The sequence below is a fragment of the Oceanirhabdus seepicola genome (assembly GCF_023684385.1).
Taxonomy (GTDB): domain Bacteria; phylum Bacillota; class Clostridia; order Clostridiales; family Clostridiaceae; genus Oceanirhabdus; species Oceanirhabdus seepicola.
In genome coordinates this window covers 1,121,832-1,237,174 of the sequence record NZ_JAGSOJ010000001.1, presented here as the reverse complement: position 1 = coordinate 1,237,174, position 115,343 = coordinate 1,121,832, and the positions used below count along the sequence as shown (strand labels likewise).

At 30.1% G+C, this 115,343-nt stretch carries 119 protein-coding genes and 4 pseudogenes (2 of these 123 cut by a window edge); 96 read left to right on the top strand and 27 right to left on the bottom strand.

Annotated elements, in window-relative coordinates:
* Nucleotides 1-893 carry the 3' portion of an NAD(P)/FAD-dependent oxidoreductase gene (locus tag KDK92_RS05430; RefSeq protein ID WP_250858101.1) on the top strand. 520 nt of this gene lie to the left of the window's left edge, so 893 of the gene's 1,413 nt are visible here — the last part of the coding sequence; the start codon falls outside the window, past its left edge; it ends in the stop codon at nt 891-893.
* Between the two features lie 114 nt (nt 894-1,007).
* Here KDK92_RS05430 and KDK92_RS05425 read toward each other — a convergent pair whose 3' ends face one another.
* Nucleotides 1,008-1,580: a DUF5698 domain-containing protein gene (locus KDK92_RS05425; protein WP_250858100.1), complete on the bottom strand. Its 573-nt coding sequence runs from the start codon at nt 1,578-1,580 to the stop codon at nt 1,008-1,010.
* A gap of 768 nt (nt 1,581-2,348) precedes the next feature.
* Here KDK92_RS05425 and KDK92_RS05420 point away from each other — a divergent pair.
* The 7 genes and pseudogenes from KDK92_RS05420 (at nt 2,349) to KDK92_RS05390 (ending at nt 9,586) form a co-directional block, all read left to right on the top strand.
* Nucleotides 2,349-2,882, top strand: a complete 534-nt coding sequence (locus KDK92_RS05420; protein WP_250858098.1) for a GNAT family N-acetyltransferase — start codon at nt 2,349-2,351, stop codon at nt 2,880-2,882.
* A 451-nt stretch (nt 2,883-3,333) separates the two neighbouring features.
* Nucleotides 3,334-3,750, top strand: a complete 417-nt coding sequence (locus tag KDK92_RS05415) for a hypothetical protein (protein ID WP_250858097.1) — start codon at nt 3,334-3,336, stop codon at nt 3,748-3,750.
* A 197-nt stretch (nt 3,751-3,947) separates the two neighbouring features.
* Nucleotides 3,948-4,514: a TetR/AcrR family transcriptional regulator gene (locus KDK92_RS05410; RefSeq protein WP_250858095.1), complete on the top strand. Its 567-nt coding sequence runs from the start codon at nt 3,948-3,950 to the stop codon at nt 4,512-4,514.
* A gap of 187 nt (nt 4,515-4,701) precedes the next feature.
* Nucleotides 4,702-6,069, top strand: coding sequence for a radical SAM/SPASM domain-containing protein (locus KDK92_RS05405; protein ID WP_250858093.1), 1,368 nt, complete (start codon nt 4,702-4,704; stop codon nt 6,067-6,069).
* Nucleotides 6,070-6,388: 319 nt separating this feature from the next.
* Nucleotides 6,389-7,060, top strand: coding sequence for a TVP38/TMEM64 family protein (locus KDK92_RS05400; RefSeq protein WP_250858092.1), 672 nt, complete (start codon nt 6,389-6,391; stop codon nt 7,058-7,060).
* Nucleotides 7,061-7,615: 555 nt separating this feature from the next.
* Nucleotides 7,616-8,563: pseudogene (locus tag KDK92_RS05395) on the top strand (M15 family metallopeptidase); the annotation flags it as partial.
* Complete coding sequence (locus tag KDK92_RS05390; protein ID WP_250858623.1) at nt 8,546-9,586, top strand: amidase domain-containing protein; 1,041 nt, start codon at nt 8,546-8,548, stop codon at nt 9,584-9,586. The pseudogene KDK92_RS05395 and the gene KDK92_RS05390, both read left to right, overlap by 18 nt.
* A 103-nt stretch (nt 9,587-9,689) precedes the next feature.
* On the opposite strand, the gene KDK92_RS05385 is transcribed toward KDK92_RS05390, so the two are convergent.
* Nucleotides 9,690-10,919 (bottom strand): nuclear transport factor 2 family protein, encoded by a 1,230-nt coding sequence (locus tag KDK92_RS05385; RefSeq protein ID WP_250858091.1) that lies wholly within the window; start codon nt 10,917-10,919, stop codon nt 9,690-9,692.
* Between the two features lie 445 nt (nt 10,920-11,364).
* On the opposite strand from KDK92_RS05385, the gene KDK92_RS05380 reads away from it, so the two are divergent.
* Together KDK92_RS05380 and KDK92_RS05375 are read left to right on the top strand one after the other, a co-directional pair.
* On the top strand, nt 11,365-11,799 hold the full coding sequence (locus KDK92_RS05380) for a MarR family winged helix-turn-helix transcriptional regulator (protein WP_250858089.1): 435 nt from the start codon (nt 11,365-11,367) through the stop codon (nt 11,797-11,799).
* Between the two features lie 719 nt (nt 11,800-12,518).
* The gene (locus KDK92_RS05375; RefSeq protein ID WP_250858087.1) at nt 12,519-13,109 is read left to right on the top strand and encodes a hypothetical protein; all 591 of its coding nucleotides are present in this window, start codon (nt 12,519-12,521) and stop codon (nt 13,107-13,109) included.
* Between the two features lie 120 nt (nt 13,110-13,229).
* On the opposite strand, the gene KDK92_RS05370 is transcribed toward KDK92_RS05375, so the two are convergent.
* Nucleotides 13,230-13,586: a NifB/NifX family molybdenum-iron cluster-binding protein gene (locus tag KDK92_RS05370; protein WP_250858085.1), complete on the bottom strand. Its 357-nt coding sequence runs from the start codon at nt 13,584-13,586 to the stop codon at nt 13,230-13,232.
* A gap of 274 nt (nt 13,587-13,860) precedes the next feature.
* Here KDK92_RS05370 and KDK92_RS05365 point away from each other — a divergent pair, with 274 nt between their 5' ends.
* The 4 genes from KDK92_RS05365 to KDK92_RS05350 all read left to right on the top strand — a co-directional run bounded on the left by KDK92_RS05365 (nt 13,861) and on the right by KDK92_RS05350 (nt 16,749).
* Nucleotides 13,861-14,340, top strand: a complete 480-nt coding sequence (locus tag KDK92_RS05365; RefSeq protein ID WP_250858083.1) for a DUF2975 domain-containing protein — start codon at nt 13,861-13,863, stop codon at nt 14,338-14,340.
* Nucleotides 14,341-14,349: 9 nt separating this feature from the next.
* Nucleotides 14,350-14,565, top strand: a complete 216-nt coding sequence (locus KDK92_RS05360) for a helix-turn-helix domain-containing protein (protein ID WP_250858081.1) — start codon at nt 14,350-14,352, stop codon at nt 14,563-14,565.
* Nucleotides 14,566-14,609: 44 nt separating this feature from the next.
* Nucleotides 14,610-15,959 (top strand): B12-binding domain-containing radical SAM protein, encoded by a 1,350-nt coding sequence (locus KDK92_RS05355; RefSeq protein ID WP_250858080.1) that lies wholly within the window; start codon nt 14,610-14,612, stop codon nt 15,957-15,959.
* Between the two features lie 163 nt (nt 15,960-16,122).
* On the top strand, nt 16,123-16,749 hold the full coding sequence (locus KDK92_RS05350; RefSeq protein WP_250858079.1) for a COG3904 family protein: 627 nt from the start codon (nt 16,123-16,125) through the stop codon (nt 16,747-16,749).
* Between the two features lie 215 nt (nt 16,750-16,964).
* Here the strand turns inward: KDK92_RS05350 and KDK92_RS05345 are convergent, their stop codons facing one another.
* Complete coding sequence (locus KDK92_RS05345; RefSeq protein ID WP_250858077.1) at nt 16,965-18,374, bottom strand: MATE family efflux transporter; 1,410 nt, start codon at nt 18,372-18,374, stop codon at nt 16,965-16,967.
* A gap of 419 nt (nt 18,375-18,793) precedes the next feature.
* Here KDK92_RS05345 and KDK92_RS05340 point away from each other — a divergent pair, with 419 nt between their 5' ends.
* The 14 genes from KDK92_RS05340 to KDK92_RS05275 all read left to right on the top strand — a co-directional run bounded on the left by KDK92_RS05340 (nt 18,794) and on the right by KDK92_RS05275 (nt 33,286).
* Nucleotides 18,794-19,804 carry a LacI family DNA-binding transcriptional regulator gene (locus KDK92_RS05340; RefSeq protein ID WP_250858075.1) on the top strand — a complete coding sequence of 337 codons (1,011 nt, stop codon included), beginning with the start codon at nt 18,794-18,796 and terminating at the stop codon, nt 19,802-19,804.
* Nucleotides 19,805-19,901: 97 nt separating this feature from the next.
* Nucleotides 19,902-20,549 (top strand): bifunctional 4-hydroxy-2-oxoglutarate aldolase/2-dehydro-3-deoxy-phosphogluconate aldolase, encoded by a 648-nt coding sequence (locus KDK92_RS05335; protein ID WP_250858073.1) that lies wholly within the window; start codon nt 19,902-19,904, stop codon nt 20,547-20,549.
* 179 nt (nt 20,550-20,728) lie between these two features.
* Nucleotides 20,729-21,757, top strand: coding sequence for a sugar kinase (locus KDK92_RS05330; protein ID WP_250858071.1), 1,029 nt, complete (start codon nt 20,729-20,731; stop codon nt 21,755-21,757).
* A gap of 10 nt (nt 21,758-21,767) precedes the next feature.
* A complete protein-coding gene (gene uxaC / locus KDK92_RS05325; protein WP_250858069.1) occupies nt 21,768-23,174 on the top strand; it encodes a glucuronate isomerase in 1,407 nt (468 codons plus the stop codon).
* Between the two features lie 26 nt (nt 23,175-23,200).
* On the top strand, nt 23,201-24,241 hold the full coding sequence (gene uxuA, locus KDK92_RS05320) for a mannonate dehydratase (RefSeq protein ID WP_250858068.1): 1,041 nt from the start codon (nt 23,201-23,203) through the stop codon (nt 24,239-24,241).
* 19 nt (nt 24,242-24,260) lie between these two features.
* Nucleotides 24,261-25,115, top strand: coding sequence for an SDR family oxidoreductase (locus tag KDK92_RS05315; protein ID WP_250858067.1), 855 nt, complete (start codon nt 24,261-24,263; stop codon nt 25,113-25,115).
* Nucleotides 25,116-25,242: 127 nt separating this feature from the next.
* Nucleotides 25,243-26,613, top strand: coding sequence for a glycoside-pentoside-hexuronide (GPH):cation symporter (locus tag KDK92_RS05310; RefSeq protein WP_250858066.1), 1,371 nt, complete (start codon nt 25,243-25,245; stop codon nt 26,611-26,613).
* A gap of 40 nt (nt 26,614-26,653) precedes the next feature.
* On the top strand, nt 26,654-28,474 hold the full coding sequence (gene uidA / locus KDK92_RS05305; RefSeq protein ID WP_250858064.1) for a beta-glucuronidase: 1,821 nt from the start codon (nt 26,654-26,656) through the stop codon (nt 28,472-28,474).
* A 272-nt stretch (nt 28,475-28,746) separates the two neighbouring features.
* Nucleotides 28,747-29,352, top strand: coding sequence for a hypothetical protein (locus KDK92_RS05300; protein ID WP_250858062.1), 606 nt, complete (start codon nt 28,747-28,749; stop codon nt 29,350-29,352).
* Between the two features lie 140 nt (nt 29,353-29,492).
* Entirely contained in the window at nt 29,493-30,104 is a 612-nt protein-coding gene (locus tag KDK92_RS05295) for an IS607 family transposase (RefSeq protein ID WP_420852318.1), read from the top strand.
* A gap of 308 nt (nt 30,105-30,412) precedes the next feature.
* Nucleotides 30,413-30,673, top strand: a complete 261-nt coding sequence (locus tag KDK92_RS05290) for a hypothetical protein (RefSeq protein ID WP_250858059.1) — start codon at nt 30,413-30,415, stop codon at nt 30,671-30,673.
* A gap of 334 nt (nt 30,674-31,007) precedes the next feature.
* A complete protein-coding gene (locus tag KDK92_RS05285) occupies nt 31,008-31,730 on the top strand; it encodes a hypothetical protein (RefSeq protein WP_250858057.1) in 723 nt (240 codons plus the stop codon).
* Between the two features lie 34 nt (nt 31,731-31,764).
* Nucleotides 31,765-32,490 carry a hypothetical protein gene (locus KDK92_RS05280; RefSeq protein WP_250858056.1) on the top strand — a complete coding sequence of 242 codons (726 nt, stop codon included), beginning with the start codon at nt 31,765-31,767 and terminating at the stop codon, nt 32,488-32,490.
* Nucleotides 32,491-32,701: 211 nt separating this feature from the next.
* Nucleotides 32,702-33,286 (top strand): hypothetical protein, encoded by a 585-nt coding sequence (locus KDK92_RS05275; protein ID WP_250858055.1) that lies wholly within the window; start codon nt 32,702-32,704, stop codon nt 33,284-33,286.
* A 262-nt stretch (nt 33,287-33,548) separates the two neighbouring features.
* On the opposite strand, the gene KDK92_RS24780 is transcribed toward KDK92_RS05275, so the two are convergent.
* Together KDK92_RS24780 and KDK92_RS05265 are read right to left on the bottom strand one after the other, a co-directional pair.
* On the bottom strand, nt 33,549-34,322 hold the full coding sequence (locus KDK92_RS24780; protein WP_250858052.1) for a CPBP family glutamic-type intramembrane protease: 774 nt from the start codon (nt 34,320-34,322) through the stop codon (nt 33,549-33,551).
* Between the two features lie 21 nt (nt 34,323-34,343).
* A complete protein-coding gene (locus KDK92_RS05265) occupies nt 34,344-34,982 on the bottom strand; it encodes a TetR/AcrR family transcriptional regulator (RefSeq protein WP_250858050.1) in 639 nt (212 codons plus the stop codon).
* Nucleotides 34,983-35,188: 206 nt separating this feature from the next.
* Between KDK92_RS05265 and KDK92_RS05260 the strand changes: the two genes are divergently transcribed.
* Nucleotides 35,189-35,593 carry a hemerythrin domain-containing protein gene (locus tag KDK92_RS05260; RefSeq protein ID WP_250858048.1) on the top strand — a complete coding sequence of 135 codons (405 nt, stop codon included), beginning with the start codon at nt 35,189-35,191 and terminating at the stop codon, nt 35,591-35,593.
* 110 nt (nt 35,594-35,703) lie between these two features.
* Here the strand turns inward: KDK92_RS05260 and KDK92_RS05255 are convergent, their stop codons facing one another.
* Nucleotides 35,704-36,171, bottom strand: a complete 468-nt coding sequence (locus KDK92_RS05255; RefSeq protein ID WP_250858046.1) for a GNAT family N-acetyltransferase — start codon at nt 36,169-36,171, stop codon at nt 35,704-35,706.
* Between the two features lie 194 nt (nt 36,172-36,365).
* Here KDK92_RS05255 and KDK92_RS05250 point away from each other — a divergent pair, with 194 nt between their 5' ends.
* A complete protein-coding gene (locus KDK92_RS05250) occupies nt 36,366-36,803 on the top strand; it encodes a GNAT family N-acetyltransferase (protein WP_250858044.1) in 438 nt (145 codons plus the stop codon).
* Between the two features lie 51 nt (nt 36,804-36,854).
* Here the strand turns inward: KDK92_RS05250 and KDK92_RS05245 are convergent, their stop codons facing one another.
* Complete coding sequence (locus KDK92_RS05245) at nt 36,855-37,328, bottom strand: VanZ family protein (RefSeq protein ID WP_250858043.1); 474 nt, start codon at nt 37,326-37,328, stop codon at nt 36,855-36,857.
* 110 nt (nt 37,329-37,438) lie between these two features.
* Here KDK92_RS05245 and KDK92_RS05240 point away from each other — a divergent pair, with 110 nt between their 5' ends.
* The 7 genes from KDK92_RS05240 to KDK92_RS05210 all read left to right on the top strand — a co-directional run bounded on the left by KDK92_RS05240 (nt 37,439) and on the right by KDK92_RS05210 (nt 42,605).
* On the top strand, nt 37,439-38,449 hold the full coding sequence (locus KDK92_RS05240; RefSeq protein WP_250858041.1) for a phosphotransferase family protein: 1,011 nt from the start codon (nt 37,439-37,441) through the stop codon (nt 38,447-38,449).
* Between the two features lie 89 nt (nt 38,450-38,538).
* A complete protein-coding gene (locus KDK92_RS05235; RefSeq protein ID WP_250858039.1) occupies nt 38,539-39,570 on the top strand; it encodes a competence protein CoiA family protein in 1,032 nt (343 codons plus the stop codon).
* 53 nt (nt 39,571-39,623) lie between these two features.
* Entirely contained in the window at nt 39,624-40,688 is a 1,065-nt protein-coding gene (locus tag KDK92_RS05230) for a Gfo/Idh/MocA family oxidoreductase (RefSeq protein ID WP_250858037.1), read from the top strand.
* Between the two features lie 127 nt (nt 40,689-40,815).
* Entirely contained in the window at nt 40,816-41,082 is a 267-nt protein-coding gene (locus KDK92_RS05225) for a hypothetical protein (RefSeq protein WP_250858036.1), read from the top strand.
* 38 nt (nt 41,083-41,120) lie between these two features.
* Nucleotides 41,121-41,450: a DUF3784 domain-containing protein gene (locus KDK92_RS05220; RefSeq protein ID WP_250858035.1), complete on the top strand. Its 330-nt coding sequence runs from the start codon at nt 41,121-41,123 to the stop codon at nt 41,448-41,450.
* Nucleotides 41,451-41,602: 152 nt separating this feature from the next.
* Entirely contained in the window at nt 41,603-41,950 is a 348-nt protein-coding gene (locus KDK92_RS05215; RefSeq protein ID WP_250858034.1) for an SdpI family protein, read from the top strand.
* 43 nt (nt 41,951-41,993) lie between these two features.
* A complete protein-coding gene (locus tag KDK92_RS05210) occupies nt 41,994-42,605 on the top strand; it encodes a histidine phosphatase family protein (RefSeq protein WP_250858032.1) in 612 nt (203 codons plus the stop codon).
* Between the two features lie 262 nt (nt 42,606-42,867).
* On the opposite strand, the gene dnaN is transcribed toward KDK92_RS05210, so the two are convergent.
* Both dnaN and KDK92_RS05200 read right to left on the bottom strand, forming a co-directional pair.
* Nucleotides 42,868-43,968, bottom strand: a complete 1,101-nt coding sequence (gene dnaN / locus KDK92_RS05205) for a DNA polymerase III subunit beta (protein WP_250858031.1) — start codon at nt 43,966-43,968, stop codon at nt 42,868-42,870.
* A 45-nt stretch (nt 43,969-44,013) separates the two neighbouring features.
* A complete protein-coding gene (locus tag KDK92_RS05200) occupies nt 44,014-44,394 on the bottom strand; it encodes a hypothetical protein (protein WP_250858029.1) in 381 nt (126 codons plus the stop codon).
* Nucleotides 44,395-44,683: 289 nt separating this feature from the next.
* On the opposite strand from KDK92_RS05200, the gene KDK92_RS05195 reads away from it, so the two are divergent.
* The 5 genes from KDK92_RS05195 to KDK92_RS05175 all read left to right on the top strand — a co-directional run bounded on the left by KDK92_RS05195 (nt 44,684) and on the right by KDK92_RS05175 (nt 48,886).
* The gene (locus KDK92_RS05195; RefSeq protein WP_250858027.1) at nt 44,684-45,136 is read left to right on the top strand and encodes a helix-turn-helix domain-containing protein; all 453 of its coding nucleotides are present in this window, start codon (nt 44,684-44,686) and stop codon (nt 45,134-45,136) included.
* Nucleotides 45,137-45,149: 13 nt separating this feature from the next.
* Nucleotides 45,150-46,403: a hypothetical protein gene (locus tag KDK92_RS05190; RefSeq protein WP_250858025.1), complete on the top strand. Its 1,254-nt coding sequence runs from the start codon at nt 45,150-45,152 to the stop codon at nt 46,401-46,403.
* 281 nt (nt 46,404-46,684) lie between these two features.
* Nucleotides 46,685-47,527 carry a hypothetical protein gene (locus KDK92_RS05185; RefSeq protein ID WP_250858023.1) on the top strand — a complete coding sequence of 281 codons (843 nt, stop codon included), beginning with the start codon at nt 46,685-46,687 and terminating at the stop codon, nt 47,525-47,527.
* A gap of 100 nt (nt 47,528-47,627) precedes the next feature.
* Complete coding sequence (locus KDK92_RS05180) at nt 47,628-48,299, top strand: hypothetical protein (protein ID WP_250858022.1); 672 nt, start codon at nt 47,628-47,630, stop codon at nt 48,297-48,299.
* A gap of 41 nt (nt 48,300-48,340) precedes the next feature.
* Nucleotides 48,341-48,886: a hypothetical protein gene (locus KDK92_RS05175; RefSeq protein ID WP_250858020.1), complete on the top strand. Its 546-nt coding sequence runs from the start codon at nt 48,341-48,343 to the stop codon at nt 48,884-48,886.
* Between the two features lie 162 nt (nt 48,887-49,048).
* On the opposite strand, the gene KDK92_RS05170 is transcribed toward KDK92_RS05175, so the two are convergent.
* Nucleotides 49,049-50,242 carry an L-lactate MFS transporter gene (locus tag KDK92_RS05170; protein WP_250858019.1) on the bottom strand — a complete coding sequence of 398 codons (1,194 nt, stop codon included), beginning with the start codon at nt 50,240-50,242 and terminating at the stop codon, nt 49,049-49,051.
* Nucleotides 50,243-50,467: 225 nt separating this feature from the next.
* Here KDK92_RS05170 and KDK92_RS05165 point away from each other — a divergent pair, with 225 nt between their 5' ends.
* From KDK92_RS05165 to KDK92_RS05030, 28 genes are all read left to right on the top strand, one after another.
* Nucleotides 50,468-51,136 carry a hypothetical protein gene (locus KDK92_RS05165; protein WP_250858018.1) on the top strand — a complete coding sequence of 223 codons (669 nt, stop codon included), beginning with the start codon at nt 50,468-50,470 and terminating at the stop codon, nt 51,134-51,136.
* Between the two features lie 102 nt (nt 51,137-51,238).
* Nucleotides 51,239-51,709 (top strand): HAD family hydrolase, encoded by a 471-nt coding sequence (locus tag KDK92_RS05160; protein ID WP_250858017.1) that lies wholly within the window; start codon nt 51,239-51,241, stop codon nt 51,707-51,709.
* 283 nt (nt 51,710-51,992) lie between these two features.
* The gene (locus KDK92_RS05155; protein WP_250858015.1) at nt 51,993-52,958 is read left to right on the top strand and encodes a metallophosphoesterase family protein; all 966 of its coding nucleotides are present in this window, start codon (nt 51,993-51,995) and stop codon (nt 52,956-52,958) included.
* 253 nt (nt 52,959-53,211) lie between these two features.
* Complete coding sequence (locus KDK92_RS05150) at nt 53,212-54,153, top strand: DUF1028 domain-containing protein (protein ID WP_250858013.1); 942 nt, start codon at nt 53,212-53,214, stop codon at nt 54,151-54,153.
* Between the two features lie 163 nt (nt 54,154-54,316).
* Nucleotides 54,317-55,759 carry a serine hydrolase domain-containing protein gene (locus KDK92_RS05145; protein ID WP_250858011.1) on the top strand — a complete coding sequence of 481 codons (1,443 nt, stop codon included), beginning with the start codon at nt 54,317-54,319 and terminating at the stop codon, nt 55,757-55,759.
* A gap of 65 nt (nt 55,760-55,824) precedes the next feature.
* Complete coding sequence (locus tag KDK92_RS05140; RefSeq protein ID WP_250858009.1) at nt 55,825-57,120, top strand: Ig-like domain-containing protein; 1,296 nt, start codon at nt 55,825-55,827, stop codon at nt 57,118-57,120.
* Nucleotides 57,121-57,170: 50 nt separating this feature from the next.
* The gene (locus tag KDK92_RS05135; protein WP_250858007.1) at nt 57,171-58,154 is read left to right on the top strand and encodes an aminoglycoside phosphotransferase family protein; all 984 of its coding nucleotides are present in this window, start codon (nt 57,171-57,173) and stop codon (nt 58,152-58,154) included.
* Nucleotides 58,155-58,686: 532 nt separating this feature from the next.
* On the top strand, nt 58,687-59,061 hold the full coding sequence (locus KDK92_RS05130) for a VOC family protein (protein WP_250858005.1): 375 nt from the start codon (nt 58,687-58,689) through the stop codon (nt 59,059-59,061).
* Nucleotides 59,062-59,272: 211 nt separating this feature from the next.
* On the top strand, nt 59,273-59,623 hold the full coding sequence (locus KDK92_RS05125) for an SH3 domain-containing protein (RefSeq protein WP_250858004.1): 351 nt from the start codon (nt 59,273-59,275) through the stop codon (nt 59,621-59,623).
* A gap of 65 nt (nt 59,624-59,688) precedes the next feature.
* Nucleotides 59,689-60,249: a histidine phosphatase family protein gene (locus KDK92_RS05120; RefSeq protein WP_250858002.1), complete on the top strand. Its 561-nt coding sequence runs from the start codon at nt 59,689-59,691 to the stop codon at nt 60,247-60,249.
* A 187-nt stretch (nt 60,250-60,436) separates the two neighbouring features.
* The gene (locus KDK92_RS05115) at nt 60,437-60,928 is read left to right on the top strand and encodes an NUDIX hydrolase (RefSeq protein WP_250858000.1); all 492 of its coding nucleotides are present in this window, start codon (nt 60,437-60,439) and stop codon (nt 60,926-60,928) included.
* Nucleotides 60,929-61,000: 72 nt separating this feature from the next.
* The gene (locus KDK92_RS05110; protein WP_250857999.1) at nt 61,001-61,474 is read left to right on the top strand and encodes an HIT family protein; all 474 of its coding nucleotides are present in this window, start codon (nt 61,001-61,003) and stop codon (nt 61,472-61,474) included.
* Between the two features lie 46 nt (nt 61,475-61,520).
* Nucleotides 61,521-62,132 carry a YdcF family protein gene (locus tag KDK92_RS05105; protein WP_250858622.1) on the top strand — a complete coding sequence of 204 codons (612 nt, stop codon included), beginning with the start codon at nt 61,521-61,523 and terminating at the stop codon, nt 62,130-62,132.
* Nucleotides 62,133-62,280: 148 nt separating this feature from the next.
* Nucleotides 62,281-63,186, top strand: a complete 906-nt coding sequence (locus tag KDK92_RS05100; RefSeq protein WP_250857997.1) for a phosphotransferase — start codon at nt 62,281-62,283, stop codon at nt 63,184-63,186.
* A gap of 117 nt (nt 63,187-63,303) precedes the next feature.
* A complete protein-coding gene (locus tag KDK92_RS05095) occupies nt 63,304-63,645 on the top strand; it encodes a DUF1801 domain-containing protein (RefSeq protein ID WP_250857995.1) in 342 nt (113 codons plus the stop codon).
* A 68-nt stretch (nt 63,646-63,713) separates the two neighbouring features.
* Complete coding sequence (locus KDK92_RS05090) at nt 63,714-64,244, top strand: 2'-5' RNA ligase family protein (protein ID WP_250857994.1); 531 nt, start codon at nt 63,714-63,716, stop codon at nt 64,242-64,244.
* 154 nt (nt 64,245-64,398) lie between these two features.
* On the top strand, nt 64,399-64,950 hold the full coding sequence (locus KDK92_RS05085) for a hypothetical protein (protein ID WP_250857993.1): 552 nt from the start codon (nt 64,399-64,401) through the stop codon (nt 64,948-64,950).
* 285 nt (nt 64,951-65,235) lie between these two features.
* Nucleotides 65,236-66,588: a sigma-54 interaction domain-containing protein gene (locus tag KDK92_RS05080; protein ID WP_250858621.1), complete on the top strand. Its 1,353-nt coding sequence runs from the start codon at nt 65,236-65,238 to the stop codon at nt 66,586-66,588.
* Nucleotides 66,589-66,861: 273 nt separating this feature from the next.
* Nucleotides 66,862-67,983, top strand: a complete 1,122-nt coding sequence (locus tag KDK92_RS05075) for a mandelate racemase/muconate lactonizing enzyme family protein (protein ID WP_250857992.1) — start codon at nt 66,862-66,864, stop codon at nt 67,981-67,983.
* Nucleotides 67,984-68,199: 216 nt separating this feature from the next.
* Nucleotides 68,200-68,538, top strand: coding sequence for a UxaA family hydrolase (locus tag KDK92_RS05070; RefSeq protein ID WP_250857991.1), 339 nt, complete (start codon nt 68,200-68,202; stop codon nt 68,536-68,538).
* Entirely contained in the window at nt 68,538-69,701 is a 1,164-nt protein-coding gene (locus tag KDK92_RS05065; RefSeq protein WP_250857990.1) for a UxaA family hydrolase, read from the top strand. The genes KDK92_RS05070 and KDK92_RS05065 overlap by 1 nt, the downstream gene beginning before the upstream one ends.
* Before the next feature lie 54 nt (nt 69,702-69,755).
* Nucleotides 69,756-71,531: a choline/carnitine O-acyltransferase gene (locus KDK92_RS05060; RefSeq protein WP_250857989.1), complete on the top strand. Its 1,776-nt coding sequence runs from the start codon at nt 69,756-69,758 to the stop codon at nt 71,529-71,531.
* 125 nt (nt 71,532-71,656) lie between these two features.
* On the top strand, nt 71,657-73,237 hold the full coding sequence (locus KDK92_RS05055; RefSeq protein WP_250857987.1) for a BCCT family transporter: 1,581 nt from the start codon (nt 71,657-71,659) through the stop codon (nt 73,235-73,237).
* 180 nt (nt 73,238-73,417) lie between these two features.
* The gene (locus KDK92_RS05050; protein ID WP_250857986.1) at nt 73,418-74,395 is read left to right on the top strand and encodes an alpha/beta hydrolase; all 978 of its coding nucleotides are present in this window, start codon (nt 73,418-73,420) and stop codon (nt 74,393-74,395) included.
* Between the two features lie 21 nt (nt 74,396-74,416).
* A complete protein-coding gene (locus KDK92_RS05045) occupies nt 74,417-74,878 on the top strand; it encodes a LytTR family DNA-binding domain-containing protein (RefSeq protein ID WP_250857984.1) in 462 nt (153 codons plus the stop codon).
* Complete coding sequence (locus KDK92_RS05040; protein WP_250857982.1) at nt 74,875-75,300, top strand: DUF6608 family protein; 426 nt, start codon at nt 74,875-74,877, stop codon at nt 75,298-75,300. The genes KDK92_RS05045 and KDK92_RS05040 overlap by 4 nt, the downstream gene beginning before the upstream one ends.
* A 108-nt stretch (nt 75,301-75,408) precedes the next feature.
* Nucleotides 75,409-76,200, top strand: coding sequence for a helix-turn-helix domain-containing protein (locus KDK92_RS05035; protein ID WP_250857980.1), 792 nt, complete (start codon nt 75,409-75,411; stop codon nt 76,198-76,200).
* Between the two features lie 365 nt (nt 76,201-76,565).
* On the top strand, nt 76,566-78,296 hold the full coding sequence (locus KDK92_RS05030; protein ID WP_250857978.1) for a diguanylate cyclase: 1,731 nt from the start codon (nt 76,566-76,568) through the stop codon (nt 78,294-78,296).
* Between the two features lie 226 nt (nt 78,297-78,522).
* Here the strand turns inward: KDK92_RS05030 and KDK92_RS05025 are convergent, their stop codons facing one another.
* A complete protein-coding gene (locus KDK92_RS05025) occupies nt 78,523-79,053 on the bottom strand; it encodes a dihydrofolate reductase family protein (RefSeq protein WP_250857977.1) in 531 nt (176 codons plus the stop codon).
* Nucleotides 79,054-79,197: 144 nt separating this feature from the next.
* A pseudogene (locus KDK92_RS05020) lies at nt 79,198-79,644 on the bottom strand (IS1595 family transposase); the annotation flags it as partial.
* Between KDK92_RS05020 and KDK92_RS05015 the strand changes: the two are divergent.
* Nucleotides 79,637-79,942: pseudogene (locus tag KDK92_RS05015) on the top strand (dihydrofolate reductase family protein); the annotation flags it as partial. The pseudogenes KDK92_RS05020 and KDK92_RS05015 overlap by 8 nt on opposite strands.
* A gap of 250 nt (nt 79,943-80,192) precedes the next feature.
* Nucleotides 80,193-80,507: a hypothetical protein gene (locus KDK92_RS05010; protein ID WP_250857975.1), complete on the top strand. Its 315-nt coding sequence runs from the start codon at nt 80,193-80,195 to the stop codon at nt 80,505-80,507.
* Nucleotides 80,508-80,610: 103 nt separating this feature from the next.
* Here KDK92_RS05010 and tnpB read toward each other — a convergent pair whose 3' ends face one another.
* On the bottom strand, nt 80,611-81,708 hold the full coding sequence (gene tnpB / locus KDK92_RS05005; RefSeq protein ID WP_276575868.1) for an IS200/IS605 family element RNA-guided endonuclease TnpB: 1,098 nt from the start codon (nt 81,706-81,708) through the stop codon (nt 80,611-80,613).
* Between the two features lie 86 nt (nt 81,709-81,794).
* On the opposite strand from tnpB, the gene KDK92_RS24905 reads away from it, so the two are divergent.
* Together KDK92_RS24905 and KDK92_RS05000 are read left to right on the top strand one after the other, a co-directional pair.
* Complete coding sequence (locus tag KDK92_RS24905; RefSeq protein WP_420852326.1) at nt 81,795-82,115, top strand: leucine-rich repeat domain-containing protein; 321 nt, start codon at nt 81,795-81,797, stop codon at nt 82,113-82,115.
* A 122-nt stretch (nt 82,116-82,237) separates the two neighbouring features.
* The gene (locus tag KDK92_RS05000; RefSeq protein WP_338115234.1) at nt 82,238-82,480 is read left to right on the top strand and encodes a 4Fe-4S binding protein; all 243 of its coding nucleotides are present in this window, start codon (nt 82,238-82,240) and stop codon (nt 82,478-82,480) included.
* 118 nt (nt 82,481-82,598) lie between these two features.
* On the opposite strand, the gene KDK92_RS04995 is transcribed toward KDK92_RS05000, so the two are convergent.
* A complete protein-coding gene (locus KDK92_RS04995) occupies nt 82,599-83,798 on the bottom strand; it encodes a cation:proton antiporter (protein WP_250857973.1) in 1,200 nt (399 codons plus the stop codon).
* Nucleotides 83,799-84,117: 319 nt separating this feature from the next.
* Here KDK92_RS04995 and KDK92_RS04990 point away from each other — a divergent pair, with 319 nt between their 5' ends.
* The 14 genes from KDK92_RS04990 (at nt 84,118) to KDK92_RS04925 (ending at nt 99,584) form a co-directional block, all read left to right on the top strand.
* The gene (locus KDK92_RS04990) at nt 84,118-84,738 is read left to right on the top strand and encodes a TetR/AcrR family transcriptional regulator (RefSeq protein WP_250857972.1); all 621 of its coding nucleotides are present in this window, start codon (nt 84,118-84,120) and stop codon (nt 84,736-84,738) included.
* 30 nt (nt 84,739-84,768) lie between these two features.
* Nucleotides 84,769-86,190 (top strand): hypothetical protein, encoded by a 1,422-nt coding sequence (locus KDK92_RS04985; RefSeq protein WP_250857970.1) that lies wholly within the window; start codon nt 84,769-84,771, stop codon nt 86,188-86,190.
* Nucleotides 86,191-86,511: 321 nt separating this feature from the next.
* Complete coding sequence (locus tag KDK92_RS04980) at nt 86,512-86,805, top strand: CD3324 family protein (protein WP_250857968.1); 294 nt, start codon at nt 86,512-86,514, stop codon at nt 86,803-86,805.
* Between the two features lie 202 nt (nt 86,806-87,007).
* On the top strand, nt 87,008-88,078 hold the full coding sequence (locus KDK92_RS04975; protein ID WP_250857967.1) for a M23 family metallopeptidase: 1,071 nt from the start codon (nt 87,008-87,010) through the stop codon (nt 88,076-88,078).
* Nucleotides 88,079-88,138: 60 nt separating this feature from the next.
* Nucleotides 88,139-89,212, top strand: coding sequence for a M23 family metallopeptidase (locus KDK92_RS04970; RefSeq protein ID WP_250857966.1), 1,074 nt, complete (start codon nt 88,139-88,141; stop codon nt 89,210-89,212).
* Between the two features lie 135 nt (nt 89,213-89,347).
* On the top strand, nt 89,348-89,875 hold the full coding sequence (locus KDK92_RS04965) for a GNAT family N-acetyltransferase (protein WP_250857965.1): 528 nt from the start codon (nt 89,348-89,350) through the stop codon (nt 89,873-89,875).
* A 384-nt stretch (nt 89,876-90,259) separates the two neighbouring features.
* Nucleotides 90,260-90,799, top strand: a complete 540-nt coding sequence (locus KDK92_RS04960; RefSeq protein WP_250857964.1) for a GNAT family N-acetyltransferase — start codon at nt 90,260-90,262, stop codon at nt 90,797-90,799.
* A 495-nt stretch (nt 90,800-91,294) separates the two neighbouring features.
* On the top strand, nt 91,295-92,053 hold the full coding sequence (locus KDK92_RS04955) for an SAM-dependent methyltransferase (RefSeq protein WP_250857963.1): 759 nt from the start codon (nt 91,295-91,297) through the stop codon (nt 92,051-92,053).
* A 36-nt stretch (nt 92,054-92,089) separates the two neighbouring features.
* Nucleotides 92,090-92,935, top strand: coding sequence for a GNAT family N-acetyltransferase (locus tag KDK92_RS04950; RefSeq protein WP_250857962.1), 846 nt, complete (start codon nt 92,090-92,092; stop codon nt 92,933-92,935).
* A 43-nt stretch (nt 92,936-92,978) separates the two neighbouring features.
* Nucleotides 92,979-94,214, top strand: a complete 1,236-nt coding sequence (locus KDK92_RS04945; RefSeq protein ID WP_250857961.1) for an alpha/beta hydrolase-fold protein — start codon at nt 92,979-92,981, stop codon at nt 94,212-94,214.
* A gap of 17 nt (nt 94,215-94,231) precedes the next feature.
* The gene (locus KDK92_RS04940; protein WP_250857960.1) at nt 94,232-94,765 is read left to right on the top strand and encodes a shikimate kinase; all 534 of its coding nucleotides are present in this window, start codon (nt 94,232-94,234) and stop codon (nt 94,763-94,765) included.
* A 154-nt stretch (nt 94,766-94,919) separates the two neighbouring features.
* The gene (gene hflX / locus KDK92_RS04935; protein WP_250857958.1) at nt 94,920-96,725 is read left to right on the top strand and encodes a GTPase HflX; all 1,806 of its coding nucleotides are present in this window, start codon (nt 94,920-94,922) and stop codon (nt 96,723-96,725) included.
* 23 nt (nt 96,726-96,748) lie between these two features.
* Nucleotides 96,749-97,348, top strand: coding sequence for a hypothetical protein (locus KDK92_RS04930; RefSeq protein ID WP_250857956.1), 600 nt, complete (start codon nt 96,749-96,751; stop codon nt 97,346-97,348).
* Nucleotides 97,349-97,526: 178 nt separating this feature from the next.
* Nucleotides 97,527-99,584, top strand: a complete 2,058-nt coding sequence (locus KDK92_RS04925) for a zinc-binding metallopeptidase (RefSeq protein ID WP_250857954.1) — start codon at nt 97,527-97,529, stop codon at nt 99,582-99,584.
* Nucleotides 99,585-99,695: 111 nt separating this feature from the next.
* On the opposite strand, the gene KDK92_RS24455 is transcribed toward KDK92_RS04925, so the two are convergent.
* Complete coding sequence (locus KDK92_RS24455) at nt 99,696-99,824, bottom strand: hypothetical protein (RefSeq protein WP_276575867.1); 129 nt, start codon at nt 99,822-99,824, stop codon at nt 99,696-99,698.
* A 314-nt stretch (nt 99,825-100,138) separates the two neighbouring features.
* Between KDK92_RS24455 and KDK92_RS04920 the strand changes: the two genes are divergently transcribed.
* Nucleotides 100,139-100,540 carry a pyridoxamine 5'-phosphate oxidase family protein gene (locus KDK92_RS04920; protein WP_250857952.1) on the top strand — a complete coding sequence of 134 codons (402 nt, stop codon included), beginning with the start codon at nt 100,139-100,141 and terminating at the stop codon, nt 100,538-100,540.
* Between the two features lie 97 nt (nt 100,541-100,637).
* On the opposite strand, the gene KDK92_RS04915 is transcribed toward KDK92_RS04920, so the two are convergent.
* Nucleotides 100,638-101,039, bottom strand: a complete 402-nt coding sequence (locus KDK92_RS04915) for a pyridoxamine 5'-phosphate oxidase family protein (RefSeq protein ID WP_250857950.1) — start codon at nt 101,037-101,039, stop codon at nt 100,638-100,640.
* 143 nt (nt 101,040-101,182) lie between these two features.
* Between KDK92_RS04915 and KDK92_RS04910 the strand changes: the two genes are divergently transcribed.
* On the top strand, nt 101,183-101,536 hold the full coding sequence (locus tag KDK92_RS04910; RefSeq protein WP_338115233.1) for a winged helix-turn-helix transcriptional regulator: 354 nt from the start codon (nt 101,183-101,185) through the stop codon (nt 101,534-101,536).
* A gap of 478 nt (nt 101,537-102,014) precedes the next feature.
* On the opposite strand, the gene KDK92_RS24960 is transcribed toward KDK92_RS04910, so the two are convergent.
* The 5 genes and pseudogenes from KDK92_RS24960 to KDK92_RS04890 form a co-directional block, all read right to left on the bottom strand.
* Complete coding sequence (locus KDK92_RS24960; protein ID WP_476739430.1) at nt 102,015-102,569, bottom strand: 4Fe-4S binding protein; 555 nt, start codon at nt 102,567-102,569, stop codon at nt 102,015-102,017.
* 3 nt (nt 102,570-102,572) lie between these two features.
* Nucleotides 102,573-102,674: pseudogene (locus tag KDK92_RS24955) on the bottom strand (4Fe-4S binding protein); the annotation flags it as partial.
* A gap of 84 nt (nt 102,675-102,758) precedes the next feature.
* Nucleotides 102,759-102,911: a hypothetical protein gene (locus tag KDK92_RS24950; RefSeq protein ID WP_250857949.1), complete on the bottom strand. Its 153-nt coding sequence runs from the start codon at nt 102,909-102,911 to the stop codon at nt 102,759-102,761.
* Complete coding sequence (locus tag KDK92_RS04895) at nt 102,904-103,053, bottom strand: CD1871A family CXXC motif-containing protein (protein ID WP_250857947.1); 150 nt, start codon at nt 103,051-103,053, stop codon at nt 102,904-102,906. The genes KDK92_RS24950 and KDK92_RS04895 overlap by 8 nt, the downstream gene beginning before the upstream one ends.
* 7 nt (nt 103,054-103,060) lie before the next feature.
* Complete coding sequence (locus KDK92_RS04890; RefSeq protein ID WP_338115243.1) at nt 103,061-103,510, bottom strand: TlpA family protein disulfide reductase; 450 nt, start codon at nt 103,508-103,510, stop codon at nt 103,061-103,063.
* Nucleotides 103,511-103,585: 75 nt separating this feature from the next.
* Here KDK92_RS04890 and KDK92_RS04885 point away from each other — a divergent pair, with 75 nt between their 5' ends.
* The gene (locus KDK92_RS04885; RefSeq protein WP_250857944.1) at nt 103,586-104,404 is read left to right on the top strand and encodes a HAMP domain-containing sensor histidine kinase; all 819 of its coding nucleotides are present in this window, start codon (nt 103,586-103,588) and stop codon (nt 104,402-104,404) included.
* A 136-nt stretch (nt 104,405-104,540) separates the two neighbouring features.
* Here KDK92_RS04885 and KDK92_RS04880 read toward each other — a convergent pair whose 3' ends face one another.
* A complete protein-coding gene (locus KDK92_RS04880; RefSeq protein ID WP_250857942.1) occupies nt 104,541-104,735 on the bottom strand; it encodes a hypothetical protein in 195 nt (64 codons plus the stop codon).
* A gap of 794 nt (nt 104,736-105,529) precedes the next feature.
* On the opposite strand from KDK92_RS04880, the gene KDK92_RS04875 reads away from it, so the two are divergent.
* Complete coding sequence (locus tag KDK92_RS04875) at nt 105,530-106,258, top strand: SAM-dependent methyltransferase (RefSeq protein ID WP_250857941.1); 729 nt, start codon at nt 105,530-105,532, stop codon at nt 106,256-106,258.
* 263 nt (nt 106,259-106,521) lie between these two features.
* Here KDK92_RS04875 and KDK92_RS04870 read toward each other — a convergent pair whose 3' ends face one another.
* A complete protein-coding gene (locus KDK92_RS04870) occupies nt 106,522-107,739 on the bottom strand; it encodes a LytTR family transcriptional regulator DNA-binding domain-containing protein (RefSeq protein ID WP_250857939.1) in 1,218 nt (405 codons plus the stop codon).
* 254 nt (nt 107,740-107,993) lie between these two features.
* On the opposite strand from KDK92_RS04870, the gene KDK92_RS04865 reads away from it, so the two are divergent.
* The gene (locus KDK92_RS04865) at nt 107,994-108,905 is read left to right on the top strand and encodes a metallophosphoesterase family protein (RefSeq protein WP_250857937.1); all 912 of its coding nucleotides are present in this window, start codon (nt 107,994-107,996) and stop codon (nt 108,903-108,905) included.
* Nucleotides 108,906-109,039: 134 nt separating this feature from the next.
* On the opposite strand, the gene ispG is transcribed toward KDK92_RS04865, so the two are convergent.
* The gene (gene ispG, locus KDK92_RS04860) at nt 109,040-110,089 is read right to left on the bottom strand and encodes a flavodoxin-dependent (E)-4-hydroxy-3-methylbut-2-enyl-diphosphate synthase (protein WP_250857935.1); all 1,050 of its coding nucleotides are present in this window, start codon (nt 110,087-110,089) and stop codon (nt 109,040-109,042) included.
* Between the two features lie 156 nt (nt 110,090-110,245).
* Between ispG and KDK92_RS04855 the strand changes: the two genes are divergently transcribed.
* Nucleotides 110,246-111,121, top strand: coding sequence for a LysR family transcriptional regulator (locus tag KDK92_RS04855; RefSeq protein ID WP_250857933.1), 876 nt, complete (start codon nt 110,246-110,248; stop codon nt 111,119-111,121).
* A 136-nt stretch (nt 111,122-111,257) separates the two neighbouring features.
* Nucleotides 111,258-112,103 carry a 4-hydroxy-3-methylbut-2-enyl diphosphate reductase gene (ispH, locus tag KDK92_RS04850; protein WP_250857931.1) on the top strand — a complete coding sequence of 282 codons (846 nt, stop codon included), beginning with the start codon at nt 111,258-111,260 and terminating at the stop codon, nt 112,101-112,103.
* 137 nt (nt 112,104-112,240) lie between these two features.
* Here the strand turns inward: ispH and KDK92_RS04845 are convergent, their stop codons facing one another.
* Nucleotides 112,241-112,969: an ABC transporter permease gene (locus KDK92_RS04845; protein ID WP_250857929.1), complete on the bottom strand. Its 729-nt coding sequence runs from the start codon at nt 112,967-112,969 to the stop codon at nt 112,241-112,243.
* The gene (locus KDK92_RS04840; protein WP_250857927.1) at nt 112,969-113,820 is read right to left on the bottom strand and encodes an ABC transporter ATP-binding protein; all 852 of its coding nucleotides are present in this window, start codon (nt 113,818-113,820) and stop codon (nt 112,969-112,971) included. The genes KDK92_RS04845 and KDK92_RS04840 overlap by 1 nt, the downstream gene beginning before the upstream one ends.
* Nucleotides 113,821-114,091: 271 nt before the next feature.
* On the opposite strand from KDK92_RS04840, the gene KDK92_RS04835 reads away from it, so the two are divergent.
* On the top strand, nt 114,092-115,343 hold the 5' portion of the coding sequence (locus tag KDK92_RS04835; protein WP_250857926.1) for a P-loop ATPase, Sll1717 family. Its footprint extends 296 nt past the window's final position; only the first 1,252 of its 1,548 coding nucleotides appear in the window; it begins with the start codon at nt 114,092-114,094; its stop codon lies off the right edge, out of view.

Genomic DNA, 115,343 nt, shown 5'->3' with positions numbered 1-115,343 from the left:
GTGTTAAAGATATAATAATTGAAGATGGAGTTATAAAAGGAATAGATGTAGAAGATTTAAGAAGTAGTGAGAAAAAGGTATTTGAAGGAGAAAAAGTAATAGTTTCAACAGGAAGAAAAGGTGCTGATTGGCTTAAAAGTATGTGCATTAAACATGATATTGACCACCAAGCAAGTACTGTTGATATTGGGGTAAGGGTAGAAGTTAGAAATGAAGTTATGGAAAGAGTAAATAATGTTCTTTATGAGTCAAAGCTTATAGGATATCCAGAACCATTCAGAAACAAGGTGAGAACTTTCTGTCAAAATCCAGGAGGATTCGTTAGTCAGGAGAATTATGATAATGATTTAGCAGTGGTGAATGGACATTCTTATAAAGAGAAGAAATCCAACAACACAAATTTAGCTATATTGAGCTCTCACAATTTTTCTGAACCTTTCAATAGGCCAATAGAATATGGTAAGAAGGTTGCAGAATTAGTTAATATGCTTGGAGATGGAAAAATATTAGCCCAAAGATATGGAGATATACTTGATGGGAAACGAACTTGGCAACATGAGTTAACACAGTCAAATTTAAAGCCAACACTTCCAGATGTAGTTGCAGGTGATATCACATCAGCAATTCCATATAGAACAATGTTAAATATACTAAACTTTATAAAAGCTATGAATACTGTTGTTCCAGGATTTGCTAGTAGAGAGACATTACTTTATGGTCCAGAAATAAAATTCTATAGTAATAAGATAAAGATTACAGAGAATTTTGAGACTAATATTAAAGGATTACATTGTCTTGGAGATTCAAGTGGATGGACTAGAGGACTTATGATGGCATCTGTAATGGGTGTTCTTATGGGAAGAAAGATAATTGAGGAAAGTGAAAATAGATAGGTAAGATAAGGAAAAGATGAGGACGGTTCATAAATGTGCAAGGGGCGAAGGATAGTACAAGCGGTACCTTGCAATGCTTGTACTATATATTCGTGGAGAAGACTTTCGTGCGCTTTAAGCTGAAAGTCTTCTTTTTCTTTTAAAGAAAGTTTTCTGTGCTGGTATAACATTTGTTGGTGTTATTTTACCATGTATTTTAGAAACGTTTTTGATCTTCATTGTTGGATCGTATATATCGTATTTCTCAAGTATATTTTCGAAAATCTTAAATTCTTTTTTCTTGATAACAACTTCGATTTTATAACGTCTATCTCCGTGGTTACCCCTTACTGGATAGTTGTTTACAGTATATCCAACAGTTCTTAAAGATTCAGATACAGCTATCATCTTATCTTTATTTGATAAGAAAAGATCAATCTCAATTATTCCTAATGCTAATTTATCGTCAACTTTACCTCCGATAAATACTCCCATACTTTTACCTAGTGCGAATGCTAATGTATAGTGAATACCCACCGAGCTAGTTACTTTAGATACTATAGTAGCAAATATCATCGCATCAACGAATACTACTAAATATACAGGGTTCATGATTTTTTTAGAAATCAATAGTGTTTTTAATGTTCCAAGAACATTAGTAAAGGCAGTTATTAAAAATAAAGTTGCCAGTTCAAAAATTAATGTCATAGTATATTCCTCCTTTGGAATTTATTTTTTTATTGTTCATATGAAGTTATATATTATTTAACACTCTTATTATAGGGTTTTATTACGAAAATTAATTTATCACGTCCCAAAATCTCGGCGCATCATCGAGTTATGGACTTGTATAAATTAAAATTTGAGTTAAAATCCTTTAAAGTTATGTAATTATCAAATCTACTATGAAATTTTATGTTCTATGTGTTGATTTCGGATATGAGTATCAATCTTATAGAAAACTTAAAATTTTGCATGGAAAATAAAACTTAGTTCCTACGTATTTTTTAATAAGGAATAAGCTATTTATTAAAAATTTGCATAACAATAACAACCTAATAAGGTTTATAAAAATTACATTTATAACACTTTAAAAATCCGGAAAATTTAATCAAAATGAAAAATAAAGAAGATATTCTAACTAAATGATTTTATTTCGTAGGTTTTAATGAAAAGTTGTACACCTTAATAATATAATTTTAAAAAACTTAATATGAAGTTAAACAAAGGCTTGTTCAACTTATGTTCTGTGTATTATATCATGTATTTAGAATTAATGCAAGTTTTAAAACTGAAAAAATATGCTTGAAGAGGGTAAGGGGGATATTTAAAAAATAGAGAGCCAATATATGTATAGCGTGTGTAATATTTTGTAAATTATGTTATGATAAGTGTTGTATAAAACTATAATCTAATAAACAATCGTAATTAATAGTAAATTAAGATTATTTATTAGACTGATAGGAGGGAAAGTAAATGATATGTTTGGAGACAGAACATCTTATACTTAGAAATTATAGAATTGAGGACTTCAACGACATATATGACTACTTCAGCAATGAAGAAGTAGCAAGGTATGAAGATTTTTATCCTATGTCAGAAGATGAGGTTAAAGAACTGATTAAAGAATGGCAGGATAAAGACAGTAGACTCGTTGTCGAACTTAAGGATAAACATGTTGTTATAGGAAGTATAGGATATTTTGTGGACGAAGACGATGATTATTCTATGGATTTTGATTTTAATCCTGATTATGGGAAGAAGGGGTATGCGACAGAAGCAGGCAAAAAACTTTTAGAACACCTATTTAATACAGTTGATGTGAAAGAAGTATATGGCGACTGTGACATAAATAATGAGAATTCGTGGAAACTGCTTGAAAGATTAGGATTCAAAAGAATAAGACAGATTGATGATGAGTCTTATAAAGAAGATATGGAAGGCAATGAAATTATAATCAGCATTTATTTGTATAAAATCGAAAAAAATAATTATTCCCTTAAGTTATAAAATGTTTGAGTTTAATCCAAAGTATTTCAATTCATAATCTTCTTATATTGAGCATTATAGGTGGACAATCCCATCTATAATTTTTTTTGCTATATTTCAAATTATATTAAAACATAGCCTTACATTTAAATCATCAACATTCTAAAGTTTCATTTACTTTAGAAAATATGATCTGTTAAAAAAATGCACGATGAAGACACTCAAAATATAAATATCTTTTATTTAGTGCTATTTTTCTTTAAGAAACAACCAAAGAGTTGTTTTGGTTGAGTTCATGTGTTGAGAAATAAGATGTAAAATAATAATATAATCTCTATTAAAGGTTATTTGATATTATATATTGCATTATATTGTATCTGATGTTATAATACATATATAATAAATATTTATTACATAAATGGTAAAATTAATCTAATAGAAAGAGTAATTATATTTAAAATGGGGTGACTATATGTTTACGTGGTTTTCGCTTATTAATATTTCCTTAGCTTTATTATTATTTATTTTTACAGTTGTAATTTTTGTTAGAAATATTTTAATTGGAAAAAATGGTACTGATAGTGGAATTATAAATTTAGGCTTTATTGCTGTAATTTTAATAGGAATGTTTTGTTCTTTATCAGTATTATTAGGTCAAGTATCCATAGATAGTTTGGAAGCATTACTTAGAATTGGGCAATCTACAAATATAGAAGAAGTTGAAGCAATAAACAATATTGTAAAAGTTAAAAATGGTAATATCATTTCACTAATAATTGGTTATGGTTCGTTAGTTGGGGATTATTTTATATTAAAATTTATAAAAAAGATGAATATAAAAGAGTGTAAAAAGGTGAAAAATCGCTGGGATTGGAGTAGAGTTAAGTAGTATACTCTAAATCTTGAATAATTAATAATAAGGGGAACAATTCATAAACTATATGAATTGTTCCCTTATTATTAATCATATGGTTTATTTTAGAAAATTTATATTGACACCTGTGACTATAATAGTTATAATTATTTTAGTCACAGGTGTCGAAAAAAGTGATATTTAATACTTATATACGAGGAAGGAAATGATGAATGCCTAAAATAGTTGATTCGCAAGCACTTAGGATTGAGATAATAAAAAAAGCCTTTAATGTTTTTGTTGAAAAAGGTTACTACAAAGCAAGCATGACTGATATAACTGAAAGTTGTAATATGAAGCGTACAACAATGTATCATTATTTTAAAAACAAGGATGAAATATTTGAAAATACTGTGTATTATCTTATTGAAACTATCGAAAAAGACATTAAGGCTATTGATGATAATTCTGAAATGGCATTAATTAATAAAATAAAATATCTTAATAATAAATGGCATGAAGAATTCGACAATAATAACATAGTATTACTTCTTATTGAGATTTGGATTGCAATAAAACGAGAAGAAGGAGAAATGTTTGAAAGAATTAATAAAAGAATAAAAACATTACATCATTCTATTAATCAAATTGCTTTACAAAGCGCTAAGGATAAAGTTAATTGCAAAAAAGAAAGGCTAGAGCTCATACACTACTCTAGTATTATGTTTATTATTAAGCAAGTTTCTGAGGGAAAGGGCTTTAATAATGAAAATATTATATCTGCTATATCATCACTTTAATTATTAAAAATGAGTAGCTTGAAAGTTATAAAGTCAACAACCGTAGTTGCATCGAAACATAGGTTTCTTTATCCAGACGCATGAAACAAGCCTTTTTATTAATTTTTAAATAGATTATGTTTTCAAACTATTAATTATATTGATCATTAGTTTATTATGATTTGTATTTTAAAGGAGGAGAAGTACTATGAAATCAACAAAAAAATTATTAAGCAAGGTGGTTCTTAAGGAAGGAATTAAATATCTTGAAAAAGATCCAATTAATAATATTTCAAAGTTAGCTGATTGGGCTGGAAAGATACCAATGCTAGATGCAACAAGAAAACAATACGAGGCAATTGTAAAAGTTTGGGAAGATGAAGACAGTAATTGGCATACTTTTATTGAAAATTTAATGACTGAAATTCATCCAAACATAAGAAAAACAATTTTAATGAATTTCGCGATTAATGCTGGAATAGAAGGTTTAAGAAAAATAGACGAGAGTAAGAAAAAATATGATTGTAATGTGCCTTGGGCAATACTAATGGATCCGACTTCAGCATGTAACCTTAATTGCATAGGGTGTTGGGCAGCGGAATATGAGAAAAATGATTCAATGGATTATGATACATTAAGTAGTGTAATCAAGCAAGGTAAAGAACTTGGTACTCATATGTATATTTTCTCAGGTGGAGAGCCTCTTGTTAGAAGACATGATATAATCAAACTTGCAAAAGAACATAACGACTGTGTATTCTTAGCATTTACAAATGGAACACTTTTTGATGAAGAGTATGCTAAACAACTCCAAGAAGTTGGAAATGTTACATTTGCAATTAGTATAGAAGGTTTTGAAGAAGATACTGATATGAGAAGAGGAAAAGGTACATATAAGAAAGTAATTGATGGAATGGATCTTTTAAGAGACCATGGCATACCATTTGGTTTCTCTTCATGTTATCACAGTAAGAATGAAGAAACAATTTCATCAGAAGAATATATAGATTTTATGATAGAAAAAGGTTGCTATTTTGGATGGTTCTTTACATATATGCCACTTGGAAAAGATGCAGTACCAGAACTTTTAGCAACACCAGAGCAAAGAAAGCATATGTACTATAAAATACGTGAATATAGAAAAACAAAACCGTTATTTACAATGGACTTTTGGAATGATGGAGAATATGTTAATGGATGTATTGCTGGAGGTAGAAATTATCTTCATATCAATGCTAATGGTGATGTAGAACCATGCGCATTCATACATTATTCAACTGCTAACATTAAAGAAGTAAGTCTTATAGAAGCACTTCAACAACCTTTATTCCAACAATATAGAAAACATCAACCATTTAATGAAAATATGCTTAGACCTTGTCCTTTACTAGATAATCCAGAAATGCTTAAGAAAATGGTACAGGAATCAGGGGCAAAATCAACACAACCAATGGATAGAGAAGATGTAGTTGATCTTACAAATAAGACTATTGAAGCTTCTAAAGAATGGGCACCAGTTGCAGAAGAACTTTGGGAAGAATCACATTTATGTATGACATGTAGTAATTGCAAATAAGAAAGATACTACTCAATAAAATTTGAAATAGGTGGACATGCTATAATTAGTTAACAGGACGTAAAATTATTGAGATTGCAGCACTTGCTAAAAAATGCGAAGTTCAAATATAAATAAATTTGAACTTCGTATTTTTATATCTTATAATGTAAAATATGACATAAATGTTTTATTGCTCCTTGAAAAGATGGGTGGATCATTTTAATTTAGAAACGCAGTAAAAACAAGGGGTATAAAGCTAAGACAATATTTTAATAATAAAATATTGTCTTAATGTAAATAGTTACATTAAGTGTAGCTTACAGGAGGATTATAAACTTTGATACGTGATAAATATATAAATTCAATTTTATTGGCTTTACGTATTTTGCCAATTATAAGTATTATAATTATTGCTATTCTAATAAGTTGCTATTGGGGGGAAATAACTGTTGAGGAAATGTTAAACTATGTTCCTAAAAGTTATTTTTTAGCGGCAATCACAATTATTGGGATGTATATGGTTAAATCATTAAGTGTTGTATTTCCCTTAATGGCACTTTATATTAGTTCAGGGATGATATTTTCTCCCTTGTGGGGAGTACTTATCAATCTACTTGGACTGTTTGTCTGTGTATCTATACCTTATTGGTTAGGTAGATTTTGTGGTAAAGGTTTATTAGATAGACTGATTATAAAATATAAAAATGTAGGAAAGCTTCAAACTATTAAATCAAAACATGAATGGTTTATCTCATATATATTGAGAATGATTGGGATATTACCTGGAGATGTTGTCAGTATGTCTCTAGGGGCAATGGGAATCAGCTATAAAAAGTATGTTTTAGGTTCAATAGTAGGCTTATTACCTAGGATGATTGCTGCAACTTTTTTAGGAACAACCATTACAGACCCAACATCCCCAATATTCATTGCTTCATGTATAATGACTATTCTACTTTCTATAGGGTCCTTTTTTGTCCATCAAAAATTTATGAAAGAAGATAATTAGAGAAGAAATTTAAAGCTTCAGAGTATGAAAAAAAGTATAAGTATATTTAAAAATAAACTACTTTATATAGAAGTTAGACTAAGATGGAGAAATAAATAATAGGGACAGTTAATAATATTTTATGAACTGTCCCTATTATAATGATGAATATCTCTTAATGCGGTTTTAAAATCAGCAGAGAATAAAACCATCAAATATATCTATTATAAAATTACGCCTAATATTAAAAATTAAATAAAGTGGAAATTTGACAGGTAAGCTTACGAAATTCGTATGCGTAAAACTCTGCTGAGTATTATAAAATTAATATGTATTTTTAAAGTGGTGATCTTTGTATAATAATATTAATTTTATACCAGATATTGTTTCTAAAACTATAAGTGAATATTCATTTAATTAATAATAACATAGTATTAAAACTAAATCAAATCATATTAAACGATAACCAGTATTTATAACATAATATTTATTTAAATATACAGTATGTTTTTTATGAAATATCTAATATTAATATATATACATCTAAATCTATATACAAAAAGAAGGGTATTAGGTATGAAAATGAGTGTAAAGAAATTAACAGTTTGTATAACGGTTCTTTTTTTATTGGTAAATACGAAATTTTCAGTAAAAGCTTCAGATGAAAGTGATTTCGTTAATAAACCAAGTATAAATAGCTATAATGTGACAATAAAACAGGACCTTCTAGCTTTAATGTTAGCTTATCCTGAGTACATTGAAGATATAGAATGTGATGATAATGGAATGGTATATCTATTAATGAAATCAGGTGAAAAAATTCTTTATGATGATAAGAAGGAAAAGAATTATGATGAAAAATTAGCTGACCCAGATTTACAGGATATGATGGAACAAAGGTATACTTTAGAAGCGATCACTGAATTAATGGATGAAAATTTTGACCCAGGTCGGTTTAGGGTATATAGCTTATTGAGTGAAGTTTATGGTGGGTCAAAGGAGCAGATTGAATCTAATCTAAAGAATGCAAATATAGGATATAGATATTATCAATTCAATGGTAATAATAAAGCTGCAGAAAATCTAGAAGCTGTTATGAAAGAAATTAAATCTCTTTCGGAACAAAGAAAGGATATTTATTCTTACGTTTTTCCTGCCAATGGCACATATAACTACCGTTATATTTCAGGAACTAATAGATTAAGTCCACATTCATTTGGAATTGCTATTGATCTAAAGCGTGATAATAGAGATTATTGGAAATGGACTTCTAGGGAAGAGGGAGAAAAAAGATTAGTTTCGTTTCCTAAGGAAGTTGTTGAAATATTTGAAAAACATAATTTCATCTGGGGAGGTAAATGGTCGCATTTTGATATTTTACACTTTGAGTATCGACCTGAAATTATTTTAAAAGCCAGATATTTTGGTGACAAATACAAGAATGGGGAAGCTTGGTACAATGGTGCGCCAATTGAAGAAGATATCGTAAAAGACTATATTGAGAAAATCAATAAAGCTTTTGAATCTAAAAAGGAATTAACCACTAATACTAATTTCAATGAAGATGTTGCTAATTACATAAATCAAATTTTTAAAAACAGAAATAAAGCTATATTAAATAGAGATTTGGAGGGTATAGAATCTTTTTATGATACAAAAACCAAATATGGAGTTTGGGCATACGAATATGAAAAAAAGAAGGTAAATTATATTCATAATTGGGAACAAAAACAAGGGGTAAAGTTTAATGATATATCTTCTATAGTAATGATTAAAAAGATTAAAGGAAATGAAGAAAAATATACAGTCTCATTAGTATGTTCAACAGAGTATAAGTATGTTTATGAAAATCTGAGAGAAGTAAATAAAGCTAGAATAGGAACTACTCATTTTATGAATATAATGAAGAAGGACGATAAATGGGTAATTACAAAGGAATGGTATAAGGACCCCTTTGCAGATTCTCTGAATTTAGAAAATTTAAAAGGTAATTCAATAAAAGAATTTATAACTTCTCAAAGTTCAAGAGATTTTTCAGATATAGGGGAACGAAGGCAAAATGCTGTTGAGTACGCTCGGAGATATTGTGGTGCTGCAAGTGAAGAAAAATACGGTTTTAAGTATAATAAAGAATATAGAAATTATAATCCTAAAGGTGGAGATTGTGCAAACTTTGCTTCTCAAGTTTTATTTGAGGGAGGAAAGTTTTCTAAAAATCGTGCTTGGAATTATAATAAAGGTGGAGCTACTGGAGCATGGCTAAATTCAGGAAAGTTTAAAAACTATATGATTTACAATGGTAGAGCATCATTAATAGCATATGGAGATTATGAGAAAGTATATAAAGCAGCATATAAACTATTGCCTGGAGATTTTGTAGCATATGAAAAGAAAGGTAAAGTTACTCATATATCTGTTGTAACTGGAGCTGATTCCAAAGGTTATTCTTTAGTTACTTGTCACAATACAGATAGAGACAATGTCCCATGGGATCTTGGGTGGAACAATAAGAAAATTAAATTTTGGCTTGTTCGTGTAAATTATTAATATAATATATAGATAAACTCTTGGATATTAGGTCCAAGAGTTTATTTACACCTTTATAAGAAAGTAATTATAAAGATATTATTGGCTTTGAATATAGAAATTATTAAAGTAAAGGTGTCATGTTATAATTTCCGTCAAGTACATATAATGAAGGGTAAGAAAATTGAATGTTATGGAATTTCCATTTATTTTCTTCTTTTACTGCTAAAGCTTCAAATCTAAATTCCCACAAAGACTCTTCACCAAATGATAATTCTTTGAAGGCATAAGCAATTTGTTTTTGTACTTCTAATAGCTTGTCTGTACCTTTCCCTTCTTTTTGTAAAGTTTCTTTAATATTATTCCACTCTTTTGAGAGTAATTCATCTGAGGTTGAAGCTTTCTTTAAAAGACCACATGAAACAATAGATGCTGTATCTCCTTCAATACTTATAATTGATTCGTTAATATTAAGTTTCATTTCATCCCATTTTTCTCTCTGTTGTAATATCATTTTTTCAATGTTTTCACTACCTATAGCAGCTGGATTCTCATTAGGGTCTACTACATATATATCATCATAGGATAAAAACATATTCTTTATAGTATCTTTTACATTGGCGGTTTTACATAAATATTTAATTTGTAAGCCATTAAGAAGTTCAATAATAGTTTCTCTGGATTCGCCACTATACTTTTTGTTAAATTTAATCATTCTCTCTTTTACTTCGTTATAATACTTCAATGAATCAACATTATCTCTATCTATTCTCCATTCAGGGTAACTTGACATAGGTGTTGAGAAGTGTAGTTTGTTAATAAACCACTTATCGTTTTTCTTAATTAGTCCACCTGATAATCTTACAGGCAAAGGGACGTTAAGTCCTTTTTTCCCGTGTGAGGAGTCTATTAAACAGGCTAATTTTAAATTCATCATTGCCAACTTTGACATTAACTTATAGTTTATATAACGTCCTTCTTTTTCAAAATAATCTGCTACTAAGTCTTCACACCATTCATCAAAATCTTCAGGAGTATCCCAAGTTAGAGTGCAATCAGCTAAAAACCAAGCAGTACTGTCTTTAGAATTAATTTTAGAATTCTCAGAATCAACAACAATATCTCCCCAAAATTTCCAATCGCTTTCAAGTAACTCTCTTAGCTCATTAAGACCAAAACACCATTCACTACGAGAAGTTCCTACAGTTATTATTCTATCATCATTGATAAATAAGTCATTCATATAATTATCTAGATTGTCCACATTTCTATTTGTATATCCCTCTTGAAATCTCCTTAAGACATCCTTTATGTCGATTATATCCTCAGGTTTCACTAATATTTTTCGTGTCATATGAAATACCTCCAATAATAATTTTGATACAAATAAAGGTTATATAGCAATAAAAATAGTGAGAACGGTTATAAAAGAATGCGATTTTTATTGTTTGCCTTATTTGTAATATTTTAGTACATAGTCATATATTATCATATCTCAAGAATAAGTGTTGCTCAAGAACAGTTATTAATCAAATTAGCTCTGTACCTTCATATCTCATAAGTATCACTTCACTCTATAAATCAAGGTTAATTATAGTTCTACCTTAGTGGCTTCCTTGTTCTAAATCTATTATTAGTCATTATAAAAACTCCCTCGTAAAATAGTTTGATTCAAAACTATTTATGATGATAAAATAGTTTTATGTCAAACTATTTTCTTGCGAATTGATTAATAGTTTATATAATATTATAATTAAGTAAGGCATGTAAAAATAATAGATAGAAACAGGAGTTACATTATGAATGATAAATATATAGTATATTTTATAAGTAAAACTAAGAAAAAAATGATTAATTTTATTGAAAAAAAATTGAAGGAAAAAGGATTGAATGATCTAGTGCCTTCATATGGAAATATTCTTACAGTATTGTACGATAATGATGGAAAACTAACTATGAAGGAAATAGGGGAATTAATAGGGAAAGACAAGTCTACTGTTACAGTATTGGTAAACAAGTTATCAAAATTAGGATATGTAAAAAAGGAAAAGAGTAAAGAAGATAGACGAGTAACATACGTTAAAACTACTGAAAAAAGTATAGAAATTGAAGAAAAATTTAATGATATTTCTAAAGAAGTTTATTTAACAGCATATAAAGATTTTTCTGTAGAAGAAAAGGAAGTATTACTGAAGTTATTAAAGAAGCTTAATAATAACTTTGATTTAGAGTAATAATTATTAAAGATATTTGTATTTTATAAAATATAATATAAATTTAAGTAGGCACTGTATTATAAAATAATACAGTGCCTACTGGAGTACGTAATAATCTTACTATCGCCGTTATAGATAGATAAATTCATCTATAATAACAATTAGTTCAACTAAGTAAGATACAAAAAGCACCGTACTTAATCTTAGTATAACCTCTCATCATAGAATATCTATAATGAAAAATCTTATCATCGATACCATATAAGCAATATAACCTATATAATATCTTTGATGGATTTACAAAAAACTCTATTGAGCTACTGTAAATCTTAACTAGATTACTACTTATCCAATAATAGTTTAACCAATAATAAAGAAAATATTTATGATATTAAATAATTTTTTTAAATAAATCACGTTTATTTTATCTAAACTTTGAAGTTATTGTTAATAAGCCTCCATAGTTGTTGCTCATTTACTATTTACGATTATAATGGTATAAGGCACATTCAAAAAATAAACTAGTCATCTTACTCGTCCTTTTGAGTATTTTCGTCGTTACTCAATCACTTACATACAGTCAGTATGCTCGTTATTGAGTGCCTAGAAAATACTCAAAATTACTTCGCAATCTGACTTGTTTATTTTTTTCATGTACCTAAGATATAATTTGAATTCTGTATAGGATATTTAGAAAACAAAAGAGTGGTATTTTATTATGCCATATGGAGGTGGTTGTGATTAAAATAATGAAAGATTGTATAAGAATATTTCTAATTACACTTAGAGAGATGTTTATTTTTGTAGCTAGTTTGTTTTTATTGTTTTTTTACATAATTTTTATTAGAACTGGAGAGTATTTTTTAGTGGATGCAGTAATTTGTATTCCCTTAATAGCAATGGTAATTTCAAATATTTTTGTTATGTTGAAGTATAAGAAACATATCAGAAAAGCATCAATAATAGGTGCTGTAATTGGTTTAATAATAATTATTGGTGCTAATGAGATGGTGTGCATGCAATATACTAACTTTTCATCAGAAAAGTGGAAGAAGAGTCAAACTATTAGGCATTTTATGATAGACGACCTAACAAAAAATTATTTGAAAGAGAATATGAGTGCAACGGAAGTAGAGAATCTTCTAGGTGAATATTCTTTTACAAGATATAAAAACGAGGGAGATTTAGAACAAACTATTTCATACTACTATTCCTATTATGGATATCATGAACGCTTATCTAATGATTTATATTTAAATATTTATTTTAATTCAGAAAATAAAATAGTGCGTTGGGAATTTTACGAAGAACCTGCACTATGGAATTAAAAGAGGGGTAGTAACTAGAGTATAATTATAATTGGCAATACATAAACGGAAGTGGGGATACCCACTTCCGTTTATATACATTTTTTTATGGTAGCCACAGGGGCTTTACTTTTGATTGATTTAGTTATGACATTCATGGTGATCACAGGAATCACCAGAATCAGAAATAATGCCTTCTAGCCATTTGAGTGCAACAGTCTTAAGATCGCCTGAACATCCGCGTACTACTTCAATTCCAGCGTTGTTTAACACACGTACTGCACCAGCACCCATATTACCTGCAAGCATAATTGTTACACCAATATCTGATAAAGTTTGTGCGATATTTGATTTACAACCACAGCCTTCTGGTGATGAAATCTTTTCTTCAGAAATTATGTTCTTGTTATCTTTGTCAACTGTAAAAACAGTAAAGTATTCACAATGACCAAAATGATCGTCTATACGATTCTCTCGAGATGGTAATGCAATTTTCATATAATTATTCCCCCTAAAAAATAGTTAAATTAGCATAATACACTTATGTAATTATTGGCATATGCTCTTTTATATAAAATAATATAGAAGTATAAGATATATGTCAAGAGTTAAACAAATGGTTTAATTATTTTGATGCTTCTTTATAAAAGGCATGGCATAGAAAACTATGTGGTTTTATTGTACTACATATAATATTTATCGTTTTACGATAAAAATATATTGAAACGTGATAAATGACGTGTTATTATATAGGTATATAAGGGGGGATAGCATGAATCAACAACAATTAGCATATTGGTTAAAAATCATTATTATTGGTATGGCATTATGTGGAGTAATAATTTATGCCTGGATGGTACCTTATTTTGGAATGAGCATTGTCTCTTATCATCCTGAATTTTTATCCTGGTTTTGGCCTTGGATGATACTTATACTCATTACTGCTATTCCATGTTACTTAGTGCTTTACAACGGTTGGCAGATTGCTGTTTCTATTGCCAATGATCAATCGTTTACACAAAGTAATGCAAAAATCCTAAAACGGATTTCTCATCTAGCAATGATTGATGCAATGTTTTTCTTTGCCATGAATTGTCTATATTTATTCATTGGAATGAACCATCCAGGTGTTTTAATTGCTTCGTTATTCATTGTGTTTACCGGTGTTGCTTTTTCAGTAGTAACAGCTGCAATTTCGCATTTAGTTAGTAAGGCAAGTGATATTCGAGAAGAGAATGAGTGGACAATATGAGGTGATAAAATGGCAATAATCGTAAACGTAGATGTTATGTTAGCAAAGCGAAAAATGAGTGTAACTGAATTGTCAGAGCGTATTGGAATTACGATTGCTAATGTATCAATTCTTAAAAATAATAAGGCAAAAGCTATTAAATTTTCTACACTTGAAAAGATATGTGAAGTATTAGAATGTCAACCAGGTGATTTATTAGTGTATGAACCTGAGGACGTATTATAAATAACTCAAATAAAAAAAGCTAGAACAGGAGGATAATATTTTATATGAAAATTAAGTTTATACTACCTGCTTTAGAAGAAGCAAAAAGTCCCTTTTGGAGACCAATTAAGTATTCTCTTTTTCCACCACTGGGATTGGCAACACTTGCTTCGTTGTGTGATGAGTCCGATGAAATTGAAATTGTTGATGAGCACATACAAGAAGTTATACTAGATGATGAACCAGATTTAGTATGTATTGAAACGTATATAACGAATTCACATAGAGCATATAAAATAGCAGATCACTATAGGTCTAATGGGATAAAGGTTGCAATAGGTGGAGTGCATGCGACATCAATGCCAACAGAGGCAAAGATGCATGCAGATACAGTGTTAATTGGACTTGGGGAAAGTAGCTTTCCTAAGTTTTTGAAAGACCTAAGGGAAGGTAAAGAGTTAGATTATTATAATCAAGGAGCAGTCTCTTTTGACTATTTGCCACTACCAAGAAGAGATTTAATAAAAAGCGAAAAATACCTTGTACCAAATTCAATGGTTTTCTCTAGAGGATGTCCGAATCGGTGTTCTTTTTGTTATATAAGCTCTTTTTATAAAGGTGGAAAATCATTTTATACCTACAAAATAGATAGGATTCTTGAAGAAATTGATAGTATGAAAGGAAGACATTTATATTTTTTAGATGATAATTTATTTGCAGATAAAAAACTATCAAGAGAATTATTTAGAGAGATGAAAGGTATGAATAAGTTTTTCCAAGGTGCAATTACAGTAGATTCTGTCTTGGATGATGATACGATTGAACTAGCTTATGAAGCGGGTTTCAGAAGTGCATTTATTGGATTTGAAAGTATTAATCAAGATAATATAAGGCTAACAAATAAACGATCGAATTTAGTAGATAATTATAGGCGAGCAATTAAGCGACTTGATCAGCTAGGCATAATGATAAATGGTAGTTTTATATTTGGATTAGACAAAGATAATTTAGATGTGTTCGATAGAACTACTCAATGGGCAATAAATAGCGGTATTACAACAGCTACAAATCATATATTGACACCATATCCAGGAACTGCACTATTTGAAAAAATGAAAGAAGAAGGAAGAATACTTACAGAAGAATGGAAATTATATGATACAAGGCATCTTGTTTTTTCTCATCCCAAAATCTCAAAAGAGCAGATGGAAGTGGGTTATAAAAGAGCCTATAATAATTTTTATAAATGGGGTAATATTATTAAGTCATCAAGTGAACATGAGCATTTGAAAATGAAATTGAAACATTTTACTTACGCTGGAGCATGGAAGAAATTTGAGCCAGTATGGAATTTCATTATAAAAAATGAACAGTTATCAAAAACAAGAAGTGCTCTTGTGAAAACGTTGAAATAAAAAATCGCATTTATAATTACTTATATGGATATAAAGGTATTTTTGGAAAATCTACAAAAGAATCCTGCTCAGTATTTGAAATCTTACAAATCTACCACATTACAAAATGAGGTACTATAATAGATAGACAAGTTAAGAAATCTATATACTGGAGAGTGAAAGAATGAAAAAAAAGATTAGTTTAATTATACTTTCAATAATGATTGTGATAGTTGGAGTGTTTGCTTTTATTCCTCAATCAAGAATGATGGCATATTCTGTTTTTATTAATTCAAAAGAAATAACTGAGTTTAGAGTAGATGGAGAAATGCTCTTTATGAATGGTGAAATAAATAGCAAGACTCCTAAACAGCTAAAAAAGGTTGTTTCAGAAAATCCTCAAATAACCACTATTGTTATGCTTGAAGTTCCTGGGTCTAATGATGATGAAGCGAACTTCCCAATGTGTAGTTGGATTCGTGAGCAAGGGTTAAATACACACTTAACAAAAGAAAGCCTAGTTGCTTCTGGTGGAAGTGATTTTTTCCTTGCGGGAAATGAAAGAACCATGGAACAGGGGGCAAAGATAGGAGTTCATTCATGGAGTGATACTAGCGGTACTGAAGCCAAAGATCTTCCAAAGGATCATCCAGATCATGAAATGAACAGAAAATATATAGAAGATATGTTAGGGAAAGATGATTTCTACTGGTACACAATTTATGCAGCACCAGCAAATGATATATATTTTATGACAGAAGAAGAAATATTAAAATACAACATGGTAACTCAACCTATAGAGAATCCATAGTTAAACTTTATTTATACATACTCAAAATCCCAGTGTTTCTATGAGTTTTGAGTGTGCATAAATTTAGTTTTAACTTGGAATCTCTATAATAAAGAATGATTAGAAAGTATATTATGTTATTGAATAACAGAGATTAATGTTTGGTAAGATAGATGGTTTAAAAAAATGGGACTGTAGTAGATTTGTGTAAACACAAATCTACTACAGTCCCTGAATTATATACTTTGTTCTGCTAAGGTAAGATTTTTATCTGGGTTATCATTTACCATATTTCTTATCCATTTAAATGACTTAAATCTTCTTATGATAAAGAACACTTTTGTAATTTCTTCAACGGCTGTAAAGGCAACAACAAAATACACAGGTAGATGAAGTATAAAAGCAGCTACAAAGGCTAGAGGGATACCTATAAACCAAAGTGTGAATCCTTGAAGTATAGAACCATAAGTAGCATCACCACCCCCTCTAAGTATTCCTACTAGCATCACCGCATTATAAACCTTAACAACCATAACAATTGAATATACATATAGTATATAAGTTGAAGCTATTTTAACTTCATCTGATACATTAAAGAAAGAAATTATAGGCTTGGCCAACATGAAAAGTAAAACACCTAAAACTATAGATATTAATATAGATAATGTAGATATTCTTTTAGAGGACTCTATAGCAACATCCGTTCTATTAGCACCAATTTCATTTCCTATTATGACTACTGCACCATAAGCAAGACCAAAAGTAAATATCATAAATAAGTTCATTACAGTTGAACATATTTGAATCGATGCAGCGGCACGAGTACCTATTCTTGCGTAAATTGCAATGTATGTTACATTACCAAGTCCCCAACAAGCTTCATTTAAAACTATTGGTATAGTCACAGTTGATAATGTTTTAGTTAGTTTTTTAGATAATCCCCTTAAATCACTCAGTTTTATGTTTAATACTTTATCTTTAAAATAAACACCAAATAATATTATTATACACTCGCATGTTCTTGCAATAAGAGTTGCTATTGCAGCACCTTCAGTTTTAAGTTCAGGCATTCCGAAATTTCCAAATATAAGAGCATAGTTTAACACTCCATTAACAATAAGGCCTACTAAACTTGCAAACATAGGTAATTTAGTATTTTCAATACTTCTAAGAGCAGAAGCAAAAGTAAAAGTAATCCCTGTAAATATATAACTTATAACTGTTATTTTCATATATTCACTACCAATAGCCACAACAGATGTATCTTTATTAAAGAGTGCCATTATTTTTTCTGGCATTATAAGACCTACAAAGACAAAAAATACTGATATAAGTAAACATACAGTTAAAGATTTACTTAAAACCTTTCTTATATTATCCTTATCTTTTTTGCCCCAAAGCTGTGCAATTAGTACTCCACAACCACTACTTACACCTAGTATAAATAAAGTGAATAAAAAGTAGTATTGATTTGCAATACCCACAGATGCAAGCTCGGTTTCTCCAACTTTACCTATCATCATGGTGTCTAGCATATTAAGTGATGATGCTATTAAGTTTTGTAAAATTATTGGCAAGGTTATTATAAATAAATTCTTATAACATTTTTTATTGTTACTATAGTCTTTGATTAAATTAAATGACATATAAAAACTCCTTTCGTAAAATCAATATATCAATGAATTAGTAAGCTAATTAATTGCAAAAAAATATAGAACATCCACTTTGAGTTTTTTTGAAGTGGATGTTCTACACTTAGATATTTTTTAATATCTATATATTTAAATTTTAATCATTATTTATCCGATAAATTCATTTATAATAATAAGCAAAAAAGTATACTTTGTCAATAATAAAATTAAGCTATATATGTGGTTTTTGAATTGAATAATCTAAAATATTGATTTTATTCGCTGTAATAATTTGTTCTATCTGAAGAAGGATTTTTGAATCTTTTCATCGGAACATTGAATATTTGATTAACCATCAGTATAAATAAAAGTATTGAACACGTGTGCAATATGTGATATCATTTAGATATAATAAAGTTAAAGAAGGAATATTTATGAGTATTACAATAAAAGATATAGCTAAATTAGCGAATGTTTCACATACTACTGTTTCAAGAGCACTTAATAATAGTCCACTTGTAAATGATGAAACAAAGACAAAAATAAAAGAAATTGCTAAACAATATAACTACATACCTAATTATAATGCTAGAAGCTTAAAATTAGATAAATCGTATAACATAGGATTGTTTTTTACATCATTAGGAAAAGGGACTTCTTCAAGTTTCTTTCATAAAGCTGTTATTGGTGTGAACAAGGTTATTAAAGATAATTATAATTTAGTAATAAGAGGTGTGGAAGATTATAATGATTATAGTTTAATTAATGCCAAGCATTTTGATGGAATAATATTAGTTAGTCAAAGTGAAAAAGATAATGATTTTATAGTACATTCCCAAAAAAATAATATACCAATTGTTGTTGTTAATAGATTAGTAGAATTTAAAGATGTAAGTTGTTTTCTATCAGATGATAGAGTAGGAGCATACAAAGTAGTGGATTATCTTATTCAAGAGGGTCATGAAAAAATAGCGTTTATTAAAGGTAAGGAAGGTTATTTAAATACTGAAGAGAGAGAAAAAGGGTACTTACAGGCTTTAATAGATAACAATATTAGTATAATTAAATCTTATATTGCAAATGGAGAATATAGTTTAAATAGCGGTTATAATGGAATGAAAAAAATCTTAGAAAATGAAGATAAACCTACAGTGGTTTTTTGTTCTAATGATGATATGGCTGTTGGAGCGATTAAAGCTATTGAAGAAGAAGGACTATCAGTTCCAGAAGATATTTCAGTTGTAGGATTTGATGAAAGTGAGTTTTCTAAATTCACATCACCAGAATTAACTACAGTAAGACGTTATATAGAAAAAATATCTGAAGAAGGTACTAAGAAATTACTAAAAATAATCGACTCAGATAAAGATCATAAAGAAATTACATATATTAATTCAGAATTAATTATTAGAAAATCTGTTGAAAAAATTAAAAGCTTTATATAAAGCTTTCAATTTTTAAAAGTATTGCACACGTGAACAATAACTGATTTGTTCGTTTGAAGTATATAAATGGTGAAATAAAAATAAGGGGGATAAGATTGTGATTGGGAAAATTAAAACTATAAATAAAATTATAGATACTGGTGTTGTTGCTGTTGTAAGAGCTGAAAATAGTGAACAAGCTGAGAAAGTTTCAAGAGCTTGCATTAATGGAGGTGTTTCTGCCATTGAAATCACATATACAGTACCTGGAGCTACTGAAGTTATTAGTTCGTTAAAAGACACTTTTTCAGATGAAGAGTTAATTGTTGGTGCTGGAACCGTACTAGATTCAGAAACTGCAAGAACAGCGATTCTAGCAGGAGCACAGTATATTGTAAGTCCTTCCTTCGACTTAGATACTTGTAAGCTTTGTAATAGATATCAAATACCTTATATGCCAGGGTGTATGACTATTACAGAAATGGTAACAGCTATGGAAGCTGGAGCTGATATTATTAAAGTTTTTCCTGGAAGCGCTTTTGGACCTAGTTTTATAAAAGCAATAAAAGGACCTTTACCTCATGCTGTTTTAATGCCTACTGGAGGAGTAAGCTTAGAGAATGTTGATGAATGGATAAAAAATGGTTGTGTTGCTGTAGGCGTGGGTGGAAAGTTAACAGCAGGTGCGAAAAATGGAAACTATAAATTAATTACTGAAACTGCAAAAAAGTTTGTTGAAAAAGTTAAAGAAGCTAGAAATGATTAGGAATACATTAGACTTAGGATAAGCTTTTTATTTTAAAGATTATGCACACGTGAACAATGAAAATAAAATAGTAATGTTTCAAACTCGCAGTTTCAATTTTTATTTTTGAAATTTATGCACACGTGAACAATGAAAAATGAAACAGTTCTGATATTCAATAGATAAAGGAGGAAATTAAAATGAGCAAAAAAGTAGTTACTATGGGAGAAATTATGTTAAGACTTTCTACTCCTGGATATGAAAGATTTACACAAGCAAAAATCTTTGATGTAGTATATGGGGGTGGTGAAGCGAATGTTGCGGTATCTTTAGCTAACTATGGCTTTAATTCATATTTTGTTTCAAAACTTCCAGCGAATCCGATTGGACAGAGTGCAGTAAATCATTTGAAAAGATTTGGTGTTACTACAGATTATATATCCAGAGGAGGGGAGAGAGTAGGATTATACTTCTTAGAAACAGGAGCTTCAATGAGACCTTCAAAAGTTGTATATGATAGAGCAAATTCAGCGATAGCAGAAGCTGATATATTAGACTTTGATTTTGATGAAATTTTCAAAGATGCACAATGGTTCCATTTTTCAGGTATAACACCTGCTCTTAGTGAAAAAGCTGCAATATTGACAGAAGAAGCTCTAAAAGCAGCAAAAAGACACGGTGTTACAGTATCAGTTGACTTAAACTACAGAAAGAAATTATGGACGCCAGAAAGAGCGAAAGAAGTTATGACTAATCTAATGCAATATGTAGATGTATGTATTGGTAATGAAGAAGATGCAGAGAAGGTACTTGGATTCAAGCCTGGTAAAACAGATGTTACTAAAGGTGAGTTAGAGCTTGATGGTTATAAGGATATATTTAGACAAATGAAAGAGCAATTTGATTTTAAATACGTAGTAACAACTTTAAGAGAGAGCTATTCAGCTTCGGATAATGGGTGGTCAGCTTTAATATATGACGGTAATGAATTCTACCACTCAAGAAAATATGATGTAAGAATAGTAGATAGAGTTGGTGGAGGAGACTCATTTGCAGGTGGACTTATTTATGGATTATTAAATACTGAGAAGGATTTTAAAGAAGCACTAGAGTTTGCAGTAGCGGCATCAGCACTTAAACACACTATAAAAGGAGACTTTAATTTAGTAACTGTAGATGAAGTTGAAACACTGGTAAATGGTGATGCTTCAGGAAGAGTACAAAGATAAGGTGAGTAAGATGAAAAAATTTATGGATGATAACTTTTTATTAAACAATAATGCAGCAATTGAACTATATCATAATCATGCTAGGAAAATGCCAATTTATGATTATCACTGTCACTTAAGTTCTAAAGAAATAGCAGAAAATAAAAGCTATAAAAACATTACTGAGTTATGGCTTGGTGGAGACCACTATAAATGGAGAGCTATGAGAAGTAATGGAATAGAAGAAAAATTCATTACTGGAAATGCAAATGACTATGATAAATTCAAGGCTTGGGCAAAAACAATGCCCTGCTGTATCGGGAATCCATTATATCAATGGTCTCACCTTGAGCTAAAAAGGTATTTTAATATAGATGAATTATTAAGTGAAAATACAGCGGATGTCATTTGGAATAGATGTAACGAAATGCTTAATAGTGAAGAGTTTACGGCTAGAGAACTTATAAAAAAGTCAAATGTAGAAGTCATTTGTACAACTGATGATCCAATAGATAGTTTAGAATATCACAAAATAATAAGAAATGATGAAAGTTTTGATGTGAAAGTACTTCCAACCTTTAGACCAGATAAAGCTATAAATATATGTAATGATGGGTTTAGTGATTGGATTAATAAATTATCACAAGTAAGTGGTATAAAAATAGAATCATATGAAGATTTTCTTAATGCCTTAGAAAATAGAATAAACTATTTCAACATTGAAGGTTGTAGAATATCTGATCATTCTTTAGAATGTGTATTTTATGAAGAAGCAACTGAGGAAGAGATAGAAGATATCTTCATTAAAGCAATTAGCAATGGAACTTTAACAAAACTTGAAGAAAATAAATTTAAGACAAGAACCTTTATATTCTTAGGAAAAGTGTATTCTACATTAGGATGGGCGATGCAGATTCATATAGGTGCATTGAGAAATAATAATACAAGAATGTTTAATTTACTTGGACCTGATAGCGGATTCGATTCTATTGGAGATTATAGTGTTGCTTATCCTTTATCAAAGCTTTTAAACTCTATGGATATGGAGAATAATCTTCCTAAAACAATTTTATATTGTTTAAACCCTAGAGATAACGAAGTAATAGGAACTATGATTGGTAACTTTCAAGGAGGAGGAATACCAGGAAAGATACAGTTTGGTTCTGGATGGTGGTTTAATGACCAAAAGGATGGAATGATAAGACAGATGACTGCACTTTCAAATTTGGGACTTTTAAGTAGATTTGTTGGTATGGTTACTGATTCAAGAAGCTTTATATCCTACACAAGACATGAGTATTTCAGAAGAGTGCTGTGTAATTTTGTTGGAGAATGGGTTGAAAAGGGAGAGGTTCCTTATGATATGGAATTGCTTGGAGGTATGATCGAGGATATCTGCTATAACAATTCTAAGAAGTATTTTGGAATTGGGCTTTAAGAATTTATGAATTGAGGTGAATAAAAATGGATATGACATTCAGATGGTATGGTGATTCAGATCCAGTTACACTGGATAAAATAAGACAAATACCAGGAATGGTAGGCATAGTTTCTGCAATTTATGATGTGCCTGTTGGAGAAGTATGGACAATAGAAAAGATAATGGAATTGAAGAAAAAAGTAGAAGATAAAGGGTTAGCTTTAGAGGTAATAGAAAGCGTACCTGTTCATGAGGATATAAAACTAGGACTTCCTACAAGAGCGAGATACATTGAAAACTATAAACAGACACTTAGGAATTTAGGACAAGCAGGAATTAAGGTTGTATGTTACAATTTCATGCCTGTTTTTGATTGGACAAGATCCTCATTGGATTATGAATTGAAGGATGGTTCCAATTCATTAATATATGAAGAAGAGACAGTACAGAAAATGAATCCATTGAATGGAGATTTAGAGTTACCGGGATGGGATACTAGTTATGGTAAAGGTGGACTGAAAGGTCTATTAGAACAGTATCAGAATGTAACAGAAGAAAACCTTTGGGATAATCTAAAATACTTTTTAAAACAGATAATACCTGTAGCAGAGATTGCAGATATCAAAATGGCTATACATCCGGATGATCCACCATGGTCAATATTTGGATTACCAAGAATAATTACAAATAAAGAAAATCTAGAAAGGTTTATAAATCTAGTAGATAGTCCTTATAATGGTATTACTTTATGTAGTGGTTCTTTAGGTGTAAGTAGTAAAAATGACATACCAGAACTAGTTAGATATTTTGGAGCTAAAGGAAGAATACATTTTGCCCATGTAAGAAATATAAAAATAACTGGGGAGAAGTCTTTTGAAGAAGCATCACATAATTCTAAAGATGGTTCATTAGATATGTATGAAATAATGAAAGCTTACAGTGATATAAATTTTGAAGGTCCATTAAGACCGGATCATGGAAGAATGATATGGGGCGAAACTGGAAGACCAGGATATGGCTTATATGATAGAGCTTTAGGAGCAACATATATAAATGGAATATGGGAAGCTTTACAAAAGAAATAAGAAAAACAGGAGGGCGATTATGAAGATACCTTTTAACATAGATTTACGAGATAAGGTAGCAGTTGTAACAGGTGGTGGTGGTGTGCTTTGCGGAAGCTTTGCAGAGGCACTTGCAGAATGTGGAGCTAAAGTAGCTGTGTTAGATTTATCAAAAGAGAAGGCTGACTTAACAGCTGATAAGATTAATAAAAATGGTGGGTTAGCTATTGGTGTATCTGCAAATGTTTTGAAAAAAGAAAGTTTAGAAGAGGCACGTAAAATAATTACTGAAAAATTAGGAAGCTGCGATATTTTAATAAATGGTGCAGGGGGAAACCATCATAAAGGAACAACTACAAAAGAATACTTATACAAAGAAGATTCAGAATCAAATGAAGATTTGATTACATTCTTTGATCTAGATCCTCAAGGAGTAGAATTTGTTTTTAACTTGAATTTCTTAGGAACATTACTTCCATCTCAAGTTTTTACAAAAGATATGCTTGAAAAAGAGGGAGCAGTAATAATTAATGTTTCTTCAATGAATGCATTTACACCACTTACAAAAATACCAGCTTACAGCGGAGCAAAAGCTGCAGTAAGCAATTTTACAAAGTGGCTTGCAGTTCATATGTCAAAGGTAGGGATTCGAGTTAATGCTATTGCACCAGGATTCTTTGTAACTCAACAAAATCATGCTCTATTAATTAATGATGATGGAACTTACACTGAACGAGCTCAAAAGATAATTAATAACACTCCAATGGAACGTTTTGGTAAACCTGAGGAACTATTAGGTACATTGTTGTGGTTAGTAGATGAAAATGCATCAAGTTTTGTAAATGGTACAGTAATTCCTGTTGATGGTGGATTTTCAGCATATTCAGGGGTATAATCCTTCGATATCTTAAGAATTATAATAAATTTTTTTTCTTAATAACTACGTTTTTTGAAAGGAGATGATATGTGAATATCAATGAAAATAAAACTATAATGTAATTAATACAGGGGGAGAGGTGTGTATGAAAAGGATTACATTTAAGAATAAATTTGGTTATATGATGGGGGACGTTGCAAACGGACTTACTTTTGGTATGTCAGCTGGATTCTTATTGGCATTCTACACAGATGCTTTAGGAATAACAGCAGCTGCAGCTGGTACATTGTTTTTAATAGCACGTATATGGGATGCTGTTAACGACCCTATGATGGGGGCTTTTACAGATAGAATGTTTAAGAAAAGAATGTTAAAGAACAAGGGGAAAAAGGTTGATAAATTTAGGCCTTATCTATTAAAAGGTTGTTGGCTTGTAGTTGCGGCATCTATATTAATGTTTATTGCACCGAATTCTTTAAGTGGAGCTCAAAAGCTGATTTGGGCATATGCAACTTATATTGCATGGGGAATGGCGTATACTTTTGTTAATATTCCTTATGGTTCACTAGCAGCAGTTATGACTCAAGATCCAGTAGAACGCTCCGCACTAGCTGTAGCAAGAGGAATAGGTGGTATGATTGGAAATATTGCACCAAGAATACTAGTTCCTTTAGTTTTAGCCGGATTTGCAGATAATTTGTCTAAAGGTTATTTAATAGCAATGGCTATATTTGGTGTTATGGCTGTTATTTCTTATATAGTTGCTTATTTAACAGTAGAAGAAAATATTGAACATAAAATAAATGAAAGTGATCAAAATGAAAAAGTAAGCTTCAAGGAGTCCTTTAGTGTATTAGTTAAAAATAGACCTTTTGTAGCTGTGTCAATTGCTTCTATTGCAATGCTTTTTGGATTTATGATTAATAGTGCAATGACATTATATTACTTTAAGGAAAATCTAAATGCATTAAAACTTATGGCTATTACAGGGGTTACAGGTATTTTACCAACTTTAATATTAGCACCTTTCATGTCAAAAATCGTAAAAAAATTTGGTGTCAAAAAAACAGTATCAATAAGCAGTTTAATTTCAGCTGTCATTTATGGAACGTTATTAATACTTCCAGATAACCCTTATACGTATATTACAGTAACGTTCTTTGCAGGAATATTTATGACAATTCCAAATATGCTTGTATGGGGTATGGTTTCTGACTGTATCGATTATAATCAATATTTGTGTGGGAAACGTCAAGAAGGTGTTATTTATGGATCTTATAGTTTTGTTCGTAAAATGGGACAAGCATTTGCTGGATTCATGGGAGGAGTGGGTTTGTCAATAATTGGATATGTTCCAAATGCAGCTTCTCAGACTGCTTCAGTTTTATTTGGAATTAAATTTTTAATAGTTGGGTTACCTGCAATAGGTATGTTTATAGCATTCCTTTCATATCAATTTATTTGGAACCTAACTCCAGAAAAACAAGTAGAAGTAGTGCAAACTATTAATAGTTAAAATTATCTTATATAATGTATATAAATGGGAGGAAGAAAATATGAAGAATTCGTTTTTATATCCAGTAGACACATGTACAAGACGTGTAGTTGACATTTCTGGTATTTGGAAATTTAAAGTAGACAAAAATAATGAAGGTAGAGCAAAAGGGTGGAAAGATGGATTAGTAGATACTACTTTGATGGCAGTACCATCAAGCTATAATGACATTTTCACAGATAAAGATATTCGTGAGCATGTTGGAGATGTATGGTATGAAACAGAAGTATTTATTCCAGTAGAATGGAAAAACTTCAATGTAGATATACGTTTTGGTAGTGCTACTCATAGAGCAGTAGTTTGGGTTAATGGTATAGAAGTAGTAAGTCATGAAGGTGGGTATATGCCTTTTAGCGGAAGATTAAATGATGTTGTTAAATTCGGAGAAAAAAATAAAGTAGTTGTTGTAGTTAATAATGAATTAGACTATACTACAATTCCTTGTGGTACAATTAAAACTTATGAAGATGGTAAGAAAATTTTATTCCCATTCTTTGATTTCTTTAATTATTCTGGCTTGCATCGTCAAGTTAAGCTAGTAGCATTACCTAAAGAGAGTGTATATGATATTACTGTTAAAACTGACATTAAGGGAAAAGATGGGGTAATTGATTATGAAATAATCACTACAGGAAATAGTGATGTTATCATTGATATTTTAGATGAAGATGAAAAAGTAGTAGAAACTGGAAACGGGAAAAAGGGAAGTATTACAATTAATGATGTTAACTTATGGAAACCTGGTAATGCTTATCTGTATACTTTTAATGTGAAAATTGTGAATGGAGATACAGTGATAGATGATTATCCTCTTCCAGTAGGAATACGTACAGTTGAAGTTAAAGAAAATAGAATATTAATAAATGGAGAGCCTTTTTACTTTAAAGGTTTTGGAAAGCACGAAGATTGTGAATATCATGGAAGAGGATATAATCCTGTTGTTAATCTACGTGATTTTGAGTTGCTAAATTGGATAGGTGCAAACTCTGTTCGTACTGCACATTACCCATACGCTGAAGAGTTTATGCAAATGGCTGATCGTAAAGGGCTAGTTGTTATAGATGAAACACCTGCAGTTGGAATGTTTGATATGTTGAATAATTTTATTGCAGCAGGAACAGGAGCAGGTAAAAAAACAGGCTTCTTTGACAGGAAAGAAGTACATACAAAAACAATTGTAAATCATAAAGATGCTATACGTGAACTACTTTTACGTGATAAAAACCATCCATGTGTTGTAATGTGGTGTTTAGCAAATGAACCTGATACATCTCAAGATGCATCTGCTCCATACTTTAAACAAATTTTTGAATATGCAAAAACATTAGATATTCAAAATAGACCAATGACATTTACTAACTTTTTGATGGCTCCATTTGGAAAATGTAAAGTCCATGAGTATGCAGACGTAATACTATTGAATCGTTATTATGGTTGGTATATGCAAGGTGGACCAGAACTTCCATATGCAAAAGAAATCTTTAAGAAAGAATTACAAGGATGGGCTTCCACTGGAAAACCTATCATTATTTCGGAATATGGAGCAGATACAATGAGTGGTGTTCATAAATTACCAAGTGTTATGTGGTCTGAAGAATATCAACAGGAATATTTAAATGCCCAACATGAAGCTTTTGATTCATGTGACAATGTTGTTGGTGAACAAATGTGGAACTTTGCTGATTTCCAAACTACAGAGGGTATAATGCGTGTTAATGGTAATAAAAAAGGTGCATTTACAAGAACAAGACAACCTAAAGGAGCAGCTTACTTATTAAAAGAAAGATGGAATAACATTCCTGATTATAATTATAAAAAATAGTAATTTGTATAAAATAAGTTGGTGATTATCACCAGCTTATTTTTCTGTTCATACTGAGTATACCGGGCATTTATCTGGTGCATTATCGCCTCGTGTACATATCCACATACTAAATAGAAGTTGCTAGTTATTCGACAGGAATTTAGAACATAAAACCTAGTAAATGAGTATAATGCATTAAGAACTTATTTTTTTCCCTAGGGAAATGCATTTAATATGCCGTTTTGTAACAAATAATAATCAATAATCAATTAAAAGGTCGTGAAAAAATCATGAAATCTACTTTAAGAGTAGGATATGATCAAAAAACAAAAGAATATTATTACATCTCTGGGTGTTCAGGTAATGATGATTGCAATAATCCTGGTGAGCAAAACCCTAGTAATACTAATAACCGTCAGAATAACTACAATCAAAATTCTCAGATTGGGAATGCTAGATGTGGTATACAAGCGTGGATAAAGAATGCTCAAGCAGCAACTAAAAGTGGAGAGAGAATTGCATTTAATATCATTAGAGAACATCAAGATAATGAATGCAGTATTTATTATGATGAGAATTCAAATGAATTTATCTTTAATCAAGAGGGGGTATATTTAGCTCAATGGAGTGTAAATGTTACACCATCATCAGGCTTAGGGATAGTATATTTGACGTACACCTTGAATAATGAGAATGACTATGAGGTTCTAAGCAGAGTGTACACTGCATATCAAGGGATTAATGGGACCCCGAATATCATAAATCGTTCATCTGTCATATTTAATGCTAAGAAAAATGCTAGGTATTCTTTAAATAATGCTTCTGATGGGTTAATTAATATAGTTTGCTTAAACTCATCAATTGGGGGAAACTTGAGTATTGTTAGAATTAGTTAATTAAGAGGAATAGTGAAGAAAGAAAAAAGAACAAATTAGGTATAATTATTTGTTCTTTCTTTTTATATGATATGTAAATTTAGCTAGGAATGAATACATTAGATAATTGCTGTCCATACTCAAAATATGGAGGTGATTTTGTGTTAAGTGTAAGTGAAGCTAGTGAGTATTTAGGTGTTTCCATTTCAACAATGAGAAGATGGGAAAAAGAGGGGAAGCTCATTCCCCATAGAACAAGCGGTAAACATAGAAGGTATGATAAAAATGACTTGATAAAGCTAAGAAACAAAAAGGACAATGTTAAAATTACCGTTGGATATTGTCGGGTTTCATCTAAGGAAAAAATTGAAGAGCTAAAAAATCAGGTTAAGAATGTATCACAGTTTTGTATTGCTAAGGGGTATCAGTTCAAGATAATTCAGGATTTAGGAAGTGGATTGAATTATAGTAAGAAAGGTCTTGATGAACTTATTGAACTTATCTGTGCTGAAGAAATTGATAGGATAGTAATTAACTATAAAGATAGAATCATCAGATTTGGTTATGAAATCATTTCTAAATTATGTGATATCTATAATGTGGAAATTGAAGTTATTAATCATACAGAAGACAAAGAATATAAAGAGGAATTGCTTGAAGATGTACTATCAATAATTACTGATTTTTCATGTAAACTATATGGTAATAGAAGTCAAAGAGCTCTTAAGATAAGGAAAGAAAACTCAGACTTATTTAAAAAGACTGGAGCTTAAACATAATGGAAAATGTATAATTGAGAATGGATAATGTAGAATGGTTCTGACTAAAGGTCAGAACCTATATTTTATTGGTAAAACCCAATTGGCCTAAAGAATTATAAGATGTAATTTGTAATTAAAGTCAGAACATCAATTATTATCCATTTTAAATTTTTTGATGAAGTGAAAGTATTTTAATCAACAATAATTTTTAAGATTAATATAAAATGTGACAAAAGTCATAAAAATACATATTATACAACATAAGGTGCAAAAGCACTGGAAATATACAAAAAAATACAAAAGATAAGGAGGATATATTATTGTTAGAAAACAAACAGAAGATTGAAGAAATGGAGTTAGAACTAGAAGAAACGAAAAAATTTAAACAAAAGTTACAAGATGGTATGAATGATATGTGTATATGGCCATCGATTAGATTAGTTGTTGCATTTGAAGGGCATGTTGAAGTTGTATATGGAAGATTTATATGGTATTTTTCGAATGATGGCATATTAGCTATTTGGTGCAACGGAGGAGTTTGCCTTATTAATAAAGACTTCCTAGTTAGTGTGAAATTTTGAGCTATATTTAGTTTTTGAAAAATAAATTAAAACCTTTTATAAACTAATGATTTAATTTTAAGTAATAATATTTTATTGGACAAGGTGTTTTTATAAAAAGCATCTTGTTTTTACTATTTATTAAGGAATTATAAATTTTTTTGGTGAAAATAGCTACTCAACAATATGTTACGGTCTTATTTATTAGTACACAAAGCATAATTTACAATGTATAATTATGGTATATATATAAATTAAAGGTGTCAAGTTGAAGAGGATAGTTATATATTGGGGTAAAACAGAGAGTGGACATGCTGTTATATACAGATTTCATAATAACGAAGAGGTGTATAAGATGAAAAAAGTATTAGATAAATGGTGGATATTTGTTTGTTGGGGGATTAGTATATTTTTGGTTTGGTTATTTATTGTAAATGATCCAGGTGTGGCACTTGATTCAACAGTAAATCCAAAAGCATACATGAAAAAATTAGGTAATAATGTTCACCCACTTATTGATAATATAAAGATATATGCTGATGGGAATGAATATGAGGTTGTTATAATTGATGGAGATTTTAGAAATAGACGTTACGATAATTATCCATTCAACTTGAAAACTGCTTTGTATCAGGGAAGAGCAGATCTTAATTATTACATATTAAAGGAGGGAGGCATACCTCTAGATGAAGATTATAATCTATGGTGTTTTAGTACAATAATTCCTGTAAAGAGAGATTCCGTATTAAGTGATTACCATATAGATGGAAAAGCTATTAATGAAACTATTGATCATTTTATATATTGTAATTTTATATGGCACTTCATGGATGAGTATTTAGAGGATGGCAATAAGGATAGGTATACTGGGTGGAGTTGTAATAATTTTGAAATGGAAGATTATAAGAAAGAAGATACTATAGTATTTACAGAGAGTGAAGAAGTAGAAGCAGAGGGAGAACTTTTAATTACTTATACTGTAATTGTTAATGAAGAAAAGGTAAAAGTTATTGCTAGACTTGTGATTGAGAGTCTAAAGGAAGATATAGATTTATATATTACTACTGAGATAATGTAGGAATGAAATATTGACTAATGTAGAGGTGAATAAGATGAGAAAGCTATTAGATAGATGGTGGATATTTGTTTGTGGTGGGATTACTATATTTTTGTTAGGGTTGTTTATTATGAATGATCTAGGTATGAGAATGGACGAAAGAGGAAATGCAAAAAAATATATGAAAAAAATAGGTGACAATGTGCATCCAATGCTAGAAAATATTAAGATACATGCTGATGGTAATGAATATGAGGTAATTATAATTAATAGCTATTTCGTAAATAAACATTTCGATACTGATCCTTTTAGGCTCAAAACATATCTGTTTCAAGGACGTGTAGATCTCAACTATTATATATTAAAGAAAGGTTCAGAACCCTTAGATGAAGATTATGGACATTGGTGTTTAACTACAACTATTCCAGTAAAAAGAGATTCAATATTTGGGGAATATCATATTGACGGAAAATTAGTTAGTGAAGTAGTCTGGTATAACCATGTATTTCATTCAGTAATATATGAGTTTTTAGACGATTATATTAGTAATAAAAATATTGAAATTATTAAAGAATATAGAAGTAAAGCAATGGAAAAAGAAGATTTTGAACATGAGAACACTTTAGTTTTTAATAATGATGGAGAATTAAAAGAAGAGGGGAAAATCCTCATAAGCTTTATTACTTCAGATAAAGTTGGAAAAATAAAAGTTACTGCTAAATTCGAGATAAAAAGTACTCTGGGAGAGAAGAATTTATATATAACAACTGAAAGAATGTAGTTGAAAGAATAAAGAAAAGATAAGAAAGAAGAATATCTTAATTTTAATTTGGATAGGACAAGGGATAAGAATGGGAATTGTAAGTTTAGGTTATAGTTTGGACAAGCCAACCTAAAAGCAAATGTTAAAACTTATGTAATTTTTGATTATTTAAGAATAATTCCAATAAAATTTAAATATAATTGTATGAATCAATATTTAGGAGCTTTTCTTGAGAATAGATGGCTATAGATTCATACTTGCTTTTGATAAATTAATCAAACCAAAAGGGAATATCTATTTCGGAAGAGGAATAGGAGACTTCAAAAAAATATTGGTAAACAGTAGTAAGGTAAATAATAATCAATTCATGAATGAGTATTTCAAAAGAAGAGTGAAAAATAAAATTTGTGAAAGATTTCTCGTGAATTTTATTAAATTATCTAAAGAACAATATGGAGATATATTTAGAGAAGTATTTTTTAATTTTGATATACCTTTTAATATTGAGATATTAGAAAAGAAAAAGCGGATGAGGGTATTTGCAGTGGAATTACCTTATGGCATTGATAAGGAAAATAAAAGACTAATAATACTGAAATATTATGATAAGTACAAAGATATAAGAAATGATAATATTTTAATATCTTTGATACAAGAATTTTCTGTATTTAATAAAGAGATAAAAGAGTTGGAAAAGGTATTGTTTTGGGATATATACACAGGATCATGTGAAGAAAGAGAAATTAATAAAGTAAAGCCAATCACAAGAAAGCGTCTAATAAACGCTGCAAACTTTTGTATAAAGTATTATTAAATTTGAGGGTTAAGAGGAAGGGTTCATAAGATTAATTTCTTATGAACCCTTCCTCATGCTGTTGAAAAAGCCCAATCACGGCGTCACTATGATTCACTGTGCTGCTCGAGTACCTTAGCCGTTGTCTAACCCTGCTCGTTCATCATGTTCCTTGATATTGAACTTTTTCAACAGCCTGACACTCTAAAGATGAAAAAAAGAGGAGAGACAATATAAATTGATTATTTGAAAAAGTTCAATCTCGGCGTCGCTAAGGCTCTTATCACATGAAGAGTTTCTTTTTCATATCTTTTTTTATATGATGTTGATATACCATAAAAATCACCACATTAATAAGTAAGACGGTTAAATTTGCAATGATAGTATTATTCCAACCAAAGATTTCTAAAGAAGAGTTGAAAAACGCATGTATAAGAATACACATAAATATACTCTTAGTGCCTGAGTAAACCACGGCAAATAGAAATGAAAGTGCAATGGCAGTAATGAAGAAACTTACATAATTCATATTAGTCTGATTAGTACCAATGATAAACCATAAAGGAAGATGCCATAATGCCCATATAACACCAACAGATAAAGTACTCAAAAAAGGTGAATAGTACTTTTCTAAATGTGGCTGTAAAAATCCACGCCAGCCAATTTCCTCTAGACCTCCACCTATAATCATAATTGGTATAGATATAATAGCAATATAGAAAGGCTTTATGAGAATACCAGTCATTATCCCCTGAGTCACTAGAATCTTAATAAAATAATTTATTAGTACCGATATAACAATAAATACATACCATAACAGATGATGTTTTGGGTTAATAATATTTTTCAAAAAAGCTTTATATTCTTCTTTGGTTCCGTTAATTTTTTTTATCCATAAGCAACTTAACGCAGGAGCCATAGCTCCTAGAATAAATATTATCATAAAGATTGGTGTACCATAATTCATAATATCTAATTGTGTAAAAAGTGCTAATACACCCCATGATATCCAAGATATTAAAAATGTTAATGCAATAAATTTCTTTATTTGTTTCACAATATTCCCCTCCAATAATAATCACCATTTTTCTGGAATTATAGATTGATTCATAAAATTAAATGTACCTGGAGTCACACCTAGCATTGTTTCCACAATGGATTGGAACGCCAAGACCATTTTTTTATATTCTTCTAATGACATATGCATTATTGTATCTGTAAATAACGTAGTACTTAATATTATTGAAATTTTAGAGAATTCCTCAGGGTATTTACATACAAATATTCCTTCTTGTATCCCTTGCTGAATAATATCTACAAAAAGTGGCGTAATAATTTCAAGTTTTTTCTTCAATAAATGTGTGAGTAACGTTGGGTTATCCATTGTGCTGACAAGTGTTATAACATCATCAGCCATAGGTTGAGATGCGGAATCAAATCCCACTACAATTTTTAATTTATCTGCAGCAGATAGTTTATCATCATCAAGAATTGTTAGTACTCTAGTTTTTTCTGATAAAAGAAGGGTGGTGATAGCTGTATCTAAAATTTCTTCTTTTGAACTAAAGTGATGATATAGACCTCCTCTAGAAAGATTTAATGACTTTATAATGTCATTAGTGCTGGTATTCTCATATCCTTTATTTACAAATAGTTTTAAAGCTGTTTGCAATATTTCTTGTTTTCTTATAGATGCATCTTTTCTATTTCTATTCATAGTATTAATTCCTTTCTGAACCGACAGGTTGTCTGTTGAAATTATAACACGTATTGGAAAATATTACAATGAAGTATTTGGATGTAAAATAAAATAGTATAGTGTAACGTGAGTTACAGGAATTATAGGGTATTTAGTGTATTATAGAAGTAGATAAGTTAATAAAGTACATATGGAAATAGTTACTTACCATAGGAGGAGAAAAAATGAATACAGCAAACTTAAAAAGACAACATGATGATATTAAAATAATAATAGATAAAATATTGAAAGATATGAATAAGGATATTGATGAAAACTCAATGAACATAGCTAAGAATATAAATAAGTTAGCAGGAGTTTTAAAAATACATTTGAATAGTGAGGATAAATACTTATATCCTAATTTATTAAATCATTCTGATGAGATTATTAGAAACAAAGCTAAATATTATCTAGAAGAGATGGGTAGTGTGAGTGATAGTTTTTCAGAGTTTCACAAGAAATATAATATTGGTTCAAAAATAAGAGAATCAAAGAATTCATTTAAAACAGAATGTAAAGATACTTTAAGAGTTGTTTTAAATAGAATTAATAAAGAAGATAGTGATTTATATTTGTTGATTAAATAATGTACTTTTTTAAAAGGGACGGTTTATAAATATTTTACTAAGGTTTGTCCAACGTTTAAACGTGGACAAACTTAATAGTAAAATTTATGAACAGTCCCCTAAATAACTTATTATAATTCTTTTTCAGCAATCTCTTTAGTAGATATCTTAAAAGATCTATTTTTACTATGATAAAATTTTTTTGCTTGATCATTACTAGCAGTAAACAGATAATAATATTTGTAATCTTCATCTATAAGATAGGTCTCAATTTTGGAAACTAAATCATGTGCAATTCCTAATCCACGTTTGTCTTTTTGAATATAAATCCAATCTATATAAGCAGATTTATAAAAATCCATTAGACTTGTCATTAACATTACGTCACATCTACCAACTATCTTATTATTCTCTAGTGCTATAAATATTTTATAATTCCTCATATTATCAATATCTAAGGACAATAACTTTGCCCTATAATCTTCTTTATTAAAATCATCCATCCAAATTTCAGGCTCAGTAATTCTAGCATTCTCCTCAAAATCACACAACATATCAATATCATCAGCTCTCATAATTCTTATGTTAATATCATTCATATTAATAACCTCCCCATTAGTGTTACTTCTTTAAAATATAATTCTATAATTATACATGTAATCCTTTTTATACGAGAAGATTCTCTGGTAGAATAAATGAACCGCCCTAATATTAATACATATTTATACATTAATTGATAATATATTCAGTTGATGATAATATATGTATATAGTTGATTTTAAGGGGGAGAAAGATGAATATTATATTTAAAGAAGTTACTAAAGAAAATTGGGAAAAATGTATTGAATTAAAGGTTTCAAAGGAACAGGAGGAATTTGTAGCACCAAATTCATACTCACTGCTACAAGCTAACTTTGGTGAGGGACTGTATCCGATTTCTATATATGATGGGGAAACAATGGTTGGATTTCTAATGTATGAAAAAGATGAAGAGGATAATACAATGGGAATGTGCAGACTTATGATTGATGAAAAATATCAGAAAAAAGGATATGGAAGAGCAGCAGTACTAAAACTATTAGATCTAATTAGAGAAAAGTACGGCAATATTGAATTTTTTACAAGTTTTGAACCAGAAAATATTGTGGCAGACAAACTTTATGAAAGTGTAGGATTTAAAAAGACTGGAGAGATAATGTGGGAAGAGTTAGTTGCCAAAATTGAACTTTAGATGATATAAAGGTTTAGATGAATAGGTCGTAGAGAGTTTCTCTATGACCTATTATTCATTGCATGTGGTATAATATGTAATAAAGTTGTATAATTTATAACCGATTATTCCACCTACAAAATTAAGAATAACATCATCCACATCGCAAGTTCCTACACCAAAAATAAATTGTGATATTTCAATAAATAATGTGGCAGTTATAATTGCTGCAAATACTTTATGGTATTTATTCATTTTGGAAAATGCTAAAGGTAATAAAAATCCCATCGGTACAAAAGCAGCAATATTTCCGTCTATATTTCTTAGAATAGCTCTCATATTATTACTAAAAAATAAAAATTCACTAATGGTTTTAAAAGGAGTTAAATTATAATTTCTATGAACAACTCCTCGTCCATAATAGGAACTTAAAAAAACTAAATAGAATAAATAAAATAGATATATAAAGAAGATTATCTTTGTAGATATTTTGAATACTGGATTATTTGAAAAACGGTTATAAATATCTTTTATATTAGATTTCATATCATCTCCTTAAGTTAAGGTTAATTAATAAGCTATTTACAGAAATAATACTATAATTAACTTTTATTTACAACATAAAAATAATAGGGATGAGCAAGTTCGTAAAGTAGATGATCTTAGAGCTAATATTAATTGATGTAAAAAAAGAAGAAACATTTGAAGAGGGGGAAGAAAATATGTTGAACTACACTGAAAAAGAGATGAAAGAGATAATAGAAAATATTTTAGGAAAAGAAATTTTGAATATAAAGCCTGTAGGTAATCATCATCTTAAAAGGCATTTAGTTTATGGGATTAAAACTCATGAAGGGGATGAGCTTGTATTCAAGATGTATTATGTGAATGGAAGAAGAAGTCGTGAAGTTGCTAGTTTAACTTTACTTGAAGAGGGAAGTGTACTTTCTCCAAAACTAATAGATTATGGAACCTTAGAAAATGATATCGAGTGGATTCTCATGGAAAGGATTGAAGGTGTCACCTTAGACAGTGTAATGCACATGTTGGATGAAAAAACAAAGAGAAAAATATTCAATGACATGGGAAAACAGCTAGGAGAGCTACATAGAACAAAAGAATATGAGAAGTTTGGTGATTTTGATATAGAAGGAAATGTAGTAAATGGGTATAAAACCTATAAAGAAAAATTTTCTATCAGTTGCAATAATATTGAAAAAGATATACTGGAACAAGAATTGCCAGAAAAAGATATTCTTATAGATGGATTAAAAGCTCTTAAAGAAGATATCCATAATATTGAATTTGATGAGAAAGGTTCTATGACTCATGGAGATTATGATGGAAGAAATATTCTGGTTCATGAAATAGATGGAGAATGGAAGATAAGTGGAATTATCGATTTTGAAATATGTTATGCATCAGTGAGAGATAGGGATATGCTAGCATTATATGAAAAGTACTTTTTAGAGAATAAAGAACTGGAAGAGAGTTTCTATGAAGGCTATGAGAGATATTTTAAAATCTCCAATAAGTTTAAAGATTCATTAGATTATTTATTGTTATCGTCAGGTTTAGGAATATGTAGTTGGGCATATAAACAAGCACCAGACTATTATCCTGAGGGTGTTAAATTAGTTAAAAGGTATTTGGAGATAATGAAATAGTGGATAAGATGCAATAGGTGTTGGACAAGCTTGGATAGAAATAGTAGAAAATTAACGTGGAATTTTATGGTGAGTAGGAGGAGATTTAAATGCAGAAGTGTATTTGGCTAGAGGAAGAAGTTTGTGCTTTTGATATATATGATCCAATACAGAGAATTGTATTAGATAAGGAATTGGAGATAAAGCTTAGAGCAGCTGCAAAGAGAAATGAACTTCTTTGTCCACTTTGTAATGAACCTGTTACTTTTAGAATGAGAGATGTAAAAAAAAGAAAACCGCACTTTGCTCATAAGAATAACAATGGCTTCAGAAAATGCACCTATAATGAAGAGACGGAAGAACATATTGAAGGGATATTTATTCTTAAAAGACACCTTGAGAAAATGTATCCAGATTATAAAATTAGGTATAAATTTAATTCATGTGGAAAGCTATATTCTGATCTTTATATTGAGGATGAGAATGGAAATAAGATGGCTTTAGAATATGAGAGACAGGATCTTGATTTTGAGTATTGGAAGAGAAAGCATGAAGTATTGAGAAAAAATAATATAAAAGATTTTTGGTTGATAAAATGTCCAGACGAAGTGGATAATCAATACTTAGACGATTTAAGTTTCTTTAAGAGATATATTGATTACACAGAAGATATGAATCTCATGATGCTTAATATAGAAACAGAAAGGATTCTTTTGTCAAAAGGTATGGAGATAAAAGATGAGAGTGGTAAAGTTATTGAACAGAAAGTGTTTCAGAAATGGTATAAGCTATCTGAGGTTAGGTTTTTATTTGATGGTTCTGTGTCAACAGAGCCAGATTTCACTGAATTATATAATGAGAAATTACGATTATATGAAGGTAATATATTCAAGAATGATGTTAAGATGAAAAATGAAAGAAGTTCTCAATTTAAAGACTTATATGATAGCATTTTACGAAGTAAACTAACTTCAGAAATGCCTGTAAATGACCGTATGAGAGAATATTATACTGATATATTCACAAGAGCTAAAAGAGGGGATAGAAAAGCTATGGAAACACTAATGAAAGATAGCGAGAAAATAAGTAGGTATGGTATTATAAGGGAATTGCTCTTTGAGTTCTTAGGATTAGAGAAATAAAATATATGAAGAATAATGATATTTAGAATAAAAATATAATTAGGAGATATTTTATGAATAAGTTGAAGGTTGGAATAATAGGGTTTGGTATGAGTGGAAGGGTATTTCATGCACCTTTACTGGAGTCAATGAAGGAATATGAGATTAACAAAATATATACAAAGAACCCAGAGGCGATTAAGTTAGCAGAAAAAGAGTATCCCAATGCAAGGGTTGTTCAAGATAAGAATGAAATAATAAAGGATGAAGAAATTGAACTTGTTATTCTTGCGGTACCAAATAAAGTTCATTTTATCTTGGCAAAGGATGCAATGGAGAATGGCAAACATGTTGTTATTGAAAAGCCTTTTGTTGTCAATTCAGAGGAAGGGGGAAGATTAATTGAGATATCCCATAGAGAAAAAAGAATATTGAGTGTTTATCATAATAGAAGGTATGATAGTGATTTCAGAACCATTAAGAAGGTTATAGAAAAGGGCATGGTGGGGGAAGTTGTAGAGTATGAGGCATATTATAATAGATTCCGGAATTTTCTTAAAGGAAATTGGAGAGAAGAACAGGAAGAAGGATCAGGTATACTGTTTGACTTAGGATCACATCTTATTGATCAGGCACTTACCCTTTTTGGATATCCAGAAAAAGTTTTTGGTGATATAAGAACACAGAGAAAATGTGCAAAAACAACAGATTATTTTCAGGTTACTTTATATTATGGAGAGAACTTAAATAACCTTAAGGTTACTTTGAAAGCTGGAATGTTAGTAAGAGAGAGTACCCCAAGATATTTCTTAACAGGAGAAAATGGAAATTTTGTTAAGTACGGATTGGATGTTCAAGAAAATGACTTGAAGAATGGTAGGAAACTAGAAGGTAATATGGAGTGGGGAAAAGAACCAAAGGATATCTGGGGAATTTTAAACAGTGAAGTAAATGGTATGAGTTTCAGAGGGAAAATTGAGAGTGAGGTTGGAGACTATAGAGATTATTATAGGAATATTCACAATGCCATAGTCTTAGAAGAAAAGCTTGAAGTAACAGCTGAACAGGCATTGGATGTAATTAAAATCATAGAATTAGCAGAGTTAAGCTCAAGGGAAGGTAGAATAATAAATACTTAGTTGAAATAAATGTACATTAAAAACAGGGTGGTGTTATAGAAAGTGATTTATGGAATAAATTGGATGAATATGGTATAATATTTAGTAAAATAACAGTGAAAATTAAGTATGAAGTGAGGGGAAAAATATGAATGATAATAAAGATAGAGAGTTAATAAATATGTTTAAGTTTAGAAAGATTGCTCTTATTTGTTTGTATACAAGTTTATTATTTTTGGCCCTCAGTAATTTTAGTTTAGTTTTTACGGTAGTTGGGATAGGTTTGATTATTTCTTTTTTTATCTTAAGCTCAAGGTATTGGAAATGCCCTTACTGTGGTAAGGCATTTGAACTTCGGCATAGTACAATGGATGGAAGTGATTATTGTCCAAGTTGTGGAAAAAAACTTAAATAATTAATAGAAAGTTATAAAGTTAATATTGGGGGGATATTATGAGCCAGGGACAAGGTGGATTATTGATTATTACCATGTTATTCGGAGGTATTTTTACTTTCTTTGGATGGGTTAGTAAAACACAAAATGCAGGTGATATGATAAATGGGTTTGATTCAAAAAAGCATGATAAGGAAAAAGTTTCAAAGATATTTGGAAATCACTTTTTATTTATAGGATTATCTGTTATTGTGGTAGGAATAATAGGGATAGTATTAAATAGAGATAACTTTAATATTTTTATGCATACTCAAACTGTAATTGTAATAGTAGGGATAATTAAGACTATTTATGCTATAGAAAAGCATGGAAAGATTGAAAAGGAGTAACTATAGAATGGGAGATGAAATATGTTTGAATCAATGAATTTCATAGGTGCACTTGTTGCTGTTACTGGTGAATAGAGGTACTAAATTAAGAACTTTATTATTTAATTATAAGTAGTAGAGTTGCTATATTATTAATATAGGAGGAACAGAACATGAGAGTATTCTTTTGGATTATGGATTTAATTATTCCTATTACACTTTTTATCATTGGATTATCGTGGAAAAATCACTCTCCAAAACAAATAAATAAAGTATATGGTTACCGAACATCTCAATCTATGAAATCTCAAGAAGCTTGGGATTATGCACATAAATTAATATCAAAAATCTGGCTGGTCTTAGGAACAACTTTAATTATTGGAATAATTCTTAGTAAATTAATAGTTCCAATTGAACAAGGACGGTTAAGTGCTGTTCATGCGGTGATTAGCCTTGTTTTATTGCTTATACCAATTCCTATTGTTGAAATTAAATTAAGAAAAAAATTTAAAGGACAATGATGAAATCAATAAAATAAAATTACTATAGAAGGGGAGAGGAATTATGTTAGAGATAATTGTTGTAAGGCATGGACAATCTGTAGCTGATATAGAAAATAGACTTGAGGGAAAGGCTGATTTCCCTTTAACTGAGTTGGGAATTGAACAGGCAGAGAAGCTTGCTTGTTGGTTAAAATATAAATATGAGTTCGATGAGATATATAGTAGCCCATTGAAAAGAGCATCAAAAGTGGCAGAAATCATAGGGAAGAAGTATGAAAAAGAGATTATTTATGATGAAAGACTTAATGAGATGGACAATGGTGTTTTAGCAGGACTTTTGAGGGAAGAAGCTGATAGGCTATATCCATTGCCAGAGGGTGGTAGAAAATATTATCAGTGTATACAAGATGGGGAATCCCTTATCGAACTAAGAGCAAGAGCGGAGCACTTTTTTGCAGAATTAATATACTCAAGAGATTTTGAAAAAGAGAATAAAAGAATTCTTATTGTTTCTCATGGTGGTCTTATAAATATGTTGTATAGAACATTTCTTAATCTTCCTTTAGATACAGGAGTTTGTTTAAACACAGGAGACACAGGGGTTCATGTTTGGAGAGTAAGTGGTAAGACTAGGGTGGTAGCTGCCAGTAATATGCAATATCATCTGAAATAAGGTAAGGACAAGCGAGGGACAGTTCATTAAAACTTATAAAAAGGGTTGTACAATCCAAGTAATTTGGATTGTACAACCCTTTTTATAGTAAATGAATAAAAAATTATTTTACTTGAAATACAATATTTTATCATAGAAAAAATGAGTAAACTCTTCTTGTACTAAAAAACTATAAAGATGTAGTTTCTGATGTTGGTCAGAAACATCCATCATTATCTATTCTACATTATCAATTCTACATTAAGGCACACTAAGTGTGATGCTAAGATCTATGTCTAACAGGCATCAGCATAGCAAGTGATTCATCGGAATCTACTTTTTTAATTACGGTAGGAGTTATTTCTGAATTAAAGCTCATGTTTATTTCATCAGAATCAATGTTTTTTAAGGCATCTAATAGATAACGTGAATTAAAGCCAATTTTTAAGTCACCTTCGATTATAGGAGCCATTTTAATATGTTCATCCACAAGGCCGTACTGTGAGTTAGCTGAAATTGTTAGATTATTTTCAGATATTTCAAGTAGGACTAAGCTACCGCTGGATTCTTTCCCAAAGAGTGCTGCTCTATCAATGCATGGTAATAGCTTGTCTTTAGGTATATTAAAACTTATATTGAAACTATCAGGAATTACAGCTTCATAATTTATGAATTCTCCTTGAATAATTCTAGAATAAATCATAGTTTTAGGAGTTATAAAGATAATGTTATTATCATTAAAGGAAACGTTTACGGTAGATCCTTCATTAGTAATAATTCTTGAAACATCTGCCAATGTAGAACCAGGAATTATTCGATTTCCTGTAAAGCTACTAGCATATGATCTTTTAGATAATGCAACTCTTAGACCATCCATAGCAACCATAGCCACTGAATGTTTTTGTATATCAAAAAGAACTCCTGTGAAAGAATTACGAACATCATTAGAGGAACAAGCATATACACACCCATCAATCATTTTTTTCAGTTCTTCGGTTGAAATATAAAAACTATGTTCTAAATCTTGATTGTTTATCCTTGGATAATCATCCCCGTCATTGCAGTTAAGTTGAGCCTTAGAATCAGCATAATAAATTATAAGAGTACTTTCATTTCGCTCAATTGTTATTTCTTCATTTGGGAGTCTTCTTATGATATCACCAAACATTCTTGAACTAACAATCACCTCACCCTCGGAAATAACCTTTCCTTCAAGCTTAGTATGTATAATTACGTCATTACTTGAGCCGGTTACTTCGATACTATCACCATTTGTCTTTATATGAAGACCTTGAAGTAGTGGACTCAGACTTTTATTTGAAATAGCTTTTTGTGCAATAGAAACCCCATTTAATAGTTCAGATTTATGGATTATAAACTTCATTTTTATTCCCCCATTTTTTAGATTAAGATAAAATTAAAGAATATTCTACAACCTATTTTTGTACAATTTAAGCATACGTATAATAGTTAAGGTACCAAGTATTATTATTGTGATTACTGAGATTACAACAATGCCTAATGTTATAAAAAGTAAAGCTTTATCTGGTAGATTACCAAATACTACAATAAAAGCAAAGCTTCCTAAAATACCTACAACTATAACTAAAACTATAATTAATTTATTGTAATATTTTTTTCTTTGACTAAATATAAATGCTAGGAATACTCCAAATGAAGCTAAGGATATTGCTATATCTCCAATGCCGTCCATTGCTATTCCTGATAACCTCAAAAGGAATAATATAATAAATATTATAAAAAAAACACCTGATAGTATATTTGTAGTTAACTTTTCATTATTCTTCAATATATTCACTCCTTTCAATTTGGATCAAGTGTTAGTTTCTTTATTTAAATTCATGAATTATATGGTAATTATATCAAAAATGAGAAATGTGTACAAACTATAAACATGAGTCCTGAGGGGACGGTTCATTAAAATTCATTAAAAGGCTTGTACAACCTAATATGATATTCGATTGTGCAAGCTCAACAGAAGGAATTAATGAACCGTCCCCTTGAATTAATGTAACTAAATGTAATAATAATTGACAAAATGTAACTTAGGGAATAAAATGTAAATAGAGGTGATGATTATGAAGGAGTTATTTACAGTTGAAGAGGTAGCGAAAGTTCTTGATGTTCATACTCGTACAGTAAGAAGATATATTAAAGAAGAGAAATTAGGAGCATCAAAAGTTGGGGGACAATGGAGGGTTGATAAAGAAAATCTGAAAAAGTTCATGAATAATGAAGAAGTTGTAGAACAGTTTCAGAAGAAACAGGATGATATCATATTGGGGTTGATGGAAGGAAAGAGTAATGATAATGTAACCATTCATACTATAGTTGACTTTAAGGTGGAGAATGAAGATGAGATAGAGAAGCTCTGTGGAAGAGTGTGCAATACTATAAATAATGTGGAGAGTGGAAATATTAAATTTCAATATACTTATAAAGCAGAAACTGGTATAGCTAGATTTGTATTTAAGGGTGATTCCAAGAATATTTCAATGGTAGTTAGTTTATTTGAAGAGTATGAGAAATAAAGGGGATGTAGAAATGGGGAAAAGTTTAATAAATACTATGAAGGAATTAGCTGATATATGGGAGAAGGATGAATTTGTTAAATATTGGAGTGAGTTTAATAAAGTACCATTTGCAATATATAATGAGGAACAGGTATGTATTATAGGGCATGATACATTACCCGATACATTTACATGTATAGATGATTATATATATATTGGAGAGATTACTGATGATTTTAAAGGAAATACAGCTATTGATTTTCATGGAAAAAAGATAGCAATTGTTGGTCTTCATTACATGGGAAATATAAGTATACAGAGATTATATTCTATTGTTTTACATGAGAGTTTTCATGTGTTTCAGAGTAAAGGGGATATGGACTATATGTGTGGAGATCCTTTGGGGATTCTTGATTATAAATTCCAAGTGGATAATTTGTTCTACAGAGCACTTGAGAGAAGTAATCTAGATAATGCAGTAAATTCTAGTGAGAAGAAAGATTTGTTTTTATATTTGGATCAGTTCATTCAATATAGGAACAATAGAATTAAGTCATTAGAAGAAGCGGCACTGCATTTTGAAATGGGATTAGAGACAATGGAAGGAACAGCAGCCTATCTTGAGATTAAAGCATTAATGAAGTGTTCAGGAAAAGATTTAAATGCGGTATTGAAAACATACGAAGGAACCATGAAATTCACGGATAAGACTCTTAAGAATTTTAGAGGTGATTGTTATATTACTGGAGCTTATATGGGATTAATACTAGATAGGTTAGATAAGGATTGGACAGAGAAATATAATAAATATGAAAAATCACCATATATATATGATTTTATGATAGAAGTATATAACTTATACAAAGAAGAGGAGAACAACACAAGGTATGATTATTCACTAAATGAGGATAGTGAATTAAGGGGATTTATAGTAGAAGAGATAGACAAGCAGGAGAGAAGAAAAGAGAAATTATTTGAGGAATTCAAGAATGGTCATGAGATAAAGGTATCCATTAAACATAATATGAGATTATGCGGATACGATCCTATGAATATAGATGAAATAGGAAATGAAATACTTCATAAGAATTTTATATGTGTTGATATTGATGGAGAAAAACATTGTATCTTTAAACCTGTGATTATGGAATATGAGAATGATAGGTATAACATATCAAAAATAACTTTAAAAGTCGATAAAGAACCTGAAGATGAGGATGGTTTCTATATAATTGAAGGGTTAGGGAAGTTCGCTGCTGATATGGTTGAGATAATTAAGAGATAATTTATCCAGGAAAATTAATAAAGGGACGGTTCATAAGAAATTTACAGAAGGCTTGCACATCAAACATAAAATTTGAGGGTGCAAGTATTCTTATAAATTAATGAACCGTCCCCTTTAATATATAATTTGTTTAGACTAGATTTAACTGCGCCTACATAATAAATATAAAATAATAAATTAATGAAAAACTTGAAAAAATATGTAAATAGGAGTAAAATACAGAATAGATATGAGGCAATTTATTTTACTTGCCTATGACATAATAAAGAGGGAGCGATAATATGGAAATACCAGTTTGGCAGTATGTACTATCTATGGGGGGATACACTGCATTATTGATTTTGATTGTACATTTTATGAGAAAGCACTACAAGATATCTAATTGGATATGGATTGGAGCTTTATTTACTTTTCCGCTTTGGCTAAGAAATATAGAGGGTTGGTTCAGAGTGTTTAAAACATTAAGCATTTTATTACCAATAATCTTATTTGGACTTGCTAGAACATCTAATTATGAAGATAGAAAAGGTAAAGGATGGGAGTTTCTACAAAAAGGTTGGGTCATGTGGACATTATATGGTGTTCTATTGCTTAATATCATGGAAGCTACTATTAAAGATTATCAGTTAGGAAACATGATGAATGTTGTTTGTGGAGTAGTTTTATGTATTACAGCACCATTTCCAACAAAGTATTGGAAGATTTATAAGGGTAAAAGTAGTGATGTAATTGCATATACTACAATAGGATGGAATTTTTTGTATACTACTTGGAATGGATGTTTTGTATATGGAGAAACTGGAGCATATTTCGCAGCATCACTTTGTATAATCTTTGCAGCAGAGATATATCCTCTTGTTAAGAGAAGACCAGAGTTATATATAATGGCTAGGGTTTATACATTAGCAACACATTTATTAATACGTGCATGTTTTGGAGATTTATTCCCAAGTCTTATGGATGCATCAAGTTGGCATAATGCTGAAGTCTTAAAATATTGGGGAATTATAAATGCAATAGTTTGTGTTCCATATGCTTTTTGGTATACATGGCAGTTGCATACTGGTAAGGCAGAGAGAACCTTTAAGAGATTAAAGAATAATGAGATTCCTTTACAGGGATAAATTAAATATAAAGATATATACGAATAAATAGAGCTTGGCAATCAGACTTAAAAAGATGGCCGAGCTCTAAGTCTATATGTTAGTTGAAAGGGGGATGGGGATGGAATTTGAATATAAAGATCAAAAGAACGGAGTATATTGGATTGTTTTTATAGTATGTGCTGTAATGGGATTAATAATTTTCAATGATAAAAGCACTAATAATAGCAGTATCTTTGTAATTGTAATGATAGTAAATATGTTTATGCAATTTATGCGTTATAAGAACATTAAAAACAAAGGTATGGGCATAGTGGATTATTTAGACTATGGGCGTGTTACAAAATGGTTAATAATAATGTTTGGAATTATTGCATTTTGTGTAGCTATTTCAGGTAAGTACGCTAATTATATTATGGGAATATTGTTAATTATTTTGGCAATCATTTTGATTTTTGTAGGAGATTTATTTAAAAAATCTAATGAAATAGAGGAAGGCTATCCTAGTGATAAGATTATTCTTAATGAAGAGGGAATAAAGATTCCAGCATATAAATTTATCAAGTGGGATGATATAAGTAATGTTTTAGAATATGAAACAAGAGAAGGTTCAATCATAGGTGTATTGGTATCTAGTGAGAGAGCATATAAAATTAAAAAAATCAAACTTGAAGATAGGTTATTTGGTAAAAACGTAAGGCTAATAACCATATTTAAAAATAAAGTAATATGTAAAGGGGGGTTAAATACTTCTCAATTAGTTGATGAAATAAAGGAGAAGATGAAAGGGTAAAAATTTTTAGCTTTCGAATATGAAATTAAGGGGGAGGAAAAATGAAAAAAAAGTTAACTGTTTTTATATCTATATTAATAGTGAGCGGATTACTAATAGGGTGTGGAAGTAATAAGAAAGTAAGCATAGAAACTTCTAATAGTGAGATAAGTACGATAGCAGAGAATAATAACAAAACCGAAGATAAAACTGAAGATAAAACCGATAACAAAACCAATACAAATACTTTAAATGAAGAGTGTGAAAGGCTTAAGCATAAAGATGAGTTTTTAAAAAGTAAAGAAGGACATGACTTTCAAGTAGTAGCATGGAAATTTACAAAAGCTTACCTCAGTGGAGATGTCAGTACTATGAAAAGTTATCTCTTAAATCCAGAAGATAAAGATAATTATTATAACACAGAAAATATGTTTGATGATGTTGAATTCTTAATATTGAAGCTTGACCCTGATGACATTAAGGACGATATGATAAATGCAGAGTATGAGTTTTGCTTAAAAAACAATGATTATTATGAGTACCTTAATCTTGAAATAAAAAAGGTAGACGGTAAATGGAAAGTGCAATTCTACGGTCTTGAAATGTAAATACCATCATTAAATAACATTATATTAGTATATTTCAGAGTGTAAAATTATGTAAAAAAAGGAGAGGATTCTATCTCCTTTTAAATATATTTATAGTATGTAGTGAATTATTGTTCTAAAGAACAATAAGATATAGTTTCTGCCCTAAGGCAGAAACATCAATTATACATTTGTTTTTACCGGTTGTTTTACTAAAAAGGTCATAGCTCCACCGATGATAGCCAATACTGCTGAAATCATAAATGTAGGTTTAAGTCCACCAGCATTTGCGACTATAATTGGTCCGACAAGGGCTGCTATTCCATATGCTTGATATACAAGTCCATAATTTGATCCTAAATTTTTAATACCATAAAACTCACCTGTAATGGTAGGTAATACAGAAAGAAAACCACCAAAACAAAATGAAACACCGGCAAGACAAGCAAAAAATATCACAAAATTTAGAGGGATAACGCTCAGTATAATCATACATATAGCTGTTATTATAAACATAAATAATACTACTTTTATTCTTCCTAGTTTATCTGATGCAGTTCCCCAAATAAGTCTTCCACCAGCATTGAAAAGTGATATCATAGCTACAGAATTTGCAGCTACAGCAGGTTCAAGTCCAGCTAATTGGATACCTATATCCTTTGCAAGTCCTATTACTAAAAGTCCACTTATACATCCAAATAAATACATTACCCAAATAATATAAAATACTTTAGTTTTCATCATTTCTTTTACAGTAAAATTATTTTCTTTTATAGAGTTAATTGAATTTTTAGTATTAGTACTATATCCTTCAGGTGGAAGTATTAATAATTGAGCTCCTAATAATATAATGAGCACAAAGATTATTCCTAAATAAAAGAAGGCTTCAGAAACTCCTTTTGAAACAAGTAAATATTGAATTATAGATTTAAAAACTAAACTTCCAAGACCAAAAGCCCCTACTGCAATACCAGTTATAAATCCCTTTTTCTCTGGAAACCACTTGATACAAGTAGAAAGTGGACAAACATAAACAAATCCAACCCCAATTCCTGCAAGTACACCAAAAGAAATATATAAAAGTATTATAGAAGTTGCTTTTGAAGCTAATATTAAACCCGCACCGTATAAGATACCGCCAATTGATGCAACTTTTCTAGGACCAATTTTATCTTGAAGTCTACCAGAAAAAATTGTTGTAAAAGCAAATACAAAAATCGCTATAGAAAATGTAAGGAGTGCTTCATTCTTTGCCCAACCGAATTTATCCATAAGAGGTTGATTAAACAAACTCCATGAATAAATTGCTCCTACACATAACTGAAGAAGCACTGCACCTAATACAACCAGCCAACGATTCATAACCTTCTTCCCCATTAAAAATCCTCCTTAAAATATTAAAAAAAATATAATCATCTATTTTAGTTTATATTATTATATAATGATAAACTATGAATTGTAAAATTTTTAGATGATTTTTGGATTTAATTCAACATTTATTAAAACTTAGATTATAATGTAATTTCATAAGATTTGCCAAGTTTACGTAAATAAATTAAAATGTTACTATATTAAAAAATACTATAATGAAGAGAGGCAATTATGGAAATTAAATATAAGAATTCAGGAATGAGTATATTATCTAGTATAATAATAAGTATATTTTGCATAGGGCTAGGCGTATTATATATTAGTATGAAAGAAGTTGAATATGCATCTACCCTTGTACTGATAGCTGTTGTACCATCTTTGTATATGAATTATAATCGTTTGAAGAAACAAGGAATGAGATTGTTGGAGTATTTAGACTATAGACGATTACTTAGTATTGCACTTGGGATAGTTACTGTTGTATTTTTATGTACAATTATATTACACATAAGATTTGAACTACTTTTAGGTGGATTGTTAATATTAATAGGTATAGTTGTTCTACTTAATAAATTTATAACAAAGAAAGAAAAGGATGACTCAGAATATCCTGCTGGAATGATTACTTTGAATAAGAATGGGTTAAAGATTCCAGGTTATAAGTTAATTCAGTGGAATAAAATTAGTGATGTTATAGAGTATAAAGATGGTGGAAATGATACTGTGGGAATTCTAGTAAGTAAGGAATCAGATTATAAACTTAACTATTCAATTATGGAAACATTAATTACTGGGAAAAGAAGAAGATTAATATCTATACCTAGAAGAAGAATAGTTGAAGATAAGAATATAACAATGGGAGATTTAGTTGAGGAAATAAGGAAGAATATTAATAAATAAAACATTAGGCACATTGCTAGTGAGATACGTTGTAACTTGAAAAGAATCGATTTATACTAATAGCATGGATTTATAACTAGATATTGATTGGAGATATTAACAATGGAAATTAATATACCAGGAAGAGGAACCATAAAAATTAAAAATCTTTTATTAGACTATAACGGAACTATAGCTTGTGATGGTAAAGTTATCCCAGCAGTAAAAGAGAAAATAGAGGCTATTAGTAAAGCTGGAATAAGTGTACATTTAGTAACTGCTGATACCCATGGTACTGCAAGAAATCAATGTGCTAATATGCCTATTGAAATACAGATATTTGATAACTCAAATGCTGCTGAAAACAAAAGAGAAATAGCACAAAAACTTGGAGCTGAAAATTGCATATGTATTGGAAATGGGTTCAATGATGGACAAATGTTTGAAGCTTGTAGTATATCAATTATAGTAATTGGGACAGAAGGTTGTTCTGCAAAATCTTTAATGAAAGCTGACATTGTATGTAAGAACATTGAGGATGCTTTTGAGTTGATATTGAAACCAAAGAGAATGATTGCAGATTTAAGAGGATAAATGGGAGATTAATTCTAGTATTTCTTAAAAACATTAAGCTTGTACAACACCGCCATAAAGTGCAGGATTGTGCAAGCTTTTTCTTTTAATAGAATTATCATGTTCTAAGAGATGAGATTATAATTTACTTTTGATAGAGAATTTATATAGAATAATTGACAAAGGACGACAGAATTGGGCAGAATTCCTCTATATTATGTAAAGGTATATGAACATTGTACTTATATTTTTCATAGAATGTAGTATAAAGATACCTTTTATAAATCTTGATGGAGGTATAAAAATGACTCATTGGAATGAGTATGCTAGTGATAATGTTCAATTTGCAGTAATGGGCGATAGCAGAGGTTATGGGAAGGATGTTAATGATCAAATAAATGAAAAAGTGTTTACTAATATTTTAAGACATTTGAAGAAATATCATCAGCCAGAATTTATACTGTTCGGAGGCGATATGATAAGTGGAAGATGGACACATGGAATAAAACCATGTACTTGTTTTATGGTACATTGGTTAAATTATTGGAAAGGCATTGTAAAAAATATTTTTCCTGAAGTAAATATTGAAGAATTCTTATATCCATGTATTGGGAATCACGATATAAGTTGCGATATACCTCTAAATGAAAGTGAAAAAGCATTTAATATGGTTTTTGACTATTTGCCGCCTGGTAGATGTTGTAATGAGATGCTGAAGGGTTATGGTAAAACTGTATACTATTTCGATTATGGGAATTCACGTTTTATAGTATTAAATAGTAGGTGGAAAAATGTTGATACTGATATAACAACAGTTCTTTATGGAATACCACATGACCAGCAGGTATGGCTAAAGGAAGTATTGAAAGCAAGTGACAAACAACACAATTTTATTATGTTTCATGTTCCAATATTCGGCAACGTGGATAGAACATCCATTAATCCCTATCAGAGGGAAAGTCTATGCGAAATTCTTGGCCAAAATAATATATCAGCTGTTTTTATGGGACACGAGCACTTCTACTGCCGAAGGGTTATAAGCAATGCACTATTTTATGAAAAAAATAAACTAGTGGTGGAAAATCAGTTTAATCAGCTAACGGTAGGAAGTTGTGGGGCACCTCTTTACGCTGGAGGGGACAACCTTGAAAATTGTGCATTTGGTCCTCTTGGTGTGTACCATTATATGATTGTAAATATTATTGGAGATAATGTATTTTTTAAAGTATATGATATAAATGAAAACTGTATAGACAGTTTTATTCTTTAGGAAATTGAAGAATGTTATAAAGAAATTATCACATGTAATGGTGCTTATTTTTTTACATCTAAGGTAGTACTTTTGTATTACCTTTTATTTTTTTGCTCAGATTTGGAATTATTATATTGCTGGATATGTTTCATAATATGGTATGATATGTATATCGTTAAGTTTAAGAGTTAAATAAAATGTTAGATAAATATTGATATTCTAGAGCTTTATAATGTTAAGATATAAATACATAATTTTGAGGTGATGATACATGGAAAAGATAAACTTTTCAGAGTTTACAAATACATATTCAATAGTGGCATTTGATCCTATAAAAAAGCAATTGGGGGTAGGAATGCAAACTCACAATTTTGCTGCATGTAACCGTGTGACTTGGGATGAACCCGGTATAGGAGTTATAGCAACACAAGCATATACCAATCAACTTTACGCTTTTGAAGGTATTAAAATGATGCGACAAGGTAAACTTCCAAGAGAAATACTAAAAGATTTGACTGAACAGGATTCAGGTTCAGAATATAGACAAGTAGCTATTATGGATGCAATGGGAAACATGTGCACACACACAGGAAGCAAATGTACTGGAGATGCAGGTCATAAAATAGGTAAACATTATTCATGCCAAGCTAATATGATGCTTAAGGATACGGTATGGGATGCAATGGGGAAGGCATTTGAGAAATGTGATGGTGAATTAGTTGACTGTATTATGGAGGCAATGGAAGCTGCTGAATCCCAAGGCGGAGATGTTCATGGACCACAATCTGCTGCAATCACTATAGTTACATCTGAACTAATAGATAAACCCTGGTTAGGGTATTTTTATGATTTCAAAGTGTATGATAATCCTAAACCTTTAAAGGAACTCAGAAGGCTTATTAACTTAAAGAAAGCTAATGATTGTATTATTAATGCTAATAAGATGCTTAGTGAAAAACCATTGGATAATAAAAAAGTAACCTTATCAAAAGAACAGTTTAATAATAATTTAAATAATATTCCTAATAAGGATAGTAGAATACAACACCAATTTTATTATGCTAATAGTTTATTAAAGGCTGGATTAGAGGATGAAGGAATTTCTTTGTTAAAAAGCGTAATTTCAATCAGTCCAATTTGGAAAGAGGTTGGGATTAGAAATGCAAAAGCAGAATCTGATGAATACCTTTATCAAATATTAAATAATATATAGAGATTCCAGTACGAAAATTAATTTATACATGTTCCAAAATCTCGACGAATCAACGAGTTATGGACATGTATAAATTAAGATTTGAGTTGGAATCTCTATAAGAATCAAATATAGAATTAAATCAATATATGAAGCATTATTCAAAAGAAAAGGGGTATTATTAATGCGTTTTAAGAAGGATATACCAGAAAATTACGGGATATCATCCAAGGCTATATTAGATTTTATTGAAGTTACAGAGCAGGATGAAGAGATTAATTTAAAGACCTTTATGTTATTACATGATAATAATATTCTTGCACAGTTTAGTAAAAGACCTTATAAATTAGAAGATCAGCAGCTACTGTTTTCTATGACAAAATCTTTTGCTTCTCTTGGAGTTGGGATTGCAGCGGATAAAGGATATCTTAATATTGAAGATAAAGTAATTTCATATTTTCCTGATAAACTCCCAGAAGAAATAAGTGATAATTTAAGCAAAATAAAAGTTAAACATCTATTAACTATGACTTCAGGTATTCATGATAATACTTATGAAATGCTGTATTCTCAAAAAGACTGGGTAAAGGCGTTTTTAGCACAGAACTTTCCTCATGAGCCAGGCACTTATTATCGTTATAGTACTCATGGATCTCATATGTTATCAGCTCTTGTTGAAAAAGCAACAGGGCAGAGTTTATTAGAGTTTTTAAATGACCATCTATTTAAACCTCTGGATATACCAAAGCCACAATGGGAAACTTGCCCATCGGGTATGACTGCTGGTGGAATGGGGTTAAGTCTTGCACCAGAATCTATGGCAAAGATCGGTGTTATGTTATTAAATAAAGGAATTTATCAAGGGAAAAGGATTCTATCACAATCATATATTAATGAGGCTACATCGCCACATGTGTTTAAACATACTGAAAGGGACAAAGAAAATAGAATATACTCTGGCCTACATTATGGATACCAGATACATATAGGTCAAGATAATTATTTCAGATTGGATGGTGCATTTGGGCAGATTTGTTTAGTGGTACCTGAAAAGAATATTATAGTTGTTGCAACATCTAAAGGAACTAAAACAGAAAAATTGCTTAAATATATTTATAAGCATTTACTTGATTCAGATTATATTGAGGAAAATCTTCATAGGAATTATTATAATGAGCTTAAAAATAAACTAAATTCATTAGAATATACTGCTCCAAGTTTTAGGGATATACCTGTTGGAATACAACAACTTAATAATTGCGCTTATATAATTGATGATAATCCTAATGGAATAAAGAAAGTTATGTTTAATCAAAATGGACAAGAGCTCATTATGAGTACAATTAATTCGGATAATCTGGAGTATAAAGTCAAATTTGATTTTTCTGAACCTGTTCACCATAAAGGAATGTTTATAAAAGATATTCAATCTCATAATCAGAAGTACATATCATATGCTAAATGGTTGAGCAATTCTGAATTAGAACTACATGTTATCTATGTAGAAACACCTTATGTAGTTAAATATCGTTTCTCATTTATTGAGAGTGGAATTAAGATGGAATTCTTTATTAATGTATCTTTTACTTTAAAAGACTTTACTGCAGTTGGAAGACTTGATTTGTAATATAAAAAAATTATTCTTGGAGTATTATACTGTTAGAATAAATCAAATAAGAGGAGGCTATATTAATGAAAAAACTTTGTATAGTTTTACTAAGCGTTATGCTAATTTTAGTCACACCAAAACAAACCTATGCAGCAATAGAAATGCAGAAAAAAAATGATGTACCATTGGATAAATATTGGACGATTAAATTGAATATAGATGTTGATGAAAGTAGTATCATAGATAACAATATTTATATACTTGATGCTCAGGGTAATAAGATTAATTGTGAATTATCTAAGACAGATAACACTAATATCATTACAATTACACCTAAAAGTAATTATAACCCAGGGGAAAAATACACACTTCATATAGAGAAAGGTATTAAATCAATTTCAGGTGAAAAGCTGAATGAAGCAGTAATAATGGAGTTTACGACAAAAAAACAAAGTAATCAAGAAATGGAAGATAGAATAAAAGAGAAAATAATATTCGAAAATGATATTAGAACCTTTACACTATATGCATTTATGAATTTTACAGGTTACGATGATGAAAATAATAAATCGGGGTTTCATGAAGTAAGAAAAATGGTTAGGGAAGATTTAGAAAATATGAATCTAGAATTATTGGATAATGATTTTTATACTAACACAGATAAAGATTATGTTTACTATAAGAACACATTGAAAAAATTAGGTTCTGCACCAGATTTTCCACCACTTCAGAAGATGGGCAAGTATGAGATAAAAGGGATAGAGAAGCATCTTAAAGAATTTTACGAAAAAGCAAATATTGAAGAATTATATAAGAAGTATAAACCTTATTATGATAAAGAATTAAAGAAGTATTCAGATAATGCTATTGAAGCAATAGCAAAAACAAATAGCTTTCTAAGAGTTGATGTTCCAAACTCAGAGTCTTTTTATATTGAGGTAAATCTACTTGATGCATATTGGAGAGGATTTGGATTAGGAAATATAGATTTGTATAGAGGAAAAGGGGTAATACTTACAGGTCCTTCATATGAACCTAATATACTTAACATAGTACACGAGTATTTGCATGGAGTTATTAATCCAATAATTGATGACTTGGATAAAGAAGTAAATAATCTATCATATAATATGAAAGAGATACAACAATCTAAGGCTGTTAAACAAGGATATGATAATTGGTCAGAAATTACAAAAGAGTCATTTGTAAGGGCTTTATCAAGGAAGATGGTGGGTGGATATTCTATGAATGAGATAGAACGTCAAACTAGTGATGGTTTCGTTTTAACAAAATATGTATATGAAGAATTTGATAAATATGAGGACTATGATGGAACATTAAAAGAATTCATTAGAGATATTTTAAAGTCTTATGAATAGAATGAACAAGATAAAAAATGAAATAATTTATATTAATCAGGAGGGACTATATGGGTAATAAAGATGTTAGGTTATATGAGCATATAACCATAGACAAAAAGACAGCACAAAAATTATTTTCACAATATGACAATAAAATTGAGTTGACAAATTTAACATTAATACCAGAAGGTATGAGTACAAGTAATTATATTGTAGACATCAAAAACAGTTCTAAAAAATATTTGCTCAAGATTTATCCTGAAGGTGGAGGTAACAGTGCAATTGAAGCAGCATCATACTCATATGCAAAACAATATGTAAATGTACCAAATATTCATCTATTTGATAACAGTAAAAAAATTTATAACAATCCATATGTAATAATGGATTATATTGAAGGAATGAGTCTAAAAGAATATATTATAAAAAATAAAAAATTTCCTAATAAAATAGCTTATGATATAGGTAGCAAGTTAGCGCTATTACATAGACGAGAATATAAAAATAGAGGTCTACTAAATAAAAATTTAGATATTAAAAAGAATTTACCTCCGATTACAGACTTGCATGAGCAGTTTCTAAATGGGATTCCTGGTACTCATATCAATAGTAAGATAAAAAATGAACTTCTTGAATCTATTGATAAAAATAAGGAATTGTTAAAGAAGTTAGATACAACATTTGTTTATTCACATGGTGATTTTTACCCTGCTAACATTCTTATAGATAATAAAGATAATAGTGTTTGGTTTATTGATTTTGAATATAGTTTATCAGCACCTATATACTATGATATTGGAAAATTCTTTAGAGATAGAGCTTATATGGATAAATATGGAGATAAAAGTACGTATGATAATTTTATAAGGGGATATAATGAACATGCAAAAAATAAAGTATCTGATGATTGGATAAAGATTTCTAGACTTGCGGATATGACGGGGATGTTATCTTTAATAAATAAAGAAAATCCTCCTATGGAGTGGGTTAAAGGAATCGAAGATGCATTAAAGCGGACTTTGAGAATATTAAGAAATGAGATTGAGTTTTAATATTAAAGAGATCAATTAGTATTTGAATGAACCTATCAAGATTCTAATGAATGCCGTTCACAAAAATTAAATAACATATAAGTCTTAAGTATAGAGCCTGTACACTTGTCGCTAGTTAAAGTGTGCAAGCTCCTTTTATTTTTAGAATTCACTTTGTACTTTAAGGTAAATGTTAGTTTCATCATTATTTAATTTGCTAATTTGAGCATTTGGATTTTTTATATATTCTTTAGATATGTAAACTGGCTTCATATTTTTACATAGCATATTATCACCTACTTATATGATATAATACATTATACCACACATTTGTATAATAATAACATTAGAGCGAATGCAAGTTCGTTTTTGTTTGCTTTAAAAGTAAACTGATATGCATTATTTCTATTCAAGCAATATTCATTTACTGATCATAAAAATAAGTAATACAGTATATTTGCAATATGTCGTAAAGTAAATATAATAATTACAACGAAATAGTAAAAATTACGAATCGAAGTAAGAAAATATAAAGTTAAAAGGGGGAGTTTTAATGGAATTCATAGGAATATGTCTTGTTACAAGTAATGTTTGTGCTTTGACAGAATTTTACACAAAAATACTTTGTGTTGAAGCAGAAGGTAATGATGTTCATGCAGAATTGAAAACTGACGGAGGAAATATTGCTATATTTTCAGTAGAAGGGATGGAAAATATGGCCCCTAATTCTATGTGTGGAGCAGGATATGGAGGCTTTACAATAAGCTTTAAAGTAAAGGATGTTGATTTAGAATATGAAAGACTCAAAGCATTAGGTGTAGAATTTGTTATGCTACCCAAAACACATCCATGGGGAGCGAGGTCTTTCTGGTTTAGAGACATTGATGGTAATATTGTTAATTTTGTTAGCATGGTAAAAAAGAATTAGTCCATATCAAATAAATATAATATTGGACTAATTTGGTACAGAATATTATTATTTAATGTATTAAATAAAGAAATTTCTTGGTTCATAATGAAAGAGTATAGTTCATTCTATAATATTTAGTTAATTAACTACATCTTTGTAGTGTGAAGCAAAAAAAATTTAACGGATAATAGGCTGATAGAGAGTATTTAAAGAGGAGGATATGCCTTATATGATTGAATATCGAGTGATAAAAAGTAGGAGAACTTTTTCGGATAATCCAATAACTGTGCGTAAAGATGAGAAAGTTATGTGTGGTGAAGAGTCCAATGAAGATGGAGATTGGGCTGGTTGGATTTTTTGTAATAGCGAGAATAATGAGGGCTGGATTCCAAAGGAAATAATTAATAGAAGTGGTGATATTGGTTTTATATTAGAAGATTACGATGCAAGAGAATTTGATATAGAAGTCGATGAAATCATTATTATGGATAAGACATTAAATGGTTGGATATGGGGAGCTAAAAAAGGTGATCCATTTACAAAAGCATGGACTCCATTGAATCATTTAGAAGAGGTCTAATTTTGGAATTGAAATTAGTTAATGAGACTTAATGTAATAAACTTTAAATGATAAGGAGATAAAAAATGAGCGAGGTATTTATAGTAAGACATGGAGAAACTGATTATAATGTTCAAAAGAGATATTGTGGAAGTAGTGAGGTTGATTTAAATAGTAAGGGGATGGAGCAGGCAAGAGCATTATCTGATAAATTGAGAGAACATAATATAGATATAATAATAACCTCATCCATGAAAAGAGCAATACAAACAGCTAGTATTATTGCTGAAGAGTTGAATAAATCAGTTGTTACAGTTAATGGTATTCATGAGAGGTGTGTAGGAGTATACGAAGGATTAACTAAGGAAGAGGTACAAGAAAAGTATCCTGAATTATGGGCCCAAAAGTGTACAAGGACTTATGATGCAGCACCAGATAATGGGGAGACGATTAAGGAAGTAGAAGAAAGAGTATTTGAAGCGATTAATAAACTAAGAGAAGAGTATTCTGGACAAAAGATTCTAGTAGTAACACATGGTTTTATATCAAGAGTTATAAATAAGTATTTTAATAAGGTTGAGGAAGACGAGTTCTACAATTTTGCAATGGACAATTGTGATATTTGTAAATTTGAGTTCTCAGAGTAAATATAATATTGAATTATTAGCTATAACGCTATTTGAATGTTTAATTACTTAAGTTAATTAGGGGTGAAGTATAGTAACAATTATTTTAGGATTAATTCTATTAATATGCTTTGATAATAAGAAGAAAATAGCTACATTCATTAAAAAGTTTTATTCTTAATTTTGTATGGATAATGGAGGAGATTTTATGATTTTACCTACACATATAGTTGCTGCTGGAGGATTGATCGTTAATAGTAGAAATGAAATATTGCTTGTAAAAAATCCACGTAAAGGTTGGGAATATCCTGGTGGAATTGTTGAGCCTGGTGAAACATTACCACAAGGAGTGATTAGAGAGATAAAAGAAGAAACTGGTGTTAATGTAGATATAGTTAATATTGTGGGAATTTATTCAAATACAAAAAAGAAAAAAGGCTATAATGGGGTTGAAGAAGTACCGACAATTGTTACTATAGATTTTATTTGTAATTATATATCAGGTGATTTAAGAACCAGTGATGAAAGTATTGAAGTAAAATGGTTTTCTAAAGAAGAAGCATTAAAGATAGTAAACCCAAAACAACAGATAAGATTTAGAAATGCATTAGACTATCAATCAGCCTTTTCATGTTTGGGGTATAAAGTAAATTCTTCTAATGAAATTGAGGTACATGAAGAATATTTATTTGATAGATAGAACTATAGCGTTAGTTCAGAATATACTTATTTAATATAGCAAGAAACATTATATTTTATTGGAGGAGGAAATATGTACAATCATGCACCTGAAAACTATATCTGCCCTTTTTGTCTAATCGTAGAAGGGGTTGAAAATGAACATGTACTTACTAAACAAGATGATATTGTCTATAAAGATGAATATATAACTGCTTTTATTGGGGCTGGTTGGTGGAAAAATAATAAAGGACATGTAATTATTATTCCCAATAAGCATTTTGAGAATATCTATGAATTACCTAATGAAATTTCTGCAAAGATTCATGAATTTGAGAAAGAAGTTGCTATCGCTTTTAAAGAAATTTATAAATGTGATGGTGTGTCATCAAGACAACATAATGAACCTTGTGGTAGTCAAGATGTGTGGCATTATCATTTGCATGTATTTCCAAGGTATAAAGATGATAATTTATATAAAACTAGTAGGTACCTTTCAAAACCTGAAGATCGTTTAGAGTATGCAAAAAAGTTGAGAGAGTATTTCAATAAGAAGACAAAGAAGTAAAATAAATAGCAATATGTGAAAAATGAAGGAGTTGGAAAATTTGAACATGAAGATAATAGATGACATAACTAATTTTATTTTTCTGGAAGATGAAATGGAAGAAGCAGATATAATTTTTATTCCAGGGGGATCACATCCTGAGTTAGGTGAGTATGCTGCTGAATTGTGGAAAGAAGGTTTAGCAACTTATATAATGCCATCAGGTGGTGTGAGCATAAAAACAGGAAAATTTAATGGTGTGAAATCTAAAAAAGAACTATACAGTAAAGAATACAAAACAGATTGTGAGTTTTTGGCAGATGTTTTATGTATAAATGGTGTCTCAGAAAACTCAATTCTATGGGAAGATACCTCCTCATTTACAAAAGAAAATGCTATATTTTCACGTAGAGTAGCAGATGAGAATAATATGGATATTAAAAAAGCAATTCTATGCTGTAAATCTTTTCATGCTCGTCGTTCTTTAATGTGTTATCAGTTGGCTTTTCCAGATACAGAGTTCTATATTCAGCCTGTACCTTATTATGAAAAGAATGTTCTAATATCAAAAGACAACTGGTTTAAAACAGAAGCTGGTATAAAGCGTGTATTAGGTGAATTGCAGCGTTGTGGTAATCAATTCAATGAGGAAATCATGCAATTAAGAGAAATTTTATAATTAGATTTATCTTATTAAGGAGGAGATTATTATGGAAAAAACACTGCTACAATCACATTCAGTTTTCCCAACACATGATATTATGAGAACTTCGGAATATTATGAAAAAGTTTTGGTATTAAAGGCTAGAAAATGGGGTTGATATACTATGAAAAATATATTTCAAAAACTATTGGTAAATATGGGGGAAAATAAAAATATAATAAAAATAACTCAACAAAAAGATGAAGAATTAAATAAGGAATATGATGTATATGTAATTGAAACAGATAATAAAAATTATGTAATAAAAAAAAGTAGTTCAAATTATGAGGCAAGGATATATGAGATGCTTTCTGTGAATAAAGAGTTTGGTGTACCTATGTATTTAGGTTATATGCAAGATGATGAAGAAAATATATGGATGCTTATGGAGTATATTAGTGGAAATACAATTAATAATGAAGGACTTAATACCTACTGTAAGTTAGCAAGGGAATTAGGAAAAATACACGGAAAGTTTCTTAAGATAGAACAATCTAATTATGATTATAAATTCTTACGGAATTCAAATAAAAGAATAGAGGACAAGCTTTTAAAAATTAAAGAAATGGATATTCATATTAAATATAAGATAACAGATGATATTTTGAAAAAGATAGACGCCATTATAAGAAGAATGATTAAAAGACCGCAAACTTTGATTCAAAATGATCTACTTCCTATCAATGTCATGAAAGATGGAAATAATATTAAAATAATTGATTGGGAACATGGAACTATAGGCATATATACTAGTGATATTGGTAGATTATTAGGGGATTGCAAAAATGACAATGGAGAACAAAGGGTTAATAAACAATGGGAATCTGATATTTTAAATACTTATTATATGGAAATATCTAAAAGTAATCATTTTACAGTAACATATGAAGAGTTTTTAAATGATTATGAGTATTCAAGATTAATTAACTATGTTGGAATTGTTTTTGCATTTGTCATTAACGGATGGGAAGTAACTGATTGGTATAGATTAAATTTAGAAAAGATGGTTTATCAATTGAAGGGTGTTTAGAAATATTTTTACCTAGAATTCGGGACTGTAGTTAGATTTGGATAGTCGAAAGTTAATAACCAATTTAAATGTACAAGCTAGTCATACTATTATGTTAATTAATAGGAGGATAAAAAAATGAAAGAGGAGATTTATAATTATATAGAGAATTTTGAAGAACAAACAAAGCAAAGATTCAGGATTTTATATGAACTGATTTACGAAATTACTTCTATAAACATTGATGAAAAATTGTGGGCTAAAATACCGTCATTTTATGTAGGTGAGAAATTTATTCGCCTTATTCCATTTAAAAACCATATTAATATTGAGGCAAAAGCGGTTATCTTTCACAAAGACGAATTACCAGAGTATAAGATTACTCCAAAAGGTATGCTACAAATATTTCATAATCAACAGGTTCCCTGTGAATTGTTAAAAATAATATTTAAAGAAACTTTTGAGAAAAGTACAATTTAAATACCAATCTATCTTACCCAATTCCCTATATATAGTGTAAGTAAAAAATGTGCGAGGTGAGGTATTAAATGAATTATTCAGTTGTATTTTATTTTGATGATGAAACAGATAACAAAATAACATCATTGATACACTTGATTGTTGATAATGGGGTTAATGATTATTTAATTTTAAATAAAGTTCCGCCACACATTACAATTGCAGATTTTGATTGTGAAGATATAAGCTCAGTTATTAATTCACTAGAAGTATACAAAGAAAAAATAAGACAAGATTTTGTATATTGGGCATCTATAGGATTATTTAATCCAAGTGTTTTATTTCTTGCACCTATTGTTAATCAATTTCTTTTAAAATCATGTGAAATGGTAAACAATTTAATTAAAGCAGTTCCAAAGGCTGAAAATAATAGTTACTATATACCAAATCAATGGGTACCACATACTACTATAGCAGCCAAGCTATCTTCACAAGAAATTGAAAGAGCGTTTTTAGTTGTAAATGATAATTTCAAAGCATTTGGAGGATATGTTACAAAATTGGCTCTTGTTCAAAACGAACCTAGAACTGATATAAAAGTATGGAACTTACAGGAGTAATATCAGTAAATAAAGTTACAGCATAATCTTCTTATAAAATGCACTAAATAAAGAAATTACTTGATACATATAAAAAAGTATTCTGCTTTAGTGTTATATTGAATAATATATTTGCAGTACGAAATAACAAAAAGAAAAAGAGGTGATAGGAAGAATGGATAATTTACTAAATACAGTTCCTAACTATTTAACTCATTTTTATAGAAAAGGAGAGAAACCGTTTCAAAATATATGCGATTTAGATATACAAGTAGCAGAGAAAATTTTAAAGAATGATATAGAATGGAGAGGGGATGGGACGTACTTATCAGCTAGGAAGCAGCATGAAGAGTTATTACGCTCACTGTTTATTAAAATCGGTGGAAAACCTATAAGAAAAAATCCAATCTATATGATATTAGGGGATTCTCCAACGGGCCCTCATAATCTTAATACTGATTACGAAGTAAAAGTTAAATTACCTTTAGAGATTTTTAAATCTGATATAATAAGTTTTACTTATCCAGATAGTATGTACAAAATTTCTTTAAGCGAACTTGATAAATTATATTTGGAAAGAAATAATAGTCCGAGAATTTATAGACTGGAAGAACTTAAGGATGTTATAAAAAAATTTGAAGTTTATATACATAATAATCATTATATTGAGGCACAAATTTGGGACGACAAACCAATTAAAGAGTTTATTATGGGTAAAAGTTTATAAAACGTAATAATTTTTGAAGGTGCTATGTGCTTAATTATCAAATATAAATAATGATAGCTTGCACAACTCAATATTTAATCTTGAGATGTACAAGCTTTTTAGTTTGCAAAAATACATAGATTAATGAACCGTCCCCAACTTTCGAATTTCTCATTGGACATTTACTTTAAGAATCAGTACAATAGAAATATCACATCACTATTGTTTGAATCATATCAAATTAGAATCCCAAGGTAACAAAATCATACAATTGAAGAAGATATATTAAGGGAGTGATAGTAATTGATGAATGATCTGAACTATCAGGAATTTATAAGTTTAATAGATGAGTTATACGATGAGATTGTTGTTTACGATAATAACTATAAGATTATATATATTAATAAGGCTTGTGAAAGACACTATGGTAAGACTAAACAGGAGATGATGGGAAGCTCTTTCTTTGATTATGCAGAGGAATACTGGAGTACATCTGTACTGCCATATGTTTATAAGACAAAGAAGGCAGTGAAGCAAACTCAGGAGACGAAACTCGGAGCCAAAATTCTTACTATTGCAATACCAATATTTGATGAAGAAAATGAGGTTGAATATGTTGCAATGAGTGTAAGAGATGATATTCCAGATGATGAGAGTCAGGATGTATTTATATTTGATAAGGTGAAAGATACAGCTAATATTAAGTTTGAGAATAAAATAATTACAAGTAGTAGTAAAATGGAGAAGGTATTACATTTGGCAGATCAGATAGTAAATGTAGATGCACCTTGTTTAATTACCGGAGAATCAGGGGTTGGGAAGACTCTTATTGGGAAGTATATTCATGAACATAGCTCAAGGAAAAACAACTCTTTTGTTCATATAAACTGTGCTGCTATCAGTAAAGATATTGTAGAATCGGAGTTGTTTGGATATACAAAAGGAAGTTTTACAGGAGCCAATAGAGCTGGGAAGAAAGGGTTGGCAAGTGAAGCAGATGGTGGAATACTATTCCTTGATGAGATATCAGAGATACCATACAAGCTTCAAGCTAAGTTGCTTCAGTTCATACAGGAGAAGAAGTTCTATCCTGTGGGGAGTACAAAGCCTATAAGTGTGGATGTAAAGATAATAGCTGCCACAAATAAGGATCTTAAAAAGATGGTTGAGATGGGGAGTTTCAGAGAAGATTTGTATTACAGATTGAATGTATTTGAAATCAACATGCCTCCTCTTAGAGAGAGAAAAGAGGATATTCTGCTCTTATGTGATTTTTATTTAAATAAATATAATCAGAAATATAATAAGACACATAGACTTTCAGAAGAGGTTAAATATATACTGAACAATTACTCTTGGAAGGGCAATATTAGAGAACTTGCTAATATAATGGAAAGGCTAACTGTGGTAACGAAGGATATTGAGATAAAGCCATGGCATTTACCAAAACATTTGTATGAGCTTCAAGTTAAAGAAGAATTAAAGTGTACAGAGATTAAGATAGATGATGGAAAAAATCTAACTGAGATGCTTGAAGAGTATGAGAAGAAGATTGTTGAAAGAGCATATGAGGAGTTTAATTCCTCTAGGAAGGTTTCTGAAAAATTAGGGATCAGTCAAACAAAAGCTTCTAGGTTATTTAGGAAGTATTTTAAGTAAAACTAGGTGAGTCAATTATGACTAGGTGAGTTAAAAAAGACTCACGCGTTTCTAGAGAAATGAGTCAAAAGTGACTCGATAAGGAGAAATAATAGTTATTAGAATAAAAAATAAAGTTTGTTTAAGTGGTATTTATTTAAAAGTACGCTTAAACAAACTTTTTTTATTGGAGAAATGCTTGTGTTAAGCCATTTGTGAAGTGGAGATAAAAAGTTGGCATGATAGTTGCTTTATTAAATAGTGTCGACAAAATAAACCTAGGGAGAAATACAGATGAAGATTACTGATGTTGAAGTCATATGTCTTAGGGTACCAGGCTTGAATAAAAAATCTGTGTGGGGAGAGGATGCAGTTCTTGTAAAAGTATATACTGATGAAGGGATTGTGGGAATTGGAGAAACAGATTCATCACCTCTTGTTGTGAAGAGTTTAATTGAAACTCCAAATTCTAATCTAGCTTGTTTTGGATTAAAAGAAATATTAATTGGTGAAAATCCTCTTGAGATAGAGAAGTTATGGGATAAGATGTACACTTATTCAAACTATGTTGGAAGAAGAGGAGCAGGAATACATGCTATCAGTGCCATTGATATAGCTTTATGGGATATTGCAGGTAAATACCATGGAAAGCCGGTGTATGAATTATTAGGTGGAAAGTTCAGGGATAAGATAAGAGCATATGGAACATTTATCCCAGCAGATACTCCAGAAGAAAACAGAAAAATTGTTAGAGAACTTATTAATAAGGGATTCACTAGTCTTAAATTCGGAGGGGGTATCCTTGGAGATGCTCCAGAGAGTGATTATGAAATCATAAAGGCTGTAAGAGAAGAAGCAGGAGAGAATTTTCAGTTGCAGATAGATTTAGCTGCTAAATGGAGAACTCCTGAACATACAATTTTTATGGCTGAAAAGTTAAAAGAGTTTAACCTTAACTGGATTGAGGAGCCAATAGGATCAGATGACCTTGTGGGATATAGAAAACTTGGTGATTCTATAAAACCGATGATTGCAGGAGGCGAAACTTTAACTACAAGATATGAGTTTCAGAATTTCCTTGAAGTAGGAAAGCCAGATCTTGTGCAACCTGATGTTACAAGATGTGGTGGAATAAGTGAATCAATGAAGATATACAAGCTATCCGAGACTTATGGTACAAAGCTAGTGCCTCACGGATTCAGTACTGGAGTACTTATTGCAGCTACTGTTCATTTCTTAGCAGTTTGTGAGAATACGGACTTAATTGAGTATTCCCAGAGTACTAGTCCTCTTTATGAAAAACTTGTTAAGAACAAGATAGAATTTAAAGATGGATATGTGGAAGTACCTAATACACCAGGACTAGGAATTGAACTTGATGAGGATATAATCAAGAAATATAGGGTGTTTAACTAAAACACTTATTTAACAATGTAATGTAAAACCATTTTATAGAAACAATAGAGATAAAGATAATAATTAATATTACAGTGAAGATGACAACTAAAATACAATTATCACTCAATGATTTATTAAATTAGATTCTGAACTGTTATATGTGGATAAGATTAAACAAAGTGTGATGTGATTATACAAAGTGTGATATAGAACAATATTCTAGGAGGCAACCAAATGAGAAAGGTATTGATGAAGGCTGACAACGATAATGTGGCGACAGCTCTTGAAGACATAAAAGTTGGAGATATGGTGAAGGTTCTATCCTATAAGAATGAAGTCATAGATGAATTTAAAGCATATGAGCCTATACCATTTGGAAATAAGATAGCAGTAAGAGATATTTTAGAGAAATCAGAAATTATCAAATGTGGATATAAGATAGGGTTAAGTTTAAAGGTGATTAACAAAGGGCAGTTTGTACATGTTCATAATGTTGAAAGTGAAAAAGTAAACTTTCCTCCATCCATTGTAAAAGAAATATTAAGACAAATGGGTCGAGAGGAGGAGAAATAATGACGTTCAATGGATATGTAAGAAAAGATGGTAGTGTAGGTATAAGAAATAATATTTTAATTATAGCGGTTGATGAATGCATGGATGGTGTTGCAAGGAAGATCTCAGAAGAGGTGGAGAGTTCAATTGTTGTCACTAATCATTATACATGCATGTTAGGTGGAAATGAGGAAACTCTAAGTAATATGATAAATGCTGCACTTAACCCTAATGTTGCAGGTGCTTTGGTACTAGCAATGGGATGTGGAAGCATCGATCCTAAGATAATATCAGACAAGATAAATGAAAGTGGAAAGTTAGCTAGACACTTAACATGTATCAAGAAAAAAGGTACAAAGAGAACAATTGAAGAGGGAAAAATTTTATTAAAAGAGATAGAAGACTTTGCATCAACATTTGAAAGAGAAGCAGTTGATATATCTAAGCTTATTGTTGGAGTTAAATGTGGAGGATCTGATACAAGTTCTGGTCTTGCTTCTAACCCTAGTGTCGGAAAAGCGGCTGATCTTCTTGTAGATAGAGGGGCAACTGTTGTTGCTGGAGAACTTATGGAACTTGTAGGATGTGAAGAGATTCTGTGCAATAGAGCAGTTAACAAAGAAGTTGAAGAGAAGATGCTTAGGATGATCTCAAATGAAGAGAAGAGATGGAGTGTTGGATCTGACACTGAGGTAATGAGTGTTGGTAATAGTGTAGGGGGACTTACAACAATTGAAGAAAAGTCTATAGGTGCACTACACAAGACTGGTACTAGAGAAATACAAGATGTTCTTGAGTTTAATCAACAGGGACATGAAAAACCAGAAAAGCCAGGGATGTATTTATCTGATGTAACTATGCTATGTGGTGGATCTGGAATGCATTTTGCTGCTATTGGCGCACAGCTGATTTTATGGACTAGTGGAGGAGCTGGATTCAATAATAGTATAGTTCCTGTAATAAGAGTTAGTGGAAATGTAGACCTTATAAATGATGACATAGATATAGATGCAACTGGAATAATGAAAGGGACTGTATCAGTAGATGAAATTGGTGAAGAGATACTTGAAAAAATAGTTCAAGTCGCAAATGGAGAAAAGACTAATATTGAAGATTTAGGTTACTCTTACTGCACTTTATATCAAAAAGATATAAGACTTGAGCAGTGTTTGGGATTAAGGTAGATAAAATATATTTTTGATTGTGTTACAAAAGATTTATAGAAGGAGATTAGAAAAATGAAAGATTTTATAAAATATAATGTTCCGATTAAAAACGTTGATAATTTACCGCAGTATCCTATACCTGCATTAAAAGATACATTAGAGAGATTTCTAGAATGGGTTGAAACTTTTGTTTCATCAGAGGAGTTTGAAGAAGCTAAAAATTCTGTGGCTAATTTTTTAAATACAGCACATTCTCAAAAATTAGAAGAAAAGATAAAAGAGCTAGGGAATAGAGAAGATGATAGTTGGATATTTGATTATTGGGTTAAATCGCATCTTTTAGTAAGAGCTCCACTAACACCTCATACTAATGTTCCTATTATATATGAAAACAAGAAACTTTTAAAATACGAAGTACTTGAGAGAATAGCAATTATTATGCATTCTACTGCTTCAGTATATAAAGATTTTAAAGAAAATGGTGCTGGTGAATACTGGATTAAGAATAAAAACTATTCATCAGATGAGTTTCATGGATTGCTAGCATCCATAAATGATATTAAAGTAGGAATGGACGAATACTATATCAATGATGAATGCTCTCAGTTTATTGTATTTTCTTATAAAAATCACCTTTATAATGTTCAAGTAATTAAGAATGAAGAAGTTGTTACAGTTGGTGAAATTTTTAATAATCTTAAAAATATTGTGTCTAGTACAATTGAACCTCTTGTACCAAATGCTAATTATGTAACTATAGGTGTAGATAGAGATGAAGCAGGAAAAGTACTGGAAAAGGTTCTTGAAAAGGACAGCAATCAAAGGGCATATCAACAAATAAAAGATGCTATTATAGTTATGAATTACGATGATATAGAAGTTAATGGTGTATATGAAGAATTGGATAATGCTTCTTGTAATAGAGAGTATGTAAACCGCTGGCATGGGAAAGGAATGCAATTTTCTTGCACAAAGAATGGTATTTTCTCTTTTATTGCAGATCATTCCTTTGTAGATGGTGGAACTGAAGTTTATTTCATTAATAAACTTAAGAAATGTATTGAGGAAACTACATTTTTATTTCAAGAATTAACTGTAAATACTATAGCAGAAGAGATAGTTTTTGATCTTTCAGAGGATACTAAAAAAGCCCTTTTAGATTTAAAGGAAGAGTTTAATCAGTGTATGGATAGTTTTGAAACTAGGTATGTTGATTTTGATGGACTAACTAGGTCGGGTCTAAAAGAAAAAGGAATTCTTTCTGGTGATGGATTCATTCATCTTGCATTTCAAGTAGCACAATATATGACTTATAACTGTATTAATAACACATATATATCAGTAGATGCTAGACGATTTTTTAGAGGAAGAACTGAAAGTAATCGACCTGTTTCAAAACAGAGTGTAAACTTTGCAAAAGAGTTCCTTAAAAAAGAAAAATCAAAAGAAGAGCTTTATGAAATGATGAAAGAAGCATTGAATGAACACCATAGACGTGTTAAGTTATGTCAGTCAGGACAGGGCGTAAATAGATACTTATATGTACTAGAATCTGTATACAAAGACTATGGTAAGGAAATGGGAATACTTGAAAAACCAGAGTTGTTTAATACAAAAGCCTTTAAGGTTATAGCAAGTAATCATTTATCTACAACTTCCTTTGGTCATCCAGATATGAAATATCTTTATTTCCCTCCTGTTCAGGAACATGGATTTGGTATTTATTACTTTGTAGGGCCTAAGTCATTTATGATTATTACAGCCTATAAAGAAGATGTAGAGACAATGGAAAAGTTGATAGAAAATCTACAAGAGTGCATTAAAGGAATGATGGCTTTAAATGAGTAAAATATCTAAATATATAGCAATATTATAATGTACGCAGGAAATAAACTGCTATTAATATAAAAGCTATTATGGATTTTAAAATATGGGAGTTAACACATGAAAACTTATTATGAGGAGGAATATTAATGGAAACGAAGCAAAAGGTTAAAATAGATAAAATTGTCTTTTTCGGTGCTTTAATAGCTTTATTAGCAATTTCATTACCTATAATTATATTTCCAGAAGCAAGTGGAAGTATACTTAATTCAGTTAATAATTTTATCATAACTAAATTAGGTAGTTTCTTTATTTTATTTGGACTGTTCTGTTTAATATTTTGTATATGGATATCTTTTAGTAGATATGGAAAGATACGATTAGGAGATGATGGAGAAAAACCTGAATTTAGTAGTTTCTCTTGGGCTGCAATGCTGTTTTGCGCTGGTGTAGGAGCTGGAGTTGTATATTGGGGTGTTATTGAATGGGTTTATTATTACCAAGCTCCGCCACTAGGAGTTGAAGCAGGTACATGGCAGGCTGCTGAAATGGCGGCGGCATACGGTTTATTCCACTGGGGGCCTATGGCTTGGGCCATTTATTCAGTAACAAGCTGTGCTGTGGGATATATCATTTTCGTAAAAAAGGGTAATGTTTTAAAGTTAAGTGAAGCCTGTCGTGGTTTGATTGGAGATAAGGTTGACGGTATTATAGGAAAAATAATTGATATTTCATTCATTTTTGGTATTGTTGGTGGTGTTGCTACAAGTTTAGGACTAGGCTCACCATTAGTAACAGCAGGCCTTTCAAGAGTATTTGGACTTAAGGAAACACCTGCTCTTCAAATAAGTATATTATTTCTTGTAACACTTATTTTTGGATTTAGTGCCTATTCAGGATTAAAGAAGGGAATAAAAGTCCTTAGTGATTTTAATGTTATAATGGCTATCTGTATTGTTTTATTTGTTTTTCTAGCTGGAAATACTATATTTATAATTGAAATGGGGACAACTGCTATAGGGGTTGTAGCTACAAAATTCTTTAGAATGAGTACATGGCTTGATCCAGCAGGTAAGTCAGGATTCCCACAATCATGGACAGTTTTTTACTGGGCATGGTGGGCTGCATATGCACCTTTCTTAGGTATGTTTATTGCTCGTATTTCAAAAGGAAGAACTATTAAACAAATGGTAATGGGAGCTTTAGTTTATGGATCAGCTGGATGTGTTCTTTTCTTCTCTGTTCTAGGTAACTATGGATTAGATCTTCAACTTTCAGGAAAAATGGATGTTGTAGCTACGCTTACTAAATTAGGTGGGCCACAAACTATTATTTCAATTCTAGAAACTTTACCATTAGGTAAGATAATTATATTTTTAGTAGTAGTTCTTAGTGTTACATTTATGGCAACATCTTATGATTCTGCTTCTTATATTCTTGCAGCAAACTCTCAAACTCATTTAGGAGAAGATGGAGAACCTAAAAGATGGCTTAGATTAGTATGGGCATTTAGTTTAGCACTTATCCCTGTTGGATTCATATTACTTGGAAGCCCATTAAAAACACTACAAACAGCTTCACTTGTTTTTGGTATTCCAGTTTGTATTATAGTTATTATGACTGGATTCTCCTTTGTGAAAATGGTGAAAACAGACATTAAAGATAAAAAATTAAATCAAAGAGTAGTACTTGAGGAATTTAAAGATGTATTGGAAACTATAGAAAGATAAATTTAAAAGTCTGGATTTAATCCAGGCTTTTTTTATTTATCCAAAGATGTGTACTAGCTAACACTAGCAACTTAGTTACGGTAAAATGCAACTTAGGAAGATTCTGTGGAATCTTTTCTTATTTTGCTATATTATGGTTAATAAAGGTGTAGAGGGGAGAGGTAAAAGGAGATGAATGTAATGAAAAAAAGAGGGAATCAAAAGAAGGGTAGAATAATTACAAGAAAAAGAATTAAAATATTCATTATAGTATTTTGTCTGTTGCTAGTAGGTAGTTTTGGAGTTGTAAGTTATGAAATAGGTATAAATGTTGCAGATGGTCTTGTTTACTTTAATAAAGGTAATGATACCAAAGCAAATAGTAGAAAGCAGCTTGCTATGTGGGGTTATGACATTGAAGGTTTTGAAAAGCAGTTTCAAGGGAAAAGGATTGATTTGACAGCAGAAGATGACAATAAAGTGCCAGTGGTATTTTTTAGTGCTGATGATATAAAAGATAATAATACAGTAATCTTAGTCCATGGTCTCGGTGGTGATTATGTCAGTGTATATCCTCAAGCAGAAATGTATTTAGAAAATGGTTGGAATGTGTTAGCTTTGGACCAAAGAGGAAGTGGAGATTCATCCAATGAAAAGATGTCCTTTGGTTATTATGAGAAGTTAGATGTAAAAGCTGTGGTTGATTATGTGAAAGCCAATACCAAAGACAAGAAAATAGTGGTTCATGGTTTCTCTATGGGAGCAGTTACAACAGGTCTTTATGCTGAAACAGAACATGCTGAGAACAATGTAGATGCTATTATTTTAGACTCAGCTTTTGATAGTATGGAAAGTATGTTTTTATCATCATGGGATAACATGAATACTGGTTTACCAGGTGAATATGCAGTTTGGTGTGGTAACTGGGCGCTAAATATGAAGTATGGCTTTGGCTTTGATGATGCCAATATGTTATTGGCTTTAAAAAATTGTGATATTCCAACTTTAGTCATTCAGGGTCAAAGGGATGAGGTTTCTACAATGAAAATGGGTGAAGAGATATTTGAGAGTATTAAAGGGAGCAAAAAAGAATATTGGCTAGTAGATACAAAACATGTTGAAGCATATATGGACTATCCATTACAATATAAGGAAAGAGTGATGAACTTTATAAATTAATATATGTATAGGTGGTGACAAATGAAGTTACGATTATTTCAAGATGATAAACTTAAGGAAGAGCATATAGACGTCCATTATCGAGTCATGACCCCTAAAATAGAGAAAGTCATTGAAGTCTTAGAAGGTGATCAGGTACGCTTACATTTATATGGTAAGACGGAAAAAAATGAACAGATATTAATAAGGATTAGTGATATATATTATTTTGAATATGTTGATAAACGTACTTTTGCTTATCTGAAGGAAGAAGTCTATCAAGTACAGGAAAGTCTGGCAAAACTAGAGGTTGAATTGGCACAAGAGGGTTTTGTTAGAATTAATAAATCCAATTTGGTAAATATCTATCATATTCATTCTATTAAACCAGAGGTCAATATGAGAGTAAAAGCTATAATGGAAAACAAGGAATGCTTGATAATTAACCGAAGTTATAAATCAAGATTTCAACAATATTTAAAAGAAAGGCGTAATGTCCTATGATGAAAAAAATAAATCTAGTCGAAATGCTGGTGGTGATATGTGTAAGTTATACAATTTTATCTCTTGTAAATGCGGGACTAGCACTTGCAATGGGGAAGAATACTATATCTGCAATGAATTCATTCACAATGGTACTATGGACAAGTATTGGTGTAGGCATTCTATATATGCATCAATACTTTGAAAGATGGTCTCCTTTAGTCATGATTATTGCACAATATATTATTGCAATGGGACTTGTCTTTGGAAGTTTGCTTTTGGAGAGTCAATATATTGAACTTCACCCAATGGCTTATAGAGATGCATTTAGAAGTTTTACTATTCCTTATATAATTGGTGCTGCCATCTATTATATTTATATATTTAGAGAAGCTAAAAGGCAGAATGAATTATTACAGGAAATAAAAAATAAAAAGTCATAGGTTATTTTTTGTATATATTATTTAAATAGTTCGAACAAACTTGTGCAGAAAATGTCAAGAAGGATGAATTGGATTTTGGTAAGATAAGTCTTGTAAGGGGGTGAGAATTTGGACTGGATAGGGAGTATTCAAAAAATTATTGACTATATTGAGGATAATATTGATGCAGAACTGGATAGTGATATATTAGCTGCCAAGATATATACATCAACTTTTTATTTCCAACGGATGTTTACAATATTGTGCGATTGCACTGTAGGAGAATATATCAGAAATCGTAGATTGACATTAGCTGGATATGAACTTTTGAGCAGTGATAGCAGCATTCTGGATATTGCTATAAAATATGGTTATAAAACTAATGAAAGCTTTACAAGGGCATTTTCGAGATTTCATGGAGTAACTCCGTCCATAGCAAGAAAGAACAGGATTAGTTTGAACACATTCTCACGTATATCCGTAAAATCTAATTTATCAGGAGGAAAAGAAATTATGAATGATTTTAGTAAAAGAGGCTACGTTGTAAAGGAAACAGGAGCAGTTTATTACACTCAGGATATGGACAAAACATTAAAATGGTTTAAAGAAGTACTTGGGTGGTATGGACAAATTGAAGCAAGAGATGAAAATAACGTAGGTATATACGGTTGTGTAAACAATATCCCTATTGAGATAGAAGCGTTACATATTGCACCCTTTACAGGAATTCATATGTTTAAGGGAGATTCACTTCAGATGATGGTTGGATTCATGCTCGTGCAAGGTGTTGAACAATTATATGCATTTGTGAAGAAGAGTGGATGGAATCTAATAACAGAGGTTATTACTGAACCATGGGGAGGAAAAACCTGTGAGGTTACTACCATTGATGGAAGTGTGCTAAAGTTCTTTGAGGTATAAGAAATATCTAATAGTTATAAAAAACTCACCTTTCACAAAACTTTGTGAAAAGTGAGTTTTATTTGATTGCCAAGTCATTTGCAGTTATTTGTTTATGTGATTGTTCCTAGTTGGATATCTTAGAAATGCTGAAGCTGGGTTCAATCAGGATATATAGGTAAATAAAGGGGTAAAGTTTTTAATACATATTGTCGATATTTATATAAAGGCTTTACTTGAAAAATAAGTTGCATAATATAGATGGATTGACCAAGATTATGTTATACTTAACAAAAAACAATTAGTAGTTATAAATATCTCATTTATTAGAATATTAAATATATTAGATAATATGCAAAATTATGTAGTGGAACTGAGGTGATTAAATGAGAAAGTTAGGATTTTCAAAACAGATAATGTTATTGCTTATGTCACTGGTAATTATATGTACTGTGCTAACAGAGGTTATTAGCTATAGCATGACATCAAAGCTAAATAATAATTTGGTCATGAATAATCTTCAAACATTGACAGAATCAACATATAATCTAATTGATTCGTCAGTCAATGCATCTATTAAAAATCACCTTAGAGCGATTGCTGAAAAAAATAAAAATATCGTTGAACTTTATTATGAGAAGTTCATGACGGGAGAATTATCGGAATTAGAAGCGAAACAAGCTGTTGAAAGCATTCTTAAAAGCCAAAGTATTGGTGAAACAGGATATATTTATATTGTAGATTCTACTGGTGTATTAATAGAGCATCCTGTGTTAAAGGGAGTAAATATTTCGAGTTATGATTTTATACAAAGACAAATTGATAAAAAAGATGGTTATATGGAATATTTATGGAAGAATCCTGAAGATGAAATAGCTCGAGATAAAGTACTGTATATGACGTATTTTGAACCTTGGGACTATATTATTTCAATTTCATCCTATAAGTCAGAGTTCATAAACCTTGTTAATACTAATGACTTTAAAGATAATATTCTCTCTGTGACAATTGGCAAAACAGGATATATGCACGTCATGAATTCATCAGGTAATTTAATTATACATCCTAAACAAGAAGGAGTAAGTATTTATAATTATACTGATACAGAAGGAAATTACTTTATACAGGAGATTATACAGAAGAAAAATGGTAGCATCACTTATCCATGGAAAAATCCGGGTGAAGAAGGATATAAAGATAAAATAGTAATTTATAAATATTATGAACCTATGGACTGGTACCTTTGCAGCGGGGTTTATATTGATGAAATTATTGAACCCATTGAACAAATGAAAAAACGGTTATTTACAGTTTTTTGTTTCATATTTTCACTATCGGCTCTAATTGCGCTTATTTATAGCAGAATCATTCTTTACCCCATTAAGCAGCTTATAAAAGCTACAGAAAAAGTAATTGGCGGTGAGTTTGATGTTAGGATAAAAAGCAATAGAAATGATGAAATTGGTGAACTCACAAAGATATTTAATGATATGATTTATAGAATCAAAAATTACATGGAAGAATTAAAAATATCTAATTCTCAATTAGAAGAAATAAATACAACCTTAGAAAAGAAAGTTAAAGATAGAACTCGCCAATTAGAATTATTATCTAATCAAGATGGTCTTACGGGTTTATTCAATAGAAGAAAATTGGACGAATATTTAGAACAAGCATGGATTAAATCATTAGAATATAAAGAGCCATTAGCAATTGTAATGATAGATATTGATCATTTTAAAGGCTACAATGATACCTATGGGCATCCTGCCGGTGATGATTGCTTAAAAATGGTTGCTAGGACTATAAAAGAAATGCTAAGAAAAGAAATTGATTTTGTTGCACGCTATGGTGGAGAAGAATTTCTTGCGGTATTGAAGAATACTGATCAAGATACGGCTTTATCTCTAGCAGAACAAGTTAGAAAAGGCATTGAGGATTTAAAAATCCCTCACAGCGCTTCAAAGATATCTAATTATGTTACAATTAGTATTGGTGTTTGTACATTAAATAGATTTGCTAATAATGATTTGAAGACATTTATTGAACTGACAGATGAGGCACTATATAAGGCTAAGACAGAAGGTAGAAATCAAGTAAAGGTACATAATTATTAACTATATATACAGGCAAGGTAAACAATAGCCAAAATAGTTATAGGAATATATGGAGTTGAAAACGTAGGTCAAGTGGAGTAGAATTTTATAATTTGCTTCATAAATATAGTATTTTAATATTTGGCTCTGTTTTAAACCAATGTTGATGAATGAAAAAACTTAAAGTGGACACTTAATTTGCCCACTTTAAGTTCGTCTAAAAAGAAGATTCCGAACTTAATAGCAATCATTTTACCTCGTAATGGAGTTCGACAAATTGATTGAATTTCCTCATACTCTTTAACTTCAGTTCTAATTCAAAATCATTTTTTTTGAATAGCGGGATTCCATCACCTATTAGTGTAGGTGCTATAGTAATAATAAACTCGTCAACTAACCTTTCTTTAATAAAAGAGTGAAGTAAATTACCACCGCCAACAAGCCATATTTTACCGCCATCCATTCTCTTGATTTTATTTGTAAACTCCACTACATCCTGATTTATATATTCTACGCTTTCATCCTTGCCGATTTTTGATTTGGAAAATACATAACACTTCTTATTCTTGTAGGGGAAATTACCTTTTTCTTTTTCAACAATCCAGTCATAAGTTCTTCTACCAATTAAAATAGTGTCAACAGTGTCGTAGAATTCAGAATATCCATTATCTCCTTCACCTGCAATTTTAAACAACCATTCCAAGGAGTCATCTTGTGTTGCTATGTAACCATCTAAACTTGTTGCTATATATAAAACTAAATTTCTTTTGTTAGACATATATAAACCTCCATCTTAGTAAAATTTTATCTCATTTAATAATATAATTTGTGAACCATATTCTACTATTGTTTAATAGTTTATATTTACATTATACACAATGTGTGGTTTATAATTCCAGTTAAAATATGAATTAAAGCGAATTTAAACAAATATTGGTTGTCTATTCTTAAATTCCTTTATCATAGTATAACTATGAGGTATACTACTATGTACTATCAAATTTTTGATTCTTATTGTCTCTTTTTCTGTAATGAAAGTATCTATCCATTTATGCCATTTAAGGTAGTTGCTTAAGTATTTAGTTGCAACACCATTAAACCTGCTCATCCATCTTTTTAAATTAGAATGAAGGCTATTAATGTGTTGAATATGGTATATGTCTTCTTTGTGTCTACCTCTTTTAATTCTCTTATGTTCTAATTCCATATCTGTAGCAAATTGCATATAACTCTTATGGCTATCTGTGCAAAGAATGGATTCTTCTCCCATACGGTTGATATAAAGTCTTTTTAATTCATCGGAAGTCATTCTACCAGTGCATAGTAACTCTATAATTAAATTACCTTGCCTATCAAGAGCAGTTGCAACTTCTAACAAGATGGAAAACTACGGAAACGTAGAATTTATTAGTAATGATATTTGTGGTTATATACAAAACTTACAGAAAGAAGAAGGTAAGGATATTTGGCTCTTTGGAGGAGGAGGTCTTACAGATTGTTTTATAAAAGCAGATATAGTTGATGAATACATTATTGGTATTATACCTATAATTCTAGGGAATGGAAGACCATTATTCCTTGGTAGCAATCCTACTATAAAGTTACACTTAGATGAATACACAGTACAAGATGGTATTACAATACATAGATATTCAAAAAGAGTGTAATAAATAATTCAGCCCAAAAGTATAATGAATCTTTATTAATATTATAAAAAACTCACCTTTCACAAAACCCTGTGAAAGGTGAGTTTTATTTGATTCTAATAATAAACATGTAATAGGATTTAAATTCATTCTTAAAAAATATTTAAAGGTTATGCTCTAATTTAATTAGTAATAATTGCCAATGGAAACTGTCTTTAGTATAATATAAATTAGTATTTAAAGAAATATTTAAGAGAAGTGGTGCGCATAATTGAAAAAGAAATTAGTTTTAATTTTAGTTGTCCTTTTGATTGGATTTATTGTTTGTATTAATAAGACAGATGATGAAATAATAATATTTCCAGATAAAAATTTAGAAAATGTAATAAGAAAAAGAATTAAGAAACCTACAGGAGATATTTTTAATAGTGATGTTGGAAAAATAACTATTTTAGCTTGCTGGGAAATGGAAATTAAAGATATTTCGGGTATGCAAAATTTGATTAATTTGACTGATTTACAATTAGATGATAATAAAATATCAAATATTGAACCAGTGAACTCTCCTACCACTTGCTCACGCTGAAGTGTAGGCTTCTTGGTGCATCCAAGAACTTTTCCTGCTTCACAGATTTCGCAATCTACTTTCTCCACAGGCTATCCCCGTAAGACCTACGGTTCTTAGTTTTTTAGGCTATTTCTAACAAGCCTTGTTTCAGTATATTTTTACTGGCATTTATATCCCTATCATGAATGCTATCGCATTTAGGACATATCCATTCTCTTATTTGTAGTGGCATTTCATCTAAAATATAACCACAATTATTGCAAGTTTTAGATGATGGATACCATCTATCTATCTTATAAATTTTTCTTCCATACCATTTTCCTTTATAATCTAGCATAGTAACAAATTTATACCAACTTACATCTGAAATACTTTGAGCTAATTTATCATTCTTCATCATATTTTTAACTGCTAAATCTTCAAGAACTATAACTTGGTTTTCGCTTACAATTCTTTTAGATAACTTATGAATAAAGTCTAATCTTTGATTAGATATATGTTCATGTAGTCTAGCAACTTTTACTCTTTGCTTATTCCAGTTATTACTACATTTTTGTTTACTACTTAATTTCCTTTGTTCTTTTGCTAACTTATTTAATGACTTTTTTAGATACTTAGGGTTTTCTATCTTTTCACCATTTGATAATATTGCAAAATGACATATTCCTAAATCTATGCCAATATTTCCGATAACTTTTTCTAATGTATCTATTTCTGTTTCAACACATATTGCTATAAAATATTTACCACTAGGAGTTTTAGTTACAGTAGCATTTATTATTCTACCTTCAACATATCTATGAATTTTTGTTTTAACCCATTTCAATTTTGGTAGTTTTATTTTATCTTTTTTTATGTCTATATTATTATTAACGAAATTACTTGTATATGCTTTATAGTTGTCTCTTTTACTTTTGAATTTCGGTCTGTCAGCTCTACCATGAAAAAAATTTTTGAAAGCATTATCAAGATTTCTAAGTGTCATTTGTAGTGATGTACTATCAATTTCTTTAAGCCATACAAATTCTTTTTTCATACTTGGCAACAAATTTTGTTGTTCTGTATATTTCACACATCTTTTTTCGTCCTTATATACTTCATTTTTTTGATTTAAGAAATGGTTATATATAAATCTTGAACAACCAAAAGATTTCTCAATTACTTCTATTTGTTTTTTATTTGGATATAATCTGAATTTGTATGCTTTGTTGATTTTCATTACGTTCACTACCTTTACTCTTCATATGACATCTTAATCAATCCTCAAGAACATTCATTCTTATTATTTCCCATTAATGATTTTTTATCCAAGTAAAAGCGTTAAGATTATGCATTCATCTCCCACTTATAGAAGTTGAGAGACTTCTGCTAGTTACGTTAAAAAATTTAACTAAGTTAACTAGGTTAAATCTAAATAAGAATGAAGTAAGTAATATAGAACCTTTGAAAAAATTAACTAAGTTAACTCATTTAGTTCTAAGACGAAATAAAATAACAAATATAGAACCTTTGAAAAACTTAAAAAAATTAACTGGTTTATATTTATGGCACAATGAAATAACCGATTATTCACCTGTAGAACCCTATTATGATAATTTAAGATACAAAGATTTTGAATTACATTAATAGGTGATGAATAGGTATCAAACCTTTTGAAATTTTGCTATGTGTTTACCGTATAAGCAGTGACAGCGATAAAAAATAAGTAGGATGGGTTAATAGAAAGTTATGTTCAACACATAGGGTTTATGAGGTTAGGGGAAGATAAATCAATAAATGTCATTGAAAAGGAGTGTGAAATGTTGAGAAAAGCAATAATTATAAAAGAGAGATGTCCTCAGGATCATCCATGTCCAGCTTTACCAAAGTGTCCAACGGATGCTATCCTACAAAAGGGATATAACGCTCCTGAGGTCATTGAAGAAAAATGCATTGGTTGTGGAAAGTGTGTTAAAATTTGTCCTACTGGGGCGTTTCAGTTTGAAAGATAAGTATAGTTAGCAGTACCTTTGTACAATAATGACGTGGTTTAGAGTAATCATAGAGCTTGGCGATTTAATGTAGATGAGATGCCAAGCTCTGTGTGTTTTTTTACACTATTTTTTATTGCTAAGCACTTACTGTGGTGGGGATAATATTTTTATCTATTTCTCCAGCCTTTGTTAATGCCATTTTAGTTAGTAGTGGGCCTACCAATTCATATACTACTGTGGCTCCTAAGATGATTGCTCTTATTTCCATTCCATGAGTAGGCAACGCCTCTTGCGCTGCCATAGCAAGTCCAATTGCTACTCCAGCTTGAGGTACCAAAGTTAACCCTAAATATTGTTGAACACTTTGGGGTGATTTTGCTATTTTTGCTCCCAATCCAGCACCTACAACTTTTCCAATAACTCTTACCACAATATATAACACTCCTGCCATTCCTACCTTTAAGAGTATTGATAAATCTAGTTCAGCTCCTGCAAAGGTAAAAAATGCGATAAAAATTGGTGGAGTGAATCTATCTACAACCTCTAAGGCCCTCTTACTATTAGGCATAATATTGGATAAAGTTGTCCCAATAGCCATACATAATAATAGTGGTGAAACATTAAAATGACTAGAAATCCCTACAGATATAAATACTATTCCAATTGTTAAAGCTAATAGGTTATCTCCGCCTGTTGTTTTTCTAGAAATGAATGCCGATATTATACCTATGCCTATACCGATAACAACAGCTAAAATTATTTCCATAATAGGTTCTACCAACATATTAAATAAGGTTACCTCTCCACCAATGGATGATAATCCTTTAGCCACTGTTATAGATACACCAAAAACTATAATACCTACTGCATCATCCATAGCAACAATGGGGAGCAGAGTATTTACTACGGGACCTTTAGCTTTATACTGCCTGATTACCATAAGTGTTGCTGCGGGTGCTGTAGCTGCTGCAATTGCTCCAATCACTATACTAAAGCCTAAATCTTTTCCCCCTATAGTAAACATAACTAAGGTTACCAATATTACTGCACTTAATGCCTCAAATAGAGTGATTATTACGATTCCCTTACCAACTTTTTTAATATGGGATATCTTCAATTCACTACCTATACTAAAAGCAATAAAACCAAGTGCAACCTCTGATATTATAGATAATTGACCTACAATATCATGTGGAATTATTTTTAAGAAAGATCCTCCTATCAATACTCCACCTAAAAGATATCCAGTTACCTCTGGTAACTTAATCTTTGAAACAGCTTTTCCTGCAACAAGTCCAACAAGTAAAATTAATCCTACGTAAAATAAGATATGCATTTCTAGCGCCTTCTTTCGTTAAATTGGTTGATAAATACTGAATTCAATGTATTTGATTTTTAAATATAGGTATTATTTTATGATACCCCTATGGGGTATTGCTGATATATAGTATATACCTAAAATATAAAAATGTATATATATTAATTTAAAAAAATAGGGGGGAATTTTATCCAAAGTAATTTCAGAAAGGAATGGTTAATACAAAATTATTTTTAATAATATTGTATAGTAAAATAACTTTGACAACTTCTGTCTGCATGTCATATAATGAGAATGGACAAAAGCTGTCTATGACAAGGTAAAAGGAGTGATAATAATGGATAAGAGATTTGAACACATAGATATCAATAATGAAAAAATTCATAAAATAATCAACTGTGCTTTTGAAGTGTTCAGTAAAAATGACTATGAAAAGGCATCTACTAACAATGTTGTTAAGCAAGCGGGGATTTCTAGAGGGTTACTTTATCATTATTTCAAAGATAAACAAGAACTATTTGATTTCTTAGTATTTTTTTCAATCAAAGTTGTTGTTAAAGATATGGAAGATAGGATTGATTGGGATGATACAGACATATTGAACAGAATGAGACAATCAATAAAATTGAAATTTGAATTAATGGAACGTTATCCCTATATGATAGAGTTTTTTCAAAAGTACATAGATAAAATTAGTCGTAGTAATATTCGAAATCAAACAGAAGAAATATCCCCTGGAATGAGAGATAAATTCTATACCTATAACATAGACTTCAGTCAGGTTAAAGAAGGAATAGATATAGAGAAAATGATTAATGTGATGAATTGGACTTTAAGAGGAAAAGCGGAGGAATACTGGGATATAATGAAGTCAGAGGATACCACATATGAGCTAAATAAGCTACTAGAAGAATGTGACGAATATATTAAATTCTTAAGAGATCAATTTTTTAAATAAACGATATGAGGTTGGTAAGGTGGTGATATTTTGAAAAATAAAATAAAAGAAGTAAATACAAATCCAATAACCACGGATTTAACTCAGTTTAACTGGGACGTGGTACCTCAACCAAAGGGGACAATATGTGTAAGAGGAAGTATTTGTGAGCTCATGCCAGAGCCTTTAGTACCACTTTATGCTGATTATGCGGGAAATCACGTTAGCAGCACAATGCTGAAATTATTTGATTTGCTCATGGGTGAAAGTGAAGTACTTGCTTTCATGAAGTTTTATATTATAAATGGTTATGGGTATTATCAGTTCACCATGGACAGACATTTCTATTGGTTTATGCTAAAAAAAATGAAGAAGGTTAGGATTACATTAAATGTTCATCCTGAGTGGGTTGAAAAGGGAAGACTGCCTACGATTAAAGCAAGATTAGCTGAGCTGAAGGAGTTAAACTTAAAGGATATAGATACTAAAGAGCTCTATGAGATTACCCATGAATTGACTGAAACAATATGTGCTTACTATACCTATTGTCAAATTTATTTAGCACAAGCTTATAAAAGTGAAAGACTATTTACTAAGTATTATGATAAAAAGATTAAGCCTAAAGTCAATATTCCTTCTCACGTCTTTATGCTTGGAGACGATGCTGCGCCAACTCTTGCAGATAAAGCTCTTTATGCCTTAGCACAGGAAATCAAAAAAGATGTAAAAACAAAAGAAATTGTCATCAACAACAGTAGCGATGACATTAGAGCACTCATTGAAAGTAAGGAGTTTGAAGATCATCCATTGTGTAAGAAGTTTAGAGAATATTTGGATGTCCACGGCAACATGCTTTATGACATAGATTTTTCAAAACAGACACCCCATGAAGAACCAAGACTAATTATAGAAGCATTAAAGATTTACGTTAATGGTCTTGGTGAAGACCCAATTAAGAGACAAAAGGAATTACTTTTAAAGAGAGATGAAGCTAAAAAGAAAGTTAAAGAAGTAGTTTCAGATTCAGTTTACAGAAAGTTTCTGATTAAGTTGAAGCTCGCAAGGTTTAATGCTCCATTTAGAGAAAATGGTCTAGCCAATATGGGTATTTGTCAGCCATTCCTCCGAGAAGTTTTCTTTGAAATAGGTATGCGTCTTAAAAGAAAAGGCATTATTAAAATCCATGAAGATGTTTTCTGGCTAAAAGAAGATGAGTTAAAGTTTTTCGTATCTGGTCAGAACTTAGGGTCTTTAATTGACGAGATTCCAAAGAGAAAAGCACTATGGAAAAAGCAGAAGGCCACAAATCCACCTTCATGCCTACCTAAAAATGCTAGAATGTTTGGTATGAAATTGGATGAATTTTTACCAAAAAATCTAGAGGAACACACTGGGGACAACTCCTATGAGGGGAATGGGAGGAGTTCAGGAAAAGTAACGGGTAAAGCAATTGAAGATAAAAAGGAAGATTAGGACAATAGGGCAAGTTAATATGTATTTTGTTTGGAGCAGCAAGTCCACAATAATCAATCAATGATTGTTGTGTTTTTTTTTATATTTGACGAGACACAATTATTTCCAAAATTAGAGAACTATGATATAATACACTTGTCTACACAATCGCAATTATTACATTATATTTTACATAGTTAGTAGACAAGGAAGGGGAACTACTTTATGAGAAAATCTGTTATTTATGCGTAGCAAAGGCTATTGCATATGAATGAATAATTAAAAATATGAAATAGCCTTTGCTCGATCCTAAAATTAAACTGAATTTAGGAGGAGCATATAATGAGCTATGTTAAAGCAACAGAAGTGTTACCAGAGGAAGTATTAAATATAATTCAAAAATATGTTGAGGGTGAATATCTTTATATTCCCAGAAAGAAATGCAACAGAAAGGCTTGGGGAGAAACTACCAAAAGTAAAAATAAAACTGCTGAAAGAAACCTAGAGATATATAGAAAATACCAAGAGGGTACATCTATAAAAGATCTTTCGGAAATGTATTATTTGGCACCCAAAAGCATACAAAAAATTATTTCGAAAATTAAAAGAGAAATCTTGCAAAAAAATGCGTCATAAGCAAAATGCTTATTGGCGCATTTTTATTTCAGAAAAAAGTTGTAGGTTGATAGTGATATTAATCCAGTGATACCATTTAAATAGGAAGTTAAGAAAGTTGTGTAAGAAGTGGGGAAATAAGACATGAATTAAAACAATTTATATAGTTTAAAAAAATAAAGATATTATGAGTTTAAAATACTAAAAGAAGGAATGATGAAACATGCAAATTACGATTTTACCAAAAGATTATATAATAACAATGACAGATTTTACTCTTGACACATATTATTCTGATTTTATTTTGAGGGCTCTAAGGGTTCAAAATACGTCTAATGAGCCTATGGAAATTGAGGAGATTTCTTTTACTGTTAAGAAGAGTGGGCAGGTTATAAAGAAGTATTCTTATGATAGTGAGTTATTAAAGTTTTGGATACCAAGATGGAACAAGAAAATTCAAATATCAGATGATCACCAAAGGGCAGCACTGATAGGTACAAGAGAGTTTTGGGACTATAACAGTTTAGCTGAATGTACCATTTTGAAGCCAGGAGAGGAAATAGGGTTAAGAAATGAATATTTCCACATCGTATTTAATGAGCTTTTGGATGAGCTTCTAATTCGGATAAAGTATAGTCAAGATGGAATTGAGTGCATTGAAAGCAAAAAAATAGATTTAGTTAAGTATGAGAATAAGAATAAATACATTTTCCCGGTTAAAGGAACATGGCAGGTTCAAGGAAATTTTGACTGTCTTGTTGGTCATCGTTGGAGACATGCTGATGAGTTTGCTTTTGATCTGATTAAACTGGATGGAGACAATAGACTGCTAGTTGATGAGAGTAGGAAGGAAGAGGACTATCCTTGTTATGGAGAGGAAGTTTACGCCATTGCTGATGGAGTGGTGGTTCAGGTTTATGAAGAGATGAAAGAATGTACCTTTGGAATGAGCCCTGAAGAAGAGAAAAAAATTGAAGACATTCATGGATATTGGCCAGTGATTACAGGGAATATAGTAGCAATCAAACATGAAGGAGGAGAGTACTCACAGTATGATCATCTAGTATATCATAGTGTGAACCTGAATGTAGGAGATAAAGTAAAACAAGGTCAAGTTATCGGAAGGGTTGGAAATACAGGAATGTCAGGAGGTCCACACCTTCATTTTGAACTAACAAGTGGCTTTGATGATGAGGCAAGAAGTTTTCCATGTTTCTTTACTAATATTAAGAATCAATTTGGGAATCCAATTGATATTACCACAGAGGAATACACTATAGTAAACGCTGAATAGAAAGTAAAATATAGTAATATAAATTGATGTATTAAGGCTGTAAATAAAGGGGAGATTATAATGCAATTAAGTACAATACCAAAAGATTCTATTATCAACATGGCAGAAGAAAACGGGGGACAAGTTGTTTCAAACTTTCTTTTGCACGGTCTGAAAATTAAAAATGATACAGGGGAAAATATAATCTTAAAAGACATAAGTTTTGAGTTGTATTCCGCAGGGGTTGCAGTTAAGCAAGTTACTTATCAAGGTAAGTACCTTGATAATGCTGTAGAAAATTTTGCAGAAAACAATGGGTGGCTTTGTAAAGATATTGGTGCTAAATTATTTTTAGGGGAAGAAGATTTTTGGAATGCAGAATGCTTTGCAAAATCAGTAGTAATGAATGAAAATCAAGAAACAGGTATATTTAATGAGTATTTCATTACAGTACATGAAAGCGCTATAGATGAATTAAGAATAAAAGTTGCTTATGATAAATTTGGTGAGAAACATGTTCAAGAACTGAGCGTTCCATTGGTTCAATATGAAAATAAAAATCAGTATATATTTCCACTTAAAGGAAGTATAAGTACTTGTGGACATTATAAGAGCTTGCTTGACCATCGTCAGCATTATTCCATGGAATTTGCTATTGATATGGCTCAATATAATGTTGAACAAAAGTTATCTTATAAGGAAAATATGAGTAAAGAAGATTATGTAGTATATGGCAAGGATGTGCTAGCAATAGCTGATGGTGAGGTTGTAGATTGTTACCATAGCTTTGAAATAACTACATCTTGGAATTGGTCAGAGAGAAAGCCATTTATAGATCAATATGGCTTTATGCCTGCTCAGTGTGGAAATCATATTGTTTTAAAACATGATAATGAAGAGTATTCTTTTTACGGGCACTTAGCTACAGATAGTTTAACTGTAAAAAAAGGTGATAAGGTTAAACAAGGACAGGTTATAGCTAAAGTTGGACATACAGGAATGTCTGGTTGTCCTCATCTACACTTTCAATTAATGGATGGACCAGATTTCTTAGCTGATAGAGGACTTCCTTGCTCTTTTTCTAATATAAGGAATGTAGATGGTGATAGAATTAGTTTAATAGAAGAAGAGAATATAATTGTGCATGCAGAATAATTCAAGTAAATAAAGAAATGATAAAAGAACTAAACATGATAAAACAGCTATAAGTCAAAATATATTACTATAATGGTTAAAGATAAAAAAATTAAGAAACTTGATTTTAAGACGACCTAAAGGGGGGAGTTTAAAATGATAAATATTAATATTGAAACAGATAATCTAATTATCAGACCTTTTTCACCAGCAGATGTAAAGGATGCAGCCTATTATAGTCAGCAGCCAAAGGTGTCCTATTGGATGGCTGATATGGTTATGCATGATGAGACAGAGGCACTTGATTGGATACAATGGATAAATAATAAGTTTGATATTATTGAACCATTTATAATGTTAGCAATTGAGCATAAGGAGGAGCATAAATGTATTGGCTTTGTGGGGGTACATCCACAAGCAATGATAGACAATGAAGTTGAGATTTCATATGCTGTTTCAGATAACTACCAAGGTAAAGGTTACGGTACAGAGGCGGCTAAAGTATTAATTAAGTGGGTTTTTAAAAATACTGAGTTGAAAGAATTAGCCGCTATTGTTAAGCCAGAGAATAATCCTTCTAATGCTGTAGTTAAAAAGCTTGGTTTTCAAAATGTTGTTACTAAGATGGCTAAATATTGTGGTGAAATGTGCAAATTTAATTATTACAAATTATGTAAGAAGTAATACTACTAGTTTTGTACATCGACAAAATACCGAAATGAAATTTAGTGAGAATTTAAATATAAAAATAAGTGTGAAATTAGTTTTTGCTTCTCAAAAGTGAATCCGAAATGTTCAATAATAGGTGTGTTTTTTTATTATAAAACGCTCAACTTTTTTTCGGAATCATTTATAATCATCACCCAGTAAAAAAATGATGCTATAATCAAAACAGTCACTAAATATAGAGGTTCCAACTTAGATTTTTATTTATTCGTGTCCATAACTCATTGATACCCTGAGATTTTGGAACGGTTATTGTATAACTTTTTCTAAGGTGTGCATAAATAAATTTTCGTATAGGAATCTCTATAGTGAAAACAATGAGGTTATATGGGGGGAATTATAATGAAAGTAGAAACAATTTTAGCAACTAAAGAAACAGAAAATATTATTAAAAATTTATATCCATTATATCTACATGACTTAGCAGAGATATATGGAGAATTTCCAAATGAATATGGAATATTTGAAGAAGAACCTATGAAAACTTTAGCTGAACAGTATGATGTACAAAATGTGTGGTTTGAAAAACCGGGAGAACTATATCCATTTATAATAATGGTTGATGGTAAACCAGCTGGATTTGATTTAGTCTCTACTAAGCCATATACTCCAAGAAGCACTGACTATTATCTTTATGAGTTCTTCTTGCTTAGTCCATATAGAGGGAAGGGAATAGCAGAGGAAGCAGCAAAACAGGTATTTGATAGATTTAAAGGTAAGTGGGAATTGTATACTGGACATAAGAATAATGAAAGAGGACAAGGTTTTTGGAGAAAGACTTTATGCAATTATACTGGTAAAAATTATGAAGAAACTAGTGGGGAAACTTTTTTGAAGGATGGAATAAAAACTATATTTAAATTTAACAATAGTGAAGTATAGAAAAAAATATTTACAAAATAATGGTTATGCTGTATAATAAAACTTGTACAGAAAATTTAGAATATAATTTTTGAAAGGAGATCATAGAATGATTAATTTAATATTTAAGCCAAGAAGAAAAGTTAATCTTAATAAAAGAATATATGATCTGCTGTCAAGAGAAGTTCTGTTTTAATAGTTGAACAGAAGTATTTTTAATATGTTTATCTGACCGCAGACTAAAAAGCTGCGGTTTTATTAATATAAAATTAGTTTACCAGCCGCAGAGTATTCTGCGGCTTTTTATATTAATATATTTGGACACTTATTCAAATCGGTTATCAGTCGCAGTGATAGTTGAGCATTTAATTCAAATGCTTAATTGTAACTGCGATTTTTTCTTGTAGCTAAATTAAAATAAGTGAGTTGATTAATCTATATTTAATAAAAATATTAGGAGGTAAATATGAGGATTTTAACTTTTATATAAGCACACAACTTGGGAGGTAATATTTATTGAAATATTCAAAGAAGGAATTACAAAAAGAATTAACACTAAAACAATTTCCCTTATCGGCGAAGTATGATATTGAGTGGATAAATGAAAATGAAATGGGACCAAATGCAATATGGTTGGCAGAGTTCCTTACAGATAAAATTAATCTAAAAAAAGGAATGAGGGTATTAGATTTAGGATGTGGAAAAGGACTAAGTTCTATATTTCTAGCAAAAGAATTTGGTGTTCAAGTTTGGGCAACAGATTTATGGATAGGTGCAACTGAAAATTTTAAACGAATTAATGAGCAGGGGATTGAAGATTTGGTTTATCCAATTCATGCAGATGCTCATGATTTACCTTTTGCAAATGGTTTCTTTGATGCAATTGTAAGTCTTGATGCATATCATTACTTTGGAACAAATGAAATGTATTTAGAAAGCCTAATTCGATACTTAAAGCCAAATGGTCAAATTGGAATAGTAGTTCCATCAGTTAATAAGGAATTTAATAGCAAAGTTCCAGAAAGGCTTAAACCATATTGGGAGCCGTATCTATTTACTCATCATTCACCAAATTGGTGGAAAGAGCTTTGGGGACGCTCAGAAACTGTTACAGTACAAGTTGCAGACACTATGCCAAATGGTTATGAAAATTGGCTGAAGTGGGATGAAACTTTAAAAGAAGCAGGAATTCTTAAACGAAGTGGTGATGTTGAAATGTTAGAAGCAGATGGTGGCAATTTCACTTGGGCAAGAATAGTTGCTAATAAAAAATAGGTAACAAAAAAAGTTGAATTTAATTGGGGGAAAAATATGAAAATCATTATTAGAAATGCTGAACAAGATACTGATGTAAACAAGGCAGAAAATATTTTTATTGCCTTTGATGAAAATAATGAATACTTAGGTTATGGATATGTTTATCCTTCTTTTAATTATGATATATCTTATAAGCATCCACATAATATTTATATTGATATAAATGTTGAATCTAATATTCAGTGCTGTAATAGTGTAATGGATGCATTGTTCGAAAGAATTATGAAGAGAGCTCATGAAATAAGAGATGAGCATAATGATATAAATGCAAGAATATATGGTGGTTGCTTTGCTAGTGATACTGAAAAAATTCAGTATTATATATCAAAGAGGTTAGCTGATGATGAGGGTACACATTTGTATGAAAAATATATAGCGAAGCAAGGTGTAATAAATAAAGAAGTTGATGGAATTGAAATAACGGAGTATAAAATAGAGCAAGAACATGAAAAACTAGATTTTATTCAGGTTTATAATTCAATTAACAATAAGAAAATAGATTCTGCCAGTTTAGAAGAAATGATGAGTGAAAAACTTTGGAACAATTTCTCTGTTTTTTTAGAAGGTAAAATGGTAGGAAATATAATGGTTTATGAAAGGGTGAATAAAGACAACGAAGTAGTTGGATATATAGAAAATATTTTTGTTGATAAAGAATGTAGAAATAAAGGAATAGCAAAACAATTATTAAACAAAGCTTTTAAGTATTTTATAGATAATGGAATTGAGATATGTGAGTTAGAGGTTTGGAGTGTAAATGAACGTGCAGTTAATCTATATAAATCCATGGGGTTTGAATTTATAAGAGAAACAGAAATATATCCAGGGATAAATTTATAGAAATAAAGGTCTTATTAAAATCAACTTAGGAGGGATATTAATTATGGGTATTTGGGGAAAAGTTAAGAAAATTGATGGTAAGTATGAAGTTACAAGTGGAATAATAGAAAACTTAAAAAATCAAATACAAGAAGGTAACTTAAAAGAATTAGATAAGTTTTGGGGAAAAGTTGAAAAGGAAGGTGCACCTTTACTTGAAAAGATTAAGGATAATCACAATGAAATGCTTGTAACCTTTTTGTTTAGAGAAAATGAAGGTGCTGAAAATGTTGTTGTAGTAGGAAGTGTTCCAGGATATAAATATAAGGAAAATACCATGATGAAATTATTAAATTCTGATTTATGGTATAAGAGTTATGTTGTAAGAAACGATGTGAAATTTAGGTATCGATTTTCTGTAAATGATACTTTTGATGATGACTATGAAAAAAGATCTAAAAAAATGATTCCAGATCCATTAAATCCTAAAACATTTATTTATGTAGGGGATGAAGATAATGAAGAGGTTGTTGATTCATTATTTGAAATGCCAATGGTAAAAGACGAGAAATGGGTAAAAGAAAGATGTATTGATAAAAAAGGAAAAATTGAGCTAGTTAGATTTGAAAGCAATACTCTAGGTGGTAAAAGACGACTGTGGATTTATACTCCTATTGGATATGAAAAGGAAAGTGTACCTTGCAATTTAGTAGTTTTAACTGATGGTTTTAATTATACAAATGTAATGTCAGGCAAAAATGTTTTTGATAATTTAATTTATGATAAAAAAGTTGAACCATTTGTTACAGTGATGATTGATACTTCCAGTGATGATAGATATAAGGAATTGACTTGCTCTGATATAATGAGTGATTTTATATGTGGAGAACTTATGAAGTGGATTAGAGAAAACTACAATGTAACTAATGATCCTGCCAAAACAACTATAGGAGGATTAAGTCTTGGAGGACTTATGGCAGCATATGTAGCACTTAAACATTCAGATGTTTTTGGTAATGCACTTTGTCAATCAGGGTCATTTTGGTGGGAAGAGGAATGGTTAACTCATGAATATGAGAAAGAAGAAAAACTTCCAGTAAAATTCTATTTAAATGTAGGGGTGTTAGAGGATAGACCATATGATATTGAGCCAACAATGATGGATGTTATAAATAGAATGAGAGATGTCCTTATAAATAAAGGTTATGAAGTTTATTATGAACAGTTTCAATCTGGACATGATTTCCTATACTGGGGAGAAACTTTAGGTAATGGGTTAATTTCATTAATAGGTAAGTAGATTGAAAGGAGGTAATTATGAAGAGAGATATTATTTTATTAGGACCTGTTGGTGTAGGCAAATCAACAATAGGAAAATTATTATCATCTCGTCTGAATATTCCACAAGCTAGCTTAGATAAGAAGAGGTGGAGTATATATAAAGAGAGTGGCTATGATTTTGAGTATGCTGAAAAAATCAAGCAAGAAGAAGGGTTTTTAAGGCTATATAAATATTGGAAACCTTTTGAAGCTTATTCAGTAAAACGAGTTTTAGAAATGTACCCAAATCACATACATGACTTTGGGGCTGGCCAATCAGTATATGAGGATAAAAACTTATTTGAGGAAGTTAGTGAAATTCTTAAACCATACTCAAATGTTGTCCTATTATTACCTTCACCAAATAAGGAAGAATCTCTTAATATATTGTTTGAAAGGAACAAGTTCCCTCACAATGATTTGTTTATTAAGAATCCTTCCAATGAAAAGCTAGCTAAAATTATAGTTTATACAAAAGGAAAAACACCAGAAGAAACATGTGAAGAGATAATAAGTAAATTGAAACTATAAATGCATCAGGTTTGAATTTAAAAAGAGAAGTTCTCTTTGGATATGTAGAAAGACAAGTAGAAGAAGAGATTAACAAGGGGAAAGTTAAAAGCAAGAAGTAGGGAAGATAAATTAGATAAAATATAAGAAATGAAAGTAAAAAAGGAGGTATTTTATGCTAAACGGGAAAATTAATGGTATTAAAAAATCTGTATTAAATATGTTAGAGGAACTATATGAGATAAATATAGAAAAAGATAGGATTTTTTCATATGAGTTAGTAGAGAGAATGAATGACATTACTAAAATTTTAAAGAAGGAAATAAGTGTAGCTATTGATAGAAGAGGAAGGATTATTAATGTTGCAGTAGGAGATAGCAGATCTGTTGAACTACCAATGGTAGATACTAAGGAGAGACGATTAAGTGGGGTTAGAATAATTCATACTCATCCAACAGGCAATAGCAAGCTTTCATCACTAGATATATCAGCATTAATAGAATTAAAGTTAGATGCTATGGTTGCAATAGGGGTACAAGAAACTATTGATAGTATCAAAGTAAATATTGGTTTCTGTGATGTTTACAATAGGAAATTAATTACCAATGAAATGAAGAATATAAGGGTAAAAGAAGCAATAGAATTTGATCTTCTTGATAGAATCAATCATATAAATAAAATAATGGACGAGATTCAGGTATATGAAGATGATATTGAAAGAGCAATTTTAGTAGGAATTGATAATGAAAAAAGTTTAGATGAACTTGAAGGATTAACTGAGGCATGTGGAGTTGTTACTATTGAAAAGGTTCTTCAAAAAAGGAATAAGATAGATTCTGCTTACTATACTGGAAAAGGTAAGGTTCAGGAATTAGCTTATTTAAGACAAGTTGCAGGGGCAAATGTAATTATTTTTGATGATGAATTATCTGCTTCTCAAGTAAGAAATCTTGAAGAGAGAGTAGGATGTAAGGTAATAGATAGATCAGTATTGATTTTAGATATATTTGCAAGAAGAGCTAAGAGTAAAGAGGCTAAGCTTCAAGTTGAATTGGCTATGCTTAAACACAAATTTTCAAGACTAAGAGGTTTTGGAGCTGATCTTGCAAGAATTAGAGGTGGTGTTGGAACAAAAGGGGGAGTAGGCTCAAGAGGTCCTGGAGAAAAGAAGCTTGAAACAGATAGAAGGCATATAGAAGATAGAATAGATGATATAAAAGCTGAGCTTGAGAAAGTAGTAAACACAAGAGTTGTCCAAAGAGAAAATAGAAATAAAGATAATATAAGTAAAGTAGCATTGGTTGGATACACTAATGCAGGGAAATCAACTTTAAGAAATAAACTTTGTGATGTATCTTCAACAAATCATGTTAATAAAGGTGGGGTATTTGAAGCAGACATGCTTTTTGCTACATTGGACACAACTGTAAGAGCTATAAATTTGAATGATAATAGAAAAATAACTTTATCTGATACTGTTGGGTTTATTAGAAAGCTTCCTCACGAATTAGTAGAAGCCTTTAAGTCAACATTAGAAGAAGTTATAGAAGCAGATTTACTTTTACATGTTGTAGATGCAGCTAATGAAGAAGCTATTGCTCAAATAAATGCTGTAAATAATGTTCTTGGTGAACTAAATGCACAGGATAAAAATATAATCATTGTATTAAATAAGATTGATGTTGCAGATAAAGATAATCTTAATCTTTTAAAAGATTCATTAAAGGGACAGAAAGTAGTTGAGATTAGTGCTGTGAATGAAAAGAATTTGGATAGATTATTGGATATGATTGGTGAAGAAATTCCAGTGAAATTTATTGAAAAAGAATTTGTTATTCCATATGATGCACAAGCACTTGTATCTATGCTTCATGAAAATTGTAATATTTTATGTGAAGATTACAAAGAAGAAGGAACTTATATCAAAGCAGAAGTTTATGATGAAATGTATAACAAGTGCAAAGAGTTCGAAGTACAGTAGAAGAATAAAAGGAGATATAATATATGGAATTATATCTATTAGGAGGACGACCTTGTTCTGGTAAGACTACTCTTTCTTATTATTTAGGTCAAAAGCATAAAATTGAAGTAAGGTACTTGGATGTATTTGCTCAAAAATGTATTAATGAATCTACGATAGATACACCTAATATTTATAGATGGAAAGACAAGGATTTAGTTGATGTATTACAAAAAAAGCCAGATATTTTGTTTAATGAATATTTAGGATTCTATGAGGAAATGTTTCCCATGTTATTTGATGAATTGGATTCAATTAAAGAGAAAAAGGTTATATTAGAAGGATCAATATTTCTGCCAAAATTTATTGATACATTAAAAGAAAAGTATGATGTAAACATTTGTTATTTAGTAACTGATGATGATTTTGTTAAGGAAAAGTATATAAAAAGAGATTATGTTCAAGATATGCTTACTAAGCCAAATGGGGAAATTGCAGTAACAAATCTATTAGAACGTGATAGCATATTTGCAAATTATATTGCTAACGAAATTGAGAAATATTCATTACCAAGGATACATATAAAATCAGGTAATGATATTGAAAAAGAGTTGAGTGCCTTAGAGAAAATATTGGGGTTATAATTTTGCTTTAGAGAATAATAGGACATTTCTTTTGATGGAAAGGTCCTATTATTTTTCTTTCTTATTGTGTTAAATATTATAATAATTCTAAAACATAATCAAAAAATGAAAGATTACACAAAAAATACACATGTACACTTTATAATTAAAATGTTAATAAAACAAGGGGGAGAGATTATTGAAGAAAAGGATTTCAATAATGTTGCTAATAGCAGCAATTGGATTTAGTTCATTCATGAGTTATTTCCATACAAATCATAATAAAAATTACAAAACACAGTTAAATAGAATTTATGGACATACGAGTAGAAAACTGGTTTCTAATAGAGAAGATCAGGGGAATATTATAATGAATTTTGGACAATTTATTGAAAATCTAAAAGAAACATTAAAAACTGAAGACTATAATAAGCTGATTAAATTAAATGAAAAATTAGATATTGCATTGAAAAAAAGTGATATGGAAAGATATTACGAAGTTACTGGTGAAATTTTTGAGATTTTTAGTAAATATGGAGATTATCTTTCATATATACACCAAAAAGTTTTGAATGGAGAAGTTTTATCTGCATTTAACGTAGTTAAAGGAAATATAGTAGTAAACAAACATATTACTAATAAGAATCCATCAGAAAATAATATTAAAAGTTATGAATTGCTTTGGAAAAGAATTAAGAATATTATACCTAAATCCTATATCGGAAAAATAACTAATTTTAATATAATAACAGATGGTAAAGCTAATATATTAGCTAGTGTAAGTGGAATAGATACAAGAGATAAAAAATGGGAATTGAATGTAGATAAGATAGATGCAATAAGAGAACATGGGCTATTAGACAACAATGAATTGAATAGTACTATTATTCATGAATTTGCACATATATTAACCTTAAATAGTTCTCAAATTGAAGGAGTTATAAAACCTGAAAGTGATAATTATGAGACATCTACATCTACTACAAAAGAAAATTCTTATTTAAACAAGTTTTACCAGAGATTCTGGAAAAAGATCTATGATGAATGGAAAGAAGCAAATGAATCAGGTGATTCTGAGAAAAAAGAAAATTTCTATAAAAAGTATGAAAATCAATTTGTTTCAGAATATGCATCAACTAATATAGAAGAAGATATAGCTGAGACCTTTACTGAGTTTGTTAAACAGGACAAGCCTAAAGGGAAGAAGATAAAAGATAAGAAGATCTTGTTTTTCTATGAATATAAAGAGACAAGAAAATTAAGAGAAGAAATAAGAGTTAATTTGAAAGAACTATCCAAAAATCAAAATAAAGAAAAAGAAATAAATGATCTAGGAGAATTTATAGAAAGTATCAAAGAGAAAGTAAGCTCAAAAGATTATAAAGAGTTAATTAAAAGATCAGAAGAAATGAAATTAGCACAAGAAAAAGATGACTATGATAAGGTAAATGATGTGTATATAAAAATAGATGAAATACTTCAGAGATATGATTATATTCTTGATGAGATTCTGGAGAGTATTAACGAACAAAGATATTTAGCATCATTTAATGTTATTAGTGGAGAGCTTTCTATTAATGATGAAATGATTAATAAAAAATATTCAAAGGAAAATATAAAAAGGTACAAGTCATTATGGGAAAGAATTAAGAATATTATTCCTAAATCATATATAGAAAGAATTATTAAATTTTCTATAGATACGGATGGTCAAAAAAATGTAATGGCTTATGTAAATGAAGAGGATTTAAATTCTGAAACGTGGAGACTGACAATAGATAAAATAGATGCAATTAAAGAAGATGAACAGTTAAATAATGAGGAATTAAATAATACTATTGTTCATGAGTTTGCCCATATTTTAACTTTAAATAATACTCAAGTAGAGGAAGGAATAATTGAAGATAGTAAAAACTATTGTACAGAGACAGCTACAACTAAGGATAATTCATATTTAAATAAGTTTTATAATAAGTTTTGGAAAGGTATCAATAAAAAGTGGACTGAGGCACAGGAATCAGAAGAATCAATGAGAGAATTTTATGAAAAGAATAAAAAACATTTCGTTACAGAATATGCATCTACAAATACACTGGAAGATATAGCGGAGAGTTTTACTGCTTTTGTTTTACAAGATAAGCCTAAAGGAAGGAATATTAGTGAAAAGAAAATTTTATTCTTTTATGATTATGAAGAAGCTATAAAAATTAGAAATGAGATAAGAAAAAATCTTAAAAAGTTGGGGAGTTTAAAATAATATATAAAAACTCCTTGTCCTAAAGAATAATAAGATGTAGCTTCTGCTAAAACAGAAGCATCCATCATTATCCATTCTACATTTGTTTAAGAGCGCAGCGTCAGCAGTGCTCTATTTTTTATGTTGTTTTTTATCTTCATGATGTTCTTTTTTATCATGGTGTATGTTATGTTCGTTATCTTCCATATGCTTTCCCATAGCATGTCTTTGAGTATTTGTTTCATGTTTAATCTTTGGCATATTATTCCCTCCATATTTTTAATATATTATTCTATATTAGTTTCTGCAAGTTTAATAATTTAATACTATGAGAACAATTTTCTATAAAAATTTTTTCTTGAATTATTTGATATATCACTCCCATATTGTAAGGAAACTGTAAAAAAATCTTGATTTACAAATTATTTAAACTTTGCTTATATCCACATTACTCTGTTTTTTCAGAGTATATACGATTAATTATAGTACTTGTAAATAGAATGGTATAATAATACACTATTACTGTAATCAATGGAATACGTTAAATATTTTAAAGAATGTAGGAGGATATTATTATGAGTAAATTACTTGATTTTTTAAATGAAAACAGGCAAGGACAATTTGCAACAATTAAAAATAATAAACCAGTTATGAGACCTTTTCAATTTGTATTCGAAAAGGATGGCAAGTTTTACTTTTTGACATCAAATACTAAGGATGTTTATAGACAACTGATAGCAGCAGGGGTTGCAGGTTTTGCAGTGATGGGTAAAGATATGAGCTGGGCTCGTTTAAGTGGAGAGGTTCAATTTGTTGATGGTTTAGAATTAAAAGAAGAAGCTCTTAATACTAATCCATTAATTCGTGGCATCTATAAAACTGCTGATAATCCTATTTTCGAAATGTTCTACATTCATAGAGGAGAGGCAAGCCTTCATAGAGGTGCAGGAGAGCTAATTGAAGAAATGGAAATTTAGGTTTATATATTAATGATTTTTTTGCAGTTAAGATAAGTTGGCAATTAAGTAAAATCAGGCACAGCCTGGTTTTACTTAATTACTTTCAGTTTATATTCTAGAATGTTACTTCCTCAATGACTTGACCAGTACCACCGTGTAAACTAGCAATACCATCATGTATACAAAATACTTCAAATATTGGATTGTCTGGTGATTTGTAGACTTTTTCAACTAATGGCTCCATCTCGAATATCTCATTTCTCAGTTCCATACTGTCACTGAATGTTACTTTTCCTCTTAATCGTACCCATTTACCATCTTGACCGAGTACTGCAAAACTAGCAGTCGGATTCTCCTGCAATTCTTTATAAACCTCTTTATTGTTAGCAGTAGCGAATATGAATTTCCCTTCTTTCTCAAATAAGAAATGGAAAGGACGCATATTAACTTGCCCATCCTTAATTGTACCAAATTGACCAATCCTATTTTCATTCAAGTAATCAACTATTTTCTTCATAACTAGACCTCCTAAAGTTATTGACATGAATAATCTCTTCACTTATTATTATAAATATATAGCGTGAATTTGAATAGTACTATAATTAAAGTGATATACTACGTTTTTTCGGTGAATTACTGGTATTAAAGGAGTTGAAGCGTTTGAATAAAGATATGTTAGAAGTTAAGTGTAATGTTGGAGTTACGCAAAGATTAATGCAGGGTAAATGGAAATTGGCAATTATGTATTTTCTTGCAGATAAAACTTATCGATTTGGGGAACTACATCGTGCCATGCCAAATATCCGTCAGGGATATTTGACACAACAATTAAGAGAATTAGAAAAAGATGGAATTGTACATCGTGAAGTATATAAACAGGTTCCGCCAAAGGTGGAATACTCACTAACTCCCATTGGTCTTGAATTCGTACCAGTTATTGAAGAAATGGAGAAATGGGGAGGAAAGTATGTTGAGTTATTGAAACAAATGGATGATAATGATAAAGACGTATAATAATATACGCCAGGCCGTTGAAAAAACTCAATCTCGGTGTCAATGCAGCTGTTTGTGATGCTTAAGCGCTGTTTTGTGACATTTTGCTGCTCGTTTGACTTGTTATTTGATAATGTTGAAAAAGAAATGATTGAGTTAGAGAAAGTATTAGGATAATAATCTGACTAAATTATAAGGGTTTTACTCATTTTATCATGGTGTATATTATGTTCGGTGTCTTCTATATGCTTTCCCATAGCATGTTTTTAAGTATTTGTTTCATGTTTAATCTTTGGCATTGTAGTTCCTCCGTATTTTTAATATAGTTTTCGTTACTAGTTTATACAAGTCTAATAATTTAATGATATAAGAACGATTTTCTATAAAATCTTTTGGCTGTGTAAAATATTATTGAAAATCTCTGGCTTTTAAGTGAGTCAATTACAGGAGCACTTAACTTAGGCTATTAAAAAAAGTCCAATCATCAGATTGGAGACTTTCAGCTATTCACATATATTTTATCTTTTGTGCAAGGCATTTTATATTTTAAAAACTCTGTATAAATAGCATGGGTAGGACAAATACTCTTACATTTGCCACAGCGAATACACTCCAAATGATTTGGGCTTTCCACAGGGTTTACATTCATCTTGCATGACCTTTCACAAGTACCACAGTTTGTACATTTTTCTTTGTCCACTCTATATTTAAAGGCTGAAACAGGGTTAAATATGGAGTATATGGCACCAAGAGGACAGATGTATTTGCAAAATGGTCTATATATAATGGTTGCTGCAATGATGTTAATGATTAAAAGAACATTTTTCCAAGCGTAAAGTGTACCAATGGTTTCTTTTAAGGCATCATTGGTCAGTACCAAAAACCAACCACCCTCAAATGTGCCCACAGGGCAGATGTATTTGCAGAAATATGGATTACCCTGTCCAATAATATCCACCAAAAATAATGGCATAAGAATAACGAATACAATTAAAATAACATATTTTAGCTTTCGAAGTACTTTATCACCTTTAAAGGTATTTATCTTTTTCACAAAGGGAATTTTGTGAAGCAAATCTTGTATCAGTCCAAAAGGACAGAGCCACCCACAGACAAATCTACCTATTAATGCACCGATAAAAATTAGAAATCCTGACAAATAAAAGGCAAACTTGAAGTTCCAGCTGCCTATTACGGCTTGAAGTGAACCGATAGGAGAAGAGCCTATTGCTCCGGGACATGATTAGCAGTTCATCCCCGGAACACAAAGTTTTTTTAGTTTACCTTGATAGATTTTCCCCTGTGCAAAGCCTATAAGGTAACTATTTGTTATAAATGCCCATATTGCCTGAATAGTATGGCGAAAGCCCTCATTTGATTTTCTTTTTTTAGCCAATTCCAACACACTCCAAACATATATTAATTGCCTTTTCAAACATTACAGGCAGTTCTCCGCGCATAAGCCCAAAAGCCATAAAACCCATACTTATACACAAAACTAGTATTGTAAAAAGGTTTGTTTTGAAAATTTTCTGCATAAGCACACTACTCCTTAATAGATTTTAGCTCTTTCTCAATAATTTTTATCCATTCCTCTTTACTTCTTGCACCAACATAGGCATCCCCTATAATGTTACCTTTACTATCCACAAAGAATGTTTCAGGATATGCTGAAATTCCTTTAAGTCTACTCTTTCTAAGAGCATCATCTGGAATAATAAACTCAAACTCTGCACCTGTTTTTTTAGCAATTGCATTAGCTTTTGCAAGTTTTTCCTCATTAATGCTGCCTTTGTCGTTTACGTCCATTACAATACCTACTACATTTACACCCTTACCTTCCATTTCAGAATCAATCTCTGCAAGGTGAGGAATTTCTGCTACACAAGGGGAACACCATGTAGTAAATATGTTCACAAGGGTTAAATCATAGTCCATAAAAATATTCTCTGTAATCTCATTGCCAAAAATATCTTGAGCTTTAAACTCACCTATAGTTGTATCTGTGCTTTTAGGTGCTGATAAAATATATTTGGTGGTGGACTTTTAACCTACTACATATCAGGAAAAATGCTTAAACCTGTAAAGGAACTAAGCGAAAAGATAGAAAATGTTACAGCACATAATCTTTCTCAAAAGATTGAAACCCCAAATATACAGGATGAGATTTACGGACTTACAAAATCATTTAACACCATGATTGAAAAACTAGAACAATCTTTTGAAAGTCAAAAACAGTTTTCTGCAAATGCTGCACACGAACTTCGTACCCCACTTGCAGTGTTACAAGTAAAACTTGATGTGTTTGAAAAGGAAGAAAATCACAATATAGAGGAGTTCACAGAGCTTATCTCCGATATGAAAAAGCACACTTCAAGGCTTTCGAACCTTGTGATCAGCCTTTTGGAGCTAACTAATTTAGAGGAAATTCCAATGGAAAATAATATCGAAGTCTACTCACTTATAGAAGAAATATTATGGGATTTAGATTCCATTGCAGAGAAGAATAATATAAGCCTTTCACTTACAGGTGATACCGCTAAGATTATAGGTGATGATACCCTGCTTTATCGTGGATTCTACAATCTCATAGAAAATGCAATAAAATATAACAACCATAACGGGAAGGTGGATGTAGACATTGAAACTAAAAATAATGATGTTATTATAAAAATTTCTGATACTGGAATTGGTATTCCAACAGATATGAAGGAAAGAATCTTTGAGCCCTTTGTTAGAGTTGATAAATCTCGTTCAAGAGAGATGGGTGGTGCAGGCTTAGGGCTTGCAATTACAAGCGAAATTATAAAAAAACACGGTGGCAGTATAGAAATTTCGGATAATATGCCAAAAGGAACGATTTTCACAGTGAAAATACTAAGGCTATAGTTCTTTTTTCACAAAGTAAATAATTAATAATTAAACTTAAAATTTTCTATAAGAAATAATAAAATACTCCATAACATTGTAAAAGAGTTTTCATATGTTATGGAGTGAGTTTTATCAATCTATATCATCCATATAATCAAACTAATTTATTTTTCTTTTTTATTAAATTATAAACAAAAAATACAAGACCTACAATCATAAAAACACCAGACATACGAGTTAAAAAATCTCTTGCGAAATCACTAAAAATATTATAATGACTGCATATGATGTTTATAATCTGAATAAGTAAGCCAATTGGTAATAATACACTTAATATTTTACTTATCATAGTAAAACCTCCTTAATGCACCCTTTTATTTGGTTTATGCACTCATAATATTATTTATTGAAACATCTTTTTAAAAAAATTCATTTTGCAATCCTTAAATTTTGAAATTTCGTGGTTCATAGAATAAATTCCAAATAACATAAGTATAATAGCAAGCCCTAAAAACAAGCCACTAACAAAATCTGGTAATAAACCAAGGTGATTTAAACCCATATGTAGTCCATAAAAAAGTAAAGCAAAGCTTATATAATTATTTGAGTTTTTCAACTAAATTACCTCAATATATATTAATTATAGTTAATTAAATTTATCTATCTTATTTTAAAAAAAATAATTCACTCCCTCCAAAACCCTTTAATTGCCGTGGCTTGCTATAATAAAACTTTACCATTAATAACAAGCACCTTCTATAAAATTGGTATGAAAAGAGTGTATTCTGCATGAATGGAGAGAAAATTTGAGTGAATGAGTCATTGATACACAATACTACTCGTATTATGATTAAAATCAGTCTTAATATTTTCTCTTGAAATTATGTAAAAAACAATTATAACTGTTTATTACATAGAATGTAATAATAATGTTATTTATAATATAATCAAGACATGTATTTGTTTGGCTATATCGCAGATAACATTCTGCTTTATAATAAAATTAAAAATAAGAAGGGAAGATGTAGAATGAAAAGTTTAACAATATTAGAGGTAGTAGCAGAATAATTTAACAGGTTTTACAAACTAGTATTATGAAGTCTGTTTTGCCTGTTAATAAATAATTTAGAAAAGGGGATAAAAATGGATTATAATAATATTATTAAGAATTGTGAAGAAAGCAGTTATTTAATCAGTATGACACCATTGCAAAAAATAGTAGAAACAGGTTATTATTTGGAACTTAATAATCAAAGTAAGGTTCTAGATTTATGCTGTGGATATGGAGAAATGCTTAAAATTTGGTGTGAAGCCTTTGGGATTTCAGGTAAAGGTGTAGATATTTGTAAGGAATTCATTAACAAGGGCAATGAAAGAATAGCGCAAAATGGACTTAACAATAAAATATCTTTGGTTGTTGAAAATGTAAAAGAATATCATGATAATGAAAAGTATGATGTAGCCTGTCTCATTGGTGAAGATTTGTTTGGTGGTTTAAAAGGAACTATCAGGGTTCTTGAGTCATTCATAAAAGAAGATGGTAAAATGATAATTGGTATACCATATTTACACCAAAAAGAAACGCCAAAGGAATTGATTGAGTTTGAAGGTGAACTTCATACACTAGAAGAGATTTATGATATTTCCAGAGAAAGTGGGTGCTTAATTACGCACATTGCAGGTTGTACACAAAATGAATGGGAAAGGTATATAACTTGGAGTGCACGTCGTGATTTGCAATGGTTGAAAGATAATCCAAATCATATTGATTATGAAAAAAAACAAGCATGGATTGACTATTGGTATAAAATGTACTTTAACTATCGAAAAGATTATGAAGGTTGGGCTTTATTTGTTCTTGAAAGAGTTTAGTGTAATAAGTATGGAAAACTTATTTTAATTAAATATTATAAATAAGCAGCAAGGGATACAACAAGTAAGAACAGCAGTATGTTTATATCACCTGGATTTATTATTAAAAAGTTTGATAGGGATTATGAAAATAAAATTAATGGGAAAATATTAAAGAAAAAAAGGCTTGTACATCCACAATAAAAGGTAGGGTTGTACAAGCTTCTGTTTTTATAGATATTTAAATTTATGAACCGTCCCCAATATGTCGGGATTGGACAAAATTATATTCCTAGAATTGTCTTTAATTCCTCAATACGCCCTTTAGAGAGTGGAATCTCACTTTTGGTCTTATCATTAAGAATCAAAGAATAACTGTTCTTTGACCAAGCAATTAGTTCTTTAATGTTTTGAAGATTAACAATATATGATCTATGACATCTAAAGAACCCAAAGGCTTTTAGTTTTTGTTCCAGTTGAGCTAGAGTTAGTGAACATTGAAATTCACCTTCAACTGTGTGAAGAACAGCGGCTCTATCTCTACTCTCACAATAAATAATATCAGTTGGATTGAAGAGAATTATTTTATCATCTACCTTTGCAGGCACCTTATTGAACTTTAGGGATATATTCATATTTATATCATCATTTTTGCTTGAAGTAACATTCTTTTCATCATCTTCTATAGAGACAGTATATTTAGCTGATTCTTGATTAGATTTTTTAGAAGAACTATCATTAGACTCAGTGAAAGAAGTATCAACAGAGCTCACAACAGAATCCTTTGAAACGATGGTTGTATTAACTGAATTCATGGGTGGTTTTTCTGTCTCTTCATCTGAGATATTATCATCTGTATTTTCTTCAGGAAAACTTACTGGAAGAATCTTTCCCTCCTCATAAATGTAAACTGATTCTGTTGTTAAGAAACAATTATCTATATCATTAGATAAAATCAATATACCTGTTCCGTTTGTATTAGCATCTAATATAATCTTTTTTATTAAGATTCTACTCTCTAAATCCACATTATCAAATGGATTCTGGATAATTGCAAAATCAGGGGTATGTAAAAATACTCTCATTATTGATAATCGCCTTTGTTGACTAGAAGACAATTTGTTTATCTTTGTACTTCTATGTTTATGCAAGCCGTAATGATTAAGCATTTGATCAATATCAATTTCAGAATTATAAAGTTTTTTGAAATATGATAGATATTGATAAGGGGTCAGCCTCATATACAAACCATCGTTTATAGTATAAAGACCAATTTCACTTAATAATTTCTTAGTTAAATTATAATTTGATGTTTCAAGTAGTTTAATCTCTCCAATAGAAAATGAAGTTATATTTAAAATTAAATTTATTAATTCACTGCTGATATCTGAACTACATTTGATTGATTTGATTTCATTTCTATCAATAGAGAAATTTACATCATTAAATAGTTTTAAGTTCCCATTATTTATAGTAAGGTTTTTTATATCTAGTAAGTTCATATTAAGCTCTCCTATAGAAAATTATTACAATAAGTACAATTATAATTATATTAGCAGAAGATGATAAAGTAAATAATTAATAATTGAACCTAAAACTTACTATAAAAATTATAAAAATGGAAATATGAATAATTGTTTATTTGCTTCAAAATAAACAATTTTCACTCCAATAGATGGTATAATTAATCGTAGTACACAAGTATAACTAACATCGAAATTGAGATTATTTATAAAATTTGTAGGGAGGTGCATTGATGGATAAAATTAAATTTGCATTATTCACTGATTTACATTATGATCATATTCCCGATGGGCGTGAAAGAATTGAAAATTTCGTAACTAATATTAAAGATACAGATGTAGATTTTGTTATTCAACTTGGAGATTTCTGTATTCCTAAAGAGGAAAATCAAGTTTTACTTGATATGCTTGATAGTATAGGAAAACCTTATTACCATGTGATAGGAAATCATGATTCTGATTTATTTCCAAGGGAAAAAGTCATGAATTTTTTACATATGGGAAAAAGTTACTATTCATTTAATTATGGTAAAGTTAAGTTTATTGTATTAGATACTTGCTTTATCAAGACAGACAATGGATATGAACCCTATTGCAAAAAAAATTATAATAGGATAAAAGACATATATCCCATTCTTCCAGATTATGAATTTAAGTGGTTGGAAGACCAATTAACTGATGATAGTGAGTATTTTGTTATTTTTTCACATCATAGTTTTGAAAATGAGTTTGCTAAAAGAGGAGTATATAATCGGGATGAAGTAAGAAGTTTGATTAACAGAGTAAATCAAACAGGGAAGAAAGTGCTGTTATGTATCAATGGACACGACCATGGAGATTCTCTTGAGAAAATTGGACAAACATATTATTTTGGTTTAAATACAATGTCATATATATGGTTTGGACCTGAATATGAGCATTTTTGTTACTCTGATGAAATACATAAAAAATATCCAGGGTTGAAGGATATTGTTCTATATGAAGAAGGGTTATATAGTATTATAACAATTACAGAACATGGTGGTATTGAGATACAAGGTATGAATGGTCAGTACCAGAATATTTCACCAAGAGAGTTGGGACTTGGAGATGTATGGAATGGACGATCCATATTACCTACTATATCTTCATTAAAAGTAGAGTGAATTTAAAAAGCCTATATCTTAAATTACCATGTAAAATAAGATATAGGCTTTGTTTTATAGGCTTAAAGTGTAATTATATATCCTTAATATAAATAATAATTCAATATCAACATTAGTCTTATAGGCAGCTATGTTTATAGTTTTTCTATCTCTTTCATCAGTTCTTCTACTAAATTTTCTTCTTTAACCTTTTTTAGTACTTGGCCTTTTTTAAATATTAAACCAGTCCCATTACCACCTGCAATGCCAATATCTGCTTCTCTAGCTTCTCCGGGACCATTAACAGCACAACCCATTATAGCTACTTTAATATTTTTTTTGCATTTTGCTAATCTCTTTTCTACTTCTTCAGCTATTTTTATAAGATTTATTCGTGTTCTACCACATGTAGGGCAGGATACAAGCTCAACGCCTTCGTCTATATAGAGTAAAGATTTAAGAATTTCATGACCTACTTTAACTTCATCCGATACATCCCCAGTAAGTGAAACTCTTATAGTATCCCCAATACCCTCTGCTAAAAGAGTCCCTATCCCTATGCTAGATTTTATAGTTCCACTCCATGGAGTCCCTGCTTCAGTAACGCCTAGATGAAGTGGGTAATTCACTTTTTCAGAAATCAATCTGTAGCTTTCTATCATTTGCATTACATTAGAAGATTTTATAGAAATACATATATCATAAAAATTTAAACTTTCTAATATTCTTACATGTTTTAAAGCACTTTCAACCAAGGCTTCTGGGCAAACTTTCGTATACTTTTCTAAAATGTCCTTTTCTAAAGAACCTGAATTTACTCCGATTCTAATAGGTATACCTTTACTTTTCGCAGCTTTCACTACCATTTTTATTCTATCTAAATTTCCAATATTGCCTGGGTTTATCCTTAATGCATCAACTCCACTTTCTATAGATTTAAGTGCTAATCTATAATCAAAATGTATATCTGCTACTAGAGGGATATGAATTTGTTTTATTATATTTTTCAAAGCTTCTGCAGATGCTATATCAGGTACAGCACACCTTATAATGTCACAACCTGCTTTTTCTAAGTTAAGAATTTGTTTTACAGTAGCATCTACATCTCTAGTATCTGTAGTAGTCATAGACTGCACAGAGATTTTTGAATCTCCACCTACATATATATTTCCTACTTTTATTTTTTTTGTGATTCTCCTATCCATTAATCCAACCTCCTTAGGTTTCTATAGCGAAGCGCGTAGAACGCGTCTTTTTTATATTTTATTGAACTTATTATAGTATACTAAAGGATTTTCGATTTCAAAAACGAATTATATTAATGATAACAATCGAAATAATCGATAATAGAGGAGGTCTTTATGAATATTGAAGCCATTGAATCTTTTATTTTACTTGCAAAGAATAAAAACTTTACTAAGACAGCAGAGATTCAGTATGTAGTTCAATCAACAATTTCAAATAGAATAAATGAATTAGAGAAATATGTAGGAAAAGAATTATTTTATAGAAGCAACAGAAATGTAGAGCTTACTGATGCAGGAAAGGCTTTTTTACCTTATGCTAAACGGATTCTTGTATTAAAAAAAGATGGAATAATTAAAGCTAGATCCACTGGCAAATATCAAGATAGATTGGCAATTGGAGTGGTAGATTCAATATATAAAGGGGCTTTATCATCTGTAATAAAAGAGTATTTTAATAAATTTTCAAATATTGCTGTAAAGCTTAAAGTTAATGATTCTGAAGAAATTATAAGGCTTTTAGGAGATGAAATATTGGATGTGGGTTTCATATATACTAACCCTAAATTGAGTAAATTTAAAGTTATAGATTTTTATGAAGATGAGATAATTTTGGTAACAAGTCATAAAAATAAAGGGGATATTAAAAAAGTAATAACATCTAGTGAGTTTTTAGAAGTGCCTTTGCTTTATGCAGATTTAGGGTCAGAATTTTTTAAGTGGTTAAGTGAAGCTGTTGGAGATAGTCCATTATTAAAGCTTTCAGTAGATAGGATTTCATATGTTGTTGATTTTGTTAAGGATGGATTTGGATATGCTTTTGTTACTAAATCATCAGTAGAAAAAGAATTATTAGAAAGGGATCTAATTCAAATTAATCTAAAAGATTTAAAACCACCTTCTAAAAAAGTGTACATGGTAATTAATGAAAGTAAAATTAATTCACTTGCTATTAGAAATTGGGTAGACATGCTAGAGGGAAGATTAAAATAAAAGTAGCATTAAGAATTCATAATCGAAATTTTAAATCATTCCTATTAAAATTATTCGTTATTAAAATTATCCATTCTCAATTATAATAAAGATGAAATTACAACAATATTAAATCATATAAAAAGCAGGTGATATTATGAGAGAGGTAATACTAGCGGATAAATCAGGGTTTTGCTTTGGAGTTAATAGAGCTTATGAAACAGCTCTAGAAAAAACAAATGATAAAAATTTTAGAACATATACATTAGGATCCCTTATTCACAATGAAGAAGCTATAAACTATCTAAAAGAAAAGCGGGTAGAACCTATTGGATATGATGAGGTTGGAAAATTAGAAAAGTATGATGAAATTATCATTAGAGCACAAGGGGTTACAGAAGAAATAGAAAAAAAGCTCAGGGGGATTTTTAATACTGTGGTTGATTGTACTTGTCCATTTGTAAAGAAAATTCAAAATAAAGCTCGTGAATACTATGAAAAAGATTATCAAATTGTTCTAGTAGGTGATAAGAATCATCCTGAGATTATTGGAATCAATGGGTGGTGTAATAGTTCAGCATTTATCACAAGAGATGAGGAAGACATAAGATTATTTGATAAAAACATTTGTATACTAGCTCAAACTACTGAAAGGAAAGAAATATGGGATGGGATTGTTGATAAAATAAAAGAGTTTAATAAAGATAAAGAAGTTATAGCTATTAATACAATATGTAATGCAACAACTGAAAGACAAGCAGCAGCGAAGGATTTAGCTCAAACCACTCCTGCAGTAGTAGTTATAGGTGGGAAAGCTAGTTCAAATACAAAGAAACTTTATGAGATATGCAAGGAGTATTGCTCAAATACTCAACAAGTATCTACTGTTAAGGATATAAGAATGGATCTTCTAAAAGATATTAAAACAGTAGGTGTTACAGCTGGAGCATCAACCCCAAAATGGATTATCGAAGATATAGTTAATTTCTTAAAGAATTCATAAAAAGCTTCTACATTCACTTTAACCATAGGTGAGATGTAGAAGTATTCATCTTTAATTAGTAATTAATCAAATACTAACTTTAGTAACCTATATTATTCATATAATCAAACTAGTTTATCTAACTTTATCTGACTTAATTATTTAAGTTTCTTTTTTCTATAGATAACTATGAAGAATATAAATCCAAATACTAGCCACATAACTAAATATAGAATACTTAAGAATATTGAATTTGCATTGTTTGAAAGTGCCTCAGGCAGTAAAATGCTTTCCATACTATAAGCCGGTAATATACTTACAATTTTTTTGATGATTACATTATTTGTATCTGTGAAAAAAATAGGTGCTAAATAAATAAATACTGCAGGAAGTGATAGAACACCTGAAGCTTTTTCGCTTGGTGCTAACATACCTATAGCAATCCCGAAAAGTATAGAACCATAACCTGCAAGAGATACAATAATTATATACATGAGGATATTTATATCACCTGGATTCAATATGAATAAGTTAGCTAATGAACTTATTATGATTAATAAAAATGTCATTAATGTTTTTCCTAGTAAAACTTCTAGTTCACTTATTGGAGAGAGCATGAGCACTTTTAATGTGTGTTTTTCCTTTTCCTCAGCGAAAGTACCCGCTGATTGTGCCACCCCTATTAATGAAATGCCCATTAGTGTTGTAACAACTAATAAATATTTCATTGCATAATTAGGTGTTTCAGAAGAATTAGAAAAATTGATTTTAAATATAATTGAAAAAACAACTGGCATCAAACATATACAAAGATAGCTTATGTTGCTCTTGAAATCTTGTAGTTCTTTTATAAAAATTGCATTAAATCTTTTCAATGAAAATGTCATTATAAATCCCTCCCCGTTACTTTAAGAAAAACTTCACCTAGTGTTGGCTCACATGAATGAATAGATGAAATCTCTTTTGATTTGATTAAAGATAGTATCTTCTCTCCACCAGATTCATTCAATTCTACATAATGTGTATCCATATTTTTCATTAATAGTTTAACATTTGATTTTGTATATTTCAATTTTATTTTTGTAGGAGAATCAACTAGAGAAAGTTTACCCTCTACTAGAAAGCCTATTCTATCACAAAGAAGATCAGCTTCCTCCATATTATGAGTTGTTAAAAAGATGGTTGTACCTTTAGCGTTCAACTTTTTTAATATATTATGGATATATGAGGCATTAACCGGATCAAGTCCAGAAGTAGGCTCATCTAAAAATAGTATTTCAGGCTCATGTAAGAAAACCCTTGCTAGTTTAACTCTTTGTTTCATTCCTTTTGAAAGATTCTTCACAAGTTTTTTCTTTTCATCTAATAATCCAACACAATCAAGAATTTCATCAATCTTACAGAATGGAACATCATAAATGCTGCAGAATAATTTAAGGTTGTTATATATACTAAGTCGTTCATAAAGTCCACAGTTATCTGTTAGCACTCCAATTTTAGAAAGAAACTCTTTTTTATTATTTCTAGGATTGCAATTAAGTATAGAGACTTCTCCTTCGCTTTCCATCAGTTGACCTGTGAATATTTTTATCATTGTAGTTTTCCCAGCGCCACTTGGACCTAATAGCCCGAAAATTTCACCTTTATTAACTGACAAAGAAACTTTATTTAAGGCAAGTTGTGTATCATAGATTTTAGTTACGTTATTAATAGTTATAATATTTTTAGTGTTTTTCAATTTATTTAATCCCTCCACATGACTTTAATTGCAATGACTTGATTACAAGAAAACTTTAACATTAATAATAAGGATTTACTACAAAACTGGTATGAAAGGAGCGTATTCTGCATGAATGGAGGGTGAATTTGAGTGAATGAGTCCTAAATGACAAATATCTTCACAATAACTTAAAATATAATATTTTAATAGTAAAATTCCTCGTTTATTAATTCTTGAATTTTACAGCAATTTAATATATTATTAAATTATGGAAGTGGGAGGTGAAAGGTTGGATAATGAAGGCACTCCACATGTTAAACTTAAGGATCTTTATATAGGTGAAGTTGACGGTAAAAAAGAAGCAAGTAAAAGTAATTTTTTAGATTATTTCTATAAAGGGCACCCTGCCGTAAAAAAGAGCCAAAAAAATGATATATATTTTATTTTTGGGAGAAAAGGAACAGGAAAGACTATCTTAGCGTATTTTCTTAAGAAACAATATAGTGATAAAGACTATATATGCAAGATAATAGATGCTCATGAATTTGAATTGAATTACCTCACAGAACTATATTCTGCTACCTTGGAGTATGACCAATATTATCTATTCTGGAAATGGAATATCCTACTACATATCGCTGAAACTCTTATTGAGCAACATAGGGTTAGAAAAATGATTCCTTTTTCTAAGGTAGGACGAATACGTAAAGTGATGAAAAGTAGATATAGTACAACGAAGGGATATAAACAAGACGGGTTTAGTATACAGAGAACAAATGAATTAGGAACAACTATGAAAAGTGTTATGATGAATAGCCCCTTTGAAGGGATGTTCAATTCAGCAAAAAAGACCACTGTGGGTAGAAAATTTACAAAGACAAAGTATTACGAAGAAATAAAAACATTTGAGAAGTACATAAAGAAGGCATTAAAAAATAATAGTAAGTTTCTCATAATATACGATGATCTTGATGAACTTAAAATAGCAGCGGATAAAGAGGGTAATATTAATATTAAGCTTATAGAAAAGATATTCAGTGTTATTAGAGATATAAATATAATGATAAATAAATCATGTAAGAATAATGGATCGAAGGTTATGCTACTTTTTAGAAATGATCTTTTAGATATGATTAATTCACATTCACATAATTTAAATAGAATTGTGTCAGATAGCCAGGCGATATTGGATTGGCATTACAACTGCGATAAGAGGCCTTATGATGATCCACTCATGGACTTAATTCTTCACAAAATGAAGCTATCTAATGAACTGCTTAAAGAGTTATCCACAAAAGAAATATATGAGAAATATTTTTCTAATAAGGTTGATGGAATAAGTGTTGTTAGATATCTTAAAAGGTATAGTTTCGGTAAACCAAGGGATTTCATAAAATATCTAAATATAATAAAAGAACAATATCCTGAGAAGGATAAGTTTGTATCTCATACCTTTAAGAAATGTGAGAGAAAGTTCTCAGAATATTTCTATAGTGAACTCATAAATGAACTTTCAATATCAGAAAATAGCGAGTTCGTTA

Coding starts and splice junctions, on each gene's coding strand:
- KDK92_RS05425 (WP_250858100.1), bottom strand. CDS start 1,580: ATGACATTAATTTTTGAACTGGCAACTTTATTTTTAATAACTGCCTTT.
- KDK92_RS05420 (WP_250858098.1), top strand. CDS start 2,349: ATGATATGTTTGGAGACAGAACATCTTATACTTAGAAATTATAGAATT.
- KDK92_RS05415 (WP_250858097.1), top strand. CDS start 3,334: ATGTTTACGTGGTTTTCGCTTATTAATATTTCCTTAGCTTTATTATTA.
- KDK92_RS05410 (WP_250858095.1), top strand. CDS start 3,948: ATGCCTAAAATAGTTGATTCGCAAGCACTTAGGATTGAGATAATAAAA.
- KDK92_RS05405 (WP_250858093.1), top strand. CDS start 4,702: ATGAAATCAACAAAAAAATTATTAAGCAAGGTGGTTCTTAAGGAAGGA.
- KDK92_RS05385 (WP_250858091.1), bottom strand. CDS start 10,919: ATGACACGAAAAATATTAGTGAAACCTGAGGATATAATCGACATAAAG.
- KDK92_RS05380 (WP_250858089.1), top strand. CDS start 11,365: ATGAATGATAAATATATAGTATATTTTATAAGTAAAACTAAGAAAAAA.
- KDK92_RS05370 (WP_250858085.1), bottom strand. CDS start 13,586: ATGAAAATTGCATTACCATCTCGAGAGAATCGTATAGACGATCATTTT.
- KDK92_RS05365 (WP_250858083.1), top strand. CDS start 13,861: ATGAATCAACAACAATTAGCATATTGGTTAAAAATCATTATTATTGGT.
- KDK92_RS05360 (WP_250858081.1), top strand. CDS start 14,350: ATGGCAATAATCGTAAACGTAGATGTTATGTTAGCAAAGCGAAAAATG.
- KDK92_RS05355 (WP_250858080.1), top strand. CDS start 14,610: ATGAAAATTAAGTTTATACTACCTGCTTTAGAAGAAGCAAAAAGTCCC.
- KDK92_RS05350 (WP_250858079.1), top strand. CDS start 16,123: ATGAAAAAAAAGATTAGTTTAATTATACTTTCAATAATGATTGTGATA.
- KDK92_RS05345 (WP_250858077.1), bottom strand. CDS start 18,374: ATGTCATTTAATTTAATCAAAGACTATAGTAACAATAAAAAATGTTAT.
- KDK92_RS05340 (WP_250858075.1), top strand. CDS start 18,794: ATGAGTATTACAATAAAAGATATAGCTAAATTAGCGAATGTTTCACAT.
- KDK92_RS05330 (WP_250858071.1), top strand. CDS start 20,729: ATGAGCAAAAAAGTAGTTACTATGGGAGAAATTATGTTAAGACTTTCT.
- uxaC (WP_250858069.1), top strand. CDS start 21,768: ATGAAAAAATTTATGGATGATAACTTTTTATTAAACAATAATGCAGCA.
- uxuA (WP_250858068.1), top strand. CDS start 23,201: ATGGATATGACATTCAGATGGTATGGTGATTCAGATCCAGTTACACTG.
- KDK92_RS05315 (WP_250858067.1), top strand. CDS start 24,261: ATGAAGATACCTTTTAACATAGATTTACGAGATAAGGTAGCAGTTGTA.
- KDK92_RS05310 (WP_250858066.1), top strand. CDS start 25,243: ATGAAAAGGATTACATTTAAGAATAAATTTGGTTATATGATGGGGGAC.
- uidA (WP_250858064.1), top strand. CDS start 26,654: ATGAAGAATTCGTTTTTATATCCAGTAGACACATGTACAAGACGTGTA.
- KDK92_RS05300 (WP_250858062.1), top strand. CDS start 28,747: ATGAAATCTACTTTAAGAGTAGGATATGATCAAAAAACAAAAGAATAT.
- KDK92_RS05285 (WP_250858057.1), top strand. CDS start 31,008: ATGAAAAAAGTATTAGATAAATGGTGGATATTTGTTTGTTGGGGGATT.
- KDK92_RS05280 (WP_250858056.1), top strand. CDS start 31,765: ATGAGAAAGCTATTAGATAGATGGTGGATATTTGTTTGTGGTGGGATT.
- KDK92_RS05265 (WP_250858050.1), bottom strand. CDS start 34,982: ATGAATAGAAATAGAAAAGATGCATCTATAAGAAAACAAGAAATATTG.
- KDK92_RS05260 (WP_250858048.1), top strand. CDS start 35,189: ATGAATACAGCAAACTTAAAAAGACAACATGATGATATTAAAATAATA.
- KDK92_RS05255 (WP_250858046.1), bottom strand. CDS start 36,171: ATGAATGATATTAACATAAGAATTATGAGAGCTGATGATATTGATATG.
- KDK92_RS05250 (WP_250858044.1), top strand. CDS start 36,366: ATGAATATTATATTTAAAGAAGTTACTAAAGAAAATTGGGAAAAATGT.
- KDK92_RS05245 (WP_250858043.1), bottom strand. CDS start 37,328: ATGAAATCTAATATAAAAGATATTTATAACCGTTTTTCAAATAATCCA.
- KDK92_RS05240 (WP_250858041.1), top strand. CDS start 37,439: ATGATCTTAGAGCTAATATTAATTGATGTAAAAAAAGAAGAAACATTT.
- KDK92_RS05235 (WP_250858039.1), top strand. CDS start 38,539: ATGCAGAAGTGTATTTGGCTAGAGGAAGAAGTTTGTGCTTTTGATATA.
- KDK92_RS05230 (WP_250858037.1), top strand. CDS start 39,624: ATGAATAAGTTGAAGGTTGGAATAATAGGGTTTGGTATGAGTGGAAGG.
- KDK92_RS05225 (WP_250858036.1), top strand. CDS start 40,816: ATGAATGATAATAAAGATAGAGAGTTAATAAATATGTTTAAGTTTAGA.
- KDK92_RS05220 (WP_250858035.1), top strand. CDS start 41,121: ATGAGCCAGGGACAAGGTGGATTATTGATTATTACCATGTTATTCGGA.
- KDK92_RS05215 (WP_250858034.1), top strand. CDS start 41,603: ATGAGAGTATTCTTTTGGATTATGGATTTAATTATTCCTATTACACTT.
- KDK92_RS05210 (WP_250858032.1), top strand. CDS start 41,994: ATGTTAGAGATAATTGTTGTAAGGCATGGACAATCTGTAGCTGATATA.
- dnaN (WP_250858031.1), bottom strand. CDS start 43,968: ATGAAGTTTATAATCCATAAATCTGAACTATTAAATGGGGTTTCTATT.
- KDK92_RS05195 (WP_250858027.1), top strand. CDS start 44,684: ATGAAGGAGTTATTTACAGTTGAAGAGGTAGCGAAAGTTCTTGATGTT.
- KDK92_RS05190 (WP_250858025.1), top strand. CDS start 45,150: ATGGGGAAAAGTTTAATAAATACTATGAAGGAATTAGCTGATATATGG.
- KDK92_RS05185 (WP_250858023.1), top strand. CDS start 46,685: ATGGAAATACCAGTTTGGCAGTATGTACTATCTATGGGGGGATACACT.
- KDK92_RS05180 (WP_250858022.1), top strand. CDS start 47,628: ATGGAATTTGAATATAAAGATCAAAAGAACGGAGTATATTGGATTGTT.
- KDK92_RS05175 (WP_250858020.1), top strand. CDS start 48,341: ATGAAAAAAAAGTTAACTGTTTTTATATCTATATTAATAGTGAGCGGA.
- KDK92_RS05170 (WP_250858019.1), bottom strand. CDS start 50,242: ATGGGGAAGAAGGTTATGAATCGTTGGCTGGTTGTATTAGGTGCAGTG.
- KDK92_RS05165 (WP_250858018.1), top strand. CDS start 50,468: ATGGAAATTAAATATAAGAATTCAGGAATGAGTATATTATCTAGTATA.
- KDK92_RS05160 (WP_250858017.1), top strand. CDS start 51,239: ATGGAAATTAATATACCAGGAAGAGGAACCATAAAAATTAAAAATCTT.
- KDK92_RS05155 (WP_250858015.1), top strand. CDS start 51,993: ATGACTCATTGGAATGAGTATGCTAGTGATAATGTTCAATTTGCAGTA.
- KDK92_RS05150 (WP_250858013.1), top strand. CDS start 53,212: ATGGAAAAGATAAACTTTTCAGAGTTTACAAATACATATTCAATAGTG.
- KDK92_RS05145 (WP_250858011.1), top strand. CDS start 54,317: ATGCGTTTTAAGAAGGATATACCAGAAAATTACGGGATATCATCCAAG.
- KDK92_RS05140 (WP_250858009.1), top strand. CDS start 55,825: ATGAAAAAACTTTGTATAGTTTTACTAAGCGTTATGCTAATTTTAGTC.
- KDK92_RS05135 (WP_250858007.1), top strand. CDS start 57,171: ATGGGTAATAAAGATGTTAGGTTATATGAGCATATAACCATAGACAAA.
- KDK92_RS05130 (WP_250858005.1), top strand. CDS start 58,687: ATGGAATTCATAGGAATATGTCTTGTTACAAGTAATGTTTGTGCTTTG.
- KDK92_RS05125 (WP_250858004.1), top strand. CDS start 59,273: ATGATTGAATATCGAGTGATAAAAAGTAGGAGAACTTTTTCGGATAAT.
- KDK92_RS05120 (WP_250858002.1), top strand. CDS start 59,689: ATGAGCGAGGTATTTATAGTAAGACATGGAGAAACTGATTATAATGTT.
- KDK92_RS05115 (WP_250858000.1), top strand. CDS start 60,437: ATGATTTTACCTACACATATAGTTGCTGCTGGAGGATTGATCGTTAAT.
- KDK92_RS05110 (WP_250857999.1), top strand. CDS start 61,001: ATGTACAATCATGCACCTGAAAACTATATCTGCCCTTTTTGTCTAATC.
- KDK92_RS05105 (WP_250858622.1), top strand. CDS start 61,521: ATGAAGATAATAGATGACATAACTAATTTTATTTTTCTGGAAGATGAA.
- KDK92_RS05100 (WP_250857997.1), top strand. CDS start 62,281: ATGAAAAATATATTTCAAAAACTATTGGTAAATATGGGGGAAAATAAA.
- KDK92_RS05095 (WP_250857995.1), top strand. CDS start 63,304: ATGAAAGAGGAGATTTATAATTATATAGAGAATTTTGAAGAACAAACA.
- KDK92_RS05090 (WP_250857994.1), top strand. CDS start 63,714: ATGAATTATTCAGTTGTATTTTATTTTGATGATGAAACAGATAACAAA.
- KDK92_RS05085 (WP_250857993.1), top strand. CDS start 64,399: ATGGATAATTTACTAAATACAGTTCCTAACTATTTAACTCATTTTTAT.
- KDK92_RS05080 (WP_250858621.1), top strand. CDS start 65,236: ATGAATGATCTGAACTATCAGGAATTTATAAGTTTAATAGATGAGTTA.
- KDK92_RS05075 (WP_250857992.1), top strand. CDS start 66,862: ATGAAGATTACTGATGTTGAAGTCATATGTCTTAGGGTACCAGGCTTG.
- KDK92_RS05070 (WP_250857991.1), top strand. CDS start 68,200: ATGAGAAAGGTATTGATGAAGGCTGACAACGATAATGTGGCGACAGCT.
- KDK92_RS05065 (WP_250857990.1), top strand. CDS start 68,538: ATGACGTTCAATGGATATGTAAGAAAAGATGGTAGTGTAGGTATAAGA.
- KDK92_RS05060 (WP_250857989.1), top strand. CDS start 69,756: ATGAAAGATTTTATAAAATATAATGTTCCGATTAAAAACGTTGATAAT.
- KDK92_RS05055 (WP_250857987.1), top strand. CDS start 71,657: ATGGAAACGAAGCAAAAGGTTAAAATAGATAAAATTGTCTTTTTCGGT.
- KDK92_RS05050 (WP_250857986.1), top strand. CDS start 73,418: ATGAAAAAAAGAGGGAATCAAAAGAAGGGTAGAATAATTACAAGAAAA.
- KDK92_RS05045 (WP_250857984.1), top strand. CDS start 74,417: ATGAAGTTACGATTATTTCAAGATGATAAACTTAAGGAAGAGCATATA.
- KDK92_RS05040 (WP_250857982.1), top strand. CDS start 74,875: ATGATGAAAAAAATAAATCTAGTCGAAATGCTGGTGGTGATATGTGTA.
- KDK92_RS05030 (WP_250857978.1), top strand. CDS start 76,566: ATGAGAAAGTTAGGATTTTCAAAACAGATAATGTTATTGCTTATGTCA.
- KDK92_RS05025 (WP_250857977.1), bottom strand. CDS start 79,053: ATGTCTAACAAAAGAAATTTAGTTTTATATATAGCAACAAGTTTAGAT.
- tnpB (WP_276575868.1), bottom strand. CDS start 81,708: ATGAAAATCAACAAAGCATACAAATTCAGATTATATCCAAATAAAAAA.
- KDK92_RS05000 (WP_338115234.1), top strand. CDS start 82,238: ATGAGGTTAGGGGAAGATAAATCAATAAATGTCATTGAAAAGGAGTGT.
- KDK92_RS04995 (WP_250857973.1), bottom strand. CDS start 83,798: ATGCATATCTTATTTTACGTAGGATTAATTTTACTTGTTGGACTTGTT.
- KDK92_RS04990 (WP_250857972.1), top strand. CDS start 84,118: ATGGATAAGAGATTTGAACACATAGATATCAATAATGAAAAAATTCAT.
- KDK92_RS04980 (WP_250857968.1), top strand. CDS start 86,512: ATGAGCTATGTTAAAGCAACAGAAGTGTTACCAGAGGAAGTATTAAAT.
- KDK92_RS04975 (WP_250857967.1), top strand. CDS start 87,008: ATGCAAATTACGATTTTACCAAAAGATTATATAATAACAATGACAGAT.
- KDK92_RS04970 (WP_250857966.1), top strand. CDS start 88,139: ATGCAATTAAGTACAATACCAAAAGATTCTATTATCAACATGGCAGAA.
- KDK92_RS04965 (WP_250857965.1), top strand. CDS start 89,348: ATGATAAATATTAATATTGAAACAGATAATCTAATTATCAGACCTTTT.
- KDK92_RS04960 (WP_250857964.1), top strand. CDS start 90,260: ATGAAAGTAGAAACAATTTTAGCAACTAAAGAAACAGAAAATATTATT.
- KDK92_RS04950 (WP_250857962.1), top strand. CDS start 92,090: ATGAAAATCATTATTAGAAATGCTGAACAAGATACTGATGTAAACAAG.
- KDK92_RS04945 (WP_250857961.1), top strand. CDS start 92,979: ATGGGTATTTGGGGAAAAGTTAAGAAAATTGATGGTAAGTATGAAGTT.
- KDK92_RS04940 (WP_250857960.1), top strand. CDS start 94,232: ATGAAGAGAGATATTATTTTATTAGGACCTGTTGGTGTAGGCAAATCA.
- hflX (WP_250857958.1), top strand. CDS start 94,920: ATGCTAAACGGGAAAATTAATGGTATTAAAAAATCTGTATTAAATATG.
- KDK92_RS04930 (WP_250857956.1), top strand. CDS start 96,749: ATGGAATTATATCTATTAGGAGGACGACCTTGTTCTGGTAAGACTACT.
- KDK92_RS24455 (WP_276575867.1), bottom strand. CDS start 99,824: ATGCCAAAGATTAAACATGAAACAAATACTCAAAGACATGCTATGGGA.
- KDK92_RS04920 (WP_250857952.1), top strand. CDS start 100,139: ATGAGTAAATTACTTGATTTTTTAAATGAAAACAGGCAAGGACAATTT.
- KDK92_RS04915 (WP_250857950.1), bottom strand. CDS start 101,039: ATGAAGAAAATAGTTGATTACTTGAATGAAAATAGGATTGGTCAATTT.
- KDK92_RS04895 (WP_250857947.1), bottom strand. CDS start 103,053: ATGCAGAAAATTTTCAAAACAAACCTTTTTACAATACTAGTTTTGTGT.
- KDK92_RS04885 (WP_250857944.1), top strand. CDS start 103,586: ATGCTTAAACCTGTAAAGGAACTAAGCGAAAAGATAGAAAATGTTACA.
- KDK92_RS04880 (WP_250857942.1), bottom strand. CDS start 104,735: ATGATAAGTAAAATATTAAGTGTATTATTACCAATTGGCTTACTTATT.
- KDK92_RS04875 (WP_250857941.1), top strand. CDS start 105,530: ATGGATTATAATAATATTATTAAGAATTGTGAAGAAAGCAGTTATTTA.
- KDK92_RS04870 (WP_250857939.1), bottom strand. CDS start 107,739: ATGAACTTACTAGATATAAAAAACCTTACTATAAATAATGGGAACTTA.
- KDK92_RS04865 (WP_250857937.1), top strand. CDS start 107,994: ATGGATAAAATTAAATTTGCATTATTCACTGATTTACATTATGATCAT.
- ispG (WP_250857935.1), bottom strand. CDS start 110,089: ATGGATAGGAGAATCACAAAAAAAATAAAAGTAGGAAATATATATGTA.
- KDK92_RS04855 (WP_250857933.1), top strand. CDS start 110,246: ATGAATATTGAAGCCATTGAATCTTTTATTTTACTTGCAAAGAATAAA.
- ispH (WP_250857931.1), top strand. CDS start 111,258: ATGAGAGAGGTAATACTAGCGGATAAATCAGGGTTTTGCTTTGGAGTT.
- KDK92_RS04845 (WP_250857929.1), bottom strand. CDS start 112,969: ATGACATTTTCATTGAAAAGATTTAATGCAATTTTTATAAAAGAACTA.